The sequence below is a fragment of the Paraburkholderia sp. WS6 genome (assembly GCF_030464835.1).
In the GTDB taxonomy this organism is placed as follows: Bacteria; Pseudomonadota; Gammaproteobacteria; order Burkholderiales; family Burkholderiaceae; genus Paraburkholderia; species Paraburkholderia madseniana.
Map to the genome: position 1 here is coordinate 1 of NZ_JALQCK010000025.1, position 115,343 is coordinate 115,343.

Sequence of the window (115,343 nt, forward strand, 5' to 3'; positions counted from 1 at the left end):
CGTTGGCCGGAATCTTGCGCCAGGCTTCGAAGCCGCGCTGCGCGGCGGCCAGCGCGCGATCCAGATCAGGGATGCCGGCGTGAGCCACCTTGCCGATGGCCTTGCCGGTAGCGGGGTTGATGACGTCGAGAGTTTTGCCGCTGGCGGCGTCGCACCACTCGCCGTTGATCAGAAGACGGGTATCTGTATAGCCTGATGTGACCACGTTATGTTCCTGTTAGTTGAAGATCACGCGTCGCGCAACGCCAATTCCACATGCCTCAGGCGCCGCACGATACGTTCGACGAACTCCAGCGTCACGTGAGGTAACGCACGCTGATTGGGTGTGATGACGCCGACGGTGAGTGCGTTCACGTTCACGTCGTCGAGCGGTCTCCATACCACGTCACCGCGCGCCAGTTCGTCGAGGAAAGCCAGTTTGGAAAAAAATGAAATACCCCGCCCTGACGCAATCAGCCGCTTGAGCAGCGTCGTCGAGTTACAGGTGACGCTCGGCTGCAGCGACTCCCAGTACTCGGGAAAGTCGGTCGTGACGACGCCCTGGATCGGCGATCGTCCTTCGAGCCGCAGAAACGCGTGATTACGGCATTCGTCGAAGCTGATGCGCTCCGTCTTCGCCAGCGGATGCGATGACGCCATCACCACACCCGGCGGCAACGATACCTCGGTCACGACATCGAGGCCGGCGGGCAGCTTCGTAATGTACGTAATGCCGACGTCATACTCGCCACTCACGAGTCGCGTCGGTACGTCGTGCGGCGGCACCGCGGCGATCGAATAAGTGACAGCCGGATAGGCGTCCGAAAACTCCTCGACGGTCGCCGGCAGAAAATCGACGAACAGCGAATCCATTGCCACGACCGAGACGTGCCCCTTGCGCTCGCCCTTCAGGTCATCAAGTTCGCTGCGCATCAAGTGGAAGTCGTTCAGCGTCGCGCGAATGTGTTGCAGCATGCGCTCGCCGGCCGCGTTCAGCCGGATGCCGTTCGGCAGTCGGTCGAACAGTTCGGTCCCCATCTCGGCTTCGAGCTTCAGGATCTGCCGGTTGACCGCGCTCGACGCGACATAGAGGTTCTGCGCGGCCTTGCGGATCGAACTGCACCGAGCCACTTCGACAAAATACTTCAGGACATTCGCATGCATCGTGTTTTCTCAGTTCATCGGCCGCACCGTCCAGGCGGCGACCACGGGATGATCGCAGGCTACCTTGCCCACGTCACATGCGCCACCCGGGGAACCGAGCGCACTCGCTTCCGGCCCGAAGAAATCCCGGTTCACGGCGGCGAAGATGGCCTCCGATTGCGGGAGTTCTTCATCGTGAAAGATCGCTTCGGTCGGGCACACCGATACACACACCCCACAGTTGATGCACTCCTCAGGGTGGATGTAGAGCGTGCGCCCACCTTCGTAGATACAGTCGACCGGACAGCATTGCACGCACGCCCCGTCTTTGACGTCGATGCACGGCGAAGTGATGACGTAGGCCATCAGCGTCCACTCCAGACCGGTTTGCGCTTCTCCTGGAACGCGCGCACGCCTTCATTCGCGTCCTCGGATTGCAACGCGGCCACCAAGGCGGGCAGTCGCAGTGCCTGGGCGTCCGCAGGCGAGAGTGTGGAGGTGCGTTTGACCACCTGCTTGATCGCCTGCAGCGACAGCGGGGCGCACGCGAGCAGCGCCTGAACCCAGCGCTCGACGGCGGCGTCCAGTTCGGCACGCGGCACGACTTCGTTGACGAGGCCCATCTCGAGTCCCTCGCGTGCCGAAACGCGGCGGCCGGTCATCAGCATCGCCATCGCCTGGCGGTACGGGATCTGGCGTTGCAGCAGGGTCATGCCGCCGTCAAGCGGCATGCGCCCGACGAGCGCCTCGGGCAGCCCGAAGCTCGCCTCGTCACACGCGACCACCAGATCGCAACCCAGCACCATTTCGAAGCCGCCACCCAGCGCATAACCGTTGACCCGCGCGATAACCGGCACGTTCAGCGTCTCACGAAGCGCAATGCCACCAAAGCCGCCTGGACGCGGCGCCGCCCAGTACTCAAGGCCGCTCACCGACGGATTCTTCAGGTCCGCGCCGACGCAGAACGCGCGCTCGCCTTCGCCCGTCAGAACCACGACCCGCACATCGCGGTTCCGTTCGAGCTCGTTCCACACGCGTTGCAGTTCGGCTTCGGTGGCGAGGTCCACGGCGTTGAGCGCTTCCGGCCGCGCCAGCGTCACCGTGGCAACGTGCTGGTCGATGACAAGACGTACGCTCATACAGCCTCCGTGGCGACCTTGCCGCGCAATTGTTGCAGGACCTCTTCGGTATGCTGGCCGAGGCGCGGCGGCCCACGCCGCAAGCCAACCGGCGCGAGCGAAAGCTCGATCGGGCTGCCGATGAAGCGCACCGGCTGGCCTTCGCCCTCGCCCTCCAGAATCAGCCGGTTATGCAGCGTCTGAGGATCGACCAGCGCTTCACGCAGATCGCGCACCGGTGCACACAGCAGGTCCTGATCTTCGAGGCGTGCGAGCCAGAAGTCGCGCGTGTTGCTTGCAAAGCGCTCCCGGAAAATCCGCTGCAATTCGGTCTTGTGAACGAACTGCTGGTTGAGATTGCAAAAGCGCGCGTCGAGCGACAGGTCGTCGATATCCAGCGCGGCGCAGATGTCGCGCAGCGGATTCGCCTTGAACGCACCCACGAGCACCAGCGCACCATCCTGGGTATCGAAGACACCCGAGAGCGGCATCGCGGCCCAGTTCACTTCCGAGTCGGCCATCATGATCATGGCGGCTTCCTGCATCTGCATCGCGAGCATCGAGTTGTACAGCGACACGTTGACCTTCTGCCCCTCGCCCGTGCGTTCACGGTGCAGCAACGCGAGCAGGATGCCCTGCACCATGTGCATGCCGGCCGAATAATCGGCGAGTGCTGTCGGGTACACGGAAATCGGCAGCGACTCATCAGCGCGGCGCGCCATCACACCGCTCATCGCCTGGGCGAGCACGTCCTGGCCACCCTTGTGCGCATACGGTCCGGTTTCGCCGAAGCCCGTGCCCACCGCGTAGATGATCCGCGGATTCAATCGGCGGCAGTCTTCGTAGCCGACGCCCATACGGTCCATCACGCCCGCGCGGAAATTGCTGACGACCACGTCCGCATCCGCGATCAGCGCCTTCAGATCAGCCAGTTGCTGCGCGTCGCGCAGGTCAAGCGCCACGCTGCGCTTGTTGCGATTCAGACTGCAGAAGATCGGATTGTCCGCACCGGCCACCGGTTCGAACGTCGAACGGCTCAAGTCGCCCGCGCCCTTTCTCTCGACCTTGATCACGTCGGCGCCGTAATCGGCGAGCATCTGCGTGCAGACCGGACCCATCATGACCTGCGTGAGATCGACTACGCGCACGCCGGCAAGCGGCAGGTCAGTTGTCTTCGCGACGTTGTCGGCGACGCTCATGCGACCTCCCGCTTCTCGATGTGTGCGGCAAGCGATGGGACGTCGGCGTTGCGGCCGGTCTGGTCGCCCGGATCGGCGCCTTGTGTGCGCAAGGTCTTCTGCAGCGAGTGCACGTCCACGTCGCGCACTCGCACGCCCGCGTCGAGCGCGAGCGCGGCAGCCACACCGGCGGCTTCGCCCATCGCCATGCAAGGCGGAATTTCGCGCGACATCTTCTGCGCCTGCGAGGTCGCCGAATAGTGGCGGCCGGCAACCAGCAGGTTGTCGATCTGCTTCGGCAGCAACACGCGATACGGCATGTAGTAGTCACGGCCACGCGCGATGCTGTCTTCGAAACGGGTACGCTGCGCGAGGTCGTCCTTCGTCATCACATACTCGCCTTCGAGCAGGCGCGTCTGGCGCACGCCGGTTTGCGGCGCGACATCGATCACGTAACACTGCTCGAACCCGGGCAACTTCTCGCGCACGAAATCGACCACCGCGTGAATGTGCTTCCGGCCCTGTACTTCCGCACGTGTCAGGTCTTCGGGCTTGAGGCCATCGAGACCGGCCATGTGCGGGCAGTTGCACCACACCACACCGGGCAACGGTGTCTTCAGCCACCAGTAGCCCCACGAGCCACCGAGAATGCGCTTGATCTGGCGATCGAGTGCTGCGAATGCCTCGGGTTCTTCGGCTTCGAAACGTTCGGCCGCTTCCGTATCAACGCCGCCGAGTCGAAATACCGTCGTCGTGATATAGGTGCCGCCGACATGCGGCACGCCCGCCGACGCAGCAACATCCAGGTCACCCGTCGCGTCGATCACCACGTCGGCGAGGATCGCTTCACGACCGCTCTTCGTCTCGCAGATTACGCCCTTCACCTGACCGTCTTCGACCAGCGCGCGCGAGAACCATGAATGCAGACGCAACTTGATGCCGAGCGATTCCACCATCTCCAGCGCGACGCGCTTCATCCCATCCGGATCGAACGCTGCAGCGAAGCACACGGGGTGAGGCGTCTTCTGGCTGTGAAAGTCGAAGGTGCCCCAACGCCCCCACTTGCGATACGCGGCAGGATCCTCGCCCCACTCGTCCGAGCGCGGGAACGCCGCCAGCTTGCGCGCCGCCATCCGTTCGATGAAGGTCATGCAGACGCCGCGCACCGAAATTTCCTGCAGGTGGTTGTCCCACATGTCGTCGAGCACCAGCACCATGCCGCCGGATGCGAGGCCGCCAAGGTGGTTGTAACGCTCCAGCAGAATCACTTCGGCGCCGTTGCGCGCCGCCCCGATCGCTGCCGACAGACCTGCGGGACCGCCGCCCACCACCACGACATTTGCCTTGGCCGCAACGCGCACGTCGCGCGCATTTTCCTGAATCAAATCGCTGATCATGTTCACTTGTCTCCTCTGAGAATTCGGGTATTTCGTGTTCGGTTCAATGCGTGCTTTCGGGCTGCCATCTGACCACCAGGCGTTCGATAATCGCGATCACCAGGAAGAACATGCCGGACAGCACAGCGCTCATGATGATTGCCGTGTACAGCAGGGCTGAATCGAAGCTGTAGGTCGCCTGGATGATCATGGCGCCGATACCTTGCGTGGCGCCGATCCATTCGCCGACCACCGCGCCAATTACCGACATCGACGCAGCGATGCGCAATGCGGAGAAGAGATAAGGCAGCGAGGCGTAGAGGCGCAGCTTGAAGAAGATTTCGCGCTTGCTTGCCGACAGGATCTGCATCAGTTCCATCGCCTGCGGGTTCACCGCTTGCAGCCCGCGAACCATATTCACGAGCGTCGGGAAGAAACAGACGATCGCCGCGATCGTGATCTTCGGCTCAAGACCGTTACCCATGATGAGAACGAGAATCGGCGCCTTCGCGACCACCGGAATCGAGTTGATCATCACCGCGACCGGATAGAAGATGTCCTGCAGCGTCTTGTTGTGCACGAAAACGGTGGCGATCAGGATCGCCGCCAGGTTGCCGAGCAGGAAACCTCCCACTGCCTCAATCGCCGTCGGCACGAGGTTCTGAAGCAGCACGTCGCTCTTGTTGAACAGCGTCTCCAGAACCAGGAGCGGCGACGGCGCGATAAACGGCTTCACATGAAAGCCCGCCACCACCGCCCACCACGTGAACAGCAAGCCCGCGACGCCGAGTACCGGCAGGAGGCGCGCGCGCCACAGGCGCTGGCGGCGTTGCGCAAGCCATGCTTGCGCTTCAGGGTCCGCCGCTTGAGACGACAGGTTCAATTGCACTTCGGACGTGGTCATCAGCAGGTCTCCAGTACGCGCCGCAGATAGGCAGCGAGTTCGACGAATTCACGGGTCTCGCGGATATCGAGCGTCCGGTCTTCCGGCAGTCCAACCGGGACGATCTCCTTCACACGCCCAGGATTGGCGGCCAGCATCAGCACGCGCTGGCCGAGAAACGCCGCTTCATAAATGCTGTGGGTGACGAAGAGCGTCGTGAGGCCCATCTCTTTCCAGACGCGACGCAATTCTTCGTTCAGACGGTCACGCGTGATTTCATCGAGCGCGCCAAAAGGCTCGTCCATCAGCAGGACTTTCGGGTCGCTGACGAGCGCTCGCGCAATCGCGACACGCTGGCGCATCCCGCCGGACATCTCGTGCGGGTAGGCGTCCTCGCGCCCCTTGAGGCCGACGAGTTCGAGCAGTTCACGCGGTGTCGCCCGGCCTGCACGCGCCTTGCCACCCGCGACTTCGAGCGGCAACTGCACGTTCTGGATCGCCGTGCGCCACGGCAGCAACGCCGCGTCCTGAAACACGAAGCCGATGTCCCGATGCTCACGCGCGACACGAGGCGCCGCGCCAAGCACGCTGATCTCGCCACGGCTCGGCTTGATGAGGTCCGCTACGACTCGCAGGAACGTCGACTTCCCGCAGCCTGAGGGACCGAGGAGCGTGAGGAATTCCCCGGCGGCGACGTCAAGGCTCAAGCCTTCGATCGCGGTGACGCTGCGCCGGTCGGTGAAAAAGCGCACATTGATATTGCGGCAACTGATAGACAGATTGGTGTCTCGCAGCGCGCCGGCAGACGAGCCCGACCCGTCCGCGCGTGGCGGATTCATAGTGGCAGCATGCATGGATTACACCTTGAGGCGAGAGGAACGGGTAGCGTTGAGAACGTCCATCGTCATCACGTCATCGACCTTGGGCTGACTTCCCCGGAACTGGCCGAGTTGACCGTACATCGTGATCTGCTCCTCCCAGACCTTCGCGTCCATCGTGCCCCAGCCCTGGGTCTGCGTGGCCTGATCGAACGCGTAGCCCATCAGCGAATCGATCGCGACGCGCTCATCGGCGTGGTTCAGATTCGGATATTCCTTGATGAGCAGATCGACAGCCTGGTCGCGATGCGCATTCGCGTAAAGCCAGCCACGCGCGGTTGCGCGCATGAACCGCGTCACGATGTCAGGATGGTCCTTGAGTGTCGCGGTGTTCGCGTAGTACGGCAGCGCGTAGAGGCGCACGCCGGTGTCCCACAGCCGCAGGTCGACGCGATCTGCACCGAGCGCCTTGAGCGCTGTGGTGTTGGTTTGCCAGCCGGTCACCGCGTCGACCTGGCCACTCAGAAGCGGCATCATGTCGGCGCCGATCGGCACGATGTTGACCTGGCTTTCCGGGATCTTGTTCTTCGCGAGCAGCGCCTTGAGCAGCACCATGCCCGTCGACTGGATACCGATACGCTTGCCGATCATGTCGTGCGGCGTGCGCACAGGATTCTTCTTGAGCGAAAAGAAACTGTAAGGATGCTGCTGCAGCCCGACCGCGATACATTTGATCGGCAAACCTTCTGAGACCGCAAGCATGATCGACGGGCTCGACGAAATCTCTCCGGCTTCGGATCGGCCCGAGGCGACAATCGCGACGCCGTCAATGTTCGGGCCACCCGGCTGGATGTGAAAATCGATTCCTTCCTGCTCGTAATAGCCGAGCCGCTTCGCCGTCACCTCACCGACCTGGTTGCCGCCCGGAATCCAGCCCAGTTGCATGTTGACGGTTGCCCTGTCGCCCGCAAAGGCGCGCACAGAAAGCAGCGCGCCCGTTGCAGCCATGCCGCCCGCCGCGAGTGTCATCCGCAGCAAACGCCGACGTCCGGCATTTTCGATTACTGACATCATCTCCTCCGTTGGTCCTTCCTGGATACAAGGGGCCGGTCGTTTAACGCTGAGTGCTGCCGGTCCAAACGATTATTAAGAGCCAAAAGTGTCCCCGCAAGCATCAATTTTGAAGATGAGCGATGCCGGAATTAGCTCACCCATTCTGCGTAAAACATCAGACAAATTGCACGCGAGCGTGCGCGATTCGCGCACCTCCAAGCCCTCGATGCGCTAAAAATTCGATCACTGGTGGTCAAATTCGGTGCTAGCTGTCGTGAATTTTGTTCCGCAAGAATCGCCAGCAATCGCACCAGATTCGCATCGCCGTACAGGTCGATTACCGAAAGGCAGTGGTCGCGACAGACCTTCACGGCGCGGGAACGCCAGGCTGATCTGTCCATTCACCCGAGAAAGTTGAGACGGTTATCGGAGACACAAAGCCTTCCCTGCGCAATGACTTTGTTTCGTGATCCTAAAAACAATTCAGATTCAAGTATTTGCTTTCACTTTCCCAAAACAAGCCATTCAAAGGAAATCATGAATCGACGCATCTTTGTTCTCGCTTCAATGGCCCTGCTCTGCCAGACGGCATCCGCCCAAAGCAGCGTGACCCTGTACGGGCTGATCTCGACCGGCATCGTCTACGCGAACAATCAGAAAGGGGCCGACAAGCAAGGCCACGCGACGTGGCAATTCGCGAGCGGCCCGATGCAGACGCCTCGCTGGGGGATGAAGGGCGTAGAGGATCTGGGTGGAGGTCTGAAGGCCATCTTCACGCTGGAAGGCGGCTACAGCCTGGCGACTGGCGCACTGTCCCAGGGAGGCCGTGAGTTTGGCAGGCAGGCGTTTGTCGGCTTGTCGTCGGATACCCTCGGAACGGTGACGCTCGGCCGTCAATACGACGAGGCGGTAACTCTGTGTGTATTCTCGTCGGCCTGTCAGTTCGCGGCGTACGGCGCGCACATTGGCGACAGTGATAACGTGTTCGACACGTTCCGGATCAATAACGCGGTCCAGTACAAGAGCATCGACTACAAAGGTCTTCAGTTCGAAGGGCTCTACGGTTTCTCGAATAAGGCGGGCGGCTTCTCCGACAACAATGCCTATAGCGCCGCGGTGCAGTATCGCAACGGGCCGCTATCAGCCGGCCTGGCGTTCCTTCAGGTCAATACGCCGAACGACGCCAATAACACGAACGGCGCGGTGGTCAACGACTATGGCTTCACGTCACCGTTCATCACGAATCCGGCGACCAAAGCGGGCGTCAACAAGCAGAGGATGTTTGGAGCGGGCGGCGCTTACGCGTTCGGGCCGGCGAACCTGTCGCTGCTTTATACCAACGCGCGATTCGACTATCTCGACACGTCGCGCCTGACGCTGCAGAATTTTGAAGTTTCGTTGACCGACTACGTGACGCCGCAGCTCATTCTGGGCGCCGCGTATATCTTCACGACAGGGCAATATCACCCGCAGAACAACAGTCCAAAATGGCATCAGGTGAATACCGGCGTGGACTACCTGCTCAGCAAGCGCACCGATCTATTTCTGGTTGGCATCTATCAGAAAGCGGCGGGTGATGCGCAGTACGCGCAGATCTATTCGCTCTCACCGTCCACCACCAAGTCGCAAGTGTCAGCGGTGGTCGGACTCCGGCATAAGTGGTAAGCCGTGTGATTTGCCGGCACGACGGCGCAGAACGCCGGATCAAAGGATCCGGCGTTCTTCAGTGGGCTGGCCGGCGATGTCGATGGCCAGCAGGAAATCAACGCTCTACCTTCGACATAACCGCCGTCGTCGGGTCATACCGATAACCCTTCTGCGAAAGTCGCTCGGTCATCGTCGCCCCGATCAGCTTTTGCTGCGTGTCACGGGATACCAACTCACTATCGGGTTTAAGCCGCTCAAGCTCAGACGAGAGCTTCCGGATGAGCGCCACTTCTCCTGTGCTGCGTGAGTCGATGAACAATAGCTTTTCGTTTGCCGAAGCGAGTCGTTCCTTCAGGTCTTTAGCATGCTCCACCCACTGTTCAGCAATCGTGCGAAGCTCGTTAAAGGCCTTCTCATGCGCTTTGGCCTGAGCCGATATCTGCCGTTGTAACTCGACGACTTCTTCCGCCTTCGCAGAGTCGCCCGCCTGAAGGGCAAGTTGATGGCTGCGCCGCGCTTCTTCCGCGCGAGCCTTCTCGACTTCTCCAAGGCGCTGCGCCAATGTCGCCGCATGCTGTTCGGCGGCCTCTGCCCGCTCCTTCGCGGCAGACGCATCCTGCGAAACCTGAGCCAGTTCAGCGATCGCGGCCGCTTTCGCCTCAGTCATGGCGCTGACCTGCTCCCGCGCCGCCTCGAGTTCCCGGGTGACGCGCTGCAGTTCGTCGTGCTGAATCGACGCTGCCCCGCTCCGCTCTGCGTTTGTCCGCCGCTCTGCTTCGAGCGCGATCCGCGCTTCCTCGAGTTCCCGAGTGACGCGCTGCAGTTCGTTGAGCTGGACCGACGCTTCCTCGCCCCGCGCCGCGCTTGTCTGGCGCTCGGCAGCGAGCGCAGTGCGCACCTCATTGAGTTCAGCTTCGATCGCGGCAACCCGCGCGAGGCTCTCGCTCACCTGTGCCGTGGCGGCTTCTGCGCGTGATGAAGCCGCACTGGATTCCTGCGACCATCGTTCCGCTTCGGCAGACTTCGCCTGCTCGGCTTCTGCGAGACGCTGCTGCAACGTCACCGCATGCTGTTCCGCGAACTCTGCCCGCTCCTTCGCGGCAGACGCGTCGTGCGAGACCTGGACCAGTTCAGTGGCCGCGGCCGCGTTCGCCTCAGTCATGGCGCTGACCTGCTCCCGCGCCGCCTCGAGTTCCCGGGTGACGCGTTGCAGTTCGTCGCGCTGAATCGACGCTTCCCCGCTCCGCGCTTCGCTTGTCCGGCGCTCTGCTTCGAGCGCGATTCGCGCCTCCTCGAGTTCCCGACCGACACGCTGCAGTTCGTTGAACTGACCCGACGCTTCCTCGCTCCGCACTGCGCTCGCCTGACGCTCTGCTGCAAGCGCGGCATGCGCCTCATCCCGTTCAGCCTCCAGCGCGGCGGCCCGCGCGAGGCTCTCGTTCGCCTGCGCCGTAGCGGCTTCTGCACGCGACGAAGCCGCGCCAGATTCCTGCGCCCATCGATCAGCTTCGGACGACTTCGCCTGCTCGACTTCTGCGAGGCGCTGCTGCAACGTCGCCGCTTGCTGCTCGGCGGCCTCTGCCCGCTCCTTCGCGGCAGATGCATCCTGCGAGACCCGCGCCAGTTCGTCCCTCGCGACAGACGCATCGTGCGAAACCTGAGCCAGCTCAGCGCTCACAGCCGCCTTCGCCTCAGTCATGGCGCTGACCTGCTCCCGCGCCGCCTCCAGTTCCCGTCCGACGCGCTGCAATTCATCAAACTGAATCAACGCTTCCTCGCTCCGCGCCGCGCTCGTCTGGCGCTCTGCTTCGAGCGCAAAGCGCGCCTCATCCCGCTCAGCCTCGAGTCCAGCAACCCGCGCGAGACTCTCGTTCATCTGCGCCGTGGCCGCTTCTGCGCGCGCCGAAGCCTCGCTAGCCTCATCCAACGCTCTATCCGCTTCGGCCGACTTCGCCTGACAGTCGTAGCCGATCGAGGTAACCTCCTGCCGCGCCTCGTCGAGCTCCTGCTTCATTTGTGCGATCTGATCGTGGTGGCTGGAAGCAGCAGCGGCCAACTCCCCACGCGCGTGACGCTCCTGGTCGAGTTCCGCCTTCGTGTGCTCCAGCGCGGCCTCTTCCACCGACACACGTTGTGCCAGTTCTTCCGCGCGAGCCTCGCCAGCGTCAGCACGCGCCGTAGCGGCCGCGAGTTCCGCCGCCAGACGCGTGGACGTATCCTCGGCGATGCTCAGCGCGCTCGCCAGCGCACTATGCCGCTCACGCCCGGCTTCGACTTCCGCCGCTGTCTTCTGATACTCGGCAAGCGCCTCATCCCGTTCCGTGCGGGCAGCATCGAGGTGCTGGTTCACGGCACTCAGGTGCTGACTGACCGCCCGGTCAGCTTCGCCTTGGGCGGCCATCCAGAGCCGCTCAGCGGCACTCGTCATGGTTCCGGCGATATGCTCCGGCAACCCGGCCTGGACCTGCACATGGGGCGTGAGGGGCTGTCGCGCTTCGCGCCAGCGTTGCAAAGCTGCCGCAATGGCAACGATCGAACCGCCAGGAATCTCCGGCCAAATGGTCACTGGAGACACCTTCCGGCCTTCTTCGACCATGCGATCTGCGATTCCGGCGACGAGTTCGTCCGTGATTGTGTCTGCGTCCGTAGACATAAGCGCCTCAAAGCTCATTTTGACCTGACGAAAAATTGAGTCCCCAATACGTTACTCCACCCAGCGATATTCCCGATGAAAGGAATGCGGGTTGGCTCATACCGCGCGATTCGCCGTTCACTGAAAAAACCGGCAACGCGGTGACTGACGTCATCCGCGCGGTACAGCGTGAGATCGATATTATGGGCGATATCAAGGCGGCATCGGACGAACGGACGCGCGGCGTCAAACCGGCCACTATTTAAGGCGAACTGTTCGACGTCTTTTCTATTTCTTATTCGCCGAGATGCAGCGCGGCGTATTCCAGCTTCCGGTTGTCGGTCGCAAGCGCCTGGTCGCGACACTGCCGGTGGCGCCAGCAATGACGATGAGCGCGTTCATTGATGGCGCCTCCCGCACTTACTTGCCCTGGAGCAGAAGACCCAGCGGGGCGAGCGGGCGAGATCGCTTGTCCACGGCAGCGACCTTGACCTCGATGCCATCGCAGTCGAGGTCGGCTACGCTGACGGGGCGACGTTGGGAACGCTCTTGCGTGATCGCTTAGGGCGGGGAGTGCACGAGCTTCGCGCAGAGCTCCGCTAATGTACAAAGCCGCATTCGAAAAAATCGGCTGCGCGTCAACGATAGCCGATCACACCCCGGCAAGCAACGCCCCCGCGCCAGGGACGATCGGCTCAAGCTTAAGATGATCCAGCATGCGCCGAACGGTGCATACCGCAGTCGAGACGGTGCGGATTCCCAGCATGTCTTCAATGCGCTGAATCGCCGGCAATGAAGGCATCTGGACGCAAGCGGACGCCACCACGACGTCCGCGCCTTCCGTGTTCAGACCGCGAACGTCGTCGACCAGTTGCATCGGGTCGCGCAGACCTACTTCAAGGTTGTCGGGAATCTCGAAGCAGAGGGAATCGATGACCTCAATGCCTTCGTTCTCGATATAAGCGACGACAAGGTCAGTCAAGGGCCGCATGTACGGCGCCATCAGCGAAATCCGGCGGGCGCCCATGATCTTCATACCTTCTACCAACGCGCCCGCGGAGGTCATGACGGGCGCAAGACAATGATTGGCGCGCGCAACTTCCAGCAGTTCGCGTTCGGTTTGCCGATGATATCCGGGCCCCATCGCCATGATCGCAACCAGGCACGCCGTGCTCATGACATCGACACGCGCGTCGGCGAGTTCCGCCGCGCAGCGCAGACCTTCCTTGTTCATCGCGACCAGTTCTTCCTTCGTGACCTTGTGCATTCTCATCCGGCTCGAATGGAAAGTGAACCGCTCGGGACGGATCGCTTCACGGGCACGCAGCATGGCGGGAATTTCCGTTTCCATGGTCGTATTCGAGCTTGGAACGATCTGTCCGATACGAAAATTTTGAGGCATCTTTCTCTCCAAATAGAATTAGGTATCCAAATTTATGAACTGACTCAGTCCGGCATGCCCGTGCCACGCGTCTCCGGCAAAAACCACGGAACCACGATACCGATCAGATACACAGAGCCGAGTGCCAACGCAGCTTGAGACACACCACCGAACGATTTGATCATGCTGCCCGCGATGATCGGGAACACCCACGCGATCAGACGCGCAGCATTGAACACGAAGCTAATCGCGGTGGAGCGCACGCTGGAACCAAAGAGTTCACATGGGTAGATCGCCATCCAGACATAGGCACAGCCCAAGGTGAAGAAGCCATTGATTGGCGCAACGACCATCATCGCTTCGACGCTCGTCGTCAGCTTGTACGTGACGACCGTTGTGAGCAGCGCACCGACGAAAGTGAGTGACAGGAACGCTCGCCGGCCGATTGCATCCACTACGAAGCCCGCGATCATGTAGGCCGCAATCGCGCCGATGGTGTACGCGATCGATATCTTCGAGCCCCACGACAACGCATCGGGGATGCCTTCGGCTTTAGCGAGCGCTACGGTATAAGTCGGCAGCCAGCTGGAAATGGCCCACCAACCAACGGTCGTGACGATCGACAGCACAAGCAGAAGCAGCGTGCGGCGCAGCGCTTCGGGTTCGCTGAACAGTTGCGTGAGCGTGAAGGGGCGCTTGTCGGATGCAGGCGCGTCGCCCGCAACCGGTTGCGTGTTCGTCGTGCTCGTCGCGCTCCAGCGTTTCTCGCGCACCGCGCGTTGCCATTTCTCCGACTCGTTGACCCCACGGCGGATGTACAGCACAAAAAGCGCGGGGACTGCGCCAAGCACGAACATCAGCCGCCAGGTTTCGGCGCCGAGTGGATGCGCCGACGAAAGCGCGTACCAAACGACCGCCGCGATCAACGTGCCCCAGCCGAAACCCGATTGCAGGAAACCCGCCCCTTTCGCACGCGCCCGCTCAGGCCAGGTTTCCGACAGCAACGCGACGCCCGTGCTCCATTCGCTGCCCATGGCGAGGCCGGTCAGGAAGCGCAGCCCGCACAACACCCAGAAGGTTTGCGAGAATGCGGTCAAACCCGAAAACACCGCATAGAGGAAGACTGACCAGAGCATCATCCGCTTGCGTCCAACATAGTCCGCGAGAATCCCGCCGATCAGACCGCCCGCCCCCCAGCCAAGCAACGTGATGCCGATAACCAGACCTGCGTATGTCGTGGGCGACGCGGCTTGTGCCGGCGACAGCACCGAATGCAGCATCGGCCCAAGCACGACGACAAGTGCCAATGCCTCATAGCCGTCGAAAATCCAGCCGAGAAAGCTGGCCTTCAGCACACGCCAGTGCATTGCCGTGAGCCCCTCGTACCAGCGCGTTCGCGCGCTCAAGGCCAGTTGTTTGTGTTCCATCTTTCGTCTCCTTCATGTTTTCAACCGAGTTTTCCTGCGTGCCGGCCGTCCACCGGCTTGTGCTTCTGAAAAGGCTGATGGGCCGGCGTCCAGGACAACCGCGCCGCCTCGACATAGAATCGCGAGGCACAGTGCCCGGTCGCACGCCTCAACCGATCGTCCTGCGAGGATTGAGCCCTATGGCACACAGGATGCCGGTCGGCAGGCGGATTGAAAACTTCTCAATGTTCAATAGAGGCATCGCCAACCGCGATGGGTGCCCGCGACCGGATAGCCAACCCGAAGGAGTAAGGATGCGTGTTTCAGCAGAACGGCCGTTGCGCCTCGACATGGAGTCCCTGCGCATTTTTGTGGCTGTCATTGAGGAGGGCAGCATTGCCGCGGCGGCGGCCCGCACGCATATCGTGGCGTCAGCCGTCAGTAAGCGCGTATCGGATCTCGAAGAGGACGCCGGCACGCCGCTGTTGTATCGGCACAGCCGCGGTGTGCAACCTACGCCGGCGGGCGAGGCGCTCTATCACCACGCGAAGCGGCTGAGCGAGCACCTGCAGCAAATTTCGGATGAATTGTCTGAGTATTCGGCGGGATTGAGGGGCCATACCCGGATTTATGTGAACTTTACGGCCATGGTCCAGTATCTGCCGGGTGTGCTGCGCACCTTCCTGAGCACCAATCCGAAGGTGCGGATCGATATGGCCGAGAAGTCGAGCGATGAAGTCGTCCAGGCAATCGCAAGCGGTGTCGCCGATCTCGGCATCTGCGCGGCTGCCAAGGATGCCCTCGGCGATCTGCAGTGGCGTCCATACACCGTCGATAAGCTGGTCGTGATCGTGCCGTCGGATCATCGGCTCGCCGAGCGCGCAAGCGTGACCTTCGCCGAAGTTCTGGAGGACGACTTCGTCAGCATGCCGTACGGCACGTCCATTTCGAAGTTGTGTCGCGCCGCCGCTGAGCGTGCCGGCATGCGGCTTCGCGTGCGCATCGAAGTGACCAGCTTCGAGGGCGTGCGCAACATGGTCAGCGCGGGTCTCGGCATTGGCGTGCTTCCCAAGGGAAGCGTGACGCCTTATATGCAGTCGGTGCCGTTTCGCGTCGTTGAGCTTGATGAACCGTGGTCGCAGCGGCCGCTGGTGATCATCGCTCGCAACTTTGAGACGCTGCCGCTGCCTGCACGCATGCTGGTCGACCACCTCAAAAAGCACCGGGATAACGAGCCATGAGGACTGTCACCAGTCGATGGTGAGCCATCGCGGCTCGCGATGGGTGGCGTCGTTACTTATTGATTTACCTGACGGGCCGGGATTCTTAGCATTCGGGTAGCAGCAATATCAACAACTCATGGAGCGCGCAACATGAACCCCAAACTCCCGATCAAGGTCGCCGTCCTCGACGACTATCAGAACGTCGCGCTGAGCGTGGCAGACTGGTCGCCGCTTAAGGACCTGGCAGATGTGACGGTGTTCAACGATCACGTCGCTGATATCGGGAGCCTGATTCAACGCCTGCAGCCATTCGACGTCGTATGCGTGATGCGGGAACGCACACCGCTGTCCCGTGTGGTCATCGAAAGCCTGCCGAACCTGAAGCTGATTGCCTCGACCGGCCCGGGGAATGTATCGATCGATCAGGAGGCGGCTGCCGAACGCCGCATCGAAATTCGTCATACGGGCTATTCGTCCACGCCGACGATCGAGATGACGTGGGCGCTGATTCTCGCGATGGCCCGCAACATTCCTCTCGAGACTCAATCAGTGCGTCAGGGAGGCTGGCAGCTTTCGCTTGGCGAACAACTCGCGGGCAAGACGCTCGGATTGCTTGGCCTTGGCCATATCGGCTCGGCTGTCGGCATCATCGGCCGGGCATTCAGAATGAACGTCATCGCGTGGAGTGAGAACCTCACCGAGGAACGTGCTGCGGAAAAAGGCGTGCAGCGAGTCAGCAAGGATGTGCTGTTCTCCACTTCCGATTTCCTGTCGATCCACTTGCGGTTTAGCGAGCGAACCCGAGCTTTGGTCGGCGCGACGGAACTCGCGCAGATGAAACCCACGAGCCGGCTGATCAATACGTCGAGAGGAGCGATCGTCGACAATGCCGCCCTGCTTCGGGCACTCACGACCGGTCAGATTGCCGGCGCTGCGCTGGACGTGTACGACGTCGAACCGCTCGAGAATCCGCACCCGCTGCGCGAATTGCCCAACGTACTCGCGACGCCTCATATCGGCTATGTGTCGAAGGAACTGTATCGCACCTTCTATGGCGATACGGTGCAGAACATCGTTCGGTGGCTTGATGAAACCGGGCGTTCTGCGCAAGGGTAGCGGTCAACAAGTCACGTAAGTCACGTCTACGGCGGCGGTGTATGTGCCACTGTGTGCTCGCGCGCGCGCACAATATCGAGCGTCTCCTGGTGGAATGCCGCTAGCGACTCGCGGTGCGTGACACTGACAATCGCGGCTTTCGGCAATCGCTCGGTCAACAGGCGATACAGATACGCTTCGTTCTCGGTATCGAGCGCACTCGTCGCTTCGTCGAGAAACACGTAGTCAGGCTTGTGCATCAGCACACGAGCGACTGCTAGCCGCTGTTGCTCGCCGGGAGAAAGAATGCGCCACCAATGGTCAGATTCGTGCAATCGGTCGACGTAGCCTTCGAGCCGGCACAGACGCAGCGCCTCGCAACATTCCTCGTCGCCGAAGTGGGCGGCCGCTGCTGGATAGGTGAGCCCAGCCTTCAGGGTGCCAACCGGCAGGTAGCTCTGCTGCGGGACGAACATCATGCGCGCGTTCACAGGTGCATCAATCGAGCCGTTTCCGAACGGCCAGAGACCCGCCAGCGCGCGCAACAGCGTGCTCTTGCCTGAGCCGGAAGGCCCACGCACGCGCCAGCGCGAACCTGGCTTGACCGCAATGTCGCGCACGCTCGCGAGCGTCTCGCCGTTGGGCAGCGCAAGCGTGAGGGTGTGCGTGGCGAGCTGGCTCTCGTCGACGTAGTGCAGATTGATGCCGCCATGCTCGGTGGCGGGCGACACAGACTCCTTCAGATGAGGTAGCTGCATGACGCGCTTGAACTCGCGCAGACGATTAACGGTGGCGCGCCATTGGACGAGCGTGTCGTAATTGTTGATGAACCATGAAAGCGATCCGCTAACCGAACTGAATGCGTCGGCGATTTGCATCAGTGTCCCGAAACTGAACACACCCGCGAAGTAACGGGGCGATGCCACGACGATCGGAAAGATTTCGGCGATCTGAGCGTAGAAATTAAGCACGAAGCTGTAGCGCCGCGTGTACTTCATCACGCGCCACCAGTTTTCGCGAATCCGGCCGAACAGGTCCTGGGCGGTCGATTCCTCGGTCCGCATCCCGTCGTAGAACGCAATCTGCTCGGCGTTTTCGCGCAGACGGATCAGGCCAAACCGGAAATCCGCCTCGACGCGCTGCAACTGGTAGTTGATCGACACAAGCGGGTGCCCGACCTTGTTGGTCAGGAGCGAGCCGGCAATCGCATAGACGATGGCTGCCCACAGCATGTAGCCCGGAATCTGGACCGGCGTGCCGCCAATCATGACGGCCAGAGCGCCCGCCGTGCTCCATAGGACGATCGAGAACCAGACGAGTGTTTCGAGTGTCGAGAGCAGATCGAGTGTGAGCGAAAGTGTGGTGTTGGCGAATGACTCGAGGTCGACAGCGACCCGCTGATCAGGGTTGTCGGCGAGGCGGTCGCGCTCGATGCGATAGAAGGTGCCGTCGCCCAGCCATTCCTGCAGATAGCGTGTGGTCAGCCACTGGCGCCATCGGAAGCCAAGCATCTGGCGCAGATAGCGGTTATAGACGGAGATCGCGACGAACGCGAACGCAAGCGCGCTGAAAAGCAGCATCAATTGCGGGAATTCATGGACCTTCCTGCCTTCCAGTGCGTTGTAGAAATCACGGTTCCACGTATTCAGGCGGGCGTTGATGCCGACCAGAACCAGGTCCATGACGATGATCGTGATCAGCAGACTCCACGCGGTCTTGCGTTCCTCAGAGACCCAGTACGGTCTGATCAGGCTCCAGGCTGAGACACGGTCCGCTTGCCCGGACGCAGGGCCGGAAGATTGGTCGCTCATGAACGCCCCTTAACGCGCAGTGAATACGGACCGAGTGCACGGGGTGATTGTAGGGTGTGACCTGTCCAGCCGTCGATGCGACTTTAATCTTCGCCAGCCATGGCTTCGATATGATCGATTTCGACATCCGCGACGAAGACCAGTACCCGGCAGGTGCTAGTGCGGGCCCGGTTCGCCGACAAGTCATGGTTACTCGACGGAGCAATGATAAGTCGGGTGTTTATGCTGCTGGCCAAGGCACGGCGTGGCACGCCGATTTCGAGCACGATTTGGCGACCGGAGTATTCGGCGTCAGCTCCGTTTAGTTCGATTGCGTTATATGGCCGTAGAGCCGGACCGGGGTCCGGCAGCCACGATAGCGCCCTCCTCTCAACCCTTGGCGAACTCGAGCACCACGCGCGACGGGACATCGCCGTGCGCGAGGCGATGGAACACGCTGTTGATCGCCGAGAGCGGCTGCAACTCGATATCGGCCTTGACCTTGCCGTCAGCGGCGAAGGCAAGCGCTTCGGCCATGTCCCGGCGATTGCCGACAAACGAGCCTCGAATCGTGATGCAGTTCGCCACGACGTCGAACAGGGGTGTCGGAAACTCGCCCGGCGGCAACCCAACCAGCACACATGTACCGCATTTGCGCGTCATGCCAACGCCTTGCTTGAATGCGGCCAGCGACGGCGCCGTAATCAGTACGCCATGCGCACCGCCCCCAGTGGCCTTTCTGACGGCCGCAATCGCATCGCCGTCCTTGGCGTTGACCATGGCATCGGCGCCAAGGCGTTTGGCATGCGCGAGCTTGCCGTCATCGATGTCGACTGCGCACACATGCAAGCCCATCGCCTTGGCATACTGAATGCCGAGGTGTCCGAGGCCACCGACGCCAGAGACCACGACCCATTCACCTGGGCGCGCCTGAGTCTCCTTGATGCCTTTGTACGAGGTGATCCCGGCACAGATGAGGGGCGCCGCGTCGCGGGCCGCCAGATGGGCTGGGATATGTGCCACATAGTTCGGATCGGCGACGATGTATTCGGCGAATCCACCGTTCTTCGTATAACCGCCAAACTGTGCTTCGGCACATACGGGCTCACGCGCCGCGAGGCAAAACTCGCAATGTCCGCAAGCGGAGTAGAGCCACGGTACGCCGACCCGGTCGCCTTCCTTCACGGCCGTTACACCCGCACCAAGGGCGGCGACGATGCCGATGCCTTCATGGCCCGGTATGAACGGCAATGTGGGCTTTAACGGCCAGTCCCCGTTTGCGGCATGCAAATCAGTGTGGCATACGCCGCACGCTTCGGTCTTCACCAGGATCTGGCCTGGACCGGGCTCGGGAATATCCAGTTCCTTTAGCACCAGTGGCTTGCCGAACTGTTCGACGACGGCAGCTTGCATTTTCGATGTCATGGCTTGTTCCTCGGTTGCGATGAATTCAGCGCACTAGGCAACAGCGGGCAATCCAAGCCCTCTGACCGCTTCACTCATCTTGATGAGCACGGTCTGGGCGTCGCCATAGACCATGTTGCAGTTGTCTGCGTAAAAGAGTTCATTGACGATGCCGGCGTAGCCCTTGCCTTCCCCGCGCTTGATCACAAACACCTGCTTGGCGTGATCGGCGTTGAGAATCGGCATGCCGTAAATGGCCGACGATTTGTCGGTGCGCGCGGCCGGGTTGACCACGTCGTTGGCGCCGATCACTAGCGCAACATCCGTAGTGGCGAACTGGTCGTTGATGTCCTCGAGTTGGAAGATCGCGTCGTAGGGCACGCCAGCTTCGGCCAGCAGCACGTCCATCTGGCCCGGCATGCGGCCAGCCACCGGGTGCACCGCAAACTTCACCGACACGCCGCCCGCCTGAAGCAGCTTGACGAATTCGTACAGCTTGCCTTGCCCCTGCGAGACCGCGAGACCGTAACCCGGGACGATAATCACCGAGGCCGCATAGCGCATCGCGATGCCGGCGTCGCCTGGCTGCGTCGGCTTCAGGCTGCCCTTGATCTTGCCCTGCTTGCGCGTGGCGACCTCACCGAAGTTGGTGAAGATCACATTGCTCACGGAACGGTTCATGGCCTTGGCCATCAGCAGTGTCAGCAACATGCCGGCTGCACCGACCACCATGCCGGCGATCATCAGTGCGGGGTTCTGCAACACGTAGCCTTCAATGCCGACCGCGAGGCCGGTAAAGGCGTTAAAGATCGAAATCACCACCGGCATATCGGCACCGCCGATTGGCAGCGTCATCAGAACGCCGAGCGCCAGCGCACAACCGAAGAACAGATAAATCCAGGTCGGCATCGTCAATATCAGCGCGGAGTTGTCCGCGCTTGCGACGACGATGTAGCCGCCAACCACGAAGGTTGCCAGCAACACCAGTCCATTGAACACCTGCTGCCCTTTCACTCGTACGGGCTTGTTGATGACCCCATCGAGTTTGGCCCAGGCGATCAGCGAACCCGACAGGGAAACCGCGCCGATCAGCGCGCCTAGCAAGGTCATGATGAGCGCGGGCGCACCCTGCGCCTTGTTGCCGAACAGTTCCACGGCGGCAATCGCGCCGGCCGCGCCGCCACCCATGCCGTTGTAAATCGCCACCATCTGCGGCATGGCGGTCATCGCCACCTTGCGGCCGCCCCACCAGGCCAACCCGCCGCCCAGCGCCAAAGCAACGACAGCGAGCCCCAGGTTGACCGGCAGGTTGGGCCGGGCCGCCGCGCCGACGTCGAAGGCGTACAGGAAGCTCGCGAGCACGGCCACGGCCATGCCGATACCGGCGACGAAAATGCCCGAAGGCGCCGTAACAGGCGACGACATGCGGTGCAGGCCGTAGAGAAAGAGAAAAGCAGCAGCGAGATCGACCACGCCGATGCCGAGTTGGGGGAGCAGGGTCAACATGGCGGCGTCCTCAATGCTTCTTTGCGTGGATGGACTTCACGGTGCCGGACTTGCTGTTCGCACCGTGCGTGCCGTGCCCGGACGGGTGGCCGCTGGTCTTGAACATCGCGAGCATGCGATCGGTGACGGCATAACCGCCTGCGGCATTGCCCGCGCCGAGCAACACAGCAACGAAGCCGATGACTTGCTCCTGGACCGTACTCGCGTTCAGGAGCGCATAGATGCCGCCCACCACGACAATGCCGTGTACGAAATTCGAGCCCGACATCAACGGGGTATGCAGGATGGCCGGCACGTGTCCGATGATCACCCAGCCGGCGAAAGCAGCCAGCATGAAGACGTAAATCGCGACGAAGCCGGAAATGCTGATCTGGAAGTCCATCACTTAGTCCTTGGTCAGAGCGTGTTCGTGCCGGTGTTAATACAGGCGCTGATACCGGCGCTCATGCCGGCGTAACAGGTTCGGCTTTCGCGGGGGGCTTCTTCGCGGCGGCAACAGGCTTGGCCGCCTCGTCGCTCGCCTCTGCCTTGTTCTCGCCCGCGTGGGTGAGCACCGTTTTGGCGAGGACTTCGTCGCTCCAGTCGATCTCGATGACGTTGTTTTTCATGATCAACGCGAGCAGGTTGTACTGATTCTTCGCATACAGTTCGCTCGCGTCCTCGCCGAGCAGCGAGGGCACGTTCAGCGGCGCGACGATCGTCACGTTGCCGATCCGGGTGGTCTCGCCAGGCCGCGTGTCCTCGCAGTTGCCGCCGCCCTCCGCCGACAGATCGACGATCACCGAGCCCGCTTTCATGCCGGCCACTTGTGCGTGGCTGATGAGTTTGGGCGAGGCCTTACCGGGAATCGCGGCGGTTGTGATGATCAGATCGGCGCTCTGGATGTGCTTCGTCAGCACGTCCGCGACCCTGGTCTTTTCCTCGGCGCTGAGCTCACGGGCATAGCCGCCTTTACCGCGCGCATCGATACCGGTATCGACGAAGGTGGCGCCTAGCGAGAGCGCCTGCTCCTCAGTTTCCGGCCGCACGTCATAGCCCTCGACGACGGCCCCAAGGCGGTGCGCCGTCGCGATCGCCTCCAGCCCTGCCACACCGAGCCCCATTACCAGAACGTGAGCCGGTCCGATCGAGCCTGCCGCGCTGGTAATCTTGGGCACCACGCGAGCGAGATGGGTAGAGCCGAGTTGCACCGCGTAGTAGCCTGCAAGCGCGGACTGGCTCGATAACGCGTCCATGGATTGGGCGCGTGTAATGCGTGGCACCCGCTCCATCGCGAAGCAGGTGATCTTCTTGTCGAGCAGGCGCTTCACCAGCGCGGGCTCGTTGTGTGCATAGATGAACGAAACGAGGATCGCCCCCTCCTTCATCGCGTTGACCACCTCGAACGCGGGCGGCTGAACGGCAAGCACGACATCGGCGTCTTTCACCAGCGCCGTGCGATCCGCTATAAAGGCGACGTTCTCGAACGCGGCGTCATCCAGATGAATCGCCGCGCCCGCCCCCGGCTGCATATGCAGCCGGGCACCCAGTTTGACCAGCTTCTGGACCACGGACGGCACGAGCGCCACACGGCGTTCATGGGCCCGGGTCTCCGTCAGAACGGCAACGTTGACATACATGGCGGGCTTTCCTTGTGGAGATCAGGCCGGTGCATCGAGGCGGGCGGTACGCACAAGCTTCGTATTGACGAACTCCTGGATGCCCATGTTGCCGAGCTCACGGCCGTAGCCGGAATCCTTGATGCCGCCAAACGGCAGTTCCGCATCGGACCAGTCGATGTTGTTGATGAACATCATCCCGGTCTCGACCCCGCTCGCCACACGCTTGCCGCGCGCTTCGTCTTTCGTGAAGACCGAACCACCGAGGCCGAAGTCCGAATCGTTGGCTAGCGCGATGGCCGCGGCTTCGTCCTTGACGCGGAAGAACGACACCACCGGACCGAAGAATTCGTCGCGGAAAGCCGGATTGTCCGGTTTGATATCCGTGAGGATCGTCGTTTCCATGAACGAGCCGGGTCGGTCGATGCGTTTGCCGCCCATCACCAGCGTGGCGCCATGTGCCACTGCATCGTCGACCTGCTTGAGCAGTTGAACCAGCGCCGCCTCGGTGGACAAGGGGCCGTGCGTGGTCTTCTCGTCCATCGGATCGCCTGCCTTCAATTCGGAGAGCGCGGTCTTGAACTTCGCAAGAAATTTGTCGGCAATCGAATCGAGAACGATGAATCGCTTCGCCGCGCAACAGGTCTGGCCGGCGTTATACATCCGCCCCCATACAGCCCACGGAACGGTCTTTTCCAGGTCGGCGTCGTCGAGCACGATGAACGCATCGCTGCCGCCTAGCTCCATCGAAGTCTTCTTGAGGTTCTGCCCCGCTCGCGCCGCAATACTTCTGCCGGCCTCGACGCTGCCCGTCAATGCCACACCCTTGATGCGCGGGTCGTCGATGATTCGCTCGGACTGCTCGTGCGAGATCAACAGGTTGGTGTAGGCCCCCTTAGGTGCGCCCGCGTCGAGCAGGAGTTTCTCGAAGGCAATCGCGCATTGCGGTACGCAGCCTGCATGCTTGACCACCAGCACGTTACCCGCCATCAGTTGCGGGCCGGCGACGCGTGCAAGCTGGTAATACGGGAAATTCCACGGCTCCACGCAGAAGAGCACGCCGAATGGACTATTCTCCATGTGCGCCTCACCGACTTTCGGATTCAGTTTGGTCGGTGCCAGGAAAGTTTTCGCGTGCTCGGCGTAATAAGCAAGGATGTCGGCGCTGAACCTGACTTCGCCACGCGCTTCGTCGATGCGCTTACCCATTTCAAGGGTCGCCAGTTTGGCAAATTCATCGACGTTCTTACGCATCAGCGTTGCGGCCTTATCCACGATTTCGGCACGCTGGGCGTAGGTCGTGTGCTTCCATGTCTGGAAACAGGTCTCGGCAGCGGCGATCGACTTTTCAAGCTGCTCATCGGTCAGTTTTTCGAAGCTCTTCAGAACCTTGCCGGTGTTAGGGTTGACGCTTTGATAAGCCATGATTTGTGTTCTCTTTAAATGGGGTTGGGCTTGAGTCCGGTAGTGGAACGTCAAGCATCTGTCGAACACCAGCACATCTTGTGTTCGACATCCTAATTATTTATCTTCGAGTGCTTGCAGCTCGAACCCAGCTTGCGCGTCTGACCTCAGGCGCCCTGCTTCTTCATCGCGGCCTTCGACTCTTTCACGTCCTGGTCAGTCCTTGGACCGAAATCACGCAAAATGATCTGTCTTGCCGCGCCATTGCATAGCAGCGACTGCCTCCGCCATGAGCGCGGCGGAAAGAAATAGTGTTTTCGGATTGTGAGCATGATGGCCACTCCTTGCTGGAGGGGGCGGCCCGGGCGAGCGATCAAAGAAAATCATACTGCGCGAGGGTGTTTCGAGCGCTTTTGGATGAGAGACGCAAGGCGCGTGCAACCACGGTGCGCTTAACCTCGGTGGAGGTCGGTACGGTGCCGTACAAGTGCGGACCCGGCCCCAATGAGCACGAAACAAAGTCTCAATGTCCGTCGCGGTACCGTTCAGGACGGTTCGCCCGCTCCCGAACCTCCGGGTGCTGTTGCCGGCGCAGTCAGGTCTTCGTCAAAAGACGGGTGTGCCATCTCTTTGCCAGCCGGCACGCGGCCTGATTCGGCAATGTCAACCCGCAGACTGCCTTGATTGTTCCAATACGCCCAGGTGGCGTCGTTGGCAAAGCAATACAGGTAACCCGAGTAAGGAGCCTTGATCTCCATCTCTCTGCCGATTCTGAAGTAGAAGGGTTGAGGTGACACGCCTGCTTCGCTCGGCTCCCCTGGGTAAGAGATGGCACCGCAGAGTTCGAGCCAGTTCGCTCCCCTGACCCGCTTGGACCATGCGAACAGGCGCTGCATCCAGTTGCCTGGCGTGCCCTCCGCACCCGATGCGATGTCCCCATCCAGCCATGTTTGACCTTCAGGCACCTTGAACCGGTAGCTCACCCCTTCCTTCATGAAAATACCGGTCCAGTTCCACAGCGTGCTGGCGAAAACCCGCACCTGGACCCCGGCCGCAGGCTCTATATTCGGTCGATAGGGAGCCTGAAAGATTGGCGGACTGGCCTGCCGTGCCAATGCCAGATCCGATATAGATTCGGAGCATATTCGTGAATCCTTCGCCAGATAGGGAAAGGACCGGGGACGAAATCCGATCCTCCTGTAAAAGCCTGTGAGTGAGTTGTGAAGGACGCCATGCACCGCCGACAACTGGCCCGCATCGGCTATCTGGTCCAACATCTCCGATTCAAACACCGCACCGCACTGCGCAGCCTCGGCAATCATCCATTTGAGTGTGGCATCAGAAAGCCCGGTCTCCTTGTAGCCGCCCCCAACGTCGGCGTGCACGCCAGGGAACCACACTTGCGTCACGCGCACCGGGTCGCAGCCATCCGCATCCGTCCACAACGTTGGCAAGAAGGTGTTCCGCTGCTCATCAATGGCGAGGCCTTGCACCGCGCGTTCGACTTCCGGCGAAAGCCTCGTGTCATGAAATTCGAGGCGCTGTCTCCCGAAGCCGAACATGTTCGCAATTTCAGGAATGCCGAGAGCGCCCACCGTCTCCCAAACGCCCAGGAAGCGAATGGGAGGCGGCTTGCCATTCTCGATGCAGAACCGTTCCTGCAGGCTGATGTTTTCCGGCATTGCTGGATCAAGCCGGTACAGGTTCCATGCCTGCTTGACTAGCGCCCAGCTTGCCTCGCGAGGAAGTCCGCAACGGTGGAGCATGCCCACCAGGCTTCGCGCCGTGAACGCACCACGCGAAAAGCCAATGACAAAGATTTCAGAACCTTCCTCGTAGTGGTCGGACAGCCACTTGTACGCGGTTCGAATGTCTCGCGAGAGGCCTAATCCCAGCGCACCGTCTACGATACGACGAACTCGCCCTTCATTAGCGCCAATGCCGACGTGGTAGTACCGGAGTTGCTCGACGCCATCGTCACCGTGGTCACTCAGCGCGTTGAAAAAGCGAACGACATTGGTTGGAACAGGCACCCCCTGAAACTCGTCGCTATCCGAGTTCCATGTGCCGTCGCAGCAAACGAAAAGTCTCTTCATGTTTGCGGGTTCTACCTCATATTTCGACGCGCGAGCCCAGCTCGATCACCCGGTTTGAACTCAGCTTGAAATAAGCCGCAGGGTTACCGATATTGTGCGCCATTACGCTGAACACTCGTTCGCGCCACACCGGCATGCCCTTGCCTCCGGTCGCCACCACGGTGGCATGACTGAGGAAATAGGACACCTGCGCCGGATCGACTACCAGGCCCTTCGGCTCGCAGTCGCGCAGCGCTTGCGGCAGGCTGGCCTCGTCCTTGAAGCCGTAGGTCACGAGGATGCTGTGGCAGTTGTGGCCCAGCGGCGTGATCGCCACGCGCTGCTCGCGCGGCACATAGGGCACATCCAGGTTGGTCACGTGCACGAACAGCACACGCTCGTGCAGCACGTGGTTATGCGCCAGGTTGTTGATCAGCGCGTGCGGCACGGTGCTGGGGTTGATGGTCAGGAACGCGGCGGTGCCGGGCACGCGTATCGTTGCCTTCGCGAACAGGCTGTCCAGGTACCTGGCCAGCGGCAGCGCGCCGGCATGGACGGTGGCCTCTTCGACCATCAGCTCACGGCCGCGGTGCCAGGTGGACATGATGGTGAACATGATGGCGCCCAGCAGCAACGGGAACCATCCGCCATCCACGAACTTGAGCAGGTTGGCCGAGAAGAACGTGAAGTCGATGACGAAGAAGAAGCCGGTGGCCAGCACGCACAGCAACCAGTTGTAGTGCCAGGCATAGCGCACGACGTAGAACGTGAGGAAGGTGGTGATCATCATGGTGCCCGTTACGGCGATACCGTAGGCCGAGCCCAACGCCGTGGAGGAACCGAAGCCCAGCACCGCCCCCACCACCGCGATCAGCAGCATCCAGTTGATGGCGGGCACGTAGATCTGGCCGACCTCGCGTTCGGAGGTGTAGACGATGCCCATGCGCGGCATGAAGCCGAGTTGCATGGCCTGCTTGGTCATGGAAAACGCGCCGCTGATCACGGCCTGCGACGCGATCACAGTCGCCACCGTGGCCAGCAGCACCATCGGGAACAGCGCCATCGACGGGAAGAGGTGGAAGAAGGGGTTGTCCACGGCCTTGGGGTCCGACAACAGCAGCGCGCCCTGGCCCAGGTAGTTGAGCGCCAGCGCGGGTAGCACGAGTGCGAACCACGACAGGCGGATCGGCGGCGCGCCGAAGTGGCCCATGTCGGCATACAGCGCCTCGGCGCCGGTCAGCGCCAGCACCACCGCGCCGAGCGAGACAAAGGCCCGCCAGCCGTTGCGCACCAGGAATTCGAGACCCACGAACGGGTTGAAAGCGGCCAGGATGCCCGGCGCGCGGCCGATGGTGAGCAGACCCGACACCGCAATCACGCCGAACCACAGCACCATCACCGGCCCGAACACCGCGCCGATGCCGGCCGTGCCGCGCCGCTGCACCAGGAACAAGGCGATCAGCACGACCAGCGCGATCGACACCACGAAGGGCTTAAGTTGCGGCTCCGCCACTTCCAGCCCTTCCACCGCGCTGAGCACCGAGATGGCCGGCGTGATGACGCCGTCGCCGTAGAACAGCGCCGCGCCGAACACGCCGGCGAGCAGCAGCCCGTGGCGCAGGCGGGGCCGGTTCATTACCGAACTGGAAGCCAGCGCCAGCAGCGCCATAATGCCGCCCTCGCCGTGGTTGTGGGCACGCATGATCAGCGTCACGTACTTCAGCGACACCACGATGATCAGCGACCAGATGATGAGCGACACCACGCCCAGCACATTGAAGCGGTTGAGCACCAGCCCGTGACCCGAGTCGAATACCGTGCTCATGGTGTAGAGCGGGCTGGTGCCGATGTCGCCGAACACGATGCCGATGGCGGCCAGCGCCAGTTTGGTCATCGACCCGTGGCTGGTTTCCGCGACGTGGCCGGCAGGGGCGCCCGGTTGTTGGCCTGAAGACGATTCCATGAATGGCTCCTTCTCAGTGGGTGGGACCCCCGGCCAGCGAACGGTGCGCCGGCGCTCAAGCGCCTGGCGGCCCGTCTGGTCACGCTGATCCTCCTGCAATGGGCTGATCAGCGGACGGCCTGTCGGTGACAGCGTACAGAACAAAGGGCGCGGTTCAAAGCTAGGCATCCCCTTAGGATCACCCATCAGAACCGGTTCGCCTCAGTTGGTCTCCGGCTCTTCATCCATGATGAGCAGAAAAAGTGTCGCCTGAGATGAGATGTTCAGCTTCTTGTAAAGATTGCGCCGGTGAACTTTGGCGGTAGCGGGTGACACGCCAAGCAGCCTCGCCATATTCTTGGTCGAATGACCGGCAAGAATCATCAGTGCGATTTCGATTTCGCGGTTGGTCAGCGACGCATTGGAGCGCTTGCGCAACGCCTGTTCGAAGTGAAAGCGTCGATCACCTCCCGCGGGTGAACTTACCGGCGGCGGAAGCACGGCTGTTTGCGCCGCCAAGGCATGGCACATCAACGGAAGCAACCATGCGCCGTAAAGACAGAGGGTTCCGATTTCAGTCGAGCTAAAGCGGCGTTCACTGCCCATCGATACAGACAGCGTTCCGCCCGCGGGCAGCGGGGCTAACAACTGCACCTCATCTTCGAGCACGTTCACCGAAAAATAGCGGCGAAAATATTCAGTTTCCCGGAAGTGATCGGGCGCGACTTCGTCCAGACAATACACGCCCGGACTGATCCCGCCCAGGCTGAATTGATAGAAAGGGTCCAGCAAATAGACGCTGTTCAAATACCCCTTGAACAGTTCGGCGTTCGGCGTGCGCGACTGGATCTCCGCAATCAACTGGGGTTTCCCGTTGGGCCAGAAGATCACCACCACCCAGTTGTCAATGTGGACCACTTTGCGCAACAGGTCGATCAGCGCATGCCAGAACTGTTTGTCGTCGAGCTTTTCGACCAGACGTCCAAGCCGCTGATGAAAGGCAACGTCCGATACATCAAGCTGCATGTCAGTTTCCCCCACTACCCCTTAAAGGGTAGCTCGTCCCATCGTTCTAGCCCTTCGGCCTGATTTTCACGCGTCGTCCCCCACCCTACCATCTCTGTACCCCGTCGCATGCGCGTCGGCAGGCTTGCTCGCAGCGAGCAACACAGGAGAAAAGTATGGGTATCAGAGACATCGGTGTTCGAGTTGGCCACGGCACGCCCGGTCCGTTTAACAGCATCACCGACGTGCAAGGCGTAAGAGTCGGTCATCGTACCCTGGTCGAAAACCGCGCAGAAGCTTCGATTCGGACCGGCGTGACGATCATCGAACCACGCGCCGGCATGGCACGGCTCGACCCGTGTTTTGCCGGCTGTCATGTGCTCAACGGAAACGGCGATGCCACCGGCCTGGAATGGATACGCGAATCAGGCTTGCTGACCACACCTATTGCCTACACCAACACGCACAGTGTCGGCGTGGTTCGCGATGCATTGGTCGCCGCCGAACGCGCATGGATCGGCGACAGCCAGTACTGGTGCATGCCGGTGGTGCTGGAAACTTTCGATGGGGTGCTGAACGACATCTGGGGGCAGCATGTCACCGCGACGCATGTCCACGAGGCGCAGACCCAGGCTCGCAGTGGACCGGTGGCCGAGGGCTCGGTTGGCGGTGGTACCGGCATGATTTGTCATGAGTTCAAAGGTGGCATCGGAACAGCCTCGCGCAGGCTCGCAGCGGAGGATGGTGGCTGGACTGTCGGCGCGCTAGTCCAGGCGAACTACGGTCGTCGCGATGCGCTGCGCGTGGCCGGCTATCCGGTTGGCGAGGTGCTGCGAGATCTGCCGTCGCCATTCGACAGACGTCGGGCGGGTGTCCCCGGAATGGGATCGATCGTGGTGACGCTTGCGACCGACGCGCCGCTTCTTCCGCATCAGTGCGAGCAAATTGCACGGCGCGCGAGCATCGGATTAGCCCGCGTTGGCGGCGGCACCGAATACTCCAGTGGCGACATCTTCATTGCCTTCTCGGTGGGTAACCGCGGCATACCGCCGGCGGATTACGGCAAGGCAATCGAGCCTGTCATCAGCGTGCGCAGCGTCATTCACGATTTCATTTCTCCGCTATTCGTCGCGGCTGCGGAAGCGGTAGAAGAAGCCATTCTCAACGCCCTCGTTGCTGCTGAAGATATGGACGGCCAAGGCGTTCATGTCCCCGCGCTCGGCGCCGACCGTTTGCTGAAAGCACTGGAACAAGTTGGTTGGCGCCGCGACCGCCGCCTCGCTCGCTGATTGACTGACGCTTCTTCCCCTTGCATGAGTTCCTTCATTAACACCGAAAGGTTGCTATGACACCCCGCCATCTCATCACTGTCGTCACTGGACTCCTCGCAGCTGCGGGGATGCTGGCCGCGACCGCAAACCATGCTCAAGCCGAAGAGCTGAATGTCTACAACTGGTCGGACAATATCGCCGACGACACCGTCTCTGGGTTCGAAAAGGAAACCGGCATTCACACGCGATACGACGTCTATGACGGCGACGACACCTTGCAGGCAAAGTTGCTAAGCGGATCATCGGGCTATGACGTTGTAGTGCCGTCATCCAGCTATGCCGGCAAGCAGATCGAAGCAGGTGTCTATCGGAAACTCGACAAGACCAAGATTCCAAACCTGGCCAATCTGGATCCCGTGCTCATGAAGATGCTTGCGTCGGCCGATCCGGGCAATCAATACACCGTGCCATGGTCATGGGGCACGGACGGCATCGGTTACAACGTCACGAAAGTGACGCAGATATTAGGCAAGGACGCACCCTACGATAGTTGGGACCTGCTGTTCGATCCGCAATACGTTTCGAAGCTGAAAACCTGCGGCGTTTCCGTGCTCGACTCCGCGGAGGACGCATTCTCGGTTGGGTTGATCTACCTGCATAAGGATCCCAACAGTAAGAACCCCGCCGATTATCAGGAAGTGTTCAAGCTGCTCAAAACGATTCGCCCGTACATCACCCAGTTCAATTCTTCCGGCTACATCAACGATCTCGCCAATAACGATGTCTGCATCGCGCTAGCGTGGTCGGGCGACGTCGGGATCGCGAAGCGGCGTGCAGAAGAGGCCCATCGCGCCTATGAGATTCGCTACGTCATTCCCAAGGGCGATGGGGTGTTGTGGTTCGATCTGATGGGAGTTCCTAAAGATGCGCCACACCCGGAAGCTGCGATGCAATGGATCAATTACATCCTTCAGCCCAAGGTTAGCGCGGCGATCACCAATCAGGTTTTCTATCCGAACGCTAACGCTTCGGCCCGTGCTTTTGTGAAGCCGGCGATCCTCGAGAATGAAGCGGTTTATCCTCGCGGAGAAAAGATGAAATCGCTCACGCTGTCATTGCCTTTGCCGGCCGATATCCTGCGCCTTGAAAACAGGCTGTGGACACAGCTTAAGGCCGGGCGCTGAGGTTGGGGCGGATCGACGTATTGCGTCAGCGTTGGATTGGCCGGCCGACATCGGGATCCTGTTAGTTCCTTTCATAGGATGACGTCACCACTTCAACAGAACCGGAAATGGTCAGATAGTCGCGGTGACAATCACGGAGGTTTCACTATGCGTATCTTTCTGACGGGCGCGACAGGCTTCATCGGTGCGGCCATCGTTCCCGAACTCATCAACGCGGGTCATCATGTGATCGGCATGACGCGTTCGGATACGGGAGCGCAAGCACTTATCGATGCAGGGGCAGAGGTGCATCGCGGAACCCTGGAGGACCCGGAGAGCCTGCGCAGCGGCGCCGCAAAAGCAGATGCCGTCATCCACACGGCATTCGATCACGATTTCTCTAGATTCGTGGAGAACTGCGAAAAGGACAAGCGTGCGATCGCGGCACTCGGCTCCGTGCTCGCCGGCTCAGACCGCCCTCTCATCATCACTTCGGGGACCGGCATGGGTAGCGGCGAGCATGGTCAACTGGCGACCGAGGATGTCTTTAATATCGGTCATCCAAATCCTCGGATCGCATCTGAGGTTGCTGGGAACGCGCTCCTGGAGGCGGGTGTCAACGTGTCGGTGGTACGTCTACCTCAGGTTCACAACCCGTTCAAGCAGGGTCTCATCTCGCCGCTCGTTGCTATCGCTCGGGAGAAAGGCGTCTGCGCCTTCGTCGGCGAGGGCCGTAACCGCTGGCCGGCCGGCCATCTCTCCGATGTGGCGCGTCTCTATCGGCTCGCCGTAGAAAAGCGCCAACAGGGGGCTCGATATCATGCGGTCGGCGAAGAAGGGATCAGTAGCCGCAAAATCGTCGAGGCGCTTGGTCGGGGTCTGAACTTGCCCGTCGTTTCGATCAGCCCGGATGAAGCGGCGTCGCATTTTGGATGGATGGCAATGTTCGTCGGCTTGGACATGCCGGCCTCGAGTGTTCAGACACAAGCCCGGTTGAACTGGCATCCAACCGGACCGACGCTCATCGCCGACCTCAACGAAGCGCGGTATGTCTAGTCACCTTTGTTGATCGGCACGAAGCGAAGCGGAATCGATCTACGTCGGGGCGTTAACGCTCATTGAAGCGATTAGCCCCCGGCGCGCTTCGCGCTGTAGCCGTACTTCTTGAGCGCTTCGATGACCCGCTCGCAATGGTCACCCTGCACTTCGATCACGCCATCCTTGACCGTTCCACCAGAACCGCAGGCTGTGCGCAATTGCTTGCCTAATGAGGCCAAGGCGAGAGGATCGAGCGCTAAGCCTTTAACGATCGTCACGCTTTTCCCGCCACGGCCCTTGGTCTCGCGTGACACTCGCACCACGCCATCGCCTGTCGGCAATGTCTTGGCAACCGTCTTGCAGATACATTCCGCGATCACCTGCCTGCATTCGGGACACATCTGTCCGCCGTCGGTCGAATAGACAAGGCCGCCTTTTGAGCTACGTTTCATGATTGGATTGCTCAAAGATATTACTGGCTGCGAAACGCCAGCTCGATTGCGAGTGCGCAGGAATTGCCTGCATTGCTCGACGCCCAGCATCCGCAAACATCTCACGCAGCCGTTGTCGTTCATCGTCGGTGAGATGTAAAGCCGCTGCCGGCATCGCGAGCACCAATTGCAGCGTCAGGTCACCGCGCGAGCCATTGCGGTCCGTGAGTCCATGTCCGCGTAGACGGATCGCGCTGCCCTGTTGCGCGTTCGGCGGAATCGTCATCTGGTGCGCACGGCCCAGAATCTGCGCTTCGAAGTTACCGCCGAGCGTGGCGGTCACGAAATCAACCTGAATCTCGCTGGCCAGATTCAAACCGTCTCGACGAAAGGCCGCGCTGCAGACAATCACGACCGAGAAGATCGCGTCGCCGGGCGGACCGCCATTCGGCCCGGGATGGCCGCCACCTTCGACGACAAGACGCTGGCCATCCCACACACCCGCTGGAACCTTCACTACCTCGGACTTCCGACCGGTTCTGATACCCGTGCCGAGACACGCTTGACACCGGTCACTCGCTGACGGGCGACCGGTACCCCCACAGGCGACGCAGTGCGTGCCCGAGGCCGACAGACCGCTGCCGTTGCAGCTCGCACACTCGGCGCCCCTTTCTTGACATGGATGACACGGCCCCTTCACCGAATAGCTCGCTTCGACCTCGCCACCGTGAATCGCGGCTTCGAGCGGCACGAAGAGTTCGATCAGGCAGTTCGCGCCGCGCATCGGAGGCGGGCTGCGGTGTTCGCGTGAGTGGGCTGGCTTGTCGCGGCGCTCAGTCGGTGCCGCCACCGGGCTGGACACGGGCGGTTCACGCTTGCCGGTCAGAATCTCAAACGCCTCCTGAATGCGCTTGAACACCGGTTCGACTGTCGATTCGGACCCCTTGTTGCGATCGGGGTGGTACTTCGCTCTTAGCCGTCGATACGCGCGCTTGACGTCTGCCGACGACGCAGTGCCCGGCAACTTCAGCCGCCTATAGTATTCATCAAGACTCACGCATTTCCCCCGCATTTCTTTCCGTACGCGCAAGTCTATCAAGACGCGGTGAAAGGACTGCCAGTTGTCGAAACGTCACCTCATCTGCCGCTTTCAGCCGCTGGACCTGCGGCCTTTGTCTTCGCCCGCACCTTACAAAGTAATAACTTGAAAGCCTAAAAGTACGGCGAATTTACGCGTAAACGATAATTTGTCTGAAGAATGTATTGTGGCTGCCGTTAACTGAATACATGGAGCACCTGCCGCATCCCCGGACGGCATTGCCGACTATCCGGCGACGCGCGAGCGTCGTTGGATCTATTTCTTTGTTCCAATTTTTCTCACGTTGACGAAGCAAGCTATGAATATCGGCAATATGAAACTCGGCGCCAAACTCATCAGCGCCTTTATCCTCGTATCAGTCATCAGTGCCATCGTCAGCGTGATCGGTGTCCGCAGCATGGGACAGATCAGCGCAAACGCAGACACGACCTATCGAATGGATCTCGTGGGGCTTAACCAGATCCAGCAAGCGAACGCCGATGTGCTGAGAGTCGGCACATATCTACGCAACGCCATTCTGGCTTCCACTGCCGAGCAGCGGACCGCTTCGCTAGCCCAGGCCGAAAAAGCCTTGGCCTCGGCGCGCGAGCACCTCAATCAAGCCGAGCCCCTCGTCTACACCGACAAAGGGAAAGCGACCTTCGCCGATCTCGATCAGGGCTGGCACGACTACATACAGGCCTTCGATGAAATGAAAGGCCGGATTAACGCCGCCGGGCTACAGGATCAAGCTGCCCTGACTGCCTATCTGTTGGGCGAATACCATGAGAAGGGTTTCAAGACCCTGGTCCTGATGGGCACGCTGGTTAATGTGAAACAGAGCGACGCCCAAGCGACGGCCGGATCTAACGACAAGGTGTACGAGGAAGGCCGCAATCTGATGCTTGTTCTGGTGGTCTTGTCCGTGTTGATCGGTTGGGGAATCGGCGTCTGGATGGCGCGCAGTCTGACACGGCAGTTGGGGACTGAGCCGGCGACAGCCGCCAACCTCGCCAGAAGCGTGGCAGCCGGCGATCTCAGCGTAAGCATCGATCTCCGGCCCGGCGATACGAACAGCCTCATGGCATCGCTGAAGGCCATGCGCGAAGCCCTGTCGCAAGTCGTGGCGGAAGTCCGCGAGAACGCCGAAGGGGTGGCGACGGCGAGTGCGCAGATCGCACAAGGGAATCTGGATTTGTCGAGCCGCACCGAGGAGCAGGCAGCATCGCTCGAAGAAACCGCCTCGAGCATCGAGGAACTGACCGCCGCGGTCCGCCACAACACGGACAACGCGAAGCAGGCAGCAACGCTCGCCGGTACGGCCTCCGGCATCGCACAGCAAGGCGGCGAGGTCGTCGGGCAGGTGGTCGAAACGATGCGCGAGATCTCCGCAAGCTCGACCAAAATGTCCGAGATCATCAGTGTGATCGAGGGTATTGCCTTCCAGACCAACATCCTCGCGCTCAACGCAGCGGTCGAGGCGGCTCGTGCCGGCGAACAGGGTCGGGGCTTCGCTGTCGTGGCCGGTGAAGTCCGCGCCCTCGCGCAGCGCAGTGCCAGCGCCGCAAAGGAAATCAAGGACTTGATCGCCGATTCGGTCAACCGGGTGGAGGTGGGCTCGACGCTTGTCGAGCAGGCGGGCGGCACGATCAACGAGATCGTCGCGTCGGTGAAGCGTGTCACCGATATCGTGGGTGAAATCTCATCGGCGTCGCAAGAACAGAGCACCGGCATCGAGCAGGTCAACCAGGCAGTCAACCAGATGGACCAGGTAACCCAGCAGAATGCCGCGCTGGTGGAAGAAGCTTCGGCGGCGGCCCAGTCGATGGCGCAGCAGGCCCAGGGCCTGCGTGCAGCGGTAGCCTTCTTCAAGATCGACGTCAGGCGCGTATCTGTGTCACCAGCGAATACGCCCCGGAAGGAACCACATCGGACGCCGCCGAAAAGTCACGCATCGTCCCCTGCAAAGTTGACAAAGCCCACGGCGACGCCACGTTTGACAAGTGGCGGAAGCACTGCGGTCGCGACCAGCGCCAGTGAGACTGCCGACTGGCAGACATTCTGAACGGTGCAGCGCATTCAGGCTGGACGGCAACCTGTAGTCGAACGGACCGAGGTTCGCGATTCACGCGCGCCGCATGGTCGATAACACCTCGCAGCGCTCGCCTCAGCCATTGAGGCAGTGCATGCGAGCGACGTCGTAGCCGGGAAAGAGTACTCACGGATGGAGACACGGGCCCGTTTCAGGCGGGCTCGATGAAGCAGCACGGGACGCGATTGCAGCCGGTGTGCAACGCGTTCAGGGCCGTCTCGCTGTCTCCACATACCGGCGTTGTGCCGCCGGCTTCGTCACGTTGCTCTTTCGAGGGCCACGTGCGACGTCCGTGTGAGGGATAGCGAGATCCGATTATTGGTTTCTACTCGGATCGTACTCAAAAAATATGGAATCACACGCTCCCCTCAATGTATCGACAACGGTCGTGAAGTCGTTGGAAGTCGCGAAAATCGACCACGTCTTCCTCGTGCCGGGGAAGATGATTTACCCGCTGCTGGATGCAATCGACAAGTCGCCATCGATTCGCGGAATTGTTTGCGCGCATGAGACCAGCAGTGCTTTCATGGCTGACGGTTATGCGCGGGCCAGCCGGAAATTTGGCGTGTGCGTGGGGATTTCCGGACCAGGCACCATGAATTTCGTGCCCGGTATGGCGGCCGCTCACGCCGACCGGATTCCCATGCTCTATATTGCCGGAGGGGTTTCGTCGCGCGCAGAAGGCAAAGGCGCGTTCCAGGACGCTACGATGAGCGGCATTTTCGAAAGCGGCGTGGTAAGGAGTCTGGTCGAAAATGTCGTTGAACTGAAGAACAAAGACAATCTTCAGGCCGAAATGCGTCGCGCGACAGACGGGTTGAACTGGATGCGTCGAGCGCAGTCTTTCGTGAGCATCCCTGTCGACGTTCAACGGCAGGAAGTTCTACCCGGCCACGACGCATCCCGGCAACCGTACGATCATGACGAGTTCAACGCCTGCGAGGTCCCCGCGAACCGTGCTGCGTTGGATGCCTTGTGCAACAGGTATTTGCTCAAATCCAAGAGAGTCGCTTTCCTGATCGGCAGTCGCGGCAATGACGCGGAAACCGCAAAGGTCCTGCTCGACGTGGCCGAAAAATTTTGCATTCCTATTGCGACCACACTATCGGGAAAGGGCGTGTTTCCTGAGGATCATGTCCTTTCGCTCGGCGTGTACGGATTCTCGGGCCACTCGCGGGCCGTCCGCGTCATCAACTCGGACGAGCTCGACGTCCTCGTCGTGTTCGGCAGCGACCTGAATCAGCGCGACAGCATGAACTGGACAGAGAAGCTGGCTGCCTGGAAGGAACTGATCATTTTCGACGACAGCTTCGACGCACCCGCGACCGGGCATGTCGCGCGCGGCAGGGTTTTCTCCGGGATTGGCGCCACATTCCGCTTGCTGTCCCAGATGGACACGAACCGGAGCGCCGACTTTCACACGGTGTTGGAAAGACGAAAAGCATGGGTCGCCGAGGTCAACGAAACTCCCCTGTACGACTATAAGTTCGAGCAACCCGGCGTGCGGGGTTCAGATGGCGATCAACCGCTCTATACAGGAGACGTCGTCAAGCAACTGTGTCGACTCTTGCCGAAAGACGCAAACGTTGTCGTGGATTCCGGCGCCCACCGGATATTCATGGCCCACTACTGGCTCTCGTCGGGCATTGGCAACTACTTTTCATCCAGCTCCCTCGCGCCGATGGGTTGGGCCGTCGCCGCCGGGATCGGCGTCAAGCTTGCGGCTCCGGAGCGCCCGTGTGTCGTAGTGACCGGAGACGGATGCATGCTGATGCACGGCATGGAGATCCAGACCGCAGCCCGATACGGCGTAAAAATGCTTTATGTCGTGTTGAACAATGCTGCGCACGGCGCGGTCCATATCGACGCGATCAGCAATGGTTCCATTCCGGAGCAGTTCAGCGAGCTCCCGAGTCATGACTGGGCCGCTTTTGCCGCTTCGCTCGGTGTCGCGTCGCGCAGGGTTGAGCACCTCGATGATCTGGCAGATGCGCTGAGCGATGCATCACAGCTTAACGGTCCATTCCTGATCGAAGTGATGACCGGCGTTTTTCCGGCACCGAATCGGTACTACGCGGAATGCGCGGCTTGAACAGCAGCTATCAAGGTGCAGCGGTCGTTTGCGCAGTCGGGTCAGCTTCCTAGCGACAGCAACCGCAGCCACCTTGATGCCTGAAGCCATAAGCCCCTTCTTCCGCCGGCATGGTCTCGCCGCGCTGCGCCAGCAACACCGTCGCACCGCTGGCGATGCGCGGCGACAGCAGGCCGCAATCCGGGCACGGCGTTCGCTCGTCTCGCCTCGCGACTGGGCGGATGGAATCGAACGTCCCGCATGCGTCGCAGGCATATTCATAGATTGGCATGACGCTCTACCAGTGGCCGCCAAGTTCGCCGCGCGCGACAAACTGTCCCTGACCGGTCCGTCCGACCCAGTCGCCGTTGTCGATCAGCAACTCCCCCCGTAGCAGCACTTTCTTCACCCGGCCCGTGACCGCGCGGCCTTCGAACAACGTAAAGTCGCAATCGCCGTGTTGCGTGTCTGCGCTGATCATGTGCGACTCGTTCGGATCGAACAGGACGATGTCGGCGTCGCTGCCGATCGCAAGCGTTCCCTTCTTCGGAAACAGGCCAAAGAGCTTGGCTGGCGCAGTCGACATCAATTCGACGAAGCGATTCAGCGAAATGCGGCCGCCGCGTACGCCACCGTCGTAGACCACCGTCATGCGCGTTTCAACGCCAGGCACGCCATTCGGGATCTTCGAAAAATCGTCGCGTCCAAGCGGCTTCTGGTTGACGTTGCCGCGATGCCCCTCCTTCATGCAATACGGGCAGTGATCGGTCGAGATCAGTTGCAGATCGTCGGTCTTGAGCGCGGTCCAGAGCGCGTTCTGCGCTTCCTTCGAGCGCAGTGGCGGGCTCATCACGTAACGTGCGAGCTCGAAGCTGTCGTCGGCGTATGCAGATTCATCGAAGAACAGATAGTGTGGACAAGTCTCTGCAAACACCGGAATGCCCAGGTCGCGCGCTTCGATCACATGCTTCAGTGCCTCTTTCGCCGAAAGGTGTACGAAGTAAACCGGCGCTTCGGCGAGTTCGGCGAGCTTGATGCCGCGATGCGTCGCTTCGCCCTCCATGATCGCGGGCCGCGTCAGCGCGTGATAACGCGGCGCGGTATGGCCCTGAGCGAGCGCCTCGCGAATCAGCAGGTCGATGACCGTGCCGTTCTCGGCATGCAACGCGATCATGCCGCCGTGCTGGCCGACCATCCGCATCGCCTGAAAAATCGCGGCGTCGTCCGACATGACCGTACCGGGATAGGCCATGAACATCTTGAAGCTCGAGACACCTTCGTGACGAATCGCGTATTGCATGTCGCCGAGCACGCGCTCGTCCACCTGCGTCACGATCACATGAAACCCGTAATCGATGCTCGCGGCCGATGCGGCTTTCGATTGCGCCCGCGAGATCGCATCGAGCGGACTCGTGCCGGCCGTTTGCAACGCGAAGTCGATGATCGTCGTCGTTCCGCCGAAGGCGGCCGAGCGTGTGCCCGACGCAAAGTTGTCGCAGGTCACCGAGGCCCCGAAGGTGTTCTCCATGTGCGTATGGCAATCGACGCCACCGGGAAACACCAGCAGCCCTGCCGCGTCGATCACCCGTGCATCCGGTCCCCCGTCGAGATTCAGTCCGATACTGACGATGCGCTCGCCTTCCACAAGAATGTCGGCGACATAGTCGTCAACGGCCGTAATGATGCGGCCGCCTTTGATGAGGGTTGGGGTCGAACTCATGAATCACTCCGTTGAGTGTCGGTTGCGATGGCGAGCGCGTCTTCGAGACGCATCAACTCTGCATGGGAAAGCGGTGGGATCGGCGGGCGCATCGACGGATGCGGAAAGTGGCCGAGCAAGTGCAGGCAAGCTTTCAGGCGCGCATTGGCGTACGAACCCGGCGCGGTTCCGTAGATTGCCTTCGCAAGCGGATAGATGCGCTCGTGAAGCTGCTGCGCGCGGCCGAGATCACCGTGTTCGACAGCGCGATACAGCGCCACGACCAGTTCGGGCACGACGGCCGCAAGGCTGACGAGGCTGCCTTCGGTACCGATCGCAAAGCAGGTGAACAGGTGTTCGTCGCCGGATGCCATCACGGCAACATGCGGCGCGATCGATTTAACGAGCCGGCGGTTTGCTTCGTACGCGGCCGTCTCCCAACTGCCTTCCTTGATAGCAACGACCTCGGGCAAGCCGACGAGCGCGGCAAGCATCTGCGGCGTGTAGGCCATGCCGCCCGTGGCGACGCCGGCCTGGTAAAGCATCATGGGCAGGCGGGCCTCGGCGTTGGCGATCCGGTGATGCGTCAGAACGGTGTCGAGATCGGTCGACAGCGCCCATGAGAACGGTGGAAACAGCAGCATGGCGTCGGCGCCGGCCTGTCTTGCGTCGTTTGCGTGGGCCTGCGCTTCATAGCTGTCCTCGGCATTCACGCCGGCCACGATGATCGAGCGATCGCCGCAGACGGCATGCGCAATTTCCACGACACGCCGCTTGTCCGCCGCCGAGAGCGTGAAGTTCTCGCCGGCATGGCCGTTCACCAGAAGCCCGACAATGCCGTCGACGCTCGCCACCGCTTCGATATGCCGCTCGAGCGCCGCTTCGTCCAGGTGTCGTCCATCCGCGTCGAGGGGGCACAGCGTAGCGGCATAGACGCCGTTGAATGGGTCGGCATGCGTAGGGATCATTCTGTCTTTTCCCGATGAAGTTGGGCGGGCGCATCGTCATGAACAACAAGCCGCGCCGGATCGAACAAGGGCAACTCGGGTTCTTCGCCGAGCATGGCCTGGGCAAGCAGCTTGCCCATGTACGGACCGCTGGTGTAACCGGAATGCACGCAACCGATCACCCACGCATCGGGGGAACCGGGGAGCGCACCGATCATTGGCATGGCGTCGGAAGTTTCGGCTTCGAGGCCGAGCCAGATGCGGGCCACGCGCGCTTTGGCGAGCGCGGGGATCACATGCTGCGCGAGCCGGAGATTGCCGATCAGGTTGTCCGGCACGGTTTCCACGCCGCCCCGCTCGCGATCGCCGATGCCTTGCCAGCCACCGCCTATCAGGACACTGCCGTTGGCGAACTGCTTCATCGACAGCAGCCCGTTCGCGATGCTCAGCACCGACTTCATCACGGGCGGCACGCGCTCGGTGACGATCAACTGGTTGACGAGCGTCTTGACGGGGATGCGGATGCCGAGCATTGCGAGCAGCGGTTCCAGCCACACGCCGCCCGCCATCACCAGACGCGTCGCGTCGATACGGATGGCGTCATCCGGGCCGTACACCTGATACATCCCAGCGATGCGCTCGATGCGCGTGATCGGTGTCTGCTCGAAAACGTGTACACCTGCTTCGCGCAATGCCGCATGGAAAGCACGGCCCGTGAGATAGGCGCTCGCGAAGCCATCGGTTGCACAGTACGCGGCTTGCAGCATTGCGGGATTCAGGCCTGGCTCGACGGCGAGCGCGGCATCCCGGTCGAGCAGATCGATCTGCGCGCCGTACTCGCGCCTCGCCGCCGCGCGTTGCTGCAGCAGCGCTTTCTCGGATTCGGTGAAGGCGAGCGAGAGGCCGGGCGCCGACGTCGCAAGCACGCCGTGGCCTAGCCACGTGTCGGTGTTCATCCACATTTTCCACGCGCGCATCGCGTAGGGAACGAGCGCGGCACGCGTCATATGCAGCGTCAGCGTGCCGGCGTTTACACCCGACGCGCCACGGCACAGCGCATCGCGTTCGATCACCGCCACTCGCATGCCGGCTCGCGCCAGAAATAGTGCGGTGGTGCAGCCCATCACGCCGCCGCCAAGCACGGCGACATCGAATGCGGTTGTCGTCGGCTGGCTCATAGCGGCGCAGCCTTCGGGATCGGAATGTCGTCGTAGCTGAACTCGCCCGTCAGCGCTTCAACCGTCACGGGCCGCAACGGCGTGCGGGCGGAAAAACAGCCCGCGCGGTCGCGCGAGCCGCCGCATGCGCGTGCCGCAAGCAGTTCCGCCGTCACGTCTCCGCACGTGCGACCCTGGCACGGTCCCATGCCGCAGCGCGTCCAGGCCTTGAGCTGGTTCACGTCGTGCGCGCCGGCGTCGCAGGCGGCGTCGATCTCGGCGCGCGTCACGTCTTCGCATCGACAGACGATGGTTTGCGGCCCAATACCATCGGTATGGCCGGGTCGTAGCGCCATCAATTGCGCCATCGAACGACCGAAACGCGCCGCCTTGAGATACGCCCGACGCACGGATGACAGTCGCGACCGGAGCCCCGCGATGTCCGTGCCGCCAAGCTCGATGGCGCAGGCGAGTCCCGCTAGCGTGCCATGATGGCTCGCTGCGGCCGCGCCGGCGATGCCTGCGCCGTCGCCCGCCACGTAGAGCCGCGGGCGCGAGGTGCGGCAGTTCTCGTCGGTGATGGCGATCCATCCTCCCGCCTGCCGCGAGTACCGGTGCTCCGCGCACAAGAGACGCGTGATTTCGGTTGACGGGGTCAGCCCATGACCGACCGCGATGCAGTCGGCGACCACGCTGCGGTGTTCTCCGGAGACGGGCCGCCCTGCTGCGTCACACGGCGCCAGAGTCGCGCGCAGCCGATCGCCGGCGGGCTCGACTTTGACTATCGTGTGCCGCGCATGAATCGGCACGCCTGCGCGGCGAATTTCGCGCCACCAGCGGGAACCCTCGCGCATCAGATCGGGGCGCGACACCATGGCGGGGAGCGCGCGGGCCCAGTCGCCGAGGCCCGCGATATCCGCAATTGCTTCGACCTTGCCTCCGCTTTCTATCGTCTTCGCGGCGACGGCCGCAAGCAACGGCCCGCAGCCTGCGACTAATGTCGAGCGGCCCGGCAGGATGGCTTGCGATTTGAGGAGGATCGTTGCGGCGGCCAGCCCGATGACGCCGGGCGTGGTCCACCCCTCGAAGGGAACGACACGTTCCGTGGTTCCCGCTGCGACGATCAGCGCGCGCCCAGTGCAATGCACGGGGCCGGCCGGACCGGCGGCATCGACGCGATAGTCTGCGGTGACCGCCCAGACCACGTGATCGAAGTAGGTGGTGACCTTACTTTCAGCGAGTTCGCGCCGTAGTGCGTCGCCCGCTTGCTGGTCCGCACTCGACGGAACAGCGGCGCTGACCGGTGCACGGTAGACCTGCCCGCCGGCCGCCGGGTTCTCATCGAACAGCGCGACCCTGAGACCTGCCGCCGACGCAGCCAGCGCCGCGTTCACGCCGGCCGGGCCGCCGCCGAGCACGAGGACATCGAACTCAGATATCAAGGCCGATCTCCGGTACTTTGTCGACGCGTATTCCTTCAATGACCGTCGTCCGGCATGCAAGCGCGCGGCGACCATCGACTACGACTAGACACTCCTGACAAGACCCCATCAAACAGAACATGCCGCGCGGCGCGCCATTGCGCGGGCTCGTCCGTAAGGTCTTCGTACCCGAGGCGAACAGCGCTGCCGCCACGCTTTCGCCTTGGCGCGCCCGCACCGGCCGACCGTCGAAGAGAAACCTCACCGTAGCCGCGCCGCCTGCCTTCGAGATGCGCATGGTCTTCTCATCCAGCATGGGGCATGGCTCCCTTGACAACTAATTTCGTCGATGTTTTTATCTTATCGTATACGTTTCGTATACACAAAATGGCCAAAATAAAGACGGTCCGGGAAGCGTCCGAACCGTGCGCCAGACCGGTCAGCATTCGCCCCCGAACCTCTTACGGAGTTGCCGCATGAAATCCTCGATCCTCCTCACCCGCATGCTCGCCGTGGGCATTGCCGCCTGCGCGTTGCTCGGCGCGTTCGACGCCAGTGCTCGCACGCTCGACGAAATCATCGCGTCGAAGAAGATCGTGTTCGGCATCAACCCCAACCTGCCGCCGCTCGGCATTTACGACGCGAAAAACACCATCGACGGCTTCGATGTCACTATTGCCAGGAAGATTGCCGACTCGCTCGGTGTGAAGCTCGAAATCGTTCCGGTTGGCTCGAACGATCGCGTGCCGTTTCTGATGACCGACAAGATCGACGCGGTAATGGGCGGCATGACGCGCAACGCGGACCGCCTGAAGGTGATCGACTTCACCGACCCGGTCAACACCGAAGTGCTAGGCGTCCTGACGACACAGGCAACGTCTTATTCAGACTGGACCCAGTTGAACGATCCGGCGGTACGCCTCGTTCAGGTACGCGGCACGACGCCTATCCAGCTGATCCACGACAAACTGCCCAAGGCGCAGCTTCTGATTCTCGACAACTATCCGGATGCGGTTCGCGCTATCGCTCAAGGGCGCGCCGATGCATTGATCGACGTGCTCGACTTCATGCTGAGCTACACGAAGAACTATCCGACGAAATGGCGTGTGGTGGATGCGCCGATCGAAGTGGACTACGACTGCATCGGCGTGCAAAAGGGCAATGTGGCGCTGACGCAGCGTCTGAACAAGGAAATCGGCGCGTTGCAGAAGAACGGCTTTGTCGCCGCAAGCTGGAAGAAGTGGTTCGGCAGCGCCATGCTGCACGATCCGACCGCCTCACCTACACCTGTTGCAGCCGCGCAGTAAGGGAAACTGGCGACAGCGTTCGTCGCCGTAACGGACGAGCACTGCGCATCCGGCGGGAGCCACTATTCGATGACCCTACATTTCGAGCCCATCCTCCAGCAGTGGCCTTATCTGCTTGCCGGCGCATGGCTCAGCCTGCAGATCGCCGTGCTCGCGTTTGGGTTCGGCATGATCATCGGCCTCGTCTGTGCTTCGGTGTTGCGCTACGGGCCGGCGCTTTTGCGCAAAGTGGTGATGGCCTATGTGGTGTTCGCGACCAATACGCCGCAACTCGTGCAGATCTTTTTCCTGTTCTTCGCGCTGCCTGAGATCGGCGTCACCTTGTCACCGTTCACAGCGGTGTTGATCGGAGCGACATTCAATGCGGGCGCCTATCTGTGCGAGATCCAGCGCGCCGGGTTCAATTCGGTCCGGCTAATGGAGATCGAGGCTGCCGAAGTACTCGGCTTCTCCACGCCGCAGATCGTGCGGCATGTGATCCTTCCGCACGTACTGAAGGTGATGTTCCCACCGCTGTCGAACCAGTTCATCGTCATGACGCTCGGAACGTCGATGGCGTCGATCTTCGGCGTCGAGGAACTGACGGGGCGCACGTACAACCTCAGTTCACAAACCTACCTTTCGGTCGAAGCGTTCAGCGTGGCCGCCGTTCTGTATGTCGCCGTCACACTGATCGCGACGTTCGCGCTGGCGATGATCGGGCGCCATGTATGCCGCGCCAAAATCAAGGTGTTCTGATGTTCGCTTCCTCACACGCCGAAATCGCACAACTGTTTTCTTTCTACAATCTGCTGTTGCTAGTGGAAGGGTTCGCCGCAACCTTCGTGCTATCGGCTGCCGGCTGCTTTACGGGCTTTCTGGCAGGCTTTGTCATAGCGATTGTCCGCGTCACGCATTCCCGCACGATGGCGCCTTTGCGCGCCCTCGCCTTTGTCTATTGCTTCCTGTTTCGCCGCATCCCGTTTCTGGTCACGCTGATGCTCGTGTTCTTCGCGAGCCAAACGTCGAAAGCCAATCTCTCGACGTTTGCCGTCGCTTCGCTGAGCGTCTGCCTGATCGCGTCCGCCTACCTTGGCGAGATCATTCGAAGCGGACTCGAATCGGTCCATAAAAATCAATGGGAAGCCGCGCAGACGCTGAATTTCTCGTACTTCGAATCGCTGCGCTTCGTCATCGTGCCGCAAGCGTGGCGCGTGATCGTGCCGCCCACGTTCGGGTTCTTCGTCATGTTCATCAAGGACACGGCGCTCGCCTCGCAGATCGGCGTGATGGAACTGACGTCCGCCGGCAAGGTGCTGACCAACAAGGGGTTTTCCTCGTGGCTCGTGTACGGAACGGTGTTGGTGCTTTATTTTGTGATGTCGTATCCGTTGTCGCGCTTGGGTAAGCGCCTGGAGAAGAAACTTGCCGCAACTCGAAATCGTTGATCTGAAGGCGTCGTATGGGCCGCACACGGTCCTTGAACGTATCAACCTGTCAGTCGAGAAAGGTGAAATCGTCAGCCTGATCGGGCCGTCCGGGTCAGGCAAGAGCACGTTGCTGCGCGTTCTACTGGGACTGTTGCCTCCGGAGCACGGCAGCGTACGGCTGAACGGCGATCTCGTGAACTATACGGACAAGACGGCCGTGCGGTCGTTGCGCTCGGAAATCGCGATCGTTTTCCAGCAATACAACCTGTTCCAGAACATGACCGTGCTGGACAACGTGATGATCACGCCTACCCGGATCAAGGGCTGGCCGCGCAAGCAGGTGGAAGAGGATGCCATCCGGTTGCTCACGCGGGTGGGCCTGGAACACAGGCTGAAAGCGTATCCGGACGAGTTGTCGGGTGGTCAGCAGCAACGTGTGGCAATCGCCCGCGCACTGGCGTTGAAGCCAAACGTGCTCTTTCTCGATGAAGTCACCGCCGCGCTCGACCCCGAACTCGTCACCGAGGTGCTCGATACGATTCGCGCTCTGGCGCTGGAGGGCATCACCATGTTCATCGTGTCGCACGAGATGAGCTTCGTGCGCGAGGTGTCGTCGAAAGTCGTGTTCATGGCCGGTGGCCATGTGATCGAAACAGGCTCGCCGCAGCAGATTTTCGATGCTCCGCAGGAAGCGCGCACGCGTGAATTCGTCGGCAAGATCCTGCGCCACTGATGGAGTCGCTGGGGCCGCGAGTCGCTAGCGGGCCGATCCGGTTCAGGGACCGCTGCCTCCACTCAGACGGTTAAGCACGAAACGCCGCAAGTTCTGCAGGTGCGTGCGAACGGCGGCGCGTGCAGCTTCTGCGTCGTCGGCAGCGTACGCTTCGAGGATCGCAAGGTGCTCGGCGCGATCCTCCTCGATTCGATTGAAAGGTGTCGTGAGTTCAAACAGCCGGCTGTTCGTGCGCACCACTTCGATCATCCGCGCGAGCACGTCGTTGCCGCTTGCATGCGCCATCATCGTGTGAACCTGGTCGTCGATCTGCCAGTGTTCCTGCTCCTGCTGCCCACTGCGCAGAGCCTTGATCTTCTTTATCAGTTGCTGGATCTGTTTCTTGTCGATCTTGCCGATGGCAAGGCCGACGGCCTCCGCTTCGAGCAGCTCGCGAACCTTCATCGCCTGCAAATATTCCTGCGCGCTGACGAAGCGCACCGAATAAGAGCGAGCCCCGGCGCGCGTCAACAGCCCTTCGCCTTCGAGCCGCAGCAACGCTTCGCGCATGGGCGTGCGGGAAATGTTGAGTTCCTCGGCCAGCCGCCCTTCAACGACGGCGCCGCCGCTGCGTAATGCCTTGTCGAGGATCATTCGCCGCAAAGTCTGATAGGCCAGTTCCCCCAGTTTTTCCGGGGTTGTCAGGGAAGATGCTGTCACGTCGTCTCACTCACTTCGGATGCACGGTATACGTATTGTATGCGATCGAATGTCCACATTGATACGCCGTCGAACGACTGAGACTGGCCGTCATACCACCCGCGATACTGCAAATCGCGTCAGTAGCACTCGACGATCTTCCGAACCTCTGCAGGAGAAACCGCCTGCCGTTGAAGTCTCACCGTCGCCGCATCCACATCGCCCCGTTCAAGCAGCGCAGCGACCGACAGCAATTCGCCGAGTACGCCACCGCCGTTAAGGATAGCCAGCCGGATGGAATCAGAAACGGGTAGCTCGTCAACGAAGCTCTGCAGTTCCATGTGATACGCGACATGTAGTAGCGACAGCATGCCCGTCAGATAGCCTGCGGACGCCAGCGAGCGTGATCCATCCGGCATCGCGTCGATCGCCTCTTCCATGAAATGTGCCCGTCGTTGCGCAAGCAGCGCAAGCGGATCATCCTCGACTGGAAGCCCGTCCCGGCCGACGTAAAGCAGAAGTCCGCACCAATGCAAAAGTCTGCGGCTTCCGGCTACCGAGAGTGCCTGCTTGAGCGATGAAATGGGCTCCGTCTTGCCGTTGGGCTGCTCGCTGCTGTTTGCAAGCCGTAACAGTTGGGCAACCAGCATTGGCGTCTCTTTTAGCGCTCGCGCAATACTACCCAACGGCGCGTCGCTGCCGACCAGGTCGAACACGTGAAGAATTGCCTTGACTGGCGGCATCGCGCGCTTGCCCGAAAGAATCTGCGGCTTGGCGAAATAATAGCCCTGCAGCAGATCACAACCCAGTTGCCGGGCATACTCCGCATCCTCTGCACTTTCGATTTTCTCGGCGAGCACGACCTTTCCCGCACGTTTGAACTGACTGACCAGTTCTGGCAACTCCGCACGTTCAACAAACGGCCAGTCGATTTTGATGATGTCGACGGAAGGAAGAAACCATCGGATCTCGTCAGTCATGCTCCTGACGTCGTCCAGCGCTATCTGGAAGCCCGCTCCTCGCAACTCGCTGCACCGTCGCGAGAGGTTCGATGTCAGCTCGACAGACTCAAGAATCTCCAGAACGAACCGTGACGCCGGCAGCACATACGGGTAGTCCGAAAACAGAAAATCATGCGGACAGTTCAGGAAGCAAGCCTTGCTCCCGGCAAGCCGTTCGAGACCGATCGAGCCGACTGCGCGTTCAATCACCGCCGTCGTACAGCGCAGTTCGTCCCCGATCCGCGCTCCCCCGGTGGGACCGTCTCTGAAAAGAAGCTCGTATGCGACAACGCGACCAGCCCGATCCATGACGGGTTGACGTGCCACAAACACGTCGGCATCGCCCGGTGCGACGACCTCAATTGAAACGCTGTTCACGACTACCTCTGGCTGGAAGGCCTAACAATATGCAAAACAGTTATGCGCTGCCGTTCGTCACGCGCCTTCGACGAGAACGGCGCGATAGCGCGCGCCCTTGAACCGGTGCTGCGCGGCCTCCTGATACGCCGGGCTGTCGTACCACGCGCGCGCGGCCGCCGTCGACGGAAACTCCACGATCACGACGCCCTCCGGCCCGTCGCCCTCAAGGATCTGCTGAGGTCCGTAGGCAGCGAGAATCTTGACGGGATGACCTTTAAAGGTCTCGCCCACCTTGCTTTGGTAGATATCGAGCTCCCCCTGATCCTGCGTGCTTTCCTTTGTGAAGACAATGTAAGTTGCCATGGCGTGCGCTCCAGCGGTGGTGTGAAGGTGCACATGATGATGCCATGAAACCGCGTTGCACCTCGTCCCTGTACGGCGCCAGGACACCTGACTCAAACCTCAGACAGGCGGGGCGGGGCTGCCTCCGCGCGCCCCGCAGACTGATGCGGTGAAAATTGTCAGCGCGTCTGCCCGTCAATCTGCTGCCGTAGACGCTTTTCCTGCTCTTGAAGCTCAGGTGTAAAGGCCTCACCAAAATCCGCAGGCTCAAAGAAAGGCCGAATCTCGATCTCTGAATCACTCACCATCGGATTCGGGCAGCGCTTTACCCATTCAATCGCTTCGTCCATCGATTGAACTTGCCAGAGCCAGTACCCGGCGATCAATTCCTTGGTCTCTGCAAATGGGCCGTCAACGACGGTTCGGTCCTTCCCTGAAAACCTCACGCGTACGCCTGCCGAACTCGGCTTCAGCCCGTCGCCGCCTTGCATGATCCCGGCCTTCACCAGTTCCTCGTTATATTTGCTCATCGCCGCGATGAGCTCCATGCTTGGCATTTGCCCGGCTTCGGATTCGGGGGTTGCCTTGACCATGACCATTACACGCATTTGGGTTTCTCCTTTGAAGACAATAGTGTTGGAGACAAAAGCGCCTCCTGTAACTACGACGAATGATCGTGGGAGAAATCGACATGCGCAAGATACGACTTCGCAGTTTTTTCAGAACGCTGCGAACGTAGTCATGCATTGCCCGCCACGAAACGGTCCCACGCGGCGGCATGACGATGAGTTCCGCACGGCGCCAACGAGTAGCCAAAGCTGCCATTGGGTGACATTTAATCCGAAAGCTCGATCGTAATTTGCACGGAGTTTGAGCCACACAGACGGCGCGACGGAAACGATTCGAGTCGCCGCGCCCACATCGCCAAGTTCACCCGACCACGAGGGTCGATTTCAGAACGACGGCGTTCGCCAGATTGTAGACGTTGGGGGAAGTGGCCATTACCGCGTCATGGACTTCCGCGAATTGCTGGCCGGTACCGCTGCCCTTGATACGAACGGTGTAGCGCAGGCTCTCGTAACCGTTTGCCACTTGCGGGTCGATCCCGAGAAAACCCCTGAGATCGATTTCACCCTCGGTCTCAATCTGCAGGGACTCGAGCGTAATCCCGCGGACGGCGCATTGCGCCACGTAACCCACCGTTATACAGGCATTCAGCGCGGCGATCAGATGCTCCTGAGGATTGGCAAACTTGTTCGAGCCACCGAGTTCGCAGGGCTCATCGATATCGATCGTGAACCGGCGCGGCACATCCTGCCCGCCGATCGAGAACCCCTCTACCTCGGCGCGAGTTCGAGTCTGCCCCTGCCAGCTCGTCGCTACGCGCCAACTGGTGGTGGCTTTCGAAACATCGTTCTTGACGCCCTCAATCAGGGCGAACAGGTCGTCGACGTTAAGGCCGTTGACGACATTAGGTTTGTTGATCTGTGCGTTGGCATTCATGTTCCATCTCCTTCAACATAGGTGGATTGATCAGCTCCGGTAAATCTCATTGCAGTGTGGCGAGCGCAGCATGGATGCGCATGCGCTGGTCTTCGGAGATGAGGCCATGAAGCACCTCGCCGAAATGGGGATGACGTACACCCGAGTGGATGTATTGCCACCGGTAAGCCTCGAGGAAATTCGCTTCGATCGACTGGGCTTCCGTCTCGTCGACTGCGCGCCCGCAGTTCGCCTTGAAATAACGCGCGTCGGCTGCAGCCTGCGCCCGCAGAATGCCGTCGATCGCGGCGACTAATTCGATGAATTCGTCAACAGCCTTGTCGCGATCACTGTCCGTCATGGTGGCGTCGTGACGGACCCATTCGAGCTCGTCGAGAATGGCGTGTTGACTCTCCTCCTTCCAGTGATAGAGGAACACGCTCTTGAATAGCTCCGATAGCTGATCGTCTGGAGCGATACTCTGGCGATAGTGAAGCTGGCTGAACAGTTCGATATGCAGCGTCAGCGCCAATACGGCCCATGTGCTTTTACCGAGAACTACAGAGGCAACGGCATTCGGGTCGACGTCGAAGTGATAGCCCGCGGGAAGGGTCTCACCGATCATCTCGTCGATGCGACGAAATAACGCCTGATGCTTGAGTTCTTCTTCACTGAATCGGACCAGTGCCTCAAGCGCTACCTGATCGCCGAGCCAATGGTCACAGCTGACTTCCAGCACCTTGGCGTTGATGAAGCGCTCTACCAGTCCGAACACGTTGGCATACGTGCGCCCCTGAATCTGGCTGACGAAACGCTTTTCGTTCTCGGAGAGCGTGAAGAAATTCGGAGCCAGTGAAAGCCCATCGGGAAGATACTTCTGGGACGTGTCAAAGGTGCGGCCTCCAATCACGTCACGCTCGATGTCCCAACTGACCATCTTTGAAGCGCGAATGCAACGGGCGTAACGATCGTGGTTGGAGAGTCGCGATACTGCGTTCATAGTATTTCTCCCAATGTGGACCTACGTGCGGTCGAGCGGTGAATGCTCATCTACCGGCCAGAACCAGATGGTTGATCTGGCATCCGGTACGCTCGAATGTACGATTGGGAGACGCGAGGTTCTATGGCCGGGCCACCGGGAGATATGGCCGAAACGCCGGGTCAGCTTTGACGCGTGCGAGTGAACGTTGCGTCGGGTATGGCAGTCGATGTCACTGATCTGCTGGTGGCGTGATGCCACTCGCAGCGGGCGCGGCCTGCGCAGATTCGCCAGCGCCGTCCATCTTTCCTTTGCTCTTGCGCCAGCCTGCCGGCGGCATTCCAAATTCCCGCCTGAAGGCCCGACTGAATGCCGCCTCAGACTCATAACCAATCTGCTCCGCTACAGCGGCGAGGGACTTTCTGCCGGCGAGAAGTTCCTGCGCCGCGATCTGCATGCGCCATCGCGCCAGGTACTGCATGGGCGGTTGTCCAAGGAGATCAGTGAAGCGTTGCGCCAACGCGGAACGCGATAACCCCACCTTGCGTGCGAGCTCATCGACGGTCCAGGGGTGGACGGCTTGAGCATGGAGCAACGAAAGCGCGCGCCCCACGTAGCGATCGCGCACGCCCGCGAGCCATCCTGTCTGATGGTCAGGAAGCGCTTCAATACAGCTACGGACCGCTTCGACAAACAGGAGTTCGGACAGTCTGGCGAGGACAATCGTACCGCCCGCCCGCGAACTCGCAGCCTCGCTGGCTGCAAACTTGAGAGAGGACTCAAGCCATGCTGCTCGCGGATCATGGCGCATATCAATCTTGAAGAGTCGCGGCAGCGATGAGAGCAGTGGGTTACTCAGCGTATCGTCGCAGGCCAGAAAACCGCATACGATGCGAGTCGTAGGTCCCCCGCCTCCGTAAGACACCGTCATCACCTCACCCGGTGCCGCCGCCATTGGGCCAGCCAATAGCACCTCCATTGGCGTGGGCGCAAGATCCACAGCACTACCTATCAAATGCGTTTCGCCTTGCGGCACCACCAGCAGTTCCCCGGCATTGAGATGAATAGCGGAATCGGGGTCGTCTGCCAGTTGGGCCCAGCAGCTACCTTCTATGATCAGATGATATGAGACGACACGTTCGGATCGCGGCAGATAGGCCGCACAGAGCGCAGCATCCGTACGGCCTATCACGCACCACGGTGCCGTGAAGGTCGCGGTCAGATATACCGCGCCGCTTAGGCGCACAGCGCGCAGGACGTCAGAAACTGCATCCATGAAGAGCTCGCGTGGTATGCGATTTCCCGGGTAAGGAACCGGGAGGCCGGTCATTCTTCATTTTGACCGAGGGGTCCATGTTATACCCGCTGCGGCGGTAGATGACAAATGCCTTACCGATTTTTCAGTGCGCTCGATGCATCGCTGTGTGACATAAACGCGTGCAACACATCGTCCCCTTTTGCAGGAGGAACAGACAAGCTTTCTGGACGCTCTGCAATGGCCACGAGAACCATCGGCAAGACTTGGACGATAGGGCAAAAAACATCGACGCACGGGCAGGACGGCAACAGGTTGCGAGAGGCAAAGTTCATCACAGGACGGGACAGAACATCGTCACCCGTACTTCGCAGCCAAACCTTCCACGGATTCCGGAAGTCTGGCACGCCACGAAACTTGCGCAGATCGGTTCACGCACAGTGACTTACCGGTTCGTGCAAACGAAACCGCGTGAGATGCCGATGAAACGCCTGCTAAGCCTTGCGATGTACCACCCGCTCATCGCGCTATCCATGTTCTATTTGATCGACCTGATGTTCAACGTCGACTACAGCGTCTCCGGCGCTCTGCTCGCTCTGGCAGCAAAATCCATGTCCCGTGTCGTGAGCCTGTTCAACAAGGGGTAGTGCCGTACGTCCGTGGGTATGTTGGTGGCACGCGCCTGATCATGCCTGGCGTCGAAGTTCCAGACACTCGCGCAACGTTCGCGCGAGACGACCGGCCTCACGCGCATCGGCGATGTTCGCGAAGCCCATCACGAGGCCGCGCAGCGTGCGCCGCGCGCGGCCATTCGCGTACCAGATCGAAAGCGGCAGCACCGCGAGCCCCGCTTCGCGGGCGCGGGCGGCGACGGCGACATCGTCGACCGGGCCATCGGGGCCTTCGGCGAACTGCACCGCGAACTGGATTCCACCTGGCGGCAAATCGACAATCAGCCGTTCGCCAAACGCCTGCTCTAGCGCGTGCACGATCAGCACGCGCCGCTCGCCGTACAACGCACGCATCCGCTTCAGATGCCGCGCAAAATGCCCCTGCTCAATGAAATCCGCCACGGCTGCCTGCAATAGCGTCGGCGATCCGGCGTTCATGCTGTGCGCCACCCTCCCGACGCGCTCGATGGCTCGCTCCGGCACCACCACATATGCGAGCCGCAAACCGGGAAACATCACCTTGCTGAACGTGCCGCAATAGATCACGCGATCGTGCCGGTCGAGGCTCTTTAAAGCCGGCAATGGTCGGCCCAGATAACGGAACTCGCTGTCGTAGTCGTCTTCGATGATCCAGCGGGACGCTTTCTCTGCCGAGTCCAGCAGCGCCATGCGTCGTGCGAGAGACAGCGTGTGCCCGAGCGGGCTCTGATGCGACGGCGTGACCACTGCGAAGCGCGCCTGCGCATCCAGCAGTGTGCCGCGCTCGACGTCGATCCCTTCGCCATCCACCGGCACCGGCACGAGCTGCACGCCGGTCTCGGCCAGAAAACCGCGCGCGAACAGATAGCCGGGATCCTCGAACCACACGTGATCGTTCGGGCGAGCGAGACTGCGCAATACGAGTTCGAGCGTTGCACGGTAGCCGCCGGTCACGAACACCTGTTCCGGCAGGCAGGTCACCCCGCGCGAGAGCCCCAGATAAGTGGCGATATGTTCGCGCAGCGGCCGGTAGCCGGCTGGATCCGGATACGCGAGCATCGCGCGGTCGCCGCTGCGCGCGCGACGCGAAACGAGCCGGTTCCATAGCTTGCCCGGAAATGCGTCGAGCGCGGGCAGCCCTGGTTGCAACGGCCGCGGCTCGCCGCTCATGGCGACGGCGATGGCCTGCTGCCGCGGCGCCGCTTGACCACTGCGCGATTCGCCCGGCGTCTGCGGCGTGCCCGTTCCTTCAGTGCTCTGCCTGCCCCGCGCGTCCTGAACACCTTGCGCACGCGACGGGCGCATCACCGATGCTGGCAGCGACGTCGATACGAAGGTGCCCGCCGCGCCGCGCATCTGCAGGTAGCCCTCGTCGACGAGGATCGTGTAGGCGAGCTCGACCGTACCGCGCGCCGTGCTCAGTTGCGTGGCGAGACCGCGCAGCGCAGGCACGCGATCGCCGGGACGCAGATGCCCCGCGGCGATCGCGGTCCTGAAACGCTCGCAGATCTGCAGATAGATCGGCAACTGATGCTGCCGATCGATTTCGATGCTCAATGCGGGAGTCGGTACGGTCATGAGGGTCTCGCGGGCAAGGGGAGCGGCAATCGACATGGACTAGTCGGATCGACAATTCTTGGCACTTTTAGATAGAGCATGATTCTTCCACAATGGCCTCACGCGATGCGACGGCGGCGAACACTTTCACGCAATACGATGCCCGCCAGCGCCTCACATGTTCAGTTACTTTCATCTGGAGAATCTGCCATGAAGATCGTCGTAATCGGTGGTTCCGGCCTGATCGGCTCGCGTGTGGTCGCGCTGCTCAGCGAGGCGGGTCATGAAGCGCTTGCCGCGTCGCCGCGCACCGGCGTAAACGCCGTTACGGGCGAAGGCTTGAGCAACGCGCTCGTGGGCGCAGACGTCGTAGTGGATGTGACGAACGCGCCATCGTGGGAGCCGCAGGCGGTGCTCGACTTTTTCCGCACCTCGGCCCGTAACCTCGGCAAAGCCGAAGTGGCCGCAGGGGTACGTCATCACGTCGCGCTATCAATCGTCGGCTGCGACCGCACGCCGGAGAACGCGTATTTCGTTGCCAAGGTCGCGCAGGAAGAGGTGATCGAAGCGGCGGGCGTGCCGTACACGATCGTGCGCGCGACCCAGTTCATGGAGTTCATCGGCGGTATCGCGGATTTCAGCACGGTCGGCGGCACGGTGCGCGTCGGCGACGGACTGTTTCAGCCGATCGCCGCGGACGACGTCGCGGCGAGCCTCGCGCAGATCGCGCTCGCCACGCCGCTGAACGGCACGGTCGAGATCGCCGGCCCGGACCGCGCGCCCTTCGCGGAGATCGTCACCCGTTATCTGAAATCGGTAGGCGACGCACGCCCGGTGGTGACGGATCGCGATGCGCTGTACTACGGCGGCCGTGTCGAGGAGCAATCGCTCGTGCCGCTCGGCGACGCGCGGATCGGCCGCATCAGTCTCGATCAGTGGCTGGCGCAGGCTAAAAAGGGTTGATTGCAGGTTTGTGCGAAATCTGAATCAACGCGCCTACATTTGACTTGATCGGCGCCATCGGCCCGATGGGCGTTGAAGCCGAACAAAATTTTCTGGGTAAAACATGAGCACGTCACAAAAGGTTGTCGTCGTTACCGGCGCATCGCAAGGCATAGGCGCCGAAGTCGTCAAGGCGTTTCGTAAGCTCGACTACCGCATTGTTGCGACGGCACGTTCGATCAAGCCGTCGGACGACGCGAACATCCTGACCGTCGCCGGCGATATTGGTGACCCGGCAACCGCCCAACGTGTCATTTCCGAAGGTGTTGCACGATTTGGCCGGATCGACACGCTGGTGAACAACGCCGGCATATACATCGGGAAGCCCTTCACCCAACATACCGCCGAAGACTACGCCGCGGTTGTGAATGTGAATATCGCGGGTTTCTATCACATCACACAACTCGCCATCGCCGAAATGGAAAGGCATTCGAGCGGCCACGTGGTGAGCGTGACCTCCAGCGCCGTTGACGCTGCAATCAGCGGCGTGTATTCGGTACTGGCGGCCCTGACGAAGGGGGGTCTGAACGCCGCTACGAAGTCGCTGGCGATTGAATACGCCAGAAAAGGTATTCGCGTGAATGCCGTCGCGCCGGGGATCATCAAGACGCCGATGCACGCGCCGGAAACCCATGAAGCGCTGGGCGCCTTCCATCCGCTTGGGCGCATGGGTGAGATGAGCGATATCGCCGACGCGATTCTGTTCCTTGATTCCGCACCGTTCATCACGGGAGAAATCCTGCACGTCGACGGCGGCCAGAGCGCCGGCCGCTAAAATTCCTCGGGCATTGAGATGCAGGTACTGCCGGCTGTCTCACGATGGTTCGACGATCCGGCTTCGGCTGGAACCGTGCCGCACTAGCGGGGCGCTTCGATCCGGCCATACACGACCGGCAGAATCCGACCCGCAACGCGCCTTCACGCGTTCTGCTGAACCCATTGACTGCGCCAACCCGGCGCCTCAAAGGGATCCGAAAAATATTGCGTCTCGTGAACAACCTTGCCGTTGCGGAACTCCATAATGCTTACCGTGTAAGCCGCTTGCCCCTGATAGGTGATGGAATATTCGGTGACCCAGAGATTACCTTCTCCTTGAATTCGCCTAACGTCGAAGCCTGATGGCTTATCTGGATGATGACCCCGTAGCGCCTGCAAATTAACTCGCCCGAGGATGCGTTCACCTGACTGCGGATACTCACAGATGGCGTCGTCATCGTAAATATCGTGTTCAGCTTCGAGATCGCCGGCCGCCGACGCGCGCCAGTGGGCATTCAGTGCTTCACGTATTTGTTCTTCCTGCATGGCCTGCCTCCGGATACCGTTCACATCGACCTATTGCGTATTTCGCGGAATGAAGCCAGGGCTGCCCGTCTTGACGACTTCGTTGAACCTCTGCCTCGTCTCAATCCGGTTGATCTCATCGAACGCGTCTGCCGGAAGTGCGGAGATATCGAAATTCTCTCGCGCGCGGGTCGCCGTTTTGGGGGTGGTGAGCAAAGCGCAGCCACGCTGGATCGCCCAGGCAAGCAGCACCTGTGCTGGCGTCTTTCCAATTCGAGCGGCGATCAGCGAAACGACGGGATCCTCAAGTGGTCCCGGCCTGATTCCGTGACCCAATGGCGCAAAGGCCAAAAACACGATCTCTTTCTCTTTGCAGAATTCCAGAAGATCCGTTTCTGGAAGATACGGATGTGCTTCGACCTGCACCACCGCCGGCTTGATTCGCGCTGATTCATAGAGAGGCCGCAATTCGTTCAAGCCGATGTCAGACAGTCCAATTGCTCGGCATCTTCCATGGTCGACGAGTTCCTCCATCGCCCTCCACGTGTCTAACAAAGTCACGCCGTTATCGTAGATGACGTTCCCGTTTTCATCGCGCGGGTCCTGCTCATCTCCTGCTTGAAATGCAAATGGAGTGTGTATCAGATAGAGATCAAGATAGTCGAGCCCCAACCTTTCAAGACTTGCATCGAAAGCCGGTCCAACACGCTCGGGCCGATGATTGGAGTTCCACAATTTTGTGGTCACGAAGATGTCTTCGCGTGCGATCCCTCCGGCAGCCAGCCCTATCCGCAGAGCCTCGCCGACCTCGCGCTCGTTTCGATATCGTTCGGCACAGTCGAAGTGTCGATAGCCGGCTTCCAGCGCGTCTCTGGTAGCACTGGTCGTCGTAGCTGCATCGGGAATCAGCGTGCCAAATCCGAGCGCGGGCATACGACCGCCTCCGTGATTGAGCACTAACTTTTTGCTCCGAAAATCGGAAGACTCAATCACGGCGACACCTCCGCACTATTTCATGCCCTGCGACGAAGGACCGACGCTCAGGCCTGCGATTGCGGTGCCAGGTGTATGAACAGAAAATGTCAACATACTCGAGTCGCTACTCGGCAGCCGCCATCAGGGTCAAACCGAGCACCAAACAGGTCTGCTCCTTGATCGAGTGTAGCAAATGAATGACTTGGCGGCGGAGGGTTCTAAAACAACCGACTAGTCGTGGCAAGCGCAAAGTTCGAACTCATGGCCGTCGGGGCTAGCCAGGACAATGCTCTTCATGGTCTCGTCATTTAACCCATCGAGAACGACTGTTGCCCCGAGGGCCTTGGCTCGGTTTAGAAAAGTATGCAAGGCTGATACGTCGAATTCGAACACCGGTACGCATCCGCTACCGACGAACTCATCGCCAAAATCATTCAGCAGCAATCCAAAGCGGACTTCGCCTAGCGAAAACTCCGTCCACCTCTCCGACTTGCGGTTCGGCGAGCGTTCCAATAGGTTTTCCCAGAACGTCGCAGCCCGCTCCATGTCCTTCACTTTCAAATAAGTGGTTCTGATTCGCATCGAATGCTCCATGAACGAGTCTCCCGAGAGTAGTTTTTGGCTTCGGTACAATCACGCGCAATATTGCATATCAAGGGCGATAGACTAATGGCAAATGCGGCAGACCATCCGGATGAAGGACTGACCACCGAACGCGTGATATTGCGAGCCGTCAGCGAAGATGACGCGAGCGCGCTGCAAGCGTACTACGCAGCCAATCGAATACATCTTCAGCCTTGGGAGCCGGCGCGGCAGGAGAGTTTTTTTAACCTGGATGCCATCGCTGACAGGCTCCGCGCAATGGCTCATCAAACCGCAACAGGAAACGCTTTTCATCTCGTGCTGTTTGAACGTGAAGGCGGTCAGTTGATCGGAGAATGCAACTTCACCAATATCGTTAGGGGACCGTTCCAAGCGTGTCATCTTGGATTCTCTCTTGCGAAAGCGGTCGAAGGGAAAGGCCTAATGCGAGAGAGTCTAACGGTGGCCATCCAGCATGTGTTCAGAGATATCGGCTTGCATCGCATCATGGCGAACTATCGACCGGAGAACACCCGCAGCGAGCACCTACTGGCTAGCCTTGATTTCGAGAAGGAAGGCCTGGCTCGGTCGTACTTGAAGATCAATGGTTCATGGGCCGATCACGTACTTACATCGTTGGTCAATCCAGACGATCTCGCCTATCCCGTATCCAACTCACGTATGCAGTGAATGGAACAATAATGCGGTCTTCATTCAAAATGCGCGATCAGAAATCAACCCGAGCAAAGCCCGCAACCTGTCTCGCCAACAGGCTTTGGAGGCCGTTGCTTAGATGCGCGGTCCCAGTCTGCGCGTTCGCGTGCACGGTCATAACCACAATGCCGGCGTATTCAGGTGAACTGATGCAAGTCCCAGTACGGGGGCCGCAGACCCAGGCTGTCTTCATCGAACAGCCCGCCGGCGCGCCGCCATGGGTCATCGTATTGTTTGCCGGAGATGAAGGCGTGATCGCCCTCGACGAGACCGGCCCGACGACAATGAGGGCAAATTTCCTCCTCCGGACCGCCAGATACTGGACTTCCGCGGGCGATGCGATCGCTATCGTCGATGCGCCATCCGATCAATCATCCGGCATGAATGACGCGTTCCGTCTGAGCGAAGCTCACGCTCAGGACTTGCACGTCATTGTCTAGGCGCTCAGGCAACGCTTTCCGGCTGCAAAAATCGCCCTCGTGGGTACCAGCCGGGGCACGATTTCGGTTGGCAATGTGCTCCAACGCGAACCACGGCTGGCCGACGCGTATGTACTGACGTCGCCCGTCACGATCGGCATGCGTGGCGAGACCGGGCTTTCGGGCATGCACTGGGACGTCGGCGCTACACCGGTCCTGGTGGTGTCGAACGAAAATGACGGATGTCGGGTTTCACCGTTTAGCGCGGCCCGCACGCTCGCTAAGGACAGCCGGTTGCAGTTCCTGGCAGTATCAAGCAGCGAGCGCGGCGGAACTGGCGCCAGTGAATGCGGGGCGAAGTCGCCACATGGTTTTCTTGGCATCGAGGCGCAGGTGCTGTCGGCGGTCTCACGATGGCTGGAAGACCCGGGAACCGTGCCCAATTAGCGGGTCGTCTCGATGCGGCCGTATGCGACGGGCAGAACCCGGCCCGTTTGAGCCCCACGGGAAACAGCATATCTCTAGGCCAGAATCCAAATTCAGATTCGGCGGGATCCTGCCTCTGTAGACCCGCCTGGAAGATTGTCGAAACGGCAATCACCAGGCGCGGGTCCTGCGCTCTATCGGAACTGGAGCGGTATAAACAAGCTTATGCCCGGTGCGGACTCCGGGGCATAGACCACGGGTGGTGGCGCATACACATAGTCCTGGTTGCCGTAATAGTCGCCGCGACGGTGGTCATTGCCGGGATGTTGATAGGCCTGCCGGTTGCCGTGATCCGACTGATGTCCCTGATTATGGTGATAGTAGTTATTCGCGCCATGCTGCTCCTGGCCCTCGTGATTGCCGTTCCCGTTCCCGTTTCCGTTTCCGTTTCCGTTGCCTTCGCCAAAGGCGGGCGCCATGGACATGCCGCCAAGGGCCAGTGCCAGGCCAATTGCAGTCGTGATTCCGGTCTTCATCGAGCCCATGCACGCGGCTCTCACTCTTTGGATTTTCATGATGTGCTCCTGTCTGCGATCCGGGACCTTACTGAGGTGCCAGTCCGCTTCCCGTTGCGGGTGTCTTGAGATCACCCTTTCTTCGCGGCGTGGTGATGGTCAGTCTGGAAAATCAGATCGGCGTTCTTCTTCTGAACGTCGGACATGCTGTCGTACAGTGCCTGAAACGCAGGAGTGAGCTTTCTGATGCCGTCGGCATGGGCATCTGCGATCTGGCCATAGGATTTGAGATCGTCGACAGCGCTCATGCTGTTGGCTTGACTGGTTCGTGCCTGTCTGAGCGAGTCCATCGTGCCCGCATTGTCACGCATGACCTGTGCGACCTTTTGCCAAAGTTCTTCCTGCGCCGCGGTGATCTGAAGCCTCGTGTGAAGTCCACTGATACGCGTATCGATCTGGCTGTGGGCCGCAACGGTCATCACGCTTGCACGTGGTTGAGTCTGGGTGGAGGTGGCAGCGCTCGCAGGATTGGCGAATGCCGTTATCGCGAGAAAAACTGCTATCGCGAATGCCGGCGCGGGTCGCGGTTGGGATGGGATGCCAACGAGTCTCATGATCGGTCTCCAAAGGAGTTCGATGGACTCGCAAAGGGATTACCGTCAGTGCGGCGAATTCGATCGAACAAATCATTTGTGCGCCGACTCCCGACCGGCGTCTGTCCGGTGCCGTACCGACTGCTTCGTCCATTGAGGTCATGCTGTGGCGATGGAAGCAGCGCTCAAGGAGCGAGGTAATGAACAAAGACCAGATGCAGGGATGGATAAGAGAGATCACGGGTAAGCTGCGTACCGGCCTCGGCAAGACCATCGGAAACCGCACGGTCGCGTGGAAGGGGCGCGTCGAGCAGGTCATCGGCAAGACGCAGTCATCGTATGGCGATGCCAAGGCGCGCTTCAAGAAACGCTCATAAGCGACCGATGCGCCGCATGGCGCAGCACGTTAGCGCGCCAGGCCCCCGCTCCTCCCCTCCGCTTAAAGCCGAACGACGTCGACGATGGCATCGGCAAATGCCTTCGGCGCTTCCTGTGGCAGGTTATGTCCGATGCCGCCGTCGATGTTCCGGTGCTGATACTTGCCGGTGAATTTCTTCGCGTAGGCTGCCGGTTCGGGATGCGGTGCGCCGTTGGCGTCGCCCTCCATCGTGATGGTCGGGACAGAGATGGTCGGCCCCTTCGCCAGTCGCGCTTCAAGCTCGTCGTATTGCGGCTCGCCCTTGACCAGCCCCAGACGCCAGCGGTAGTTGTGAATCACCACCGCGACGTGATCGGGATTGTTGAAGGACTCAGCCGAGCGGTCGTACGTCGCATCGTCGAAATTCCATTTCGGCGACGCGAGACGCCAGATCAGCTTGTTGAAGTCGTGGCGGTTCGCTTCGTAACCTGCATGGCCACGCTCCGTGGCGAAATAGAACTGATACCACCAGGCCAGTTCAGCCTTCGGCGGCAGCGGCGCCCGGTTGGCTTCCTGGCTGCCGATCAGATAACCGCTCACCGACACCATCGCCTGGCATCGCTGCGGCCACAGCGCGGCGATAATATTCGCCGTACGCGCGCCCCAATCGAAGGCGCCAAAGATGGCTTTGTCGATCTTCAATGCATCCATCAACGCAATGATGTCGACGGCCACCACGGCCTGCTGACCGTTGCGCGGCGTATCCGCGGACAGGAACCGTGTCGAACCATAACCCCGCAGATACGGCACGATGACCCGGTAGCCCGCGGCTGCCAGCAACGGTGTGACTTCAGCAAAGCTGTAGATATCGTAGGGCCAGCCGTGCAGCAGGATCACAACCGGTCCATTCTGCGGACCCGCTTCCGCATAGCCCATGCTGAGGGTTCCGGCATTGACCTGGCGAATGTTGTCGAACGAAGCAACACGCGTTGCGGTGTTCGCATTGGATGGCGTGCCGGTCGACTGAGCCTTGGCTAGCCCGCTCAAACCCAACTCCATCAAGCTGATACCAGCAACTGCCGTCCCAAGCAGACGACGACGTCGAGTATTGATCTGATCCGGCATCGCGGATTCTCCTCAAAGGTTAGCTAAACGGGCGCAAGACATGTCCGGCCTGCGAAGCCAGACGATCTGGCCTGGAATCATTAAAGCCCGTGGACGTATCTGGCGTGTGTCTGCGAAAAGCACCAGTGAAACGTTATGTATTTACCGACGGTGCAGATACGTTGAGATACAAGACGGGGGAGTTGACGTTCATCGACGAAAAAGTACGGCATACAACGCGATCGGCGAGCGATCGGAATTTAGCCGACGCCTTTCAACACCAGTGTGGCTTCTAGGCCGCCATCGGGCCGGTTATGCAACGATAGCGTCGCGTCCATCGCCAAAGCGAGTTGCCGCGCAATCGCGAGGCCCAACCCGGTACCGCCGGTTCCGCGGTTGCGCGATCCTTCCAGCCGATAGAACGGTTCAAACACCGCTTCCAGCGACTCGGCCGGAATACCCGGCCCACGATCGAGCACGGAGACCCTCACGTGCCCGTCCTGCGAGGCGACCCTGATCTCGGCCGCCCCACCGAACTTCAACGCGTTATCGACGAGATTGCCCACGATCCGGCGCAACGCCTGAGGACGCGTCACCAGCGCAGTATCGATTCGACCGTGCAGCGAAACGTCCTTGCCGGCATCGACATAGTCGAACACGAGGCTATCGAACAGCGCGTCCGGATCGATACGCAGGGGTGCCTCGCTGGCGCCGTGCATGGTGCGCGCGTAGGTGACGCCTTCCTTGACCATCGTTTCCATTTCCTGCAGATCCTGCTGCAGCTTGGCGCCCTGTGGGCTCTCGTCCATCACGTCGACGCGCAAACGCATGCGGGTAATCGGCGTTTGCAGATCGTGCGAAATCGCCGCGAGGATCTGCAAGCGCTCAGTCATGTACAGCCTGATGCGGTCCTGCATGGCGTTGAACGCCCGCGCCGCGCGCGCCACTTCGTCCGGGCCGTCTTCGGGCAGACGCTCCACCTTCAGGTCGGGGCCCAGGGCATCGGCCGCTCGCGCCAAGTAGCTCAACGGGCGCGTTGCCAGCCGTACCGCCAGCCAGCAGCACGCGGCCAGCACCACCAGTTGCAGCACCAGCAACCACGACAACCACGGCGACAGCGGCGCTCCCGGCATGGGACGATAGTCGATCGTCAGCGGCATGCCGTCACTCAACTGCAGATGGACCTGCAGGCGGTCCGGATCACCGGGGACGGCGTTGGCCGTGAGCGGATAGCGCTTGCCAATGCCGTCTGCGATAGATTGAGCGACCCTCGCTGAGAGCTTCTCATCCGGCGGCGCGCCGGCGACCCCGGGCCCGAGATTGAAGGTATAGGTGCGACGCGCCAGCCTTGGCAGCCATTCGGCCCGTTCGTTAGCGGGCAAATGATCGAGCAGCGCGACGGAGCTGGTGACCTCGCGCTCGATGTAACCCATCATCACGTTCGTCATGGTCTGGTCCCGCTCCGTCATGGTGAGCCAGACCGACAGCGTTTGCACCAGCGCAAGGCTGACAAAGAGAATCAGGGCAAGCCGCGCGAACAGCGTGCGCGGCCAACGCAGCAATGTATTCAGCTTCATGGCGTGCCTTCGATCATGGTCACCGCCGCCGAAAATACATAACCCTCGCTGCGCAGCGTCTTGATGTAACGGGGCTCGCGCGCGGTGTCCTGCAGGCGTTGTCGCAAACGGCTGACCAGCAGATCGATCGAGCGATCGAACGCATCGGCCTGGCGGCCTTGAGTCAGATTCAGCAACTGATCGCGCGTGAGCACGCGCTGGGGATGATCGAGGAACACGCGCAGCAAGCGATACTCCGCGCCGCTTAAGGCCACCATGGTGCCCTCGGCGTCGAGCAGATGACGCGCCGTGGTGTCGAGGCGCCAGTCGCCGAAGGCGATCATCGGCGCGGTTTCCGTCACCTGCATACCGGGCGGCAGCATCCGCGCGCGGCGCAGCACGGAGCGGATGCGCGCCAGCAGTTCGCGCACCGCAAACGGTTTGGACAGGTAATCGTCCGCGCCCATTTCCAACCCGACGATGCGATCCGTCTCCTCGCTGCGGGCGGTCAGCATCAAGACCGGCACCGCGCGAAACTTGCCGGCACGCAATTCCCGGCACAGCACGAGACCGTCTTCGCCGGGCATCATCAGATCGAGCACGATCAGATCAGGCGCGCCCTGTTCGAGGACGGTGCGCATCTGCCGGCCGTTGGCGGCCAGCGAAACGCGCATGCCGTTCTTCTCCAGGTAGGTGGCGAGCAATTCGCGGATGCCGCGATCGTCGTCGACGATCAAGACGTGGTCGGTGTTTTCCATCAACGGATCAATCCTTTCGACGATTGACGCGCACCCGGTTCACGTTGATCAGCGAACAGTGCACGGGGTGTGCCAGTTCCGCCGCCAATCCGCCCGCGAGAAAGGCGAGAATTGTCATGAGCCGTCTCATGCATCCTCCACGACGGACAGGCTGGCGCCATTGGACACGCTGGCCTCCAGCGTATACGGGTCGACACCCTCTAGGCAACCGATGTTGACCCGCCAGAGCTGCGGATCTTTACGCGTCTGATGGAACGGATAAATGCCGCAGTGCTTGCAGAAGTAGTGCTTCGCCGTGCGCGTATTGAACTGATAGAGCGTCAGCGCCTCCTCACCCTGCAGGATCTTCAGTTCGCCCGCGGCGAACGGCGGCGTCATCAGCGCGCCCTTGCGCCGGCACAGGCTGCAATTGCAACGCGCAGCAGGCAGGACATCGGTACGGACTTCAAATTTCACGGTCCCGCAATGACAGGATCCTTGCAGCAGTTCGGTACTCATGTGGCCTCTCCACGATAGGAATGGCTGGTTTATAGCCTGGTACGCGCGACGCTTTGTATCCCAATGTATCTGGGCGTTCCCCTGACACAAAACATTGCACCCGCGCCGCCTCGGCGACACAAGCCAGATACGAACGGGCGTTCAAATTCACCCATGCCAACCACTGGAATGCCCGATGCGACGTCCAGGTCCACGCCCGGATCGCCGCTCTGTTCCCCTCTCTGAAAAGGACGCTGACATGCTCTCCCGACTCAAATCCACCGCAACCGTCGCCCTGTTCGCCGCAACCGTGGCAGCCGGCGCCGCCGCAATCGCAACGCTCGTTGCAAGTCCCGCGGCCAGCGCTGCCGCCGGTCCCGTTGCAAACCAGCTCGACAACAACACTACCGCGCCGGAATTTACCGGCATCGATAAATGGCTCAATAGCGATCCCCTGACCATGCAGCAGTTGCGCGGCAAGGTTGTGCTGGTCGATTTCTGGACCTATACCTGCATCAATTGCATCCACGTGCTGCCCTACGTCAAGACCTGGAATCAGAAATACAAGGACCAGGGCCTGGCGGTGGTTGGTGTCCACACACCCGAGTATCCGTTCGAGCGCAGCACGGACAACGTCAAGACGGCGATCAAGCGCTTCGGCATTACGTTCCCGGTCGCGCAGGACAACAACTACGCAACATGGCGCGCCTACGACAACCAGTATTGGCCCGCGTTTTATCTGGTCGACAAGAAAGGGCACGTGGCCTACACGCACTTCGGCGAAGGCGACTACGAACAGACCGAAGCGAAGATCAAGGCGTTGCTGGCGGAAAACCCGTGATTCGTATCGCAATGTATCTGGGCCCCGAGGTGATACAGAACATTGCAATTGCCCCGGTTTCTCGACACAAGCCAGATACGTCCGCACGTTTTAATGCATCAACGCCGGATGCAAGACGCAAGCAAATCGCAGATGACTGACCGAATTGCTGCCCTTGCTCCTGATACCCCGGCGCCTTCCATTTAATTTATTGGTTCACGGAGAACGACATGAAAACCTCAATGATCGCTTTGGCATTCGCTGCATTCGCTACGGTTGGCTTCGCTCACGCCTCTGAAGCGCCGGCAACAACCGCTGCTCAATCGGCCGCCGCGCAAGTGCAGCAATGGAACCCGAGCCAAACTGGCGCAACGCAGAAGACGCGCGCAGAGGTCCGCCACGAACTGGTTCAAGCCCAGCAGGATGGCCAACTCGCCCAGCTCAGCAGCTTGTATCGCGGTAGCTGATTATCTGAGCGCCGCAAGATTGAACTATGCTTCCAATACGGTAAACAATCCTCTTGGTTCAAGATGCTTCACACGTTCCACTACGCCCACACCGAGCGCGCTCGGTGTGGGCGTAGTGCGTTCAATCGCTCGTGAGATCACGCTGCGATTGATCGGGAACCTCGCTTTATCGCCCATCGGAAATGCCATGTCAGACACCATCCTTCCCCAATCGCCCTCTCGCCGTCGTTTTGTTAGTGTGGCAGCGGCGGCCGTTGCCGCGGGCTCGCTGAGTCAGCTCGCTTTTGCAGAAACGAATCCAGCGATTACTGAAGTTGCCCAGCCGGCCGGCGGCGACAAGACCGCTATTCGTCCACTTCGCGTGCATGTGCCGGAATCGCAACTGATCGACTTACGCAGGCGCATCAAAGCCACGAGGTGGCCTGACCGCGAAACCGTTACGGATGACTCGCAAGGTGTGCCGCTCGCGATGATTCAGGAATTCGCGCGCCATTGGGCGACCGATTACGATTGGCGCAAGTGCGAGGCAAAGCTGAATTCGCTGCCGAATTTCGTGACCGAGATCGACGGGCTGGGCATTCATTTCATCCACGTTCGCTCGAAACATGAAAATGCGATGCCGCTCATTGTCACGCACGGGTGGCCCGGTTCGGTCATCGAGATGTTGAAGATTGTCGATCCGCTGACCAATCCCACGGCATACGGGGCGAGCGCGTCGGATGCTTTTCATCTGGTCATTCCGTCTTTGCCGGGCTACGGATTTTCAGGCAAACCTACCACGACCGGTTGGGGTCCTGAGCGTACTGCGCGTGCCTGGGTCGTACTCATGAAGCGCCTTGGATACGAGAAATTCGCGGCGCAAGGCGGCGATCTGGGTGGCGTCGTCGCAAATGTGATGGGTAAGCAGGCGCCGCCGGAATTGCTGGGCATCCACGTCAACTTCCCCGCGACTGTTCCGCCCGAGATTGCAAAGGCGCTCGCAGCCGGCGATCCGCCGCCATCCGGTCTCTCGGACGATGAAAAGCACGCTTACGAGCAGCTAAGCAGTGCGGCCAAGAAACGGCGTGCCTATGCGTTGGAGATGGGAACACGCCCGCAAACGCTCTACGGATTGGCGGACTCGCCGGTTGGACTGGCAAGCTGGCTGCTCGATCACGGCGACGGGTATGTTCAGCCGGCGGCGGCGCTGACTTCGGCCGTGTTCGGGCGACCCGTCAATGGAGAATCCGCAGGCGACCTGACACGGAACGATCTCCTCGACGACATCACGCTCTACTGGCTGACAAACACGGGAATTTCCGCGGCGCGCTTCTATTGGGAGTCTCACTTCAACTTCCTCGCCGCTGCCGATGTGTCCGTCCCGGCTGCCGTAAGCGTCTTTCCTCGCGAGAACTATCAGGCCCCGCGAAGCTGGACGGAGCGCGCGTATCACAACCTCATCTATTACAACAGGCTCGATAAAGGCGGACACTTTGCGGCATGGGAACAGCCGCAATTATTTGCCGAAGAGGTTCGCGCCGGTTTGAGGCCGCTGCGCAAATAGCGGATCATTCCCCGCCTTGGACCGACCTGGATGGCCGCACTGAGCGCCGCTGCTGCGCACCATGTGCATCGACCCACCGCGACGGCTTCAAGTAACCTTCACTTTTTGGCCGGTTAACTGGAAAAAATGAATCTAAACGGCAAAAATTTGCCTGTTAGCAGGCAAGGCTCCCGGTGAATTGCTGGCGGAAAAACCCTGATTCGCATCGCAATGTATTGCAGAGGAGGCTAAGCGAGTGTCGAGCCCGCGTAGAATCACCCACTCGTTTCCAGCCACGCACACTCTCCGCACACATCGGACCCGACATGGAAATCAAGTGGATCGAGGACTTCATCGCGCTCTCCCAATATCAGAGCTTCTCGCGGGCGGCGGAATTTCGTAATGTCACCCAGTCGGGGTTCAGCAGGCGCATTCAGTCGCTTGAGCAGTGGGTGGGCGCGGACCTCATCGACAGAAGCAGCTTCCCTCCAACACTGACGCCTGCCGGACAACTGTTTCGGGAAGCAGCGGTAGATATTCTTGGGAAGCTGTTCGATACGCGAGCCATCATTCGCATCGACCAACGCATGGCGGGCAAAGGCTTGCAGATTGCAGCAGGCCATACGATCGCGCTAAGTTTTCTGCCTACCTGGTTAAAGGCACTCACTGCCCGTTTCGGCGAGGTACGTGCGCGGGTGATACCCACCAATGTCCATGACTCCATCCTGATGCTCGTGAACGGCAACTGCGAATTGATGTTTGCCTATCATCACCCGGAGCTGCCTCTCCATCTCGACCCAATCAGGTACGAGCATCTCACCGTAGGCGTCGATGTACTGATGCCTGTCTGCCGGCCAAACCCTCGTGGCGCTCCCATCTTCCGGTTGCCGGGAACGGCGGCGCGTCCATTGCCGTTGATTACGTACACGGAAACCAGCTATTTCGGCCGCTGCCTCGCACTCCTCCTGAGCCGGGTCGACGCCACCCCGGCTTTGCGGCCTCACTACGAGTCCGACATGGCCGAGGTCCTCAAGAAACTGGTCCTGGAAGGCGAAGGCGTTGCCTGGCTGCCCAAAAGCTCGATCGTCGCCGAGCTCGACGCGGGCGAACTCGTCCCGGCCGGCCGGGATGCGTGGCATCTCGAAGTTGAACTTCGCGTCTACCGGGATGCCTCGAATCGCAGCGAGTTTCTGGACACGCTCTGGCGCCACCTCCGCGCCGAATCGCAGGCTGTCGATTAAGGGTAATCCCGCGTTATGCGAGTCTCGCATATCCCCATGCAGGACCCGCATTGAGTCTTTTTTGATCGTCTCTATCATCCGTCCATACACAGAAACGTCGCTCCTCTAGCGGCGTTTTTGCCCCCTGCCAGCGTACGGTGGTCACGTCAGACCTTTGTGCGCCCTCCTCGGACTGATGGAAATGAAAAACCGCCTAACGTTCTATATTGTGGTCGGCATGGTGCTCGGCGTGATTGTCGGTTACGCGTGCCATCGGACCGTAGCCGATGCTGCGGAAGCCAAGACAATCGCCGGTTACTTCTCGATCATTACCGACATCTTCTTGCGCCTCGTGAAGATGATTATCGCGCCGCTCGTCTTCGCCACGCTGGTGTCCGGACTCGCCGGAATGGAAGGGACGAGCGACGTGCGCAGAATCGGCTTCAGGTCGGTGGGATGGTTCGTGTGCGCCTCGCTTTTCTCGCTCGCGCTTGGCCTCGTCCTTGCGAATGCGCTGCAGCCCGGCGCCGGCTTGCATATGACGCAGACCAGTTCCGATGTTGCCACCGGCCTCAACACCGCGGGTCTGAACTTCAAGGACTTTGTCACGCATGCGTTCCCTTCCAGCATCATCGACGCGATGGCTCGGAATGACATTCTTCAAATCCTCGTCTTTTCCGTGCTGTTTGGTGTGGTCCTGAGTGCCATCAAGACGGACCCGCGCGTCACACCGTTGATCGCAGGCATCGATGCGCTCGTCCCCGCGATGCTGAAGCTGACCGACTATGTGATGCGGCTCGCTCCGATTGGTGTCTTCGGCGCCCTTGCCTCCGCAATTACGGTGCACGGTCTGGACGTGTTGACCACCTACGGCAAGCTCGTCGGAAGCTTCTACCTCGGTCTCGTCCTGCTGTGGGCTGTGCTTATCCTCGTTGGCTACGTCTTTCTGGGCAAATCGATATGGAAGTTGCTAAAAGCGGTCCGGGAACCCGCGATGCTCGCCTTTTCTACCGCCAGCAGTGAAGCCGCTTATCCGCGCCTGACCGAGAAGCTTGAACAGTTCGGCATCGACAAGAAGGTCGTCGGCTTTACGTTGCCGCTCGGCTACGCGTTCAACCTCGACGGATCGATGATGTATCAGGCGTTTGCTGCGATCTTTATCGCGCAAGCCTTCGGCATCGACATGCCGCTCAGCGCTCAAATCATGATGTTGCTGGTGCTTATGTTGAGCAGCAAGGGGATGGCCGGCGTCGCAAGAGGTTCCGTGGTGGTGGTGGCGGCCGTTGCCCCGATGTTTCATCTGCCTCCGTCCGGGGTGGTGTTGATCCTCGCCATCGATCAGATTCTCGACATGGGGCGAACCGCTACGAACGTGATCGGTAACAGCATCGCGACGGCCGTCATTGCGAAGTGGGAGGCCAAGCGCGTTGCAAGGCAGAACGACGCAGAGAACAACGTTGTCCTGGGCCAACTGCAAGGCGAAACAAAATGATCAGCGCAAACGTGCTGAGCGGGAAGAGGTTCGGCGTGGTGGGCGGCCTGGGTCCACTGGCAAGCGCGGACGTCTTTTTCAAACTCGTCAAATCGACGCCCGCCTCGAGCGATGCCGAACACGTCGATGTCATTTTTGAGCAGCATCCCTTCCGAAGCGCGGCCATAGGGAGTGAGGCGACGACTCAACGGAAACTGTACATTTTCGACATGATTAGCGGCTTCGAGAAGAGGGGTGTGACGACCGTCGTACTCCCCTGCTTTCTCAGCCACACGTTTATCGACGAGCTAAAGGCCAACTCGCCGTTGCAGATCGTCGATATGGTGGAAGCCGTCCGCAGCCATGTCCGAAGAAAATTTCCGGCTGCACGGCGAATCGGTGTGCTGACCTCGGACTACACCCGTCGAAAGGGGCTATTCGAAAAGTATTTCGCGGAGCCGGAATTTGAAGTCATTCATCCCCGGCCGCGCGACAGTGTCGATCTCATCACCGAAGCCGTCTACGGCGCGAACGGCATCAAGAGCGGAAATCTGTCTGGCCGGCCCGTCGCGCTTCTGCGCGAGGCGTGCGAGGACCTCATCGCGCAAGGTGCACAAATCATCGTGCCGGGTCTGACGGAGATTGCGCTCGTGGCGGAGGAAATGGGCTCATTTCGAGTGCCACTGATCGATTCGAATCTTGCGTATGCGCAGTATGTGATTGCAGGCGAATACGGTTTGCCCGAATCCATTTTCAAAGTGGGCGTGGTCGGTGGAGTTGGTCCTGCAGCGACGGTGGACTTCATGCAGAAGATCGTACGCAATACACCGGCGAATCGGGATCAGGACCATATCAGGCTTCTGATCGAACAGAATCCGCAGATTCCCGACCGCACAGAAAACCTGATCGGTGACGGGCCCGACCCAACTATTTCGCTTTACGCGACCTGCAAGAAGCTCGAGTCGGGCGACGCGGACCTCATCGCTATTCCGTGCAACACCGCTCACGCATTTGTTGAACGGATTCAGCCGTATCTCGGCATACCGATCGTCAACATGCTGACGGTTACGGTCCGCCGTCTGCGCGAAACGTTTCCGCTGCTGCGCTCCGTTGGCGTGCTGGCCACCTCCGGCACGATCGCAAGCGGCGTCTACGAGAAAGCCCTCGAATCGCAGGGTTTGCGGCAAATCGTTCCAACCGCGGAATTGCAGGCCCGCGTGATGGATGCGATCTACGGCAAGGAAGGGGTAAAAGCAGGATTCACTACAGGGCAATGCCTCGATGACATTGCCGCTGCCATTGACGGACTCATAGCGGAGGGCGTCGAAGTCATCGTCCTCGGATGTACCGAGTTGCCGCTTTTATTGCCACAGACGAGTTTCGTGGGGACGACCGGCGCACGCGTCAGTCTCGTCGATCCAACCGATGTCCTTGCACAGCAATGCGTGGCCCTCGCGACGGCGGCCACGGAACGCCCCGTTTCTTTGCGCTGTTAAATCCTTTTAGGAGACTGGATATGAACATCAACACTACCCTTCAACGGGTCGCCTGCCTGCGCAAGCCGAACACAACGCTCACGGCTGCGCTTCTCGTCTGCGCTAGCTGCTTATGCGGCACGAGCGTGTGGGCTGCAGATGCCACGTCTGATAGCGCGACAGCCGCCGAGGCGACGAGTTCGGCAACCGGATCGCCCCGGATTCTTGTTCTCGCAACCGGCGGCACGATTGCCGGCACAACTGACCCGCGGTCGGCCATTGGCTACAACTCCGGAAACGTCAAAGGCCAGGAACTGGTTCGGGCGGTTCCGGGCATTGAAAAACTCGCGAGCATCAACTCCGAGCAGATTTCCAATGTCGGGTCGCAGGATATGAACGACGAGATCTGGTTCCGGCTTGCGCGCCGTATCCAGGAAGCCTTCGATCGAAACGAAGCAGATGGGATCGTGATCACCCACGGCACGGATACGATGGAAGAAACGGCATTCTTCCTGCAAAACGTGGTGCGCTCGGACAAACCGGTGGTGCTTGTTGGGTCAATGCGGCCGGGTGGATCGACGAGCGCGGATGGACCCGGCAATCTTTACGAAGCGGTGGAAGTCGCCGCGAGTCCGAAATCCCGAGGCAGAGGTGTGATGGTGGTCATGAATGACCAGATTCACGCGCCACGCTGGATTACTAAAACCAACACGACTGCCGTGCAGACTTTTGCGTCGCCGAATGCAGGTGTGATTGGCTATGTCGACCCGGCGAGCATTCGTTTCGTCGCGCCTGCACCGGTGCCTGTGCTTGCATCAACACGCGACGTGCTTAGCTTGCCGGCGAATGGCCACCTGCCGCGTGTAGAAATCGTTTATGCGCACAGCAATATGGACGGCGCCCAGATCGACCACGCTATTGCCGATGGTGCGAAGGGGATCGTATTGGCGGGCGAAGGCGATGGCGATGCGTCCAAGGAAGCACTGGCCGCCCTCGACCGGGCGGCGAAGAAGGGCATTGTCGTCGTCCGCTCGACGCGTGTAATGTCTGGATTCGTCAACAGAAATGTGGAGGTCGAAGACGACAAGCGCGGCTTCGTCGTCTCGTTCGATCTGAATCCGCAAAAGGCGCGCTTGCTCACCCAGCTACTCGTCGCAAACGGCATCACTAACCCCGGCAAGGTTCAGCAGGCCTTTTCGGCTGCCTTTTGACCGTCGTCCGGCAAGCTCTGATTAGCGGCGTGCGCCGCTAATCAGGCAGCGCACGTCGATGCCGCTCGACGTTGTCGCCGTCAATCGACCTATCCGACATGCAAATCACGAGTCGGCGCATGCGTGCGTTGCCGCGTCTCCCACCCCTCTGCCAAACCCACATCGGCGTCGGACGCGGGCAACATGGACACCGCGCGAACCAGGTCCGAAGCGCGTTCAGCGAGCATGATCGTCGGCGCGTTCAGATTGCCATTGGGTTCGGTCGGGAAAACAGATGAATCGATGACTCGCAAGCCTTCGATGCCGCGAACCCGTAACTCGGAATCGACCACAGCCATGTCGTCCTCTCCCATGCGACATGAACCGCAAGGATGCATCGTACTTTCAAGGTTCGCCCTGACGAAGGCATCGATCTGTTCATCCGTTTGCACGTCCGGTCCAGGAGCGAGTTCAACATCACGAAAGCGGTCCATCGCCGGTTGCCCGATGATCTCCCGGGTCAAGCGCACGCAGCGTCGAAAACCTTCCCGGTCCTCTTCCCGATCCAGGTAGTTGAAGCGGATCTCCGGATGCGTATAGGGATCGGCCGACACCGCTCGCACGTGGCCCCGGCTCTTCGGCTTGTTCGGCCCGGTCAGCACCATGAACCCGTGTCCTTTGAACGGCTTGTCGCCGTCATAGCGCATGGCGGCCGGCAAGAAATGGAATTGAATGTCGGGCCAGCGCAACCCGGCTTCGGAGCGGATGAATCCGCCCGCCTCGAAATGGTTGCTGGCGCCCAGACCATCCTTGAAAAGAAGCCAGCGCAATCCAATCATGAATTTGCTAAACGGGTCCATTTTCGCGTTGAGCGTGACAGGCTCCTTGCACGCGTACTGGATATAGATTTCCGCGTGATCCTGAAGGTTTTCGCCGACTCCGGGCAGGTGGTGCCGAACCTCGATCCCCGCTTTCCGCAGTACGTCGGCCGGGCCGATTCCAGAACGTTGCAGCAAGTGCGGCGAACCGATAGGACCGGAGGCGATCAATACCTCAGAACGGCACCGCGCGACATGCGTGCGTCCGCCTTGATCGTATGCGACCCCAACGGCGCGCTTGCCCTCGAGAATCACGTGACGTGTCATCGCATTCGTCACTACGGTCAAATTCGGGCGCTTCATTGCAGGGCGCAAGTAGGCGTTCGCGGTCGACCAGCGCACACCATCCTTGACGGTCATGTGCATTGCCCCGAAACCCTCCTGCATATGGCCGTTGCAGTCCTCCGTCTTGATGTATCCGGCTTCTGCCCCTGCCGCGATCCACGCACCGTACAGCGGATTCTCCATGTTGTTGCCGTTGTTGGTGCACAGCGGCCCCTCCGCACCCCGGTACTCATCCCCCCCGAACTTGTAGCTCTCGGCCCGGCGAAAATAGGGCAAACAGTTGCGATAACCCCAACCTCGCGCGCCCAGTTCCTCCCATTCGTCGAAGTCGCAAGCGTGGCCGCGAATATAGACGAGGCCATTGATCGACGACGAACCTCCCAGCACTTTGCCGCGCGGACAATGCAACTGGCGGCCATTCAAATGAGCCTCGGGCGCGGTCTGATAACGCCAGTTGTACTTGGCCGTATTCATCGGCATCGAAAACGCGCTCGGCATCTGAATGATGACGCTGCGATCGCTGCCGCCGTATTCCAGCACAAGAACGCGGACCGCCGGGTCCTCGGTAAGCCGGTTGGCCAACACACATCCGGCCGATCCGGCGCCCACAATGATGTAATCGAATTGCTCGGTAACCATGATATTTTCCTGATTTCCAGATCTTGACGGGGTCGTCCGTATTTCAGTAGCGACCCTTGTCGCCGGTGGTGTATTGCGGTGATGTCTTCTCGATATGAGCGATCACCGATTCCTCATACTTCAGATCGAGCGAGCGCGACAAGGCGTAGTAGGCGATGCCCGAGACGAACAGACCGACCAGCCACGCCAGATCGACGCTACCCATGGCACGCGCAAGCGGGCCGACATACACCTCGTTTGAGCCGTCGAGAACACAGAAGAACGGAATCATCGCGACAAAGCCGATTGCGTATGCGATCAAACCGCGTGCACCCCATGTCCCGTACAGATTGTTGTGAGGCATGAAGAAGTGCGGAATGGCATAGCGACCCTTGCGGACGAAGAAGTAGTCCGTCAGATTGACAGCGGTCCAGGGCACGAGAAAATACAGCATGACGACGAGGTAAATATTCAGGACGGAGAGTCCCTTACCCGAGGTATAGATGCTGAGCGCAACACCCAACTGAAGGATCACCACAAAGAGAATCGCCAGAATGCGAGCCTTGGGCGTCGGCTGGACTTTATGGAACGAATCGAGTGCTGTGATGGCCGTCAATTTGGCGCTATAGATGTTCATTGCGATCACCGGCAGAAACGCCAGAATCGTGACGCCGACCACAACACTTCCCATCCCCGGCGCCAGGTCGTTACCCACCTGACTCAATGCGACCAGCACATCGGTCGCGTGCAGATGGTCCGCGAGCCAGCCGCCAATCGCGATCATCCACGCACCCGACAGGGATGCGCCGAGAAACACAGCCGCGATCAGCTTGCCGCTCGGCGTGTTTTTCGGCAGGTAGCGCGAATAGTCGGATACATACGGCGCGTAAGCGATGTTGTAGCTGGCGGCGGCCGCGAATTGCGCAATGAACGCAATCCAGTTGAAGCCCAGCGGTGGCGTCGGTGTCACGCCCGGTGCGACAGCGGCGAGGGGCACGTCAGGCACCCAGTGCATCAGGACGGCCACCGTGACCAGACCATAGAGGGGAAGCGACAGGTACAACGCCCATTTGAAACTGCGGTGCATCCAGTCGTGGCCGAGAATCGCCAGAACCGAAGCCGGCACGGTCACGGCCAACGCCACCTTGACGGGGTCCCAATTGAACAAGGCTTTGAGACCTTGCATCATCAGCACCAGGTTGACGATGTTGAATCCTGCAAACACGAATAGCGTCGCCAACAGGACGACGATGACCCCGCGATAACCGAATTGCGCTCTCGACTGGATCATCTGCGGCAAGCCGAGATGCGGGCCTTGCGAGCCGTGAAAGGCCATGAACAAGGTGCCGAACATGATGCCAAGCGTACCGGCTATCGTGGTCCACAGCGCGCTCAGACCAATGCTGGGACCAACAAAACCGATGGTCATGGTGAAGAATGTGAAGTTACCCAGAAACCAGAATGGCCCCTGCCTGGACAATCTGTCGGTTCTTTCGCTATCCGGAATGAAATCGATCGAGTGACCTTCGATCGCGCCATGCTCGACGCCAACTACCGTGCTTTTAACTACTTCGTCTGTTGCTTGCATCATGTACCCCTGACAGCAATGAGAGGTTGATGGAATAGATTTGATCCGGCATGCATGCTGGCCGCGGCGCCACGCTCGTCTGGAGACGCCTCCGGCGCATTGACGGTTCAGTGCAGCGTGATCCAGACCGCCTTGCTCTCCATCAGATGATCGAGTTGCTCGGGGCCGAGGTCTTTGCCAAAGCCGGATTCCTTGAATCCGCCGAACGGCATCGAAGGATCGATCGTGCTATGGGCATTGACGTAGACGGTACCCGCGCGCAGTTGCGGGATCAGTTTGTGAACGCGATTCAGGTCATTGGAGTAGATCGCGGCAGCAAGACCGTATGGCGAGTCATTCGCCTGCGACAACGCATCGCCCAAATCGTCAAAGGGCGTGGTCACCAGCACAGGTCCGAAGATTTCTTCACGGACGATCTTCATGTCGCTGCGGCAATGCGTAAAGATGGTCGGTTCGACGAAGTAGCCTGCCCGGTCCAACACGCGGCCACCATGCACGATTTCCGCGCCTTCGCGGCGCCCGGCTTCGATATAGGAAGCGACGCGATCCTTCTGCAGCGCGGAAACGAGCGGGCTGATGAAGCAATCGCGATCGAGGCCCGGTGCGATCTTCAACTTACGCGTGTGCTCGACTAGCGCGCCAATGAATCTGTCGTGAATGCCGCGCTGGATGTAAACCCGCGTACCCGCGTCGCAGACCTGTCCAGAATTGAAGAAGACGCCGTTTGCTACGGCCTGGGCCGCCGCTTCGATGTCTGCGCCCTCGAGCACGAGTACCGGCGATTTGCCGCCCAGTTCGAGTGTCATACGTTTGATGCCGCCCACAGCCGCTTGCCCGACAGTTCGGCCCACCTCGGTGGAACCGGTGAACGTGATCTTGTCTATGCCCGGATGAGCGGCCATAGCGGCACCAATTTCGCGCCCTCGCCCCGTTATGACATTCACGACGCCATCCGGAATTCCAGCCTCCTGCACCAACTCTGCGAAGCGAAGTGTGGACAGCGACGTGAGTTCGGCGGGTTTGATCACGGTCGTACAACCGGCAGCGAGCGCCGCCGCAACCTTCCACGCCATGGTTTGCAGCGGGAAGTTCCACGGCACGATAACGCCGACCACGCCGACGGGCTCCTTGCGCGTGTAAGCAACGTATTCACCAGGCAGGGAGGGCTCTACCGTACGGCCGTGGAGCTTCGATGCCCAACCGGCGAAATAGCGGAAGGTGTCGATCGTGCCTTGTACGTCGACGTCACGCGCATTGGCAACAGACTTGCCTACGTCGATCGATTCGATCTCGGCCAACTCCGTTGCATTCGCTTCGATCAGATCGGCGAGGCGATGCAGCAGTCGTTCGCGCTCAAGGGGTTTGAGCTTTCTCCACGGTCCACCGTCGAACTGCTTGCGGGCAGCGTCGACCGCACGATCCAGATCGGTGGTCGTACCCAGGGGAATGTGCGTGATCACGCCCGCGGTAGACGGTTCGAGCACTGTGCAGGATTCGCGATCGCCTTGTGGCACCCAGGCACCGCCAATTAACATCTTCTGCGGCCGGGTGAGAAAGCGTTGTGTCTCTTCCCGGATGCCGAACGTCTCCAGATAGTTTTGTACGACCTTGTCCATCATTGTCTCCTGTCTTACGGATTGACTGCTATTCGGCCTCTCATGGGCCGGTTTCGTGCAGAAAGGTCCGCCTGTTCCTGGCACGTTTGTTCGTGGATCCTGCGTTGTAGCCGACAGGTTCGGCCGTTCAAAAGCGACCGGGGTCCATCGATATAAACGCGGCTTGTGGCAGCGCGGTGTTTTGAGAGACTATGGACGACAAGGCCGGGGGTAAAAATCACGTGAATCAGATGTTCATATCGGGAATACCGAAGCAAGTGGCGCAAGGAGAGCAACGACCGTGATCCAGTTGCAGGACGTGGACCTCAAGCTACTGAGGGTTTTCATGACGGTGGTACGGTGCGGCGGATTTTCCGCTGCCCAGGCGACCCTGAACGTTAGCCAGTCGACAATCAGCGAGCAAATGACAACGCTCGAAACGCGCCTCGGACTCAAGCTTTGCGAGCGGGGCCGGAGCGGATTTCGCCTCACCGAACACGGCGTGGCCACTTTCGAGGCAGCGCAACGGCTGCAGGTGGCGGTAGAGAGCTTCTGTGTGGATACCGACGCGCTAAAAAAACACGTCTCAGGAAAGCTGTACCTCGGCATCATTGACAACACGGTGACCGACTCGGCCTCGCCGCTGCCGCAGGCGCTGCAAGCGTTTGTATCGAGAGGGCACGACGTGCATCTGGATGTCTACGTCGGCACGCCCGCCGAACTGGAAGAACGTGTGCTGGACGGCCGGCTGCATATCGCAGTCGGGCATTTTCCGCTTCACGTGCCGGGGCTGACCTACACCGACCTGTATTGCGAACCGGACGGTCTGTATTGCGGGAAGGGTCACGCATTCGCAGGCCGATTGCCTGGCGACGCCGCGCTCGACGAGGCCATCGCTTCCAGCCGTGTGGTAGCGCGAGGGTATCTTCAGCAGCACGACCTGCGAATGCTGAAAGTGAGCAAAGCCGCAGCAACCGTCGACAATATCGAGGCGCAGGCCATCCTTATTTTGTCGGGCGCCTACATCGGATTTCTGCCGATTCACTACGCCGCCCGTTGGGTCGCGCGCGGCGAGATGCATCAGATCTGCCCGGCGCAGCTCGGCTCGCATTGGCCATTTTGCGCGATCACGCGGCGGGCCGCCGCGCCGCCTACCATCCTGCAGGTCTTCATGATCGACCTGATGGAAAGCTACCGTATGGTTCAGCGGACGGCACCCATCGCATAGGGCTACCGCAGCGTCGTGCGGCACGACCCTTCGCCATGGTTGGGCGAGATGAACCTACGGCTGCGTCGACGCCAGCGGCGTAGGCTCACCATTTCGATAGCTATAAATCGTGATTGGCGAGTCCGTCAGGTCGCGGTTTCTGTCAAACCGGTAGTGCCCGGAAACACCATGAGAATCGATGCCGGCGAGCGCGGCACGATACTGAGCCGGTTCGATCGAATTGGCTTTCTGCATTGCCTGCGCCACGATATTCACGCCATCGTACAAGGCCGCGCTGTAGGTCAACGGATCAGTATGAAAGCGTTGCTTGTAGTCCGCCTTGAACTGACGACCCTCAGGTGTCTGATCGAGCACCGGGCCGCCTTGTGGGCAATACACGCGTGTATCGACCGCATCGCCGCCGAGTTTCGCCAGTTCGGCGTTGCACATGGCATCGCCGCCGAGGAGATAGCCGTTCATCGCAAGGCGCTTCATCTGTTTGCGCAGCGCACCGGCTTGCGCGTAATAACCGCCGTAGAAAATCCCTTCCGCGTTCGCGCCCTTGACGTGTGTGAGGATCGAGACGAAGTCGGTCGCCTTGTCGGTCGTATATTCCCGATCGACAATCTCGATGCCGTTGGCTTTAGCGGCATTGACGAATTCATCGGCGAGGCCCTGCCCATATGCGGTGCGATCGTCAATCACCGCGATGCGCTTGATCTTCAGTTCCTTTGCCGCAAATTCACCCATCCGGCTGCCCAGTTGCGCATCGCTGGCGGAGATGCGAAACACGAACGGATAGCCGTGTTGCGTGATCGACGGATTCGACGCGACGGTCGCCATCACGATTCCGGACACGTTCACCAGGTTTGAAATCGGAATCGCGACCCCCGAATTGAACGGCCCGAAGATGACCTTCACGTTGGCGTCGACCAGGCTTTGCGCAACCGTCATGCCGGTACGCGGATCGGCGGCGTCATCCTGCGAAACCAGTTCGAAACGGGTTTTCTGGCCACCGATCACAAGCCCCTGTGCATTCAGACGCTCGATCGCCATCCTGACGCCGTTTTCGTCGTCCTTGCCGATGGCGGCCTGCGGACCGGTCAAGGGTCCGGTCAAACCGATTTTGACCACCTGCTCTGCCGCCGTCGCGCCCACCGACACCATGCTCAAAGCGACTGCTGCCAACCAGCTTGCACCTGCGTACGGCTTTTTCATCGTGCTCTCCTCACATCATGACGTGCCTGACCGCCTTGCCGCCGGAAGTGGCGAACGCGTGGCGCTTCGGCACAGAAAACATCGCTTTGGGGCCGCACTGTCCGTATGCCTTCGCCGAACGTTGGGCAGTGGGGTTGACAGCAATTCTGTGTAGCCAAATTCCTCAATAAAATGCACCATTGATGAAACACATTTCGGCAATTCCCGAAGTAATCGAGAGGCGGCACGATGCAAGTTCAGGACACGGATCTCAAGCTGTTGCGGATCTTCGAAACCATCGTGCGATGCGGCGGTTTCGCCGCGGCACAACCGATTCTCAACATTGGTGCATCGAGCATCAGCGAATACATGTCGCAACTGGAGACCCGCCTCGGGCTGCGCTTGTGTGAACGCGGACGCGCGGGTTTTCGCCTCACGGAAGAAGGCGCGGAGTTGCACGCCGCCGCGCAACGTCTGCTCGGTGCCGTCGATACGTTTCATATGGAAGCTGGCGCGTTGCGCAATCAGCTTTCCGGCGTGCTGCGCTTTGGCATGATCGAAGCGACCTTGACCGACAAATACTCGCCGCTGCCGGCCGCGATTCGCGAGTTTGGCCAGATGGCGCCCGAAGTCCGCCTGCACGTGCAGATCGACACACCGGGGAGCATGGAGCAGCACGTGCTGGACGGCCGCCTGCATCTCGCCGTGGGGCCGTTTCCCGCGCGTATCCCCGGCCTCGACTACGTGCCGCTCTATCGCGAGGAACAGGGGCTTTACTGCGCGTCCACCCATCCGCTGTATGAGCGGGCAAGCGGACGCGTGCCCGTTGCGGTGCTCAGCAAACAGCGGCTCGCTGCCCGCGCGTATCTCGGCAACCAGGAGCTCAAGCTGCTGCGCATGCCGCAGGCCGCAGCCTCGGTCGACAACGTCGAAGGCCGAGCCATGCTGATCCTGTCGGGCAACTACATCGGCTTTCTACCGCCCCACTACGCGCAGCCTTGGGTAGACGGCGGTCTGTTGAGCCGCATCGATCCCGAGCACTATGTGACACATCTGGACTTTCAGATCATCACGCGCAAGGGCGGCGAATCGGCGCGGGTAGTGCTGGCCTTTTGCAACCAGTTGCGGGTTGCGGCCAAACAGGTGAGCCGCGCCACGCGGAGCAGCAAATAGCGCGCGCCGCGTTATGCGATTGCGGTCCACGATGAGCGTGACCGGCAATCGCGTTCGCATGGCGTAAGAGAATCCCGTTTAGCGGGCGAGGTTTTGCTTGACCTTGCGTCGATGCATCACGCGGCCGATCGTGTTCAGCAGCAATTGCGCCGCCAGAATCGAAGTCGAACCGGAATGGTCGTAGTCCGGCGCGACTTCAACGAGATCGATACCGATCACGTCACCCTGCTCGGCGAGTCCTGCGAACAACTCGAGTCCTTCGTAATAGAGCAGGCCACCGTGGCTCGGCGTGCCCGTGCCCGGCGCGATCGACGGATCGAAACCGTCGATATCGATCGTCAGGTAATAACGCACGCCCTTGGGAATACGGTCCAGAACGCCCTGGATGCCGAGGCGCCGCAGGTCGCGCACCGAGATGATGTCCGAACCCATCTCGCGCGCCTGTGCGTATCCTTCGCGTGCGGTGGACGACACGTTGCGGATGCCGATCTGCGTCATGCCCGACACCACGCTCTTCTCCGCTGCACGACGCAACGGATTCCCATGGCCGTGACGCACGCCGTGACGCTCGTCGACGAAATCGAGGTGGGCGTCGATATGGACGATATGAAACGGCTCCTGACCTTCGAACGCATTGATGCAGGGAATGTTGATCGAATGATCGCCGCCCATCACCACCGGCAACGCGCCCGCCGCCAGGATCTTGCGCACGCCGTACTCGATATTTGCGTGGCTCTTCTCCGTGTTGGTGTGCACCATGTCCGCGTCGCCGATATCGACGATCCGAACTTCGTTGCTGGGCAAATAGACGACGTCGTCTTCGAAATCGTATGCGCCGCCATGACCGAACGAAAACAGGGTCGACGCATCGCGAATCGAGCGCGGGCCGAACCTGGCGCCTGCCCGCCATTGCGTACCGCAGTCGAAGGGAGCGCCCATCACCGCGACATCCGCGTCGATCTTGTCCCAGTCAAGACACAACGGAGACTTCGCGAACGTGCAGATTCCAACAAACGGCAAATTCAGCCGACCTGTTTCGTAGCTGTTTTCAGACATGCTTATCTCCGTCCTGTTATGGATTCAGCTAGGTGCGGCGCACGCGCTACTGCCGTCTTCACGGCAGCAACGCCCGTTATGACGGGCCAGCGGTTTATCTGGAACGGAGTCTAGGCAAACAAATTCAACGGGAAAATGCCAAACATGAGAAATGCACTTCGGAAGATTCCGAAGCAATGTTACAGCGCGGCAGGCACTCCGCCACATCGTTACGCACGGGTGGCCCGGTTCGGTCATCGAGATGTTGAAGATTATTGATCCGCTAACCAATCCCACGGCCTACGGCGCGAGCGCAGCGTCCACCGCAGGCAGATAGCTGTTGAAGCCGGCTTCCACGAGGGCTGCACGCACACGCTCGAGTTCGCGCTGCATTTCTTCACCAACGTGGTCTTGCTGCGCGCGAGCGAGGACGCGGCCGCGCGCCACAAACAGGTCCGCCCAAGGCAGCGGCTCGGCACGCGTATAGCCTTCGAGGGCAGCGGCATAGCGCAGTGCGCCAGCCGCGTCGCCGGCGGACATCATCGCTTCGATGGCGTCGCGATAGAACCACAGATGATTGTGACCAACCGCGCCGCGGTCCAACATGTCGGCGCCTTCGGCGAGCAGACGCACGCGTTCGCCGTCGTCCTCGACGGCGCGGCTCAGTACGCCCACCGCCTTGGGGGCGCTGAACTGCGTGCCTACCTCGCGGCAAATCGCCAGCGCTTCACGCAACAATTCCGTGGCCTCACGCCGATGGCCGTTCGCGAGCAGCACACGCGCCCGCATTTCCATATTTTGTGCCTCGAAGCGGCGAGCGCCCAGTTGACGGATGATCAGCTTCTCGCGCTCGAGATGGGCGAGCGTAGCCTGCATGTCGCCCAATTCGTAGCTGGCAAAGGCACCCAGCGTTTCGCACAGCATCTGCGCACGTGGCTGGCCGACCAGCGCAGCAGTGCGTGCAGCGGCGCTGACGTCCTCGTGCGCCAGACGTGCCTCGTTGAGATAGATCCTGCTGAAGCCCGCCATCGAACGATTCGCGACCTCGATGCGGCCGAAGCCGTGTTCGCGGCTTAGCGCAACGCACCGGCTGAAGTGCTCGAAAGCAGTGCGCATGCGCCCTTGCGCGTAGGCCGCATCCGCAAGGCCGCCAAGCGCACGCGCCTCCGCTTCCGGCGCGCCGAGACGCCGTGCATAGGCGAGCCCGCGCTCATGTTCGGTGCAACAATCGTCGATCCTGCCAAGCGGAAAGAAGATGTTGCCGCGCAGGTGATGCAGGCGCGCAAGTTCAGGCACCTGATCCAGGCGTTGCGCCACTTGCTGGGCCGCGTCGAGCAGCGCGAGGGCTTCGGAGAGGCCTTCGCTCACCCGCAGACCTTCGGCGAGCCCAAGCTGGGACTGGCAGAGACTCGCTTCGTCTGGCGCGGCAGCCACCGCCGCACGGTACGTCGCGATCGATGCGGCGATGTCGCCGAGATCTCGTTGGAGTTCTCCCCTGAAACAGATCAGTGCGTGGCGATCCCTATCCGTTTGCGCGATCTGCTGACCTCGCTCGACGAGCCGCAATGCCGCGTCGGCAAAGTAAGCTGCGCGTTGTGCGATCGCGGCGTCGAGGTAGGCCCGCGGTGCCCGCTCGTCCTCGGCGCGATCGAGATGCTGGGCGCGCAGTACGGGGTCCGTCGCCGCAAACCAGTCGGCGGCAAGACGATGCAACTCGCGCCGGCGTGCCCGCAGCAATGTCGAGTAAGCGCTCTCCTGGATGAGCGCGTGGGCAAACAGGAAATCTTCGCCCTCCGGCAAGACGAGTGCGTTGGCGACGAGCCCGTGACAGACGTACTCCGGTGCATCGATCAGCCGCCGCAGCAAGGCAAGACCAAAGCGCTGCCCGATGACCGCGGCAGCCTGGAAGGCCTCGCGGTCGCGCGCAGTCAACCGGTCCATGCGCGCCAGCACGAGGCTCTGGATCGTCGCGGGGACCGCCTCCTCACTCCCTTCTTCGGCGTTATGCAGGAGCTGTTCGAGGAACAGCGGATTGCCGCCGGCTCGCTCGATGCAGGCACGCGCGATACGTTCGGTCGCATCGATAAAGCTGCCGGCAAGGTTCAGCGCCTCGTCGCTGCGCAATGGGCCAAGGTCGATCGTGGCGAAGGGCGTGCCGCGGCAACCTGCCCGCCATGCCGCGTCGAGCGGATCGCCGTCCACGCGCGAAGTCATCACAAGCAGGCCCGGGCCGTTCGCGATCGCTACGGCGAAGGCGGCCAGGTAACCGAGCACCTGAGGGTCCGCCCAATGAAGGTCTTCCACGACAATCATGGTGGGCCCGCGCCGGCAGACCTCCTGCGTGATCGCCGCGGCAACCGTGCGCTTGCCGCGCGTCCGAGCGCTGTTGTCCATCGCGTTGTACAGCGTGCGCCCTTCCCCGGTTTGCGCAAGGTCGAGGATGTCGTGGAGAAACATCAACTGATCCGGGCCGACGGCACCGGACGTGGCAAACCGCTCGGCGGCCGCGCGTCGTTCGTCGGAGCCGGCCGCGGGCGGCAGGCCCAGCAGACTGCCGACAATGGTGAGAATGGGGTCCTGGCCTTTGCCCACGCCGAAATCCAGCACGAGGCCGCGGTGGCTGGCAAAGCCCAGTGTTTCGACGAAACGGCGCATTTCATCGACCAGCCGCGTCTTGCCGATGCCCGCCTCACCGCGGACATAAACGACGTGGCCGGCTTGCTGCTCGAGGCACGTGCGGGCGACGCCCTTGAACTGCTCGAGTTCAGCCTTACGGCCGACAAACACGCTGCGGCTCGCCATGACGGGTTCAAAGGCGAGACCGCGCAGACGCCACACCTGCACCGGCGAGTCGATCCCCTTGAAACGCATTGCGCCGACGGCGTCGCTCATCACACCGTCACCCAGCGCGCGATGCACGCTATCGGAGAGCAGCGTTTCCCCGGGGCCGGCGGCGGCAACCAGCCGGGCGGCGAGGTTCACGGAGTCGCCGAGCACCGTGTAGTCCTGAACATCCGCGCGATCGAGCGGCCCCGCGACCACCTCGCCGCTGGCGATGCCCACATGCGCCCTCAGCGGAGGCGACCCATGCTCGCCCAGTCCGTTAAGTGCCTCATGAATCTCCAGCGCGGCACGCGTCGCGCGCAGCGGATCGGTATCGTGTGCGCGCGGCGCACCGAAGATTGCCATCACGGCATCGCCGATGTGCTTGTCGATCGTGCCGCCGTAACCGAGGACGATCCCATCGACGAGCGCGGTGTAACGACCTGTCAACTCGCGCAATTCTTCAGGATCGAGCGTCTGCGACAGCGCGGTGAAACCACACAGATCGGCGAAGAGGATGGTGACTTGCCGGCGCTCGCTGGCCGGCGCGTTCACAGCGGGCGGCGCTGCGCACAATGCAGCGCCGCGCTGATCGGCAATCGCCGCCAGCAGGCGCTTGCGGTGGCCGAGCGAGAGGACACCGAGTTCTTTCAGGTCCGCGTCGCCGAGTTGTGCCAGCATCGCGAGATCGATGTCGTTCCCAACAAATGCGGGTGCATATTGCTCAAGCCCCAATGCATGCAGCCACTGATCGATATCCATCGCCGCCGCCCAATCCGGTGCGTGTACGAACACGCATGCTGCGTCGCAGCTCGTTGCCGCGCGGGTTGTCGACCGTATGCCCGAACCGGGCCGCGTCGCCCGAACAATCATACGAATCGGCGCACCGCCTGGCGCCGCGCTGCGACGGGCGCAACGTATTCCGTGTTCAAGTCCTTCCCGCCTAAAATACAGTGTACGTCCAGCGTGAAAGAAACGGCCACCGGGCGAGATTCCATCCGCCCTCACCGGGAAGCACCGTGAAGCCAGCTACCACAGGTTCCTCGCCCGTAGCCCACTCCGGGCCACGCTTCACGGGCCTCGTCGGGGACCTGTCGGCCGGCATGGTGTCGACATTGGTCATGCTCTGCTACGCAATGAGCCTGGGCACCCTGATCTTCAGCGCGGATCTCGCCCGTTACGCGGTGCTTGGCGTACCCACGGCCTTTATCAGTTGCGTAGTGACGGCGCTGGTGATCGCTTTGACGAGTTCGATGCGCATGAACATCGCCGGCCCCGACGGCAACGCGACGGCGTTTCTTGCCGGTGTGGCGGCCGGCGTCGCGAGCAGCGTGCGCGCTAACGGCGGTACGCCGCAGACAATTCTGCTGACGGTGCTGATCGCCATCGCGCTGTGTTCAGTGGTGACAGGCGTCATTCTGTATGCGGTCGGTTCGTCGAAGCGCAGCCGTTCCCTGCAATTCCTGCCTTATCCGGTCGTAGGCGGCTTCCTTGCCGGTACGGGCTACCTCCTGCTAGCCGGCGCGTTTCGGGTCGTGACCGGCGAGCCCTTGAACTGGCACACATTGGCGCTGGTGACACACCTGAACTGGCTGGCGTGGGCACCCGCTGTGCTGGTGTGCGCGTTAGCCACGCTCCTGTCGCGCACATGGAAACACGCTGCGGCGCTGCCGATCACGCTTGCATTCGGCGTCGCGCTGTTTTACCTGCTTCTGCTTGCTGCAGGCTTGTCGATCGACGACGCCCGCAACACGGGATTATTGCTTCCGCGCGTGGCGCTGCACGCGATACGGATTCCGGAGCTGCATCTGCCGGCATCGCTGGCGCACGGGGGCGTCGACTGGTCGGCCATCGCTGCGCACTTGCCGGAGACACTCATGGTCACGTCGATTTCGGCAATCACGATCCTGATGAATTCGACGGCGATTGGCGCAGCCACGGGCGAAGACATTGACCTGAACCGCGAAATGAAGGCGGCCGGCATCGCCAACATCGCGAGCGGGATGTTAGGCGGGATGGTCGGTTATCAGTCGTACAACCGATCGATGCTCAACGCACGCGCGGGTGCGACAAGTCGTATGGCAGGCGTATTCGCCTCCCTCGCGTGTCTGTTCGTGCTGGCCGTCTCGCCGGACCTGGTGGCGCTATTTCCGGTGCCGGTGCTGGTCGGGCTGCAGCTCTTCATGGGACTGCGCCTGTTGATCCAGTGGCTAGTAGGCGCATATCGCCAGCTCAACTGGTATGAGTATCTGCTTGTACCGCTTATTCTGGGCGCTATTGCGTTCTACGGCGTCGTCCCGGGGGTGGTGGCCGGCGTCATCGCCGCCTGTGTGATGTTCGCCCTGCTGTACGGCCGTATCAGTTGCATTCGCATGGAGTTCGATGGCAGTACGCGCACATCGAATGTCGAGCGCAGTATCGAGGCAACCGGACGGCTTCACGAACTAGGTGCACGGGTGTGCGGAACGTGTCTGCAGGGCTTCCTCTTCTTCGGCACCGCCAATTCGATCTTGCAGCGCGTGCGCGAACGGCTAACCCGGCACGGGCCGGTACCCGTTCGCTTTGTCGTGCTCGACTTCGCTTCGACCAACGGCCTGGACGCGTCGGTATCGGTCAGCTTCGTCAAGCTCAGGCAACTGTGTGCGACGCTCGATGCTGACCTGGTGTTGACGGGGCTGCCGGCACGCTCGCGTGACCTGCTCCTGAAGACCGGCACGCTGAACCTCCGGATCCACGAGTTCGCTTCGCTGGATGCTGGGCTGGAATGGGTCGAAGATACGCTTCTCGCGTCGGATCCACGCGCGCTGCCGCGCGGCGAAGAGGATTTCCACGCGATGCTCGCGCCGCATTTCACGCCGCGCGCGCTTGAAAGGCTGTTGGCCCTTCTGGATGTGCGCGAGCTTGACGCGGGGCAGCCGGTGTTCCGTCACGGCGAACCGGGGGACGCCATGTACTTCGTCGAGCGCGGCCGTGTCACCGTCTTGCTGCGGCTTGCTGACGGCAGATCCCTCAGGTTGCGCTCGTTCGGACCAGGTACGATCGTCGGCGAAATGGCGGTGTACACGCAGCAGGTGCGCAGCGCGGATGTGCTTGCAGAGGGTCCCGCGCGTGTCCGGCGTTTGACGCTCGAGTCGTTGCGTGCGCTCGAGCAGGACGATCCCGAGACCGCGCAGCAAATTCATCGTTTTGTCGTCAAGGTCATGGCGTCACGGCTGGCTGTTGCGGACGAGGCATTGCGCGCGGCGCATTGACAGGCTCGTTCGATTGTCACGCACTGACGCGAGATGAACACTCCCCAACCAGATTACCCTTGATCAGGCACGCTGCAGTACGGTGTCGTCGTCCTGAGTATGTGGAGTACAAGTCGCCATGAAAAAACGTACCCGGTACGTAACGGCAATATTGGCCGCACTCGTTGTTATCGGGTTGCTCTTTTTGCCGTTACCGCAGCAGGTTGGGCTCGACACCCGCATCGTTACGGTTGCGTCGATTCAACGTCCCTCCAAAGTCGTGTTCGACTATGTCACGACACCCGCTCACTGGCCAGCCTGGCATCCATCGTCACTCGCGGTCAGTGGCGCCGTTGACCATTCGCTCGATCTGGGCGAGCAGGTCGTGGAGGAGTTCCGTGTGGCGGGCCGACGCGGCAGCGTGGTGTGGACCGTCACTGCGCGCGAGCCTCCAGGCAAATGGAAAATAGACGGAAAGATTGAAGGCAGATCGGCTGGCACTGTCACGTATTTACTGACATCTGCCGCGAGCGGAACACGCTTCGAGCGAACGTTCACTTATCACGCGCTGTCGTTGTGGTTCGCGATACTCAACTGGCTTGTTCTGCGCGCGCGGATTCAAGCGGAATCCGACACGGCAGTGTTGCAACTTAAGGACCTTCTGGAAGTGACATCGCAGCAATAGCAATCTTGCTCGGCTCGCGCTTCAACTTGCAGTATTTCGACAAGCCACGATCGCCCGATACGAACCAGCCCCTACAGCGTGGCCGTCACGCCGCCATCCACGTAAAGGATATGACCGTTCACAAAGTTCGAAGCGTCGCTCGCCAGAAACACAGCAGCGCCGACGAGATCTTCCACATCGCCCCAGCGGCGCGACGGCGTGCGTCCGATCAGCCAGTTGCTGAACGTTTCATCCTTGACGAGTGCTTCGGTCAGCTCCGTCTTGAAGTAGCCCGGCCCAAGTCCATTGACCTGGATGCCATGTTGCCCCCAGTCGATTGCCATGCCTTTCGTCAGCATCTTCACTGCGCCTTTGCTCGCCGTGTAGGCCGCGATGTTCGGACGGCCCAGTTCGCTTTGCACCGAACAGATGTTGACGATCTTGCCGCGCTTGCGAGCAATCATGTGCCGCGCGACCGCCTGGCCGACCAGGAACACGCTGTCGACGTTGGTCTTCATCAGTTCTTCCCATTGAGCATGGGAAAACTGTTCGAGCGGCGCACGGCGCTGCATCCCGGCGTTATTGACGAGAATGTCGATCGAACCGATTTCGCGTTCGATATCGGCGATCGCCGCATCGACCTCAGCGGCCGACGTCACGTCGAAACTCGCGGCATGAACGGTCGCGCCTTCATCGCGCAAACGGCTGACAGCCTCTGCCAGTCTCGTCGCGTTGCGACCATTCAGAATCACTTCAGCGCCAGCACCTGCCAATCCTTTGGCCAGCGCATAACCGATACCCGTACTCGACCCGGTAACCAGAGCACGACGCCCCGACAGATCAAACATCTTCAGATTGTTGTTCAACTCAACTCCTCTTCGACTCTAATTCGTCCGACTTCCATCCAGCACCGTCCGGCGTACCCAGCCATTGCATGACCTCTCTCAGACCGCACGCGCTGTGCAGCGAAGCGGAAAGGTGGAGCACACCATCTTCACCTACAGGTGACTCGAGCGTTGCGAATTGATTCGCCACCAATGTCGCTGGAAACTCATGATCCAGCCGCCTGGAAACCCGTGCAACCGCTGCGGCCAAGGTGATGTCGAGAAACACGAATCTCAGCCCGGCGACACGCGCGCGCATGCGCTCCCGATAGCGACGTTTCAATGCGGAACAGGACAGCACGGCCGTCCTGTGCATATCATCCACCTGCTCGGCGAGGCGGTCCAGCCACGGCTCGCGGTCACTATCGCACAACGCGATTCCGCGGCACATCTTGTCACGGCTTTCCGCCGAGTGATGCTCGTCTCCTTCGATGAAAACGCCCTCCAGCGCTACGGCCAACTCGCGTGCAAGTGTCGACTTGCCCGAACCCGACACGCCCATCACCACTATTTTATGTGTCACGTTGCACAATCCAGCTACGTTGTCCCGGCACGCGATCCAAGGAATCGCGCCGGCCATTCAACCGGCAGCGGTGCACAGATGAAAGCGCGCCGCTGCATCACACGCTTTCCGCCTCAGGACACCGGCGTGAACTTGAGCTTGTCGATCGGCGTGACCTTGTCGGTTCGCGTCAGGCCATACGGCGTCTTCGGTCCGAGCCACTTGTCGAAGATACCGCTCATCTCGCCGCTCTGCTCCATCGAAGCCAGGGCCTTGTTGACCGCACTCAGCATGGTCGGCTCGTTCTGGCGCAAGCCCACCGCGATCGGCTCGATCAGCATCGGCTCCGACGCAATCGCCACTGCGCCGTCGGTGCCGTCCACCTGCTTCGCGATCTTCGTGGCCGTCATCTGATTGGTCACGAAGCCTTTGACCTTATTCTGCTCGAGTGCCAGAAACGCCGAGCTGGTATCGTGAAACGTCACCGCCTGGCCATCCTTGATCGAAATTGGAATCGACTGAGCGGAAGTGGAGCCGTCGGCAGCGCTGATTTTCTGGCCCGCGAAATCGGTCAGTTTCTTGCTCGCGTCGGCCTTCTTCACGACAAGGACTTCCTTGGTCGAGTAGTACGAGTCGCTAAAGGCAATTTGCGTAGCGCGGGTTTTCGTGTAGGCCAGGTTGGCGACCACAATGTCGACACGCCCCAGCTTCAATTGCGGAATCCGCGCCTCGACAGCCAACGGTTCAAGCTTCGCCTTCACGCCCAACTGTTTCGCCACCGCGTTGCACAGGTCCACGTCCATGCCTTCGAGCTGGCGCGTCTGCGCGTTGGGATACGAGAACGGCTCGACGTTCGAATACACACCGCAGCTCAACTCGCCGCGGCCCTTGATATCGGCCAATTGATCAGCATGTGCCGGGGCAATCGATGCAACCGCGCCGCCAACGACCAACATCCCCGCGTAAATCTTCTTTACCTGCATCGTGATGCTCCTGAAGTGTATGTGTAAAGCAATCGACTGCTGATCAACGGTGGTCAAACCGAATCTGAATCTGTACTTGTGCCGCGGAAGCAATCCCGCCTTGCTTGCCTCAATGCGAGCGAAGATCGGACAGGAATCGCTGCGCCCGCTCGTGTTTCGGGCGCAAGAAGAACTCCTCCGGCTCCGCCGTTTCGAGAATCTTCCCTGCGTCCATAAACCAGACGCGATCGGCAACCTCGCGTGCAAAACCCATCTCATGCGTGACGCACATCATCGTCATGCCTTCCTGCGCGAGGCTCTTCATCACGTTCAACACTTCGCCGACCATCTCCGGATCAAGCGCGCTGGTGGGCTCGTCGAACAACATTGCCGGCGGGTCCATCGCCAGCGCTCTCGCAATCGCCACACGCTGCTGCTGACCACCGGACAATTGCGGCGGAAACGCACTGGCCTTGTTCGACAGACCGACGCGCGCGAGCAAATCCGCCGCTTTACGTTCCGCATCCGCGCGCTTGAGGCCGTGCACGCGCATTGGCGAGAGCGTGATGTTGTCCAGCACCGACAGATGCGGAAACAGGTTGAATTGCTGAAACACGAAGCCGACACGGCTGCGGTAAGCATTCAGACCCAGCTTCTTGTCGTGAATGTTTTGACCGTCGAAGAAGATCTGCCCGCGGTTGATCTCCTCGAGCCGGTTGACGGTGCGAATCAGAGTCGACTTACCCGATCCGGATGGTCCGCAGACCACCACGACTTCGCCTTTGCGAACTTCGGCGTTCACGTCCACGAGAGCGTGATATTCGCCGTACCATTTGTTGACGCTGGAAAACTTGATCATGCGAAATACCTCGAAGTGATTGAGCGCCTAGTTCTCGGTGGGCAACGGATCGGTCAGCGCAACGTTGGCCGCCTTCTGGGTCCTAGATGCGACGCCGGCCCGCTTGCGCGTCACGCGCCGCTCCAGATACTGCGCAAGCTGTGTGAGCGCGTAACACAGCGCGAAGTAACTCAAGGCGAGAATCAGGTACACGGGAAAGGGCTTCGTCAGCAGCCGGTTGTTGATCTGATCCGCCGCGAAGGAGATCTCCTGGACGTTGATGATGTAACCCAGCGAGGTTTCCTTGATTGTCGATACGAACTGCGTGACCATGCTCGGCACCACGTTGTAAAGCGCCTGCGGCAGGATGACCGCGCGCATGGTCTTCATGTAGCTCATGCCGAGCGCTCTCGAGGCTTCGGTCTGCCCTTTCGGCAACCCCTCGATGCCCGCACGGATGATTTCCCCGAGATAGGCCGAGTCATAGATGACGAGCGCGCACAGCATCGTGACAAACCCGGTGACCGGATAGCCGGTCAGAACAGGCACGAGAAAGTAGACCCAGAAGATCACCATCAGGAGCGGGATGCCCCGCACCATGTAGACGAGACCGGTGGCCGGCGCACGCAGAAACCGGAAAGGGCTGATGCGGGCCAGGGCGACCACGATACCCAAGGGAAATGCGATGACGAGTGCTGAAAGCGACAGCAAGATCGTCAATACGATGCCGCCTAGCGGGCCATGCGGATACTGCCCGATGAGCAGCAGAGTCCAGTTGTCGCGCAGGATATCGAGCATGTCACTTCACTCCCGGAATGCGGTAGTGCATCGCGATTTTGGCGCCGCACAGCATGATGACGAGGGAGAGGCCGAGATACACCGCCGTGGCGATGAAATACGACTCGAAAGACAGGAAGGTTTCGTTCTCGATCTGCCGGGTGACATACGTCAGTTCCGCCGCGCCGATCGCCATCGCGAGGCTCGTGTTCTTGAACAACAGGACTGCGTGATTGACCATCGGCGGAATTGCATTGCGCAGCGCTTGCGGAAGCACGACGAAACGCATGCCGTTCAGGAAGTTCAGACCCAGCGCGCGCGAAGCTTCGTACTGACCGTAGGGAATCGCACGCAATCCGCTGCGGATGTCTTCGGAGAGGTAGGCTGCACTGCACAGGCCGATCGCCACGACCGCAAAAATGAACTGGCCGTTGTAGTGGTTCAGCAGAGTCTGTAACGATTCCGGCAGGATGTTCGAAATGCCGAAGTACCAGAACAGGATCTGGACCAGCATCGGCACATTGCGGTGGTAGGCCACGAATGACGCGACGAAGGCCGTCGCGAGGCGATTGTTGGTCAGGCGGATCAGCGTGAGAAGAATGCCCACGACCAGTGAGAGTATCCACGCCAGCGCGGCCATCGCGAGGGTAAGCTCGATCCCATGGAGAAACAGCGCCCCATAGTCGCCTCGCAGCACTGTCGCCAGGTCAAAATGAAGTTTCATGTAGCACGTCCCAATGATTCGGATCGAAGCGATGATCCCGGTCTGACTCGACCGGCGGCACCATCGTCATTCCCCTGGAAGCCGTCATTGACTTCCGTGTTGAATTGATACTAGCTCGCGAAAAAAGGCCGTTGCAGAGGCCTTTCTTCTGGTGCAATAAGTTTCGGGAATGATGAATCGGAACGGCTTCCGGCAGTGCGACAGGCGTGGTTGTGCATGGTGTTTGTCTCCAGTATGTGGCGCCTCTGCGGGCGCCTCATCGTCAGTGGCGCGCTCCTTTATCGGAGCGCTCAAGCTTGAGAAACAACGGCGGTATTGCGCCGGCGCAGCATGCTGCGCCGGTCATGGTTCAGGCTATGGCTGTCGGGCGCGTCAGCACCTGCGGGTTCACCGGTGTCGGCGGTTTACCGGCCGCTGCGCCGTGTCCTAGAGCTGCGATCAAATTGTCTGCGCAAAGCGCGGCCATCGCGCGCCGCGTGCTGACAGACGCGCTGCCGATATGCGGCGTGAGCACCACATTCTTTTGCGCGAGAAGCGCCGGGCAGATAACCGGTTCACCTTCGAATACATCCAGACCCGCCGCCGCGATGCTGCCTTCGTTCAGCGCTACCGCCAAAGCTGCGTCGTCCACTACACCGCCGCGTGCGATATTGGTCAGCGTGGCCGACGATTTCATCTGCTTGAGCTCCGCGGCGCCAATCGCGTGATGCGAGCTCGCCGAGTAAGGCACCACGATGATCAGGTGATCCGACTCGCGCAACAGCGTTTCCTTGTCGACATAGCGTGCCTTGCAGCTCTCTTCGACATCCGGCGCCAGTTGCGAGCGATTGTGATAGATCACGCGCATGCCGAAGCCGAATGCGCTACGTCGCGCAATGGCCTGGCCGATACGTCCCATGCCGAGAATGCCGAGCGTCGAACCATGCACGTCGTTGCCGACGAACATGTCGTAGCGTCCGGTTTTGGTCCATTCGCCGGCACGCAGGAAGTGTTCCGACTCGGTGATGCGGCGCGCCGTTGCCATCATCAGCGCGAAGCCGAAGTCGGCGGTGGTATCCGTCAGGACGTCCGGCGTATTCGTCACCAGCACGCCGCGCGCGGTACAGGCTTCCACGTCGACGTTGTTGTAGCCCACGCCGATATTGCATACCGCCTTCAACTGCGGGCAAGCGTCGAGCAAGGTCGCGTCGATCCGGTCGCTGCCGGCCGTCATGGCCCCCACCTTGCCTTGCAGCCTGGTAATCAGCTCTGGTTGCGTCCAGATCGTATCGTCCGGATTGTCGGTCACGTCGAAGTTCGCGCGCAGGCGGTCGACGATGTCCGGAAATGACGCACGGGTAACCAGTACCGATGCACGCATGGAAAACCTCCTTGTTGGACTCTGGATTGCACTTACTCGTTGTGGTCGGCGGGATCGCGTTTGATCGTCGTCAGCCCGCCCGGCACTTGCAGCGTGGGCAGAATTTCCATGTTGCTAATGTTGACCGCGAGCGGAGCGGCGATCGCAAAGGCGATGGCATCGGCGATGTCGGACGGCAACGGCAGCTCGAAGCCGTCGATGAACTGCTTGCGCGCCGCCTCGATGTCGCCATGCACGTGGCCAAAAATATCGGTAGCGACGCGGCCCGGACAGATCTCCGTCACGCGTACGCGTCTGCCGGTCGCGTCCACTCGCAACTGGCGCGACAACGCATGGATGCCGGCCTTCGTTGCGGCGTAAATGGAGTTGCCGTTGAAGTTGTAAATCCCTGCGATCGAGCTGATGTTGACGATATGACCGCGATCGCGGGCAACCATGCCCGGCATGGTAAGCCGCACGATATGCAGAACAGCTTGCAGGTTGACTTCCACCTGAAGGTCGATGTCTGCGGCAGCGGCATCCAGAATCGAGCCTTTGGTCGATACGCCGGCGTTGTTCACGACGATATCGAACTGCACGTCCTGCGTCAGCTTCGTGACGGCTGCCAGATCGCACACGTCGATCGCGTGCGGGATGCAACCGGTTCGCTCCGCCAGCTCATTCAGACGATCCGCGTTGCGGGCGAGCGCATGCACTTCGAGTCCTTCACGGCAGAAGCGCTCGACGATCGCAGCGCCCATTCCGGTCGAAGCGCCCGTCACCAGCGCGGTCTTATAGTCTGAAAACGGCATGAATGACCTCTATCTGTAGTTCTGAACTGTCGCCCTTTGAGGCGTGCGATAAGCCTGTTACCAATGTATACGCCGTGAAAACGTGGGGCAAAGACGGATTGGCTTTGTGGCGATAAGACTGGCTTATGGTTGATCAATGCAGGTTGATCGATGCAGGTCGGCCGGCGCGCGCCTAGCGTACGAGCTTCGACACCGGCACGACCCGGCCACCCGCCGATTCGATCACGCCGCGCACCGTGCGCGCGAGTTCGACGGCACCAGGCGTATCGCCGTGCAGCAGGATCGATTGGACCGCGATCTTGAGCTTGTTGCCCGTGATCGTCGTGATCGTGCCGTCTTCGAGCAACTCCTTGACGCGTGCGAGGACAGCCGCGCGGTCCTTGATGACCGCGCCTTCCAGCTTGCGCGACACGAGCGCGCCCTGATCGTCGTAGGCACGATCGGCGAGAAAAGTGTTGGCCGTGCGCATCCCGATGTGATCGGCGGCCCGTTCGATTTCCGTGTTCGTCGAAACGCTGATGATCAGATCGCGATCGAATTCGGCAAGCGCCCGCACCAGCGGCTCGGCCAGTTCATACGATGCCGCAGCCATGTTGCCCAGCGCACCGTGAAAGCTCATGTGCGTGACGCGATGTCCGGCCCGCTTCGCGATGCCCGCAAGCGCGCCCATCTGATACACCACGTAATTCGCCAGTTCAAGCGGGTCAGCCTGAATCTGCCGCCGGCCGAAGCCCATCATGTCGGGAAAGCCGACATGCGCGCCGACGTCGATCTGGCGCGCGAGAGCCATCCGCACCGTCTTGTCCATGATGACGGGGTCGCCCGCGTGATAGCCGCATGCGACGTTGGCGGACGAGACGATGTCGAGCATCGCTTCGTCTTCGCCCATTCGATAGGGTCCAAAGCCTTCGCCCAGGTCCGCGTTCAGGTCGATTTCCACTATCCACTCTCCATTCTTTAAGCGGTCTGTGCCGGGCTATCTGCAGCGGACCACACCGGCTCAGTGTCTATCTATCGATATGCGTCTACGCCGACGGCGAGAGTTCGAGCAAGGGCGTTCCGTAACCGACCGTTGTGCCATGCGAGACGCACAAGCGCATGACCATGCCATCCGCCGACACGACCACAGGCACGCACAATTGCGCGATCTGCAGCAAGCCGACAATGTCGCCCGGTTTGACGTGATCGCCCGCGCTGACCAAAGGCGTTGAGCGCGCCGGATGCATCGACAGAAAGATGCCGGCCGACTTCGCGGTGATGCTGACGGCCTGCGTCTGCGCAGTGTCCGCTGCGCGCGCGAGTCCGCCAGGAACCACAGCCGAAACCGCCTGCGCCGGCGCATCCGCACCGGCAGAGCAAGGCGCCTGCTCCATCGTCAACCGAACCGTCGCCCCGGGCTTGCTGATTTCGATGAACTCGATATCGACTGCCGCGAGCCACGACGTGATCTGCCGAAGCTCGCCGATATCCACTTCGATTTTTTGTGTCATGTGTCAGTGTCGGGAAGGGCAAAACAGTGCAACGAGATTGCGCACCCTGACGAGATAACTGTCCAGTTCTTCCAGCGCCGTAACGGCTTCCGCGTACGTCGTCTGAACAAAGCGAATCTTCGTACCAATGCGCGCCTGCGCGAGCCGCCACAAATCGGCTTCGATCACGGTGCCGATCTTCGGATAGCCACCCGACGGTTGCGCATCCCGCAACTGAATGATCGGCTGGCCGCTATGCGGCACCTGGATCACGCCCGGCACGATGCCGTGCGAACGCTTTTCGATCGAATGCGTCGCGACCAGGGTCGGACCAGCGAGGCGATATCCGTAGCGGTCGCTCTGCGGCGTCACTTTCCACCCGTCGCGCCAGAACGCTTCGAGCGATTCCGGCTCGTAGCAATCGTATTCCGCGGCGGGCAGCACGCGCACCACGGTTTCGCCTGCATCGGCTGCGGGCAGGGATAACGGCGCCGGCAAGGAGTACTCAGGAGGCACCGTGCCGAAACCCGCGGCGAGCACCGCATCTTGCGGCACGACGCGCTCGGCGAGACCCACTGCCTTCACCACATCACCCTTCTGCAACTGACGACCGTTGTAGCCGCCGAACTGGCCGCGCAATTGCGTACTGCGGGAACCAAGCACCACCGGTACGTCCACGCCCCCCGCGAGCGACAGGTAACAGCGCGTGCCGCTGGTCGGCACGCCGATCGTCAGCACGTCGCCCTGTTTCGCATGCACGGTCCACCACGGCAATACGGGCCGATCGCCCAAGCGCGCCGAACAATCGGCACCGGTGATGGCGAACGAAAGATCTTCAAGGAAGCGAATGCGAAAGGGGAACATCGGAATCTCGATGCCGGCCGCGTCGTCCGGATTGCCGAGCAACAGATTGCCGACCGCGAGCGCCAACCGGTCCATCGCGCCGGCCGTTCCCACGCCGTAACGCAGATAGCCTTCACGCCCATGGTCCTGCACCGTCGCGAGCGCGGACGAAGACAAGATCTCGATCATGGAACAATCCTCTCGACGCGAAAACGGATCATGTCGCCGGGTGCGAGCGTGGCCGGGTTATCGCGCGTGGGGTCGAAGAACGACATCGATGTATGACCGATCGTGTTCCAGCCGCTCGGTCCCGTCGATGCGGAGACTCCGGTCTGCACTCCGCCGATCGACACCGCACCGCCAGGCAAACCCAGCACCGGCACCTTGCGCCGTGGCGTGGCGATACGCGGGTCCATGCCGCCCAGATAGCAGTACCCGGGATGGCTGCCGAGCGCATAGACCGTGTAGAGCGGCGCGCAGTGCAATTGCACGACCTCGTCGATAGACAAGCCGGTGTGATTCACCACGTCCTGCAGATGCGGCCCGAACTCGCCGCCGTATTCCACCGGCAAATCCACCACCCTCCCTTCGATCTGCAACTCGCCCGCCGCGGCCCACGCGTCGCGCAACGCGGCGCCGAGCGAGTCCGGGTCTGCGGGCGGCGTGGAAAACGTCAGCATCAGATTGGTCACGCCGGGTACCGCTTCACGCACGCCAGGCCATGATTCGACCTCGCGGGCGAGTGTCCAGATGCGGCGCTGCGCATGCAGATCGAGCGCGCCCGGCGCTTCGAACAGCATGGCCGTCGTACCCAGCATGCTGATGCAAAGCGCCTGCTCCGATTCATCCTGTTTCATTGCAAGGACAGTCCTCTGTGAATCCGGACGCAGCCGTTCGACTACATCCCCGTGCGCAATCGACGCATGCTCAACAGTCAGCGTCATGTCTGTTTCCTCGTTGCGAGCCAACGCTCCAGATGATGAATATCGACGCCGCCCTCACCGAACCCTTCGTCCTCGAGCATGGCCTGATGCAATGGCACGTTGGTGCGAATGCCTTCGATGCGCATCTCCGAGAGCGCGATGCGCATGCGCGCCAGCGCCTCTTCACGGGTTGCTCCGTGGGTGATCACCTTGGCGATCAGCGAATCGTAATACGGCGGCACGACTGCGCCGCCACTCATATGCGAGTCCACCCGCACGCCGTTGCCACCCGGCAGTTCCCAAACGGAAATCTTCCCCGGACACGGGGCGAAGGTGAACGGGTCCTCGGCGTTGATCCGGCATTCCAGCGAATGGCCAAGCGTGCGAATGTCCGACTGACGAATCGTCAACGCGTGTCCCTGGGCGATCCTTATCTGTTCCCGCACGATGTCGATGCCCGACGTCATTTCCGTCACGGGATGTTCGACCTGCAGCCGCGTATTCATTTCGATGAAGTAGAACTGACCGTTCTCGAACAGGAATTCGAAGGTGCCCGCGCCACGGTAATTCGTCTGCCGGCAGGCCTCGACGCAGCGCTCGCCCACTTGCCGGATCAATTCCGGGTCGATGCCGGGTGCGGGCGCCTCTTCCAGTACCTTCTGATGACGCCGTTGCAGCGAACAGTCGCGCGAACCGAGCCACAGGGCATTGCCGTGCGTATCGCACAGGACTTGAATTTCGACGTGACGCGGATGCTCGAGAAACTTTTCGACATAGAGCTCGGGCTTGCCGAAGGCGCGGCGTGCTTCTTCGCGCGTCACCGACACGGCTTCGAGCAACTGCTCGGGGCCTGGCACGACACGCATGCCTCGTCCGCCGCCGCCACCCGCCGCCTTGACGATCACCGGATAGCCGATTTCTTGCGCGACCCGCAGGATCTCCGTGGGGTCGTCCGGCAGACCGCCGTCCGGGCCCGGCACACAGGGCACGCCGGCCGCACGCATGGCCCGTTTGGCGGCGACCTTGTCGCCCATCGTTCGAATGGAGTCGGGCTCGGGGCCGATGAAGGCCATGCCGGCGGCCTCGACCTGCGCCGCAAAATCCGCGTTTTCCGACAGGAAGCCGTAGCCGGGATGAATCGCCTGTGCGCCGCTCACGTGCGCCGCGAACAGGATCGCGGCCCGGTTCAGATAGCTTTGCCCTGGTGCGGCGGGGCCGATGCACAGCGCCTCGTCGGCGAGCCGCACATAACGCGCGTCGGCGTCGGCCTCGGAATGGACGGCGACGGTTTTCAGACCGAGTTCACGGCAGGCGCGCTGGATTCGAAGCGCGATCTCGCCGCGGTTGGCAATCAGTACTTTGTTGAACATGGTCGATCAGCCGATCCGGAACAGCGGCTGCCCGGATTCCACTTCGCTGCCCGGAGCTACAAGAATCTCCAGAACGGCGCCGCTGAGTTCGGACTCGATCGCGTTGAACATCTTCATTGCCTCGATCGTGCAGAGCACCTGCCCTTCCTTGATCGTGTCGCCGGGATTCACGAAGGGCGCCTCGCCGGGCGCCGGCGTCAGATGAACGACGCCGAACATGGGCGCACGAACGAGTTGCGGCTCACTGGTGGTTGCGGGGGCTGCCTGAGGAGTGTCGACAGATTGCGCAGGCTCGGCGAGCGGTGATTGAGCCCCTTGGCTCCCTTGGGTGCCCAGGGTGGACGTCACGGCTGCACGTTCATCGCCCGAAGGCGCCTCAGCCCGCTTGCCGCGCCGTTTCGCCTTCACAAGCTTGACCCGTTCCTCGCCCTCGATGACTTCGAGCTTGGCCAGCGGAGAGTCCGCCAACAGGTCGATAAGCGCCTTAATCTTCTGGAGATCCATCTTTGAGTCCGTAGCCGGTTGGACGCGCGCCGGTCGATTGGCGTGCGCGAAGCACCGCTGGGGCAGTACGGCAACCCGATTCAATCTCCGGTTGCCTCGCCCGCGTGACGGCTAGCCTCGTCGCGCCGGCTCACTGCGAACCGGGGCGATCGACGATGGATTCAATGTATCCGGCGCATAAAAAATGCGCCAAGACGGTTTGGCTTTGTAGCGATAAGGCGCGCTTATGTATCGGCGCTATCGGCGCCGGACTCGAAGCGCACGTCGAGCGCAAGGTCGCCGGCCAGTTCCAGCAGGATGTCCTTGACGGCCGCGGCGGGCTCGGAAAGCGGCAAATGGTCGGACAGACAGACCGAAAGCGGAATCTTGATGACGGGTGAAACGATCCGGCATTGCACGACGTCGCCCGCCGCGGCTACGACCCGTGCGGTGGAATCGGGCAGGATGGTCGCACCGATCCCCGCGCTCACCGCGGCCGACAACGTCGACGCGGATTCGATTTCAGCCACGACCTTGGGGATCATCTGCACGCGCGCGAAACCCTCGTCGACGTACTTGCGCAGATAGTTGTACGGACGCGGCAGCAGCAAAGGCACGTCGCGCAACTCCGTCACGGCGATCTGCTCCTGCGTGATCCCCATGCTGCGCGGCGCCACGAGGAACAGTTCCTCGTTCATCAGAAGCTGGAACGACAGGCCGTGGACGGGCTTGTCGCCATACAGCACGGCCATGTCCATACGCCCGTTCATGATCAGTTCGCTGAGCGTCGTGCCGAAATTCTCGTTGATATAGAGCAGGATGTCCGGATGGCGGGCGCGCACGGTCCGCAGCAGCGGCAGCGACAGCGCCGACGCGCCGGTGCCGGGCGCGAGCCCGACCGAAACCTGGCCTGACAGCGTCTGACCGGCGCTCTTCACGTCGGCCTGAGCCTGTTCGTACTGGCGCAGTATCAACTGGGCGTGGCGATACAGCGTGGCGCCCGCCTCAGTGGCCGTGACGCCCCGCTTGGTGCGTACGAGCAGTTGTTGCTGGAACTCGTCTTCGAGTGTGATCAACTGCTGGCTCAGCGCCGGCTGGGCGATATGAAGCACTTCGGCGGCCTGCGTCAGGCTGCCGATATCGACGATCTTCACGAAGTACTTCAAACGCCGCAGGTTCACGGTAGTCGCGTCTCAACGTTAAGTGATGGCAACAATGATAGGGCAAGCGCCGCCCCGCGCACAGTGCTTAAAAAACCTCGCTCCCGCTCCTGCAACGCTAAAAGCGTGGCCTGTCAGCGTATTCCCGCATGAACCCCGATCGGTAAATGCCGGACGTGCACGCGTACCGTCCTGTCATAAGTGGATGTTATTGCGCCAGCGGAAAGACGTCTTGGCTTGAACTTTTTCGCGCGCTTAAGGTGAAGCCTCATCAAATGCCGTTGAGGAGTCAAGTGTGAGTGCATCGCGAATTGCCGCCCGCGTCCAACGAATCAAACCTTCGCCGAGCAGCGCCGCGGCGGACCGGGCCGCGGAACTGCGGCGGCAGGGGAAAACCATCGTCAACCTCGTGGTCGGCGAACCCGATTTCGACACGCCCGCGCACATTCGCCAGGCCGCTTTCGATGCGATGGAGCGCGGCGAAACGCGCTATACGCAAACCGCGGGCACGCCGGCGCTGCGCGCCGCCATCGCCGCAAAGCTGCAACGCGAGAACGGTCTCTCGTACGATCCCAAACACATCATCGTGACGTGCGGCGCCAAACACGCGATCTTCAACGCGCTCGCCATCACCGTTGAAGCAGGCGATGAAGTCCTGATTCCCGCCCCCTACTGGGTGTCCTACCCGGACATGGTGCTCGCCTGCGACGGCGTGCCGGTCGTCGTGCCCTGCACCGAGGAAGACAGTTTCAAGCTCACGCCCGCCGCCCTCGAAGCGGCGATTACGCCCCGTACGCGCTGGCTGATCATCAATTCGCCGACCAATCCCACGGGCGCAACGTATAGCGCCGCAGAACTGCGCGCATTGGCGGATGTGCTGTTGCGTCACCCGCAGGTGCTGGTGATGATGGACGACATCTACGAACACATCCGGTTCGAAGGCGAAGCATCACAGCACCTCTTGTCGATTGAACCCGAACTCAGCTCACGCACCCTGGTCGTCAACGGTGTGTCCAAGACCTACGCGATGACCGGCTGGCGCATCGGCTATGCCGCCGGTCCCGCCGACCTGATCGCGGCCATGGACACGCTCCAGTCCCAATCCACCAGTAACGCCAGTTCGATCAGCCAGGCCGCGGCGCTCGCAGCGCTGACGGGCGACCAGACATTCGTGCAGCAATCGGTGCGGACCTACAAGGAACGCCGCGACCACGCACTCGAAGCCCTTAACGCGATTCCCGGCATCAGTTGCAAAACGCCGGGCGGCGCTTTCTATCTGTATGTCAATTGCGGCGGCATGATCGGCCGCACCACGCCGCAAGGCAAGCGCCTCGAGGGCGACGCGGATGTCGTTCTGTATCTGCTAGAACACGCCGGCGTCGCGCTGGTTGCCGGATCGGCCTATGGCGTTTCGCCCTTCTTCCGGATGTCGATCGCGACAAGCATCGACATCATCGATGAAGGCTGCAGGAAGATTGCCGCCGCGGTCGCCGCACTGAACTGAGAGTACGGCGACGACGTGAATACGTCGCGTCGTCGCTTTGAAAAAAAGACATGCCGCGCCGCGAGGACGTGGCAGTCGGTTTGGAATTTTCCATTTTTCGTCAATCTGCAAGGGGATCTACTCGTGAAAAAGCATACATTAGGCATACTAACTGGATTAGGACTGGCAGCAGTTTCTGGGATCGCGCACGCGCAGTCGAGCGTCACCCTGTACGGCATCATCGACGAAGCGGTGCGCTACGACACCCACCAGAACAAATCCGGCGGGAAGCTTTTCACGATGGGTAGCGGCGGCGAGATTCAGGGTAGCCGCTGGGGTCTGCAGGGAACCGAGGATCTCGGCGGCGGATTAGCCGCCATTTTCCAACTCGAAGGCGGCTTTACACCGAATACCGGTGTGACGCAGCAATCCACGCCGTCCGGCGCGGCCCGCCTGTTCGGCCGCACCGCGATGGTGGGGCTGCGCAGTACCGACTACGGCACGTTGACGATGGGCCGGCAATACACGCTGGTGCATGAAATGGGCTGGACGCACGATATCTATGCGTTCGCCAATTACACCGGCACGGTCGGCTTTCAAGGTGCCGGTCTGACTGGCGGCGGCCGTCTGGACAATTCCGTGCGATATACCTCGCCGACGCTTGCAGGTTTTACCCTCAAGGGCTCGTATACGTTTGGCGGTGTAGCGGGAAATACTCACCAGAACTCGTCGCCGGCCGTCAGCCTTTCTTACGACCACGGCCCCTTGAGCGTTGGCGCGGCCTATCAGATCGTCAACGACATCGGCGGCCTGACGCCTGCGACCAGCACCTACGGCAGCACGTACTTCGGCGTGACGATCCCGGACAGCTCGCAAAAGATCTTCACCGCGGGCGCAACGTATAAGTTCGGCGCGGCGAAGGTGTTCGGCTCGTATATCTACAGCCACGTCTATCCGGCCGACTATCGCAACGACTCCTTCTCCACCGCGGTCCAGTACTTCATCACGCCGGGACTCGTGCTCGATCTGCCGTTCTACATCGACTTCGTCCATCACGCAGGTCAGAGCGGCACGCGCATCACGACCGGTCCGACGTTCGACTATTTCCTCAGCAAGCGCACCGACGTCTATGTCGGCGTGGACTACAACCACCTCACCGGCGCATGGACGACCCTCGCCGCCGCCTCCGGCTCGAACCAGCCGTTCTATGGCTTCAACTCGCTGTTCGAAGCGACAATCGGTTTGCGTCACAAGTTCTAAGGTTTGCAGTGTGGCACGTCTGTTCGGTGTCGCCCGGCGCCGGCAGACCTCACCGAAAGCCGAACGACATCGGGACGCGAAGTCTTGTCCCGATCGTCAACAATGTGATCGAGAACATGACCAAGCCGCTGGAATGAGCATCCATAAGCGTCGACTATCGGCCCAGACAACTTTGATCTTTGTCGACTGGGCCTTGAGACGCTACCGTATAGCGTGCTGATCCCGCATTCACCGTTATAGGCCCTCACCATGCATGCACTTGTCATTCACGCCCCGCTCGATCTGCGCATCGAGGACGTTCCCACGCCTGAACCGGAAGCCAACCAGTTGCTCGTACGGGTTCGGGCCGGCGGTATCTGCGGTTCGGATCTTCACTACTTCAACCATGGTGGTTTCGGCACGATTCGCATCAAGGAGCCCATGGTGCTCGGTCATGAAGTCTCGGGTGCCGTCGCGCGCGTGGGATCTGGTGTGACGGATATGCCGGTCGGCACACGGATCTCCATCAGCCCAAGCCGGCCGTGCGGTCTGTGTCAATACTGTCAGCAAGGGCTGCAGAACCATTGCCTGGATATGCGCTACTACGGCAGCGCCATGCGCACGCCGCACGTGCAGGGCGCATTCCGGCAGGAGATCGTGATCGACCGTTCACAGGCGCACGTCGTGGCGGACTCGTTGAGCGATGCGGAAGCCGCGATGGCCGAACCGCTTTCGGTTGCCCTTCACGCCGTTCGGCGCGCGGGTCCGTTGCTCGGTAAGCGGGTGCTCGTCACAGGATGTGGGCCGATCGGCGCGTTGATCGTGGCGGCCGCGCGCAGGGCCGGTGCAGCGATGATCGTGACAACCGACGTGAATACGTTGCCGCTGGACAGCGCGAAAAAGGTCGGCGCCGACCTCGCGTTCAATATCGCGGAGACGCCGGACGCGCTCCAGCCGTTCGCCGTCGACAAGGGCAGCTTCGACGTTCTGTTCGAGGCGAGCGGCAACGCAGCGGCATTGCGCGGGGCATTCGACGTGCTCAAACCGCGCGGCGTGATCGTCCAGGTCGGCCTCGGTGGCGACATCTCGTTGCCGATCAATGTGATCGTCGCCAAGGAATTCGATCTGCGCGGCGCGTTCCGCTTCCACGAAGAATTCGCCATTGCCGTCGAACTGCTGAACAAGGGATTGATCGACGTGAAGCCCCTGATCTCGGGCATTTTCCCGTATCAGGATTCGGTCAAGGCGTTCCAGACAGCGGGCGACCGTTCAAAATCGATGAAGGTGTTGGTGAGCTTCGATTAATTGGTCCCGCACGTGTGGCGACGATGACGCGGCAAGCCGCGTTCTCGTCGTCATGCGTCCACCCATCACGCGAATGGGCAATGAAAGGGCGATAAAAAAAGCCGACGTCGCGATGTAGACGTCGGCTTTTTCCTTCTCCCCACACGGTGCTCAGTTATTGCATCGTGCTTCGAGCGCATCGATAAACGCGCGGTTCCAGCGGCCTTCCTTCATCGCTCGCATCGTCTCAGCCTCTGCTTCCAGAACGGCCAGCGCTTTTTCGATGACGTGTTCGGCATCGCCTTGCGGAATGGCGAGCAAGCCATCCTGATCGCCGACCACGATATCCCCCGGATTGACCACCATGCCGCCGACCGACACCGGCACATTGATTTCACCCGGACCGTCTTTATACGGTCCACGGTGCGTGACCCCACGGGCGTAAACCGGAAAATCCCGATCGCGGATCTCCGCGACATCGCGGATCGCGCCGTCTACCACCAAACCAACAACGCCGATGTGGGCCGCGTAGAACGACAGAATGCCGCCGACCACGGCGTTGTTGAGATCACCACCAGCATCCACGACCAGTACGTCCCCTGGACGGCAAAACTCCAGGGCGCGCAGGTAAGTCAGGTTATCCCCGCCACGCGAGCGCACCGTGACCGCGGTACCGGCCATCGTCTTCTTGCCGGGCCGCTGATACGGGTGCAGGCCCACACTGCCGATGTTGCGATGCATGTTGTCGCTGAGCGCAGAGACGGGGATGTCGCGCAACGCGCTAAGGATCGTTTCGGCAGCCTGAGCCGCCGACGGGTTCTTCCTGATGGCTTTGTACATGGTCGATCTTCGCTTCCGGATGTAAGGGGAGCGGCTCATGCAGATCAGGAACGAGTAGGCACGACACCGCTGCAACACGGATATAACGGTATATCGCCCCCGCAAATCGCGCCAAGACGGGTTCGTTCTTGCACGATAGGAAACGCTTATGAAACGCAATTGCCGGAGGAGGCGGCGCTCAGATACGCCGAGGTCGACTCTCGACGATCAGTCATAGGCAGCGAAAGCAGACATTGGTTAACATCGCTCATTGCCCCTGGGATTTCACACCGATGCCCTCTTCCATCCGCAACTCGCTCGTCTGGATCTTCGACGCATTCGAGCGCGACGCCACCTATATTCGCAAACGGATGTTCGGCAGCGATGCCGCCTATATCGACGGCCTGCTATGTCTGATTGCCGCCGATCGCGACAAGCCGTGGAATGGCTTGCTGGTGTGCACCTCGCACGAACGCCACGCCGCGCTCATTGAAGAAGTACCCGCTTTGCGGCCGCATCCGGTGCTTGGAAAATGGCTTTATGTGCCGCAAGACGATCCGGCTTTTGAAACCACCGTCGAAACCATGACGGCGCTCGTGCTCGCTCGCGACCCGCGCGTAGGTGTCGAACCGAAGCCGCGCAAACGGAGCGGCAAATCCACGTTGCCGAAGACATAAAGCATCGCTGCCGGCCGCCTCATCACATGACGTCCGCAAGCTAACTCGCTAACGCTGCAGTACGTTATCCCCGTTCAGAGGCTTATCTGAACCCGGCACGCTCAACGCGCAGCACGAAGCTCAGACGGCTCGAGATAGAAATTCCTGTTCCCCGCGAGGCGCTCGACCATAAAGTCGATGAACGTCCTCACGCGCAGCGGTTGCTCGGTTCGATGGCGATAGTAGACGTAGACGGCCTCACGCTGCGTGACATGCCTGACGAGCAGTGGAACAAGTTCGCCACGCCTGATAGGCAAGGCCGCCGAAAAGCTGCCGAGTTGACCGATTGCGAGTCCCGCCAGCACGGCTTGGGTCTCCGCGTCCGTGTCATTGACGCATAAGCTAGCTGCGACATCGCGATAGGCGATCTCGTCACCAATCAGAAATTCCCACGGAGCCTGCTTGCCGGTATTCGCCCGTCGATAGCCGGTGCAGCGGTGCCCGTCGAGCTCGTCGATGGTCCGCGGCGCTCCATAGCGCTCGATATAGGCAGGCGACGCACAGACAATCAACTGGATCGGCAACAGCCGTCTCGCGATCGTGCCGCCCGACGGCGGAGAACCACCGCGAAAGCCAACGTCGGCGCGATCGCTGACGAGGTCGGTGAAGTGATCGTCGAACTGCACATCCAGTTGTACATTCGGATGCAATTCGGCGAATTCCAGGAAATATGGCCATAGCACCGTGCGCCAGAACGCGCTTGGTGCACTGACCCGCAACGGCCCCGCAATCGCGTCTTTCGATCGCCGCGCGTCGTCGAGTGCCGACGACAGTATCGCCAACGCAGGTCTCACGCTGTCCAGAAGCCCCTGCCCCTCCTCGGTCAAGCTCAACTTGCGTGTGGTTCGGTGGAAAAGCCGAACCCCCAGCTCCTTTTCCAGTTGCATGACCGTGTGGCTCGCGGCCTGCGGCGAGATGCCCTGATCCACGGCGGCCTTACGCAGGCTTCCCAGCGCCGCGGCCCGGACGAATATCGTGATTGCGCGTACTTCGTTCATGGCCGCCCGAATTAGCAAATAAAAGTTGATTATCAGTCTACCAACTGGCGTCTAGTTTGTGCCAATCGCTCCTCCTATTATTCGTTCACTTTCACCCGAACCGTAGGAGAAACATCATGACTAACAACACAAACAACGGCTTCAAGCGCGTCTGGTTCATCACCGGCGCGACACGCGGCCTCGGCGCCCTGATCGCCCAGGCGGCCCTGGCTGACGGCAACGCGGTCGTTGCCACTGGCCGCAATGTCGCAGCGATCGCCGAGCGCTTCGGTCACTCGCCGGCACTCCTTCCCGTGGCGCTGGACGTGACCGACGAAGCCCAGGCGAAGGCCGCGGTTCAAGCCGCAGTTGAACGGTTCGGCCGGATCGACGTTCTGGTCAACAATGCGGGCTTCGGTTTGCTTGGCGCCATCGAGGAGTCGAGCGATGCCGATGTGCGCCGCATGTACGACACGAACGTATTCGGCTTGCTGAATATCACGCGCGCCGTTCTGCCGGTGATGCGCGCCCAGCGGGCCGGTCACATCATCAATATGTCGTCGATCGGCGGCTATCGGTCAGCCGCCGGGTTCGGCGCCTATTGTTCGACCAAGTTCGCAGTTGAAGGCTTGACCGAGGCATTGCACGCCGAGCTGAAGCCGCTCGGCATTCACGCAACGGTCGTGGAGCCTGGATACTTCCGTACGGACTTTCTCGACGCGTCATCGCTTGTTGTTGCCGGGAACGTGATTGCCGACTATGACGAGACGTCAGGAGCTGTTCGCCGGCTCGCTACCGGCATGAACCACAACCAGCCGGGCAACCCGGAGAAACTCGCGGCCGCCATGGTCGATCTGGTCGACGCACCAACGCCTCCGCTGCGGCTGCCGCTTGGCACCGACACGCTGAAGGCGATTGCTGAGAAGAATGCGTATGTCACGCAGGAAACCGAAACGTGGAAGGCGTTGTCGGCATCGACTGACTTTTCTGAATAAATGCTGACACTATCCGCTTCCCATTTGCGTTGGGGAATGGGAAGCGGATCGGCCGATACGCAATGGGGGTTTGCACCGAAGCCGCCGCCACTAATCCTTCATCATGCGTTGTTACGGTAACCGGGTTGTCCGTGCTAGTCCGTCTGAAAAGAACTTCCACCTCCCCACCCGGAACCTACAGATGAAATCGACTCCCGTCTGCAACGCGACACGCCGCCTGTCATTTCCCCGACCGGCTTCCACGGTAGCACTGGTGCTCTGCGCCGCCGCCCTCAACGCACATGCCGAACAGTCAGATTTCCGCGGTGAAAGTCGCTTTGAGCCAGGCTTACTGGTTGTAAGTCGAAGCGTGTACGACAACCAGTCAAGCAACGTTCAGGTTGGCGCGGTCCTGCCGCCGAATTGCGGAGCCACTCAGGGCGGCTGTAGCGCGGCCACTGGCGCGCCGAGCGACGGCACCTATCCGTACGTGTGGAACAACGACGGCTATGACGGCAGCTTCGGCATCACGTCGCGGATCGTTCTCGACCAGCTCACGCCGTCCGGCGAGTGGGTCAGCTCGCTCGAAGTGCCCAACAGTTTGCAGAAAACGCCGCGACGTGACCAACTCGTCACCAGCTTCAGCTCCAAATCGGAACTCGGCCTGCACCTTTCACTCGACGGTCAGTACCTGACCTTTATGGGCTATGTCGCGCCGGTGAATACGCTGGACGTCTCCAATTCGAACACGCCTGGCGTCGTCGATCCCACTAATCCGGTGGGGCAGAATTACTATCGGGCAGTCGCACGCGTCGACCGTGATGGGCACTTCCGCATCACCGAGACGAATGCATATAGCGGCAACAACGGCCGTTCGGCGATTCTGAATAACCGCGATGGCGAAGATTTTTTCTACACAGCCGGCAACGCGGGTAACGGTGCCAATCCTCAACCGGCCGGCGTGATCCTCGGCGCAGGCGCACAGTTCATCGACGCCACGAAAAAGCATGAGGCGCAGCAGGATCCGGGCGCGCCGACGCCGGTCGCCAGCTTCTCGGTCACTGAGCTTGGCAAGCCGGCGGACAAGATCGGCAAGGACGACAACTTCCGGGGCATGACCGTATTCAACAACGTCCTCTACTTTACGAAGGGTAGCGGCAGCAACGGCGTGAACACGGTGTACTTTGTGGATACCACTGGAAACGCCTGCCCGTCTGGCACGGGTGTGCCGGCCGCCAATGCGGCATTGCCCAGCAAGGCGCTTGCTTACGACTCCGCGACGGTCCAAACCAACGGACTGCCAAGCAATATGTGCGTACTGGCCGGCTTCCCGTCGACGCCCAACAAGACCGCGACTACGCTCTCCTATCCGTTTGGCCTCTGGTTCGCCAACGCGACGACGCTCTATGTCGCGGACGAGGGCGATGGTTACACGGGTGGCCCCGATCTTTACACGCATGCGGCCGCGCAGACTGGCGCGGGTCTGCAGAAGTGGGTGTATAACGCCGGTGCGAAAAAGTGGACGCTCGCCTACACCCTGCAGGCGGGTCTGAACCTGGGCCAGCAATACACGGTGCCCGGATATCCGACCGGCTCCAATACGGCAACGGGACTGCCGTGGGCACCGGCGACGGATGGGCTGCGCAACCTGACCGGCCGTGTCGAAAATGACGGCACAGTCACGCTCTGGGCAATGACGTCGACCATCAGCGGCAACGGCGATGTGGGCGCCGATCCGAACAAGCTGGTAGCCATTCGCGACCTGCTCGCGAATACGACTGTGTCCGGCGCCGCTCGCGAGAAATTTGTCGCCTTGCGAGGCGCGGGCTTTGGTGAGGTATTGCGCGGCGTTTCGTTCACGCCGGGTACTGATCAGGACCACCGTTTCTGACGCACTGACAACAGGGTGAGGCCACGCCGCGGCGCATTCAACCGTGCGTGGCTCACCCGGTTTGCACGACCCGTCAACGCATCAGGCAGCGTGGCCCTTACTCCCCTGTTCGCTGTCGAGATGCGCCATTTGCGCCGCTGCATAACGTTCACCTGCGGCGGCCCCATGCGGCACTGCCTGCGCGATCGCAGCCAAATCCTCCACTGTGAGCGTCACATCAACCGCACCGAGTGCTTCGGCAAGGCGATCGCGCCGGCGCGCGCCTACGAGCGGCACGATATCGCTGCCTTGGGCCGCAACCCAGGCAATCGCGATCTGCGCAACCGAGACGCCTTTTGCATCGGCCACCTTACGCAACGCATCCACCAGCGCGAGATTGTGATCGACGTTGTCTTCCTGAAAACGCGGACTCATTGCGCGAAAATCGCCTTTCCCCGCGGAGTCCTTGCTCCAGTGGCCGCTGATCAAACCGCGGGATAGCACGCCATACGCCGTCACGCCGATCCCGAGTTCGCGGCACGTCGGCAGGATCTCGTCTTCAATGCCGCGTGAAATCAGCGAGTACTCGATTTGCAGGTCGCTCACCGGGTGCACCGCTGCCGCATGGCGAATGGTCGTCGCGCCCACTTCGGACAAGCCGACGTGCCGCACATAGCCGGCTTTGATCATGTCGGCAATCGCCCCGACCGTGTCTTCGATAGGCACGTTGGGATCGAGCCGCGCAGGGCGGTAGATGTCGATATGATCGACGCCCAGCCGCTGCAGAGAGTAGGCAAGAAAGTTTTTGACCGCCGCGGGACGCGCATCGTAGAGCGACCAGCCACCTGCGGGGTCACGCATGGCGCCGAATTTCACGCTGATGATCGCCGCGTCTCGGCGTGACGGCGGCGCGCTTTTCAGGGCCTCGCCGATCAGGATTTCGTTGTGGCCGGAGCCGTAGAAATCGCCGGTATCGAGCAGCGTGATGCCGGCTTCGAGCGCGGCGTGGATCGTAGCAATGCTTTCAGCGCGGTCAGAGGGACCGTACATGCCTGACATCCCCATGCAGCCAAGACCGATGGCGGAGCTTTGCGGACCCGTCTTACCCAGTTGAAGTTGCTTCATGATGTTCCTCGTTAGGCGCTTGGGCTGAAGTATCGGCCGATTTCCTGCGTGCGATAATCCACCTCAATCTGGACGACCCGTGCGGAAAAGCGAACAATGCAGGAACCCGACCTGTCCGATTTGAAAGCATTCGTCGCCGTCACACGGGCACGCGGGTTCCGCCATGCCGCACTGACGGGCGGCGTGTCAGCCTCATCGCTTAGCGAAGCGGTTCGACGGCTCGAACAGCAGCTCGGCGTCAGGCTGCTCAACCGCACGACGCGCAGCGTCACGCCAACTGAAGCCGGGCAGCGCCTTTTCGAACGGCTCGCGCCGGCCTTCGGGGAAATCACCATCGCGCTGGATGCGGTGAACCTCTTTCGCGAGAGTCCCACTGGAACACTGAGATTAAACGTTCCGTCGATCGCGGCAAGAGAAATTCTGCCTACGCTTCTTTCCCGCTTCCTCGCCGCTCATCCGGGTATCACCGTGGACGTCGGCACCAACGACACGTTCATCGATATCCTCGCGGCGGGCTTCGATGCCGGCATCCGCTACGACGAACGCCTCGAGCGCGACATGATCGCCGTGCCGATCGGCCCGCGCGTTCAACATTTCGTCGCGGCGGCCGCGCCGTCCTACCTCGCGGCCCGCGGCATACCGCAACATCCGGGCGAACTGTTGAACCACGCGTGTATCGGACACCGCTTCGACAGCGGCGTGCTCGCGACATGGGAATTCAAGCGAGGCGACGACGTCGTGCGGATCGAGCCAAACGGACCGATGATCGCCTCCG

The 115,343-nt window shown here is 60.9% G+C and carries 108 protein-coding genes and 1 pseudogene (1 of these 109 running past the window's edge); 39 read left to right on the plus strand and 70 right to left on the minus strand.

Going from position 1 to position 115,343, the window contains the following annotated elements:
• The 9 genes from M0D64_RS26510 to M0D64_RS26550 form a co-directional block, all read right to left on the minus strand.
• Positions 1-205, minus strand: a 205-nt coding sequence (locus M0D64_RS26510) for an aldehyde dehydrogenase family protein (protein ID WP_266259880.1), incomplete at its 3' end; no start/stop codon positions are given.
• 23 nt (positions 206-228) lie between these two features.
• On the minus strand, positions 229-1,143 hold the full coding sequence (locus M0D64_RS26515) for a LysR family transcriptional regulator (protein WP_154559334.1): 915 nt from the start codon (positions 1,141-1,143) through the stop codon (positions 229-231).
• Positions 1,144-1,152: 9 nt separating this feature from the next.
• Positions 1,153-1,488 carry a ferredoxin gene (gene fdxA / locus M0D64_RS26520; protein ID WP_097395489.1) on the minus strand — a complete coding sequence of 112 codons (336 nt, stop codon included), beginning with the start codon at positions 1,486-1,488 and terminating at the stop codon, positions 1,153-1,155.
• On the minus strand, positions 1,488-2,261 hold the full coding sequence (locus tag M0D64_RS26525; protein WP_154559335.1) for an enoyl-CoA hydratase-related protein: 774 nt from the start codon (positions 2,259-2,261) through the stop codon (positions 1,488-1,490). Before M0D64_RS26525 ends, fdxA begins: the two co-directional genes overlap by 1 nt.
• Positions 2,258-3,439 (minus strand): CaiB/BaiF CoA-transferase family protein, encoded by a 1,182-nt coding sequence (locus M0D64_RS26530; RefSeq protein ID WP_266259881.1) that lies wholly within the window; start codon positions 3,437-3,439, stop codon positions 2,258-2,260. The genes M0D64_RS26525 and M0D64_RS26530 overlap by 4 nt, the downstream gene beginning before the upstream one ends.
• Entirely contained in the window at positions 3,436-4,821 is a 1,386-nt protein-coding gene (locus tag M0D64_RS26535; protein ID WP_266259882.1) for an FAD-dependent oxidoreductase, read from the minus strand. The genes M0D64_RS26530 and M0D64_RS26535 overlap by 4 nt, the downstream gene beginning before the upstream one ends.
• 37 nt (positions 4,822-4,858) lie before the next feature.
• Entirely contained in the window at positions 4,859-5,698 is an 840-nt protein-coding gene (locus M0D64_RS26540) for an ABC transporter permease (RefSeq protein WP_266259883.1), read from the minus strand.
• A complete protein-coding gene (locus M0D64_RS26545) occupies positions 5,698-6,531 on the minus strand; it encodes an ABC transporter ATP-binding protein (protein WP_266241157.1) in 834 nt (277 codons plus the stop codon). The genes M0D64_RS26540 and M0D64_RS26545 overlap by 1 nt, the downstream gene beginning before the upstream one ends.
• Before the next feature lie 3 nt (positions 6,532-6,534).
• Positions 6,535-7,566: an ABC transporter substrate-binding protein gene (locus tag M0D64_RS26550; protein ID WP_154559340.1), complete on the minus strand. Its 1,032-nt coding sequence runs from the start codon at positions 7,564-7,566 to the stop codon at positions 6,535-6,537.
• A 519-nt stretch (positions 7,567-8,085) separates the two neighbouring features.
• On the opposite strand from M0D64_RS26550, the gene M0D64_RS26555 reads away from it, so the two are divergent.
• Entirely contained in the window at positions 8,086-9,213 is a 1,128-nt protein-coding gene (locus tag M0D64_RS26555; protein ID WP_266259884.1) for a porin, read from the plus strand.
• Positions 9,214-9,310: 97 nt separating this feature from the next.
• Here the strand turns inward: M0D64_RS26555 and M0D64_RS26560 are convergent, their stop codons facing one another.
• Positions 9,311-11,848, minus strand: coding sequence for a DNA-binding protein (locus M0D64_RS26560; RefSeq protein ID WP_266259885.1), 2,538 nt, complete (start codon positions 11,846-11,848; stop codon positions 9,311-9,313).
• A 35-nt stretch (positions 11,849-11,883) separates the two neighbouring features.
• Here M0D64_RS26560 and M0D64_RS26565 point away from each other — a divergent pair, with 35 nt between their 5' ends.
• Together M0D64_RS26565 and M0D64_RS26570 are read left to right on the plus strand one after the other, a co-directional pair.
• Positions 11,884-12,093 carry a hypothetical protein gene (locus M0D64_RS26565; RefSeq protein WP_154559343.1) on the plus strand — a complete coding sequence of 70 codons (210 nt, stop codon included), beginning with the start codon at positions 11,884-11,886 and terminating at the stop codon, positions 12,091-12,093.
• 181 nt (positions 12,094-12,274) lie between these two features.
• Positions 12,275-12,430: pseudogene (locus M0D64_RS26570) on the plus strand (AraC family transcriptional regulator); the annotation flags it as partial.
• A gap of 49 nt (positions 12,431-12,479) precedes the next feature.
• Here M0D64_RS26570 and M0D64_RS26575 read toward each other — a convergent pair.
• Both M0D64_RS26575 and M0D64_RS26580 read right to left on the minus strand, forming a co-directional pair.
• Positions 12,480-13,229 (minus strand): Asp/Glu racemase, encoded by a 750-nt coding sequence (locus M0D64_RS26575; RefSeq protein WP_266259886.1) that lies wholly within the window; start codon positions 13,227-13,229, stop codon positions 12,480-12,482.
• Between the two features lie 44 nt (positions 13,230-13,273).
• Complete coding sequence (locus M0D64_RS26580; protein ID WP_266259887.1) at positions 13,274-14,635, minus strand: MFS transporter; 1,362 nt, start codon at positions 14,633-14,635, stop codon at positions 13,274-13,276.
• Between the two features lie 293 nt (positions 14,636-14,928).
• Here M0D64_RS26580 and M0D64_RS26585 point away from each other — a divergent pair, with 293 nt between their 5' ends.
• Together M0D64_RS26585 and M0D64_RS26590 are read left to right on the plus strand one after the other, a co-directional pair.
• Positions 14,929-15,855: a LysR family transcriptional regulator gene (locus M0D64_RS26585; RefSeq protein ID WP_266259888.1), complete on the plus strand. Its 927-nt coding sequence runs from the start codon at positions 14,929-14,931 to the stop codon at positions 15,853-15,855.
• Positions 15,856-15,987: 132 nt separating this feature from the next.
• Entirely contained in the window at positions 15,988-16,953 is a 966-nt protein-coding gene (locus M0D64_RS26590) for a D-2-hydroxyacid dehydrogenase family protein (protein WP_266259889.1), read from the plus strand.
• A 26-nt stretch (positions 16,954-16,979) separates the two neighbouring features.
• Here M0D64_RS26590 and M0D64_RS26595 read toward each other — a convergent pair whose 3' ends face one another.
• From M0D64_RS26595 to M0D64_RS26635, 9 genes are all read right to left on the minus strand, one after another.
• Entirely contained in the window at positions 16,980-18,743 is a 1,764-nt protein-coding gene (locus tag M0D64_RS26595; RefSeq protein WP_266259890.1) for an ABC transporter ATP-binding protein/permease, read from the minus strand.
• A 369-nt stretch (positions 18,744-19,112) separates the two neighbouring features.
• On the minus strand, positions 19,113-20,147 hold the full coding sequence (locus tag M0D64_RS26600; RefSeq protein ID WP_266259891.1) for a zinc-dependent alcohol dehydrogenase: 1,035 nt from the start codon (positions 20,145-20,147) through the stop codon (positions 19,113-19,115).
• Between the two features lie 33 nt (positions 20,148-20,180).
• Positions 20,181-21,632 (minus strand): NAD(P)(+) transhydrogenase (Re/Si-specific) subunit beta, encoded by a 1,452-nt coding sequence (locus tag M0D64_RS26605; RefSeq protein WP_266259892.1) that lies wholly within the window; start codon positions 21,630-21,632, stop codon positions 20,181-20,183.
• 10 nt (positions 21,633-21,642) lie between these two features.
• Complete coding sequence (locus M0D64_RS26610; protein ID WP_266259893.1) at positions 21,643-22,014, minus strand: NAD(P) transhydrogenase subunit alpha; 372 nt, start codon at positions 22,012-22,014, stop codon at positions 21,643-21,645.
• Positions 22,015-22,075: 61 nt separating this feature from the next.
• Positions 22,076-23,251 carry an NAD(P) transhydrogenase subunit alpha gene (locus tag M0D64_RS26615; protein WP_266259894.1) on the minus strand — a complete coding sequence of 392 codons (1,176 nt, stop codon included), beginning with the start codon at positions 23,249-23,251 and terminating at the stop codon, positions 22,076-22,078.
• 21 nt (positions 23,252-23,272) lie between these two features.
• Positions 23,273-24,655: an NAD-dependent succinate-semialdehyde dehydrogenase gene (locus tag M0D64_RS26620; protein WP_154559352.1), complete on the minus strand. Its 1,383-nt coding sequence runs from the start codon at positions 24,653-24,655 to the stop codon at positions 23,273-23,275.
• Between the two features lie 524 nt (positions 24,656-25,179).
• On the minus strand, positions 25,180-26,730 hold the full coding sequence (locus M0D64_RS26625) for a DUF2235 domain-containing protein (protein WP_266259895.1): 1,551 nt from the start codon (positions 26,728-26,730) through the stop codon (positions 25,180-25,182).
• A gap of 16 nt (positions 26,731-26,746) precedes the next feature.
• The gene (locus tag M0D64_RS26630) at positions 26,747-28,603 is read right to left on the minus strand and encodes a potassium transporter Kup (protein ID WP_266259983.1); all 1,857 of its coding nucleotides are present in this window, start codon (positions 28,601-28,603) and stop codon (positions 26,747-26,749) included.
• Positions 28,604-28,873: 270 nt separating this feature from the next.
• Positions 28,874-29,569, minus strand: coding sequence for a helix-turn-helix transcriptional regulator (locus tag M0D64_RS26635; protein ID WP_266259984.1), 696 nt, complete (start codon positions 29,567-29,569; stop codon positions 28,874-28,876).
• 263 nt (positions 29,570-29,832) lie between these two features.
• Here M0D64_RS26635 and M0D64_RS26640 point away from each other — a divergent pair, with 263 nt between their 5' ends.
• The 3 genes from M0D64_RS26640 (at position 29,833) to M0D64_RS26650 (ending at position 33,146) form a co-directional block, all read left to right on the plus strand.
• Complete coding sequence (locus M0D64_RS26640; protein ID WP_266259896.1) at positions 29,833-30,945, plus strand: P1 family peptidase; 1,113 nt, start codon at positions 29,833-29,835, stop codon at positions 30,943-30,945.
• 110 nt (positions 30,946-31,055) lie between these two features.
• On the plus strand, positions 31,056-32,111 hold the full coding sequence (locus M0D64_RS26645) for a polyamine ABC transporter substrate-binding protein (RefSeq protein WP_266259985.1): 1,056 nt from the start codon (positions 31,056-31,058) through the stop codon (positions 32,109-32,111).
• Positions 32,112-32,258: 147 nt separating this feature from the next.
• Positions 32,259-33,146, plus strand: a complete 888-nt coding sequence (locus tag M0D64_RS26650; protein WP_266259897.1) for an SDR family oxidoreductase — start codon at positions 32,259-32,261, stop codon at positions 33,144-33,146.
• Between the two features lie 71 nt (positions 33,147-33,217).
• On the opposite strand, the gene M0D64_RS26655 is transcribed toward M0D64_RS26650, so the two are convergent.
• Together M0D64_RS26655 and M0D64_RS26660 are read right to left on the minus strand one after the other, a co-directional pair.
• Entirely contained in the window at positions 33,218-33,580 is a 363-nt protein-coding gene (locus M0D64_RS26655) for a translation initiation factor Sui1 (RefSeq protein WP_266259898.1), read from the minus strand.
• Positions 33,570-34,616, minus strand: coding sequence for a DnaJ C-terminal domain-containing protein (locus M0D64_RS26660; RefSeq protein ID WP_266259900.1), 1,047 nt, complete (start codon positions 34,614-34,616; stop codon positions 33,570-33,572). The genes M0D64_RS26655 and M0D64_RS26660 overlap by 11 nt, the downstream gene beginning before the upstream one ends.
• Before the next feature lie 340 nt (positions 34,617-34,956).
• On the opposite strand from M0D64_RS26660, the gene M0D64_RS26665 reads away from it, so the two are divergent.
• Both M0D64_RS26665 and M0D64_RS26670 read left to right on the plus strand, forming a co-directional pair.
• Positions 34,957-36,702 (plus strand): methyl-accepting chemotaxis protein, encoded by a 1,746-nt coding sequence (locus M0D64_RS26665; protein WP_266259901.1) that lies wholly within the window; start codon positions 34,957-34,959, stop codon positions 36,700-36,702.
• Between the two features lie 376 nt (positions 36,703-37,078).
• Positions 37,079-38,821: a thiamine pyrophosphate-binding protein gene (locus tag M0D64_RS26670; RefSeq protein WP_266259902.1), complete on the plus strand. Its 1,743-nt coding sequence runs from the start codon at positions 37,079-37,081 to the stop codon at positions 38,819-38,821.
• A gap of 49 nt (positions 38,822-38,870) precedes the next feature.
• Here the strand turns inward: M0D64_RS26670 and M0D64_RS26675 are convergent, their stop codons facing one another.
• The 6 genes from M0D64_RS26675 to M0D64_RS26700 are packed head-to-tail and all read right to left on the minus strand — an operon-like array spanning position 38,871 to position 44,322.
• Positions 38,871-39,092: an FmdB family zinc ribbon protein gene (locus M0D64_RS26675; protein ID WP_266259904.1), complete on the minus strand. Its 222-nt coding sequence runs from the start codon at positions 39,090-39,092 to the stop codon at positions 38,871-38,873.
• 6 nt (positions 39,093-39,098) lie between these two features.
• Positions 39,099-40,520 (minus strand): dihydropyrimidinase, encoded by a 1,422-nt coding sequence (gene hydA / locus M0D64_RS26680; protein ID WP_266259905.1) that lies wholly within the window; start codon positions 40,518-40,520, stop codon positions 39,099-39,101.
• Positions 40,517-41,467 carry a dihydrodipicolinate synthase family protein gene (locus tag M0D64_RS26685; RefSeq protein WP_266259907.1) on the minus strand — a complete coding sequence of 317 codons (951 nt, stop codon included), beginning with the start codon at positions 41,465-41,467 and terminating at the stop codon, positions 40,517-40,519. Before M0D64_RS26685 ends, hydA begins: the two co-directional genes overlap by 4 nt.
• Positions 41,464-42,624 (minus strand): FAD-binding oxidoreductase, encoded by a 1,161-nt coding sequence (locus M0D64_RS26690; RefSeq protein ID WP_266259908.1) that lies wholly within the window; start codon positions 42,622-42,624, stop codon positions 41,464-41,466. Before M0D64_RS26690 ends, M0D64_RS26685 begins: the two co-directional genes overlap by 4 nt.
• The gene (locus M0D64_RS26695) at positions 42,621-44,045 is read right to left on the minus strand and encodes an NAD(P)/FAD-dependent oxidoreductase (protein ID WP_266259909.1); all 1,425 of its coding nucleotides are present in this window, start codon (positions 44,043-44,045) and stop codon (positions 42,621-42,623) included. Before M0D64_RS26695 ends, M0D64_RS26690 begins: the two co-directional genes overlap by 4 nt.
• Positions 44,035-44,322 (minus strand): (2Fe-2S)-binding protein, encoded by a 288-nt coding sequence (locus M0D64_RS26700; protein WP_266259911.1) that lies wholly within the window; start codon positions 44,320-44,322, stop codon positions 44,035-44,037. Before M0D64_RS26700 ends, M0D64_RS26695 begins: the two co-directional genes overlap by 11 nt.
• A gap of 178 nt (positions 44,323-44,500) precedes the next feature.
• Between M0D64_RS26700 and M0D64_RS26705 the strand changes: the two genes are divergently transcribed.
• From M0D64_RS26705 to M0D64_RS26720, 4 genes are all read left to right on the plus strand, one after another.
• Complete coding sequence (locus M0D64_RS26705) at positions 44,501-45,331, plus strand: transporter substrate-binding domain-containing protein (RefSeq protein ID WP_266259913.1); 831 nt, start codon at positions 44,501-44,503, stop codon at positions 45,329-45,331.
• A 69-nt stretch (positions 45,332-45,400) separates the two neighbouring features.
• Positions 45,401-46,069, plus strand: coding sequence for an amino acid ABC transporter permease (locus M0D64_RS26710; RefSeq protein ID WP_266259914.1), 669 nt, complete (start codon positions 45,401-45,403; stop codon positions 46,067-46,069).
• The gene (locus M0D64_RS26715) at positions 46,069-46,758 is read left to right on the plus strand and encodes an amino acid ABC transporter permease (RefSeq protein ID WP_054033465.1); all 690 of its coding nucleotides are present in this window, start codon (positions 46,069-46,071) and stop codon (positions 46,756-46,758) included. Before M0D64_RS26710 ends, M0D64_RS26715 begins: the two co-directional genes overlap by 1 nt.
• Entirely contained in the window at positions 46,736-47,473 is a 738-nt protein-coding gene (locus M0D64_RS26720) for an amino acid ABC transporter ATP-binding protein (protein WP_266259915.1), read from the plus strand. The genes M0D64_RS26715 and M0D64_RS26720 overlap by 23 nt, the downstream gene beginning before the upstream one ends.
• Before the next feature lie 42 nt (positions 47,474-47,515).
• Here M0D64_RS26720 and M0D64_RS26725 read toward each other — a convergent pair whose 3' ends face one another.
• From M0D64_RS26725 to M0D64_RS26755, 7 genes are all read right to left on the minus strand, one after another.
• Entirely contained in the window at positions 47,516-48,172 is a 657-nt protein-coding gene (locus tag M0D64_RS26725) for a GntR family transcriptional regulator (RefSeq protein WP_233464785.1), read from the minus strand.
• Between the two features lie 119 nt (positions 48,173-48,291).
• The gene (locus M0D64_RS26730) at positions 48,292-49,530 is read right to left on the minus strand and encodes an EAL and HDOD domain-containing protein (RefSeq protein ID WP_266259916.1); all 1,239 of its coding nucleotides are present in this window, start codon (positions 49,528-49,530) and stop codon (positions 48,292-48,294) included.
• A 57-nt stretch (positions 49,531-49,587) separates the two neighbouring features.
• On the minus strand, positions 49,588-49,875 hold the full coding sequence (locus M0D64_RS26735; protein WP_266259917.1) for a DUF1330 domain-containing protein: 288 nt from the start codon (positions 49,873-49,875) through the stop codon (positions 49,588-49,590).
• Positions 49,876-50,033: 158 nt separating this feature from the next.
• Positions 50,034-50,462 carry a YciI family protein gene (locus M0D64_RS26740; protein WP_266259918.1) on the minus strand — a complete coding sequence of 143 codons (429 nt, stop codon included), beginning with the start codon at positions 50,460-50,462 and terminating at the stop codon, positions 50,034-50,036.
• A 322-nt stretch (positions 50,463-50,784) separates the two neighbouring features.
• Positions 50,785-51,357 carry an OsmC family protein gene (locus M0D64_RS26745; protein ID WP_266259920.1) on the minus strand — a complete coding sequence of 191 codons (573 nt, stop codon included), beginning with the start codon at positions 51,355-51,357 and terminating at the stop codon, positions 50,785-50,787.
• Between the two features lie 46 nt (positions 51,358-51,403).
• A complete protein-coding gene (locus tag M0D64_RS26750) occupies positions 51,404-52,336 on the minus strand; it encodes a hypothetical protein (protein WP_266259921.1) in 933 nt (310 codons plus the stop codon).
• Between the two features lie 211 nt (positions 52,337-52,547).
• Positions 52,548-53,591 (minus strand): AraC family transcriptional regulator, encoded by a 1,044-nt coding sequence (locus M0D64_RS26755; RefSeq protein ID WP_266259986.1) that lies wholly within the window; start codon positions 53,589-53,591, stop codon positions 52,548-52,550.
• 461 nt (positions 53,592-54,052) lie between these two features.
• Here M0D64_RS26755 and M0D64_RS26760 point away from each other — a divergent pair, with 461 nt between their 5' ends.
• Complete coding sequence (locus tag M0D64_RS26760; protein ID WP_266259922.1) at positions 54,053-54,217, plus strand: hypothetical protein; 165 nt, start codon at positions 54,053-54,055, stop codon at positions 54,215-54,217.
• A 39-nt stretch (positions 54,218-54,256) separates the two neighbouring features.
• Here M0D64_RS26760 and M0D64_RS26765 read toward each other — a convergent pair whose 3' ends face one another.
• Complete coding sequence (locus tag M0D64_RS26765; protein ID WP_266259923.1) at positions 54,257-55,798, minus strand: PLP-dependent aminotransferase family protein; 1,542 nt, start codon at positions 55,796-55,798, stop codon at positions 54,257-54,259.
• A 189-nt stretch (positions 55,799-55,987) separates the two neighbouring features.
• On the opposite strand from M0D64_RS26765, the gene M0D64_RS26770 reads away from it, so the two are divergent.
• Positions 55,988-56,740: an SDR family oxidoreductase gene (locus M0D64_RS26770; protein ID WP_266259924.1), complete on the plus strand. Its 753-nt coding sequence runs from the start codon at positions 55,988-55,990 to the stop codon at positions 56,738-56,740.
• A 103-nt stretch (positions 56,741-56,843) separates the two neighbouring features.
• Positions 56,844-57,554, plus strand: coding sequence for an SDR family NAD(P)-dependent oxidoreductase (locus M0D64_RS26775; RefSeq protein ID WP_266259925.1), 711 nt, complete (start codon positions 56,844-56,846; stop codon positions 57,552-57,554).
• A 143-nt stretch (positions 57,555-57,697) separates the two neighbouring features.
• Here the strand turns inward: M0D64_RS26775 and M0D64_RS26780 are convergent, their stop codons facing one another.
• The 3 genes from M0D64_RS26780 to M0D64_RS26790 form a co-directional block, all read right to left on the minus strand.
• A complete protein-coding gene (locus tag M0D64_RS26780) occupies positions 57,698-58,081 on the minus strand; it encodes a nuclear transport factor 2 family protein (RefSeq protein ID WP_266259927.1) in 384 nt (127 codons plus the stop codon).
• A 30-nt stretch (positions 58,082-58,111) separates the two neighbouring features.
• Complete coding sequence (locus M0D64_RS26785) at positions 58,112-59,053, minus strand: aldo/keto reductase (protein ID WP_266259928.1); 942 nt, start codon at positions 59,051-59,053, stop codon at positions 58,112-58,114.
• A 213-nt stretch (positions 59,054-59,266) separates the two neighbouring features.
• Positions 59,267-59,617 carry a VOC family protein gene (locus M0D64_RS26790; protein ID WP_266259929.1) on the minus strand — a complete coding sequence of 117 codons (351 nt, stop codon included), beginning with the start codon at positions 59,615-59,617 and terminating at the stop codon, positions 59,267-59,269.
• 87 nt (positions 59,618-59,704) lie between these two features.
• On the opposite strand from M0D64_RS26790, the gene rimJ reads away from it, so the two are divergent.
• From rimJ to M0D64_RS26805, 3 genes are all read left to right on the plus strand, one after another.
• Positions 59,705-60,307: a ribosomal protein S5-alanine N-acetyltransferase gene (rimJ, locus tag M0D64_RS26795; protein ID WP_266259930.1), complete on the plus strand. Its 603-nt coding sequence runs from the start codon at positions 59,705-59,707 to the stop codon at positions 60,305-60,307.
• Positions 60,308-60,480: 173 nt separating this feature from the next.
• Entirely contained in the window at positions 60,481-60,771 is a 291-nt protein-coding gene (locus M0D64_RS26800; RefSeq protein ID WP_266259931.1) for a hypothetical protein, read from the plus strand.
• A gap of 39 nt (positions 60,772-60,810) precedes the next feature.
• Positions 60,811-61,197, plus strand: coding sequence for a hypothetical protein (locus M0D64_RS26805; protein WP_266259932.1), 387 nt, complete (start codon positions 60,811-60,813; stop codon positions 61,195-61,197).
• Positions 61,198-61,370: 173 nt separating this feature from the next.
• On the opposite strand, the gene M0D64_RS26810 is transcribed toward M0D64_RS26805, so the two are convergent.
• Both M0D64_RS26810 and M0D64_RS26815 read right to left on the minus strand, forming a co-directional pair.
• Entirely contained in the window at positions 61,371-61,751 is a 381-nt protein-coding gene (locus M0D64_RS26810) for a hypothetical protein (RefSeq protein ID WP_266259934.1), read from the minus strand.
• Positions 61,752-61,822: 71 nt separating this feature from the next.
• Positions 61,823-62,170 (minus strand): Spy/CpxP family protein refolding chaperone, encoded by a 348-nt coding sequence (locus M0D64_RS26815; protein WP_211708065.1) that lies wholly within the window; start codon positions 62,168-62,170, stop codon positions 61,823-61,825.
• 314 nt (positions 62,171-62,484) lie between these two features.
• Between M0D64_RS26815 and M0D64_RS26820 the strand changes: the two genes are divergently transcribed.
• Entirely contained in the window at positions 62,485-62,661 is a 177-nt protein-coding gene (locus M0D64_RS26820) for a CsbD family protein (RefSeq protein WP_266242108.1), read from the plus strand.
• Positions 62,662-62,723: 62 nt separating this feature from the next.
• Here the strand turns inward: M0D64_RS26820 and M0D64_RS26825 are convergent, their stop codons facing one another.
• The 4 genes from M0D64_RS26825 to M0D64_RS26840 all read right to left on the minus strand — a co-directional run bounded on the left by M0D64_RS26825 (position 62,724) and on the right by M0D64_RS26840 (position 66,558).
• Positions 62,724-63,767, minus strand: coding sequence for an alpha/beta fold hydrolase (locus tag M0D64_RS26825; protein WP_266259936.1), 1,044 nt, complete (start codon positions 63,765-63,767; stop codon positions 62,724-62,726).
• A gap of 239 nt (positions 63,768-64,006) precedes the next feature.
• Positions 64,007-65,323, minus strand: coding sequence for a HAMP domain-containing sensor histidine kinase (locus tag M0D64_RS26830; RefSeq protein WP_266259937.1), 1,317 nt, complete (start codon positions 65,321-65,323; stop codon positions 64,007-64,009).
• Positions 65,320-66,060, minus strand: a complete 741-nt coding sequence (locus M0D64_RS26835) for a response regulator (protein ID WP_266242102.1) — start codon at positions 66,058-66,060, stop codon at positions 65,320-65,322. The genes M0D64_RS26830 and M0D64_RS26835 overlap by 4 nt, the downstream gene beginning before the upstream one ends.
• Before the next feature lie 126 nt (positions 66,061-66,186).
• Positions 66,187-66,558, minus strand: a complete 372-nt coding sequence (locus M0D64_RS26840) for a GFA family protein (RefSeq protein WP_266259938.1) — start codon at positions 66,556-66,558, stop codon at positions 66,187-66,189.
• 238 nt (positions 66,559-66,796) lie between these two features.
• Between M0D64_RS26840 and M0D64_RS26845 the strand changes: the two genes are divergently transcribed.
• The 7 genes from M0D64_RS26845 to M0D64_RS26875 all read left to right on the plus strand — a co-directional run bounded on the left by M0D64_RS26845 (position 66,797) and on the right by M0D64_RS26875 (position 74,723).
• Positions 66,797-67,378, plus strand: a complete 582-nt coding sequence (locus M0D64_RS26845; RefSeq protein WP_266259939.1) for a thioredoxin family protein — start codon at positions 66,797-66,799, stop codon at positions 67,376-67,378.
• Between the two features lie 209 nt (positions 67,379-67,587).
• Positions 67,588-67,824, plus strand: a complete 237-nt coding sequence (locus M0D64_RS26850) for a DUF4148 domain-containing protein (protein ID WP_266259941.1) — start codon at positions 67,588-67,590, stop codon at positions 67,822-67,824.
• A 187-nt stretch (positions 67,825-68,011) separates the two neighbouring features.
• On the plus strand, positions 68,012-69,367 hold the full coding sequence (locus M0D64_RS26855) for an epoxide hydrolase family protein (RefSeq protein WP_266259942.1): 1,356 nt from the start codon (positions 68,012-68,014) through the stop codon (positions 69,365-69,367).
• Between the two features lie 305 nt (positions 69,368-69,672).
• Positions 69,673-70,587, plus strand: a complete 915-nt coding sequence (locus tag M0D64_RS26860; protein WP_266259943.1) for a LysR substrate-binding domain-containing protein — start codon at positions 69,673-69,675, stop codon at positions 70,585-70,587.
• A gap of 181 nt (positions 70,588-70,768) precedes the next feature.
• Positions 70,769-72,058 carry a dicarboxylate/amino acid:cation symporter gene (locus tag M0D64_RS26865; protein WP_266259944.1) on the plus strand — a complete coding sequence of 430 codons (1,290 nt, stop codon included), beginning with the start codon at positions 70,769-70,771 and terminating at the stop codon, positions 72,056-72,058.
• On the plus strand, positions 72,055-73,533 hold the full coding sequence (locus tag M0D64_RS26870) for an aspartate/glutamate racemase family protein (protein WP_266259945.1): 1,479 nt from the start codon (positions 72,055-72,057) through the stop codon (positions 73,531-73,533). Before M0D64_RS26865 ends, M0D64_RS26870 begins: the two co-directional genes overlap by 4 nt.
• 20 nt (positions 73,534-73,553) lie before the next feature.
• Positions 73,554-74,723 carry an asparaginase gene (locus M0D64_RS26875; protein WP_266259946.1) on the plus strand — a complete coding sequence of 390 codons (1,170 nt, stop codon included), beginning with the start codon at positions 73,554-73,556 and terminating at the stop codon, positions 74,721-74,723.
• Positions 74,724-74,812: 89 nt separating this feature from the next.
• Here M0D64_RS26875 and betA read toward each other — a convergent pair whose 3' ends face one another.
• The 3 genes from betA to M0D64_RS26890 all read right to left on the minus strand — a co-directional run bounded on the left by betA (position 74,813) and on the right by M0D64_RS26890 (position 79,687).
• Positions 74,813-76,504 carry a choline dehydrogenase gene (gene betA, locus M0D64_RS26880; RefSeq protein ID WP_266259947.1) on the minus strand — a complete coding sequence of 564 codons (1,692 nt, stop codon included), beginning with the start codon at positions 76,502-76,504 and terminating at the stop codon, positions 74,813-74,815.
• 43 nt (positions 76,505-76,547) lie between these two features.
• Positions 76,548-78,074 (minus strand): cytosine permease, encoded by a 1,527-nt coding sequence (locus M0D64_RS26885; protein ID WP_171929126.1) that lies wholly within the window; start codon positions 78,072-78,074, stop codon positions 76,548-76,550.
• 104 nt (positions 78,075-78,178) lie between these two features.
• Entirely contained in the window at positions 78,179-79,687 is a 1,509-nt protein-coding gene (locus M0D64_RS26890; protein ID WP_266259948.1) for an aldehyde dehydrogenase family protein, read from the minus strand.
• Between the two features lie 280 nt (positions 79,688-79,967).
• On the opposite strand from M0D64_RS26890, the gene M0D64_RS26895 reads away from it, so the two are divergent.
• A complete protein-coding gene (locus tag M0D64_RS26895) occupies positions 79,968-80,894 on the plus strand; it encodes a LysR family transcriptional regulator (protein ID WP_266259950.1) in 927 nt (308 codons plus the stop codon).
• Positions 80,895-80,948: 54 nt separating this feature from the next.
• Here M0D64_RS26895 and M0D64_RS26900 read toward each other — a convergent pair whose 3' ends face one another.
• Complete coding sequence (locus M0D64_RS26900; RefSeq protein WP_266259951.1) at positions 80,949-82,091, minus strand: branched-chain amino acid ABC transporter substrate-binding protein; 1,143 nt, start codon at positions 82,089-82,091, stop codon at positions 80,949-80,951.
• Between the two features lie 228 nt (positions 82,092-82,319).
• Here M0D64_RS26900 and M0D64_RS26905 point away from each other — a divergent pair, with 228 nt between their 5' ends.
• Entirely contained in the window at positions 82,320-83,243 is a 924-nt protein-coding gene (locus tag M0D64_RS26905) for a LysR family transcriptional regulator (protein WP_154559397.1), read from the plus strand.
• 78 nt (positions 83,244-83,321) lie between these two features.
• On the opposite strand, the gene speB is transcribed toward M0D64_RS26905, so the two are convergent.
• Both speB and M0D64_RS26915 read right to left on the minus strand, forming a co-directional pair.
• Positions 83,322-84,299, minus strand: coding sequence for an agmatinase (gene speB / locus M0D64_RS26910; RefSeq protein ID WP_266259952.1), 978 nt, complete (start codon positions 84,297-84,299; stop codon positions 83,322-83,324).
• A gap of 279 nt (positions 84,300-84,578) precedes the next feature.
• Positions 84,579-87,896 carry an adenylate/guanylate cyclase domain-containing protein gene (locus M0D64_RS26915; RefSeq protein ID WP_266259953.1) on the minus strand — a complete coding sequence of 1,106 codons (3,318 nt, stop codon included), beginning with the start codon at positions 87,894-87,896 and terminating at the stop codon, positions 84,579-84,581.
• A 224-nt stretch (positions 87,897-88,120) separates the two neighbouring features.
• On the opposite strand from M0D64_RS26915, the gene M0D64_RS26920 reads away from it, so the two are divergent.
• Together M0D64_RS26920 and M0D64_RS26925 are read left to right on the plus strand one after the other, a co-directional pair.
• A complete protein-coding gene (locus M0D64_RS26920) occupies positions 88,121-90,352 on the plus strand; it encodes a SulP family inorganic anion transporter (RefSeq protein WP_266259955.1) in 2,232 nt (743 codons plus the stop codon).
• 118 nt (positions 90,353-90,470) lie between these two features.
• Positions 90,471-91,016, plus strand: a complete 546-nt coding sequence (locus tag M0D64_RS26925; protein WP_266259956.1) for an SRPBCC family protein — start codon at positions 90,471-90,473, stop codon at positions 91,014-91,016.
• A gap of 71 nt (positions 91,017-91,087) precedes the next feature.
• On the opposite strand, the gene M0D64_RS26930 is transcribed toward M0D64_RS26925, so the two are convergent.
• The 15 genes from M0D64_RS26930 to nac form a co-directional block, all read right to left on the minus strand.
• The gene (locus M0D64_RS26930) at positions 91,088-91,843 is read right to left on the minus strand and encodes a glucose 1-dehydrogenase (RefSeq protein WP_171928679.1); all 756 of its coding nucleotides are present in this window, start codon (positions 91,841-91,843) and stop codon (positions 91,088-91,090) included.
• A gap of 19 nt (positions 91,844-91,862) precedes the next feature.
• Positions 91,863-92,459, minus strand: a complete 597-nt coding sequence (locus M0D64_RS26935; protein WP_266259957.1) for a gluconokinase — start codon at positions 92,457-92,459, stop codon at positions 91,863-91,865.
• Between the two features lie 56 nt (positions 92,460-92,515).
• Entirely contained in the window at positions 92,516-93,364 is an 849-nt protein-coding gene (locus tag M0D64_RS26940) for a transporter substrate-binding domain-containing protein (protein ID WP_266259958.1), read from the minus strand.
• Positions 93,365-93,473: 109 nt separating this feature from the next.
• The gene (locus M0D64_RS26945; RefSeq protein WP_054033538.1) at positions 93,474-94,202 is read right to left on the minus strand and encodes an amino acid ABC transporter ATP-binding protein; all 729 of its coding nucleotides are present in this window, start codon (positions 94,200-94,202) and stop codon (positions 93,474-93,476) included.
• Between the two features lie 27 nt (positions 94,203-94,229).
• Positions 94,230-94,979: an amino acid ABC transporter permease gene (locus M0D64_RS26950; RefSeq protein WP_266259959.1), complete on the minus strand. Its 750-nt coding sequence runs from the start codon at positions 94,977-94,979 to the stop codon at positions 94,230-94,232.
• A 1-nt stretch (position 94,980) separates the two neighbouring features.
• Positions 94,981-95,682, minus strand: a complete 702-nt coding sequence (locus M0D64_RS26955) for an amino acid ABC transporter permease (RefSeq protein ID WP_175049223.1) — start codon at positions 95,680-95,682, stop codon at positions 94,981-94,983.
• A 349-nt stretch (positions 95,683-96,031) separates the two neighbouring features.
• Positions 96,032-97,042, minus strand: a complete 1,011-nt coding sequence (locus M0D64_RS26960; protein WP_266259960.1) for a D-glycerate dehydrogenase — start codon at positions 97,040-97,042, stop codon at positions 96,032-96,034.
• Positions 97,043-97,074: 32 nt separating this feature from the next.
• Complete coding sequence (locus tag M0D64_RS26965; RefSeq protein WP_154559407.1) at positions 97,075-97,833, minus strand: SDR family oxidoreductase; 759 nt, start codon at positions 97,831-97,833, stop codon at positions 97,075-97,077.
• Between the two features lie 172 nt (positions 97,834-98,005).
• Entirely contained in the window at positions 98,006-98,773 is a 768-nt protein-coding gene (locus M0D64_RS26970) for a LamB/YcsF family protein (protein WP_168435624.1), read from the minus strand.
• 85 nt (positions 98,774-98,858) lie between these two features.
• Positions 98,859-99,323 carry a biotin/lipoyl-containing protein gene (locus M0D64_RS26975; protein WP_266259961.1) on the minus strand — a complete coding sequence of 155 codons (465 nt, stop codon included), beginning with the start codon at positions 99,321-99,323 and terminating at the stop codon, positions 98,859-98,861.
• A 3-nt stretch (positions 99,324-99,326) separates the two neighbouring features.
• Positions 99,327-100,334 (minus strand): biotin-dependent carboxyltransferase family protein, encoded by a 1,008-nt coding sequence (locus tag M0D64_RS26980; protein WP_266259962.1) that lies wholly within the window; start codon positions 100,332-100,334, stop codon positions 99,327-99,329.
• Entirely contained in the window at positions 100,331-101,002 is a 672-nt protein-coding gene (pxpB, locus tag M0D64_RS26985) for a 5-oxoprolinase subunit PxpB (protein ID WP_233464789.1), read from the minus strand. Before pxpB ends, M0D64_RS26980 begins: the two co-directional genes overlap by 4 nt.
• An 83-nt stretch (positions 101,003-101,085) precedes the next feature.
• On the minus strand, positions 101,086-102,438 hold the full coding sequence (accC, locus tag M0D64_RS26990) for an acetyl-CoA carboxylase biotin carboxylase subunit (RefSeq protein ID WP_266259963.1): 1,353 nt from the start codon (positions 102,436-102,438) through the stop codon (positions 101,086-101,088).
• A gap of 6 nt (positions 102,439-102,444) precedes the next feature.
• Positions 102,445-102,942, minus strand: coding sequence for an acetyl-CoA carboxylase biotin carboxyl carrier protein (gene accB / locus M0D64_RS26995; protein WP_266259965.1), 498 nt, complete (start codon positions 102,940-102,942; stop codon positions 102,445-102,447).
• Between the two features lie 224 nt (positions 102,943-103,166).
• On the minus strand, positions 103,167-104,102 hold the full coding sequence (gene nac / locus M0D64_RS27000) for a nitrogen assimilation transcriptional regulator NAC (protein WP_073430279.1): 936 nt from the start codon (positions 104,100-104,102) through the stop codon (positions 103,167-103,169).
• Between the two features lie 274 nt (positions 104,103-104,376).
• Between nac and M0D64_RS27005 the strand changes: the two genes are divergently transcribed.
• From M0D64_RS27005 to M0D64_RS27015, 3 genes are all read left to right on the plus strand, one after another.
• Positions 104,377-105,585 (plus strand): aspartate transaminase, encoded by a 1,209-nt coding sequence (locus M0D64_RS27005; protein ID WP_266259967.1) that lies wholly within the window; start codon positions 104,377-104,379, stop codon positions 105,583-105,585.
• Positions 105,586-105,708: 123 nt separating this feature from the next.
• Positions 105,709-106,824: a porin gene (locus M0D64_RS27010; RefSeq protein ID WP_233464787.1), complete on the plus strand. Its 1,116-nt coding sequence runs from the start codon at positions 105,709-105,711 to the stop codon at positions 106,822-106,824.
• A 249-nt stretch (positions 106,825-107,073) separates the two neighbouring features.
• Positions 107,074-108,108, plus strand: coding sequence for an L-idonate 5-dehydrogenase (locus M0D64_RS27015; protein WP_266259968.1), 1,035 nt, complete (start codon positions 107,074-107,076; stop codon positions 108,106-108,108).
• A gap of 150 nt (positions 108,109-108,258) precedes the next feature.
• Here M0D64_RS27015 and M0D64_RS27020 read toward each other — a convergent pair whose 3' ends face one another.
• Complete coding sequence (locus M0D64_RS27020; protein ID WP_171928661.1) at positions 108,259-108,927, minus strand: RraA family protein; 669 nt, start codon at positions 108,925-108,927, stop codon at positions 108,259-108,261.
• A 272-nt stretch (positions 108,928-109,199) separates the two neighbouring features.
• Here M0D64_RS27020 and M0D64_RS27025 point away from each other — a divergent pair, with 272 nt between their 5' ends.
• The gene (locus M0D64_RS27025; protein WP_154559415.1) at positions 109,200-109,583 is read left to right on the plus strand and encodes a hypothetical protein; all 384 of its coding nucleotides are present in this window, start codon (positions 109,200-109,202) and stop codon (positions 109,581-109,583) included.
• 101 nt (positions 109,584-109,684) lie between these two features.
• Here the strand turns inward: M0D64_RS27025 and M0D64_RS27030 are convergent, their stop codons facing one another.
• A complete protein-coding gene (locus M0D64_RS27030) occupies positions 109,685-110,620 on the minus strand; it encodes a LysR family transcriptional regulator (protein ID WP_266259969.1) in 936 nt (311 codons plus the stop codon).
• A 116-nt stretch (positions 110,621-110,736) separates the two neighbouring features.
• On the opposite strand from M0D64_RS27030, the gene M0D64_RS27035 reads away from it, so the two are divergent.
• Both M0D64_RS27035 and M0D64_RS27040 read left to right on the plus strand, forming a co-directional pair.
• A complete protein-coding gene (locus M0D64_RS27035; RefSeq protein WP_266259970.1) occupies positions 110,737-111,594 on the plus strand; it encodes an oxidoreductase in 858 nt (285 codons plus the stop codon).
• Positions 111,595-111,775: 181 nt separating this feature from the next.
• Positions 111,776-113,464, plus strand: coding sequence for a hypothetical protein (locus tag M0D64_RS27040; RefSeq protein WP_266259972.1), 1,689 nt, complete (start codon positions 111,776-111,778; stop codon positions 113,462-113,464).
• Between the two features lie 81 nt (positions 113,465-113,545).
• Here M0D64_RS27040 and M0D64_RS27045 read toward each other — a convergent pair whose 3' ends face one another.
• Positions 113,546-114,568 carry an aldo/keto reductase gene (locus M0D64_RS27045; protein ID WP_266259973.1) on the minus strand — a complete coding sequence of 341 codons (1,023 nt, stop codon included), beginning with the start codon at positions 114,566-114,568 and terminating at the stop codon, positions 113,546-113,548.
• Positions 114,569-114,664: 96 nt separating this feature from the next.
• Between M0D64_RS27045 and M0D64_RS27050 the strand changes: the two genes are divergently transcribed.
• Positions 114,665-115,343, plus strand: the 5' portion of a protein-coding gene (locus tag M0D64_RS27050) for a LysR substrate-binding domain-containing protein (RefSeq protein ID WP_266259975.1). It continues 233 nt past the right edge of the window; only the first 679 of its 912 coding nucleotides appear in the window; the start codon lies at positions 114,665-114,667; its stop codon lies off the right edge, out of view.

Bases quoted from the DNA above. Each gene is read 5' to 3' on its own strand.
- M0D64_RS26820 (WP_266242108.1), top strand. From the start codon at position 62,485: ATGAACAAAGACCAGATGCAGGGATGGATAAGAGAGATCACGGGTAAG.
- M0D64_RS26605 (WP_266259892.1), bottom strand. From the start codon at position 21,632: ATGTTGACCCTGCTCCCCCAACTCGGCATCGGCGTGGTCGATCTCGCT.
- M0D64_RS26815 (WP_211708065.1), bottom strand. From the start codon at position 62,170: ATGACCGTTGCGGCCCACAGCCAGATCGATACGCGTATCAGTGGACTT.
- M0D64_RS26715 (WP_054033465.1), top strand. From the start codon at position 46,069: ATGTTCGCTTCCTCACACGCCGAAATCGCACAACTGTTTTCTTTCTAC.
- M0D64_RS26595 (WP_266259890.1), bottom strand. From the start codon at position 18,743: ATGAGCGACCAATCTTCCGGCCCTGCGTCCGGGCAAGCGGACCGTGTC.
- M0D64_RS26710 (WP_266259914.1), top strand. From the start codon at position 45,401: ATGACCCTACATTTCGAGCCCATCCTCCAGCAGTGGCCTTATCTGCTT.
- M0D64_RS26780 (WP_266259927.1), bottom strand. From the start codon at position 58,081: ATGCAGGAAGAACAAATACGTGAAGCACTGAATGCCCACTGGCGCGCG.
- M0D64_RS26940 (WP_266259958.1), bottom strand. From the start codon at position 93,364: ATGCAGGTAAAGAAGATTTACGCGGGGATGTTGGTCGTTGGCGGCGCG.
- M0D64_RS26950 (WP_266259959.1), bottom strand. From the start codon at position 94,979: ATGCTCGATATCCTGCGCGACAACTGGACTCTGCTGCTCATCGGGCAG.
- M0D64_RS27035 (WP_266259970.1), top strand. From the start codon at position 110,737: ATGACTAACAACACAAACAACGGCTTCAAGCGCGTCTGGTTCATCACC.
- M0D64_RS26545 (WP_266241157.1), bottom strand. From the start codon at position 6,531: ATGCATGCTGCCACTATGAATCCGCCACGCGCGGACGGGTCGGGCTCG.
- M0D64_RS26860 (WP_266259943.1), top strand. From the start codon at position 69,673: ATGGAAATCAAGTGGATCGAGGACTTCATCGCGCTCTCCCAATATCAG.
- M0D64_RS26845 (WP_266259939.1), top strand. From the start codon at position 66,797: ATGCTCTCCCGACTCAAATCCACCGCAACCGTCGCCCTGTTCGCCGCA.
- M0D64_RS26575 (WP_266259886.1), bottom strand. From the start codon at position 13,229: ATGCCTCAAAATTTTCGTATCGGACAGATCGTTCCAAGCTCGAATACG.
- M0D64_RS26955 (WP_175049223.1), bottom strand. From the start codon at position 95,682: ATGAAACTTCATTTTGACCTGGCGACAGTGCTGCGAGGCGACTATGGG.
- M0D64_RS26750 (WP_266259921.1), bottom strand. From the start codon at position 52,336: ATGAACGCAGTATCGCGACTCTCCAACCACGATCGTTACGCCCGTTGC.
- hydA (WP_266259905.1), bottom strand. From the start codon at position 40,520: ATGAGTTCGACCCCAACCCTCATCAAAGGCGGCCGCATCATTACGGCC.
- speB (WP_266259952.1), bottom strand. From the start codon at position 84,299: ATGTCTGAAAACAGCTACGAAACAGGTCGGCTGAATTTGCCGTTTGTT.
- M0D64_RS26540 (WP_266259883.1), bottom strand. From the start codon at position 5,698: ATGACCACGTCCGAAGTGCAATTGAACCTGTCGTCTCAAGCGGCGGAC.
- M0D64_RS26615 (WP_266259894.1), bottom strand. From the start codon at position 23,251: ATGTATGTCAACGTTGCCGTTCTGACGGAGACCCGGGCCCATGAACGC.
- M0D64_RS26770 (WP_266259924.1), top strand. From the start codon at position 55,988: ATGAAGATCGTCGTAATCGGTGGTTCCGGCCTGATCGGCTCGCGTGTG.
- M0D64_RS26690 (WP_266259908.1), bottom strand. From the start codon at position 42,624: ATGAGCCAGCCGACGACAACCGCATTCGATGTCGCCGTGCTTGGCGGC.
- M0D64_RS26960 (WP_266259960.1), bottom strand. From the start codon at position 97,042: ATGCGTGCATCGGTACTGGTTACCCGTGCGTCATTTCCGGACATCGTC.
- M0D64_RS26855 (WP_266259942.1), top strand. From the start codon at position 68,012: ATGTCAGACACCATCCTTCCCCAATCGCCCTCTCGCCGTCGTTTTGTT.
- M0D64_RS26870 (WP_266259945.1), top strand. From the start codon at position 72,055: ATGATCAGCGCAAACGTGCTGAGCGGGAAGAGGTTCGGCGTGGTGGGC.
- M0D64_RS26705 (WP_266259913.1), top strand. From the start codon at position 44,501: ATGAAATCCTCGATCCTCCTCACCCGCATGCTCGCCGTGGGCATTGCC.
- M0D64_RS26550 (WP_154559340.1), bottom strand. From the start codon at position 7,566: ATGTCAGTAATCGAAAATGCCGGACGTCGGCGTTTGCTGCGGATGACA.
- M0D64_RS26775 (WP_266259925.1), top strand. From the start codon at position 56,844: ATGAGCACGTCACAAAAGGTTGTCGTCGTTACCGGCGCATCGCAAGGC.
- M0D64_RS26945 (WP_054033538.1), bottom strand. From the start codon at position 94,202: ATGATCAAGTTTTCCAGCGTCAACAAATGGTACGGCGAATATCACGCT.
- M0D64_RS26625 (WP_266259895.1), bottom strand. From the start codon at position 26,730: ATGAAGAGACTTTTCGTTTGCTGCGACGGCACATGGAACTCGGATAGC.
- M0D64_RS26620 (WP_154559352.1), bottom strand. From the start codon at position 24,655: ATGGCTTATCAAAGCGTCAACCCTAACACCGGCAAGGTTCTGAAGAGC.
- M0D64_RS26885 (WP_171929126.1), bottom strand. From the start codon at position 78,074: ATGATGCAAGCAACAGACGAAGTAGTTAAAAGCACGGTAGTTGGCGTC.
- M0D64_RS26560 (WP_266259885.1), bottom strand. From the start codon at position 11,848: ATGTCTACGGACGCAGACACAATCACGGACGAACTCGTCGCCGGAATC.
- M0D64_RS26515 (WP_154559334.1), bottom strand. From the start codon at position 1,143: ATGCATGCGAATGTCCTGAAGTATTTTGTCGAAGTGGCTCGGTGCAGT.
- M0D64_RS26600 (WP_266259891.1), bottom strand. From the start codon at position 20,147: ATGACATCGAAAATGCAAGCTGCCGTCGTCGAACAGTTCGGCAAGCCA.
- M0D64_RS26975 (WP_266259961.1), bottom strand. From the start codon at position 99,323: ATGACACAAAAAATCGAAGTGGATATCGGCGAGCTTCGGCAGATCACG.
- M0D64_RS26925 (WP_266259956.1), top strand. From the start codon at position 90,471: ATGAAAAAACGTACCCGGTACGTAACGGCAATATTGGCCGCACTCGTT.
- M0D64_RS26840 (WP_266259938.1), bottom strand. From the start codon at position 66,558: ATGAGTACCGAACTGCTGCAAGGATCCTGTCATTGCGGGACCGTGAAA.
- M0D64_RS26640 (WP_266259896.1), top strand. From the start codon at position 29,833: ATGGGTATCAGAGACATCGGTGTTCGAGTTGGCCACGGCACGCCCGGT.
- M0D64_RS26765 (WP_266259923.1), bottom strand. From the start codon at position 55,798: ATGACCGTACCGACTCCCGCATTGAGCATCGAAATCGATCGGCAGCAT.
- M0D64_RS26580 (WP_266259887.1), bottom strand. From the start codon at position 14,635: ATGGAACACAAACAACTGGCCTTGAGCGCGCGAACGCGCTGGTACGAG.
- M0D64_RS26655 (WP_266259898.1), bottom strand. From the start codon at position 33,580: ATGAAACGTAGCTCAAAAGGCGGCCTTGTCTATTCGACCGACGGCGGA.
- M0D64_RS26900 (WP_266259951.1), bottom strand. From the start codon at position 82,091: ATGAAAAAGCCGTACGCAGGTGCAAGCTGGTTGGCAGCAGTCGCTTTG.
- M0D64_RS26525 (WP_154559335.1), bottom strand. From the start codon at position 2,261: ATGAGCGTACGTCTTGTCATCGACCAGCACGTTGCCACGGTGACGCTG.
- M0D64_RS26965 (WP_154559407.1), bottom strand. From the start codon at position 97,833: ATGCCGTTTTCAGACTATAAGACCGCGCTGGTGACGGGCGCTTCGACC.
- M0D64_RS26630 (WP_266259983.1), bottom strand. From the start codon at position 28,603: ATGACCAAACTGGCGCTGGCCGCCATCGGCATCGTGTTCGGCGACATC.
- M0D64_RS26745 (WP_266259920.1), bottom strand. From the start codon at position 51,357: ATGAATGCCAACGCACAGATCAACAAACCTAATGTCGTCAACGGCCTT.
- M0D64_RS26825 (WP_266259936.1), bottom strand. From the start codon at position 63,767: ATGCCGGATCAGATCAATACTCGACGTCGTCGTCTGCTTGGGACGGCA.
- M0D64_RS26530 (WP_266259881.1), bottom strand. From the start codon at position 3,439: ATGAGCGTCGCCGACAACGTCGCGAAGACAACTGACCTGCCGCTTGCC.
- betA (WP_266259947.1), bottom strand. From the start codon at position 76,504: ATGGTTACCGAGCAATTCGATTACATCATTGTGGGCGCCGGATCGGCC.
- M0D64_RS26685 (WP_266259907.1), bottom strand. From the start codon at position 41,467: ATGATCCCTACGCATGCCGACCCATTCAACGGCGTCTATGCCGCTACG.
- fdxA (WP_097395489.1), bottom strand. From the start codon at position 1,488: ATGGCCTACGTCATCACTTCGCCGTGCATCGACGTCAAAGACGGGGCG.
- M0D64_RS26905 (WP_154559397.1), top strand. From the start codon at position 82,320: ATGCAAGTTCAGGACACGGATCTCAAGCTGTTGCGGATCTTCGAAACC.
- M0D64_RS26675 (WP_266259904.1), bottom strand. From the start codon at position 39,092: ATGCCAATCTATGAATATGCCTGCGACGCATGCGGGACGTTCGATTCC.
- rimJ (WP_266259930.1), top strand. From the start codon at position 59,705: ATGGCAAATGCGGCAGACCATCCGGATGAAGGACTGACCACCGAACGC.
- M0D64_RS26810 (WP_266259934.1), bottom strand. From the start codon at position 61,751: ATGAAAATCCAAAGAGTGAGAGCCGCGTGCATGGGCTCGATGAAGACC.
- M0D64_RS26740 (WP_266259918.1), bottom strand. From the start codon at position 50,462: ATGCGTGTAATGGTCATGGTCAAGGCAACCCCCGAATCCGAAGCCGGG.
- M0D64_RS26835 (WP_266242102.1), bottom strand. From the start codon at position 66,060: ATGGAAAACACCGACCACGTCTTGATCGTCGACGACGATCGCGGCATC.
- M0D64_RS27040 (WP_266259972.1), top strand. From the start codon at position 111,776: ATGAAATCGACTCCCGTCTGCAACGCGACACGCCGCCTGTCATTTCCC.
- M0D64_RS26890 (WP_266259948.1), bottom strand. From the start codon at position 79,687: ATGGACAAGGTCGTACAAAACTATCTGGAGACGTTCGGCATCCGGGAA.
- M0D64_RS26590 (WP_266259889.1), top strand. From the start codon at position 15,988: ATGAACCCCAAACTCCCGATCAAGGTCGCCGTCCTCGACGACTATCAG.
- M0D64_RS27025 (WP_154559415.1), top strand. From the start codon at position 109,200: ATGCCCTCTTCCATCCGCAACTCGCTCGTCTGGATCTTCGACGCATTC.
- M0D64_RS27045 (WP_266259973.1), bottom strand. From the start codon at position 114,568: ATGAAGCAACTTCAACTGGGTAAGACGGGTCCGCAAAGCTCCGCCATC.
- M0D64_RS26875 (WP_266259946.1), top strand. From the start codon at position 73,554: ATGAACATCAACACTACCCTTCAACGGGTCGCCTGCCTGCGCAAGCCG.
- M0D64_RS27015 (WP_266259968.1), top strand. From the start codon at position 107,074: ATGCATGCACTTGTCATTCACGCCCCGCTCGATCTGCGCATCGAGGAC.
- M0D64_RS27030 (WP_266259969.1), bottom strand. From the start codon at position 110,620: ATGAACGAAGTACGCGCAATCACGATATTCGTCCGGGCCGCGGCGCTG.
- M0D64_RS26850 (WP_266259941.1), top strand. From the start codon at position 67,588: ATGAAAACCTCAATGATCGCTTTGGCATTCGCTGCATTCGCTACGGTT.
- M0D64_RS26700 (WP_266259911.1), bottom strand. From the start codon at position 44,322: ATGCGCATCTCGAAGGCAGGCGGCGCGGCTACGGTGAGGTTTCTCTTC.
- M0D64_RS26865 (WP_266259944.1), top strand. From the start codon at position 70,769: ATGAAAAACCGCCTAACGTTCTATATTGTGGTCGGCATGGTGCTCGGC.
- M0D64_RS26830 (WP_266259937.1), bottom strand. From the start codon at position 65,323: ATGAAGCTGAATACATTGCTGCGTTGGCCGCGCACGCTGTTCGCGCGG.
- M0D64_RS26665 (WP_266259901.1), top strand. From the start codon at position 34,957: ATGAATATCGGCAATATGAAACTCGGCGCCAAACTCATCAGCGCCTTT.
- M0D64_RS26800 (WP_266259931.1), top strand. From the start codon at position 60,481: ATGCAAGTCCCAGTACGGGGGCCGCAGACCCAGGCTGTCTTCATCGAA.
- M0D64_RS26650 (WP_266259897.1), top strand. From the start codon at position 32,259: ATGCGTATCTTTCTGACGGGCGCGACAGGCTTCATCGGTGCGGCCATC.
- accB (WP_266259965.1), bottom strand. From the start codon at position 102,942: ATGGATCTCCAGAAGATTAAGGCGCTTATCGACCTGTTGGCGGACTCT.
- M0D64_RS26555 (WP_266259884.1), top strand. From the start codon at position 8,086: ATGAATCGACGCATCTTTGTTCTCGCTTCAATGGCCCTGCTCTGCCAG.
- pxpB (WP_233464789.1), bottom strand. From the start codon at position 101,002: ATGAAACAGGATGAATCGGAGCAGGCGCTTTGCATCAGCATGCTGGGT.
- M0D64_RS26980 (WP_266259962.1), bottom strand. From the start codon at position 100,334: ATGATCGAGATCTTGTCTTCGTCCGCGCTCGCGACGGTGCAGGACCAT.
- M0D64_RS26585 (WP_266259888.1), top strand. From the start codon at position 14,929: ATGCGTGTTTCAGCAGAACGGCCGTTGCGCCTCGACATGGAGTCCCTG.
- M0D64_RS26755 (WP_266259986.1), bottom strand. From the start codon at position 53,591: ATGGATGCAGTTTCTGACGTCCTGCGCGCTGTGCGCCTAAGCGGCGCG.
- accC (WP_266259963.1), bottom strand. From the start codon at position 102,438: ATGTTCAACAAAGTACTGATTGCCAACCGCGGCGAGATCGCGCTTCGA.
- M0D64_RS26760 (WP_266259922.1), top strand. From the start codon at position 54,053: ATGAAACGCCTGCTAAGCCTTGCGATGTACCACCCGCTCATCGCGCTA.
- M0D64_RS27020 (WP_171928661.1), bottom strand. From the start codon at position 108,927: ATGTACAAAGCCATCAGGAAGAACCCGTCGGCGGCTCAGGCTGCCGAA.
- M0D64_RS26645 (WP_266259985.1), top strand. From the start codon at position 31,056: ATGCTGGCCGCGACCGCAAACCATGCTCAAGCCGAAGAGCTGAATGTC.
- M0D64_RS26670 (WP_266259902.1), top strand. From the start codon at position 37,079: ATGGAATCACACGCTCCCCTCAATGTATCGACAACGGTCGTGAAGTCG.
- M0D64_RS26735 (WP_266259917.1), bottom strand. From the start codon at position 49,875: ATGGCAACTTACATTGTCTTCACAAAGGAAAGCACGCAGGATCAGGGG.
- M0D64_RS26610 (WP_266259893.1), bottom strand. From the start codon at position 22,014: ATGGACTTCCAGATCAGCATTTCCGGCTTCGTCGCGATTTACGTCTTC.
- M0D64_RS26790 (WP_266259929.1), bottom strand. From the start codon at position 59,617: ATGCGAATCAGAACCACTTATTTGAAAGTGAAGGACATGGAGCGGGCT.
- M0D64_RS26930 (WP_171928679.1), bottom strand. From the start codon at position 91,843: ATGTTTGATCTGTCGGGGCGTCGTGCTCTGGTTACCGGGTCGAGTACG.
- M0D64_RS26935 (WP_266259957.1), bottom strand. From the start codon at position 92,459: ATGGCCGGCGCGATTCCTTGGATCGCGTGCCGGGACAACGTAGCTGGA.